The following is a 112,944-nucleotide window of genomic DNA, read 5'->3' as shown; positions in this document are numbered from 1 at the left end:
CGACATTGGGATCGCTGCTGATGCTGCCCGGGGTGCGCGGCAGCGGACCTGGGCCAGTGACCACCGGCGCGGCGGCCGGCGCACTGTCGGGCTACTGGCTGGCCCGCCGTGCCGTGGACGCCGCGGTCCCCCGGCCTGCGGCGGTGCATGAGTGGCACGCGATGTCGGTCGAGCAGGTGCGGGCAGTGCTTCCGCCGCCGGAACTGGTGGAGCCGACCAAGCCCCATCATGCGCCCGCTGCGGCGGCGGCGCTGGCGGCCGTGGATCTGGCCCGCCGGGGCGCCCAGCGCACCGCGCCGCCGCGACTGTTCTGGCAATTCGCCCAGGCCGTGCGCAGCGAGCTGTCCGATCCGATCACCCCGGTGCTGGCGCTGGGCGCCGCGGCCAGCGCGGTGCTGGGCTCACCGGTCGACGCGATGCTGGTCGGTTCGGTGTTGGGCGGCAACGCGATGCTGGCCGCCGCACAGCGACTCATCGCCGAGCGTCGGCTCAGCGTCCTGCTGAACGAGCAGGTTCCGCCGGCACGCAAGGTCCTGCCCGACGGCAGCCACTGCGAGATTCCCGCCGAGGACCTGCTTCCGGGCGATGTGATCGAGGTACACCCGCACGAGGTGATACCCGCCGACGGACGGTTGATCGACGCGATCGATCTGGAGGTCGACGAGTCGTCGCTGACCGGTGAGTCGCTGACGGTGGTCAAACAGGTAGAGGCCACTCCGGGTGCGGATCTGGCGGACCGGGAATGCATGGTCTACGCGGGAACCACCGTGGTGACCGGGACCGCGCTGGCGCTGGTGACCGCGATCGGCGGCGATACCCACGGACGCCGGGCGGCCGAACTGGTGGCCGGTGATCAGTCCGCCATCGGGTTGCAGCATCAGCTGAGCCTGCTCACCAGTAAGGCATGGCGGATCAGCCTGGCCGGCGGTGCGCTGGTGACTGGGCTGGGCATGGCCCGCCGGATCGGATTGCGCCAGGCAGTGGCCAGCGGTATCGCGGTGAGCGTCGCGGCCATCCCCGAAGGATTGCCACTGGTGGCCACCCTGGCGCAGCAGGCCTCGGCCCGCCGGTTGACCAAGGCCGGTGTGCTGGTGCGGGTGCCGCGTTCAGTCGAGGCGCTGGGGCGCGTCGACGTGGTCTGCTTCGACAAGACCGGAACCCTGAGCCGCAACCGGCTGCGGGTCTCGCAGGTGCACCCGGCGGCGGGCTTCACCGACGACGACGTGCTGCGCTTCGCGGCAAGCGCGGCGCCGGTTCCCAACGGCACCCGCCAGGTGCATGCCACCGACGCCGCCATCGTGGAGGCCGCCTCCAGCGCGGGAGCCGCGGCGGCGCCGCAGGGGCCCGCCGCGCACCTGCCGTTCCGTTCCGGACGCCCGTTCTCGGCCTCCATCCGCGGAACAGAGCTAACCCTCAAGGGCGCACCGGAAGTGGTGCTGGCATGCACCGGCGCTGGCCCGACCGTCAGGAAGTCGGTGGCCGCCTTGGCCGGCGGCGGTCTGCGGGTGATCGCGGTGGCCCGCCGGGAACTGACCCCCGAGCAATGCTCTGCGCTGGGCGAGGATCCCGAGCCCGAGGAGATCGCCGAGTTCTGTGCCGAGGGGCTGACGTTCGTCGGCCTGCTCGGCTTGTCCGACACCCCGCGCGACGAGGCCGCTGAACTGCTCGCCGACCTCAAGCGCCGCCGAATCCCGGTGCGGCTCATCACCGGCGACCACCCGCTGACCGCCACGGCGATCGCCCGGGAGCTGGGCCTGGAGGTCGAGGGCGATCAGGTGATCAGCGGCGCACAGTGGGATGCGTTGTCCCGCAAGGAACAGGAGCTTGCGGTAGCCGAGCGAGTGGTGTTCGCCCGGATGTCGCCGGAGAACAAGGTCCAGATCGTGCAAACCCTGGAACGCACCGGCAAGGTGTCGGCGATGGTGGGCGACGGCGCCAACGACGCCGCGGCGATCCGGGCCGCCACCGTCGGTATTGCGGTGGTGGCGCACGGCAGCGAAGCGGCCAGCACCGCTGCTGACGTAGTGCTGCTCGACGAGCGAATCGACACCCTGCTCGACGCGTTGGATGAAGGCCGTGAGCTGTGGCAGCGGGTGCAGGCCGCGGTGGCGGTGCTGTTGGGCGGCAATGCCGGCGAGGTGGCGTTCGCGATCATCGGTAGTGCATTGACTGGCCGATCGCCGCTGAACGCCCGCCAGCTACTGCTGGTCAACATGCTGACCGACGCACTGCCGGCCACCGCGCTGGCGGTCAGTTCGCTCAACGAGTCGGCCGCCGCAGGCGGGCACGGTCCCGACGAGCGTGCGTTGTGGCGAACGGTGGCCGTGCGTGGCGTGACGACGGCGTCGGCCGCGGTGGGAGCGTGGGGGCTGGCCTCGGTCACCGGTCGCCAGCAACGGGCCTCGACCGTAGCGCTGGTGTCGCTGGTCGCCACGCAGCTGGGCCAGACGCTGCTGGACTCGCACGACCCGCTGGTCGTGGCGACCGCTGTCGGCTCGCTCGGCGTGATGGGGACGTTGATCACCATCCCGGGTATCAGCCAGCTGCTGGGTTGCACCCCGATCGGACCGCTGGGCTGGGCTCAGGCACTGGGCACGGCGACGGTGGCCACCCTCGGCGCGGCCGTGGTGCCTCGGCTGCTGTCGGGGTCGCAGGACGACACGGTGAAGCCGAAGGAGTTCATCGTTCCCGGGCCGCGGCAACCGGACCGCCCGCAGGAATCATCCAACGGTCAAGGAGCGCCGCGGCTGCGGCTTGTGCACAATGGGGACACTGACTCTCGTCGCGGAACGGTCGCGGCTCGATCATCCGGCGATCCATCGCCACCAGGAGGTTCATGATGGCGGACAAACCGCGGCGCAGCGCATCCCAGCGCGAGGCAGTAGCCCACATCCGCGAGGCGGAGGGATTCGCCGTTGAATTGCCGCTGTTCGGCAAGGTGACGGTGCCGCGGCCCGAGCAATTGGCCTACTACGGCGGACTGGCACTGCTGGCCGCGTTCGAGATCATCGACTGGCCGGTGGCCGTCGCGGTGGCTGCCGGCCACATTCTGGCCAGCAACCACCGCAGTGAAGTGCTCGAACAACTCGGCGAGGCCCTGGAAGAGGTCTAACCGAGGTCCAGCCTCGGTTGGCCTTTAGTTGTTGACGGTCAGCACTCCGACGCGCCACAGGAGTGCGTACATCTGGTGCAGCGGACCACTGAGCAGCCGCGTGGTCATGTCGACCAGCGGGTCCGAGGTAGGGGCGGCAGGACGGTGGTCCAGCTTCTTCGCCGTGCTGATCGCACGCGGGGCGGGAGCCGGAGCCGTGATGTCGGTGTAGGCGATTGCAACCATGATGGCCTCCTAGTCGCGTAACGGTGCTACGCGCTCAGCTGGAGGCCGGGATCGTGGCTCAGCTGGAGGCGGTATGCGACCGTTCGGATGGGGACGGAACAGATGTCAGATATCGGCTCGGACTATCACCGGAACTCATTCGTCCCTCACCCCCTCTCGGTCGCGGGCGCGCAGATGCGCGCCGGATTCACCGCATGCTTAGGAGGGCAGCTCCGACGACTGTCGGAAGACCGCACCCCTCTCGTCAGAGCTTCGACACTGCACGGCGTGTCCCTATTCAGGAAGCCACTTGGGCTCAACCCTTAAGCCGGGAGGAGCTGTCCTGACCCGGGGCGTCTTTCGACGTTCGGGGTCAGTGGCCTATGTCCGTGCAGACGCCTCACCTAACGAGGTGCTTGCAGGGTCCATAGTGCACCACCGAGGGTGCGGGGTCAACTCCACCCCGTTCGGGTGTGTCGAGGGTCTCTGACGTGCAGCGATGCCCCTAGACCCCCTGCGCACGAGGTGTCACACCAGTCACTTTGGTACCAGAATGAGACCGCGACGGCCCGGTTCTGCAACCAATGCGCAGAACCGGGCCGCGGGGCTTCGCGGCGGTTCGAGTCAGCCGGCCAGCGAGGCGAACAACGGTCCGGTCAGCTGCAGTCCGGTGCTGGCACCGGCGGTGACGAAGAAGCCGAACAATGCCAGCGCGGCGCCGGCCAGCGACACATCCTTGTTGAAGTGGGTCTGCTCGCCGGCCTTGACCTCCGGGTCCCGCTCGTTCCAGAACGGATGCATGAGGAACGCCGTCGGCAGCAGGAAGACCGCCAGCATCAGCGCGCCGAGATCCGCCCAAGCGCCCACGATCACCAAGGCCGCGCCGGTAAGCATCCAGGCGCCCGAGCCCAGCACCGCGAGTTTGCCGGGCTTGATGCCCTTGCTCTCGGTAAAGGCCGCTATCGCGGCGGTCTGGGTGAAGTGCCCCAGCGCTCCGCCGACGAATACGGCGCCGAACAGGATTCGGCCGATCAGTATCACGATGTCCACGAGGACCCCTCTCAAACTTTGTAGTTGCGCAGTCAACTACATCAGAGCCTAAGGGTGCCGTCGTTGCATTGTCAACTAAATTCCCCCGGACCCCTCGTTATCGCGGCGGCGCGGCTGTTGCCCGGACACATGACTGTCGTTCCGCGGCCCGCACGGATTTCAGCGCCGGTCGACCGGCAAGAGCGATTGCAGCCCGATGATTGCTTTCAAAACCAGTTGCGTGGGCTCCGCGGTGGTTGGCGTGCGTGTCAGTCCCGCAGATTCAGCGGCTCGACGGCGTAGCGCCCCGGCGTCCGCCACGACGCGAGCGCCCCGAGCAGCATCATCACCGCCGCGGCGGCAAAGACCACCGCCAGACCGGCGTGGAAGGGCCCGGAGATCAGTTGCGGGAAGAAGCTGTGCCCGGTCAGCGCCTCGGCGTCCACACCGGGCGCGGCCAGCGCACCCGACGGCGCGAGCAGTTCGGCAATCGGGTTGTAGCCCAGAAACGCCGCGAACAGGCTTCCCACCGGCGGGGTGTTGGCCACCTGATCAGCGACACCGGCAGACACCCCCTGCTGCTGCAATCCGGCGCCCAGGGCCGCCGGCAACGTGTTGGCCAGTCCGATCACCATCAGCGAGAAGAAGATGCCGATCGACAGCGACGTGCCGGCATTGAAGAACGTGGCTCGCACGCCCGACGCCGCCCCACGCTGGTCGGCCGGGACACTGGACATGACCACGGCACTGTTGGGTGCGGTGAAAATCCCGCCGCCCAGGCCGTTGAGGAACACCAGCGCCGCGAACACCCGGTAGTCGAAGTCCACCGGAAGCAGCACCAGCCCCACGAACGTCGCCGCCATCAGCACCATGCCGCCGACCGTGAACGGACGGGCGCCGCGGCGGTCCGACAACGAACCGGCCACCGGACCGGCCAACAAGAACCCCGCCGTCATGGGCAGCAGATAGATACCCGACCACAACGGCGTCGATTCGTAGCTGTAGCCGTGCAGTGGCAGCCAGATGCCCTGTAGCCAGATGATCAGCATGAACTGCATGCCGCCACGCCCAATCGCCGCCAGTAGCCCGGCCATGTTGGCCATCCCGAACGCCGGAATCGCAAAGAGCCGCACGTCGAGCAGCGGCGAGGCAACCCGTAGCTCGATGAAACAGAACAGCACCAGCAGGGCCACTCCGAGCGCCAGCGAACCCAGCACGGCGGGACTGCCCCAGCTGGTCGGCGAAGATCCATGCGGCTGAATGCTGTAGGTGATGGCGGTCAACACCACGGTCAACCCCAGACCGAGCGTCGCGGTGCCCGCCCAGTCCAGCTTCGCCGGCGCCTTCTCACCGAGTTCGTGCAGTGAGCGCAGCGACCAGACGGTGCCCAACACTCCGATCGGCACCCCGACCCAGAACACCGCGCGCCAGTCCCACTCCGACAGCACGCCGCCGATCAGCAGGCCGACGAAAGACCCGGCGACCGCGGCCACCTGGTTGACGCCCAGCGCCATGCCGCGCTGATTGGCCGGGAACGCATCGGTGAGGATCGCCGACGATGACGCCATCAGCATCGCCCCGCCGACGCCCTGCACCACCCGCCACGCGATCAGCCACTGGGCGCCGCGGCCCATGTCGAACGGATCGATCGACAGCGCGATCGCTGCGACGGTGAACACCACGAAGCCCAGGTTGTAGATGCGCACCCTGCCGAACATGTCCCCGAGCCGGCCGAAGAACACCACCAGCACGGCCGACACCAGCAGATAGCCCATCAACATCCACAGCAGGTAGCTGACGTTCGCCGGCTCCAGCGGATTCAGGCCGATACCGCGGAAGATCGCCGGCATCGAGATCAGCACGATCGAGCCGTTGATGGTCGCCAGCAGGACACCCAGCGTCGTGTTGGACAGCGCGACCCACTTGTAGCGCGGGTGGTCACGGTCATAGCGCAGTCGGCGGCGAGCGGTGGCGACGGCGCCCGGGTCCTGGACACCGGTGTTCACCTGCTCTATCTGCGCCGTCATGTCTCTCCCAGCTACCTCTACCCCGACCACATATGTTAGCTAAGCAAATGATCAGTTACCTAATTCTCGTCCGGCAGCCTCGGCGCCTTACGCCGACTGCTGCGCTGCGATAGCGTGGCAGTGCACGAATCGCCAGTGCAGAAATCGCAAAAACCGCGGGAGCGCAACCAGTGCGCTGAGAGGACGGCCGGGGCCGTCGACCGTACGAACCTGACCGGGTCATGCCGGCAAGGGAGAGGAAGAACTATGACTGACGTTGCAGTGGAGCCGCAGGTCACCACCGGGCCCATCCCCTACAGCGAGAAGGCCTACCGCGAGATCGAAGCTCCCGGCGGCGTGAAAATGAAGGTGCCGTTCCGGCGTATCAACCTCACCACCGGTGAGCACTTCGACGTCTACGACACCTCCGGTCCCTACACCGACGCCAATGCCGACATCGACCTGCACCGCGGCTTGGCGCCTCGGCCGGGTGTGGTGACCGATCGCGGTACCCAGCTGCAGCGCGCCCAGGCCGGTGAGATCACCGCCGAGATGGCCTTCATCGCCGCCCGCGAGGGAGTTCCCGCCGAACTGGTCCGCGACGAGGTCGCCCGCGGGCGGGCGGTGATCCCGGCCAACCACAACCACCCCGAGCTGGAGCCGATGATCATCGGCAAGGCGTTCAAGGTGAAGATCAACGCCAACATCGGCAACTCCGCGGTGACCAGCTCGATCGCCGAAGAGGTGGACAAGCTGGTGTGGGCCACCCGCTGGGGCGCCGACAACGTCATGGACCTGTCCACCGGCAAGGACATCCACGAGACCCGGGAGTGGATTCTGCGCAACTCGCCGGTGCCGATCGGGACGGTGCCGATCTACCAGGCGCTGGAGAAGGTCAACGGCGACCCGACCAAGCTGACCTGGGAGCTGTACCGCGACACCGTGATCGAGCAGTGCGAGCAGGGCGTGGACTACATGACCGTGCACGCCGGTGTGCTGTTGCGGTATGTGCCGTTGACCGCCAAGCGGGTCACCGGCATCGTGTCGCGCGGCGGTTCGATCATGGCGGCGTGGTGCCTGTCGCGGCATCAGGAGTCCTTCCTGTACACCAATTTTGAAGAACTGGCCGACATCCTGGCCAGCTACGACGTCACGTTCTCCCTCGGCGACGGGCTGCGGCCGGGCTCGATTGCCGACGCCAACGACGAAGCCCAGTTCGCCGAATTACGCACCCTCGGTGAGCTGACCAAGATCGCCAAATCCCGTGGCGCGCAGGTGATGATCGAGGGCCCGGGCCACGTTCCGATGCACAAGATCGTCGAGAACGTGCGGCTGGAAGAGGAATGGTGCGACGAGGCGCCCTTCTACACGCTGGGGCCGCTGGCCACCGACATCGCGCCGGCCTACGACCACATCACCTCGGCGATCGGTGCGGCCATCATCGCCCAGGCCGGCACGGCGATGCTGTGCTACGTGACTCCCAAGGAGCACTTGGGGCTGCCCGACCGCAAGGACGTCAAGGACGGTGTGATCGCCTACAAGATCGCCGCACACGCCGCCGACCTGGCCAAGGGACACCCCGGAGCCCAGGATCGCGACAACGCACTGTCCAAGGCACGCTTCGAGTTCCGTTGGTATGACCAGTTCGCGTTGTCCCTGGACCCGGACACCGCACGCGAGTACCACGACGAGACGCTGCCTGCCGAGCCGGCGAAGTCCGCACACTTCTGTTCGATGTGCGGCCCGAAGTTCTGCTCGATGCGGATCAGCCACGATGTACGCGACTACGCCAACGAGCACGGCCTGCAGACCCAGGACGACATCGACGCCGCCATCAAGAAGGGCATGGACGAGAAGTCGGCCGAGTTCGCCGACCACGGAAACCGGGTGTACCTGCCCATCTCCACCTAGTGGTGATCGCAAGCGCGGCGGAGCCGGGCGAAGCGGGTCGCCACTCATCCAGCACAGTGAACTTCCTGCCGCTGGCCCCGCCGGGTGCGACACCGGTACGGATACTCACCGTTGCCGGCTCGGACTCCGGCGGCGGCGCGGGCATTGCGGCCGATATGCGTACGTGCGCGTTACTCGGGGTTCACGCCTGCGTCGCGGTGACCGCGGTGACGGTGCAGAACACCGTGGGAGTCAAGAGCTTTCACGAGGTTCCCGCCGAAACCGTCGCCGCCCAGATCAATGCGGTGGTGCCCGATATCGGAATCCAGGCCGCCAAGACCGGGATGCTGGCGTCCGCGCAGATCATCACCGCGGTGGCGGCGACCTGGCGGGAACTGGGGCTGACGGTCCCCCTGGTGGTCGATCCGGTGTCGGCGTCCATGCACGGCGACGCACTGCTGGCGTCGTCGGCGCTGGATGCGCTCCGCGACAGCCTGTTTCCGCTGGCGACCCTGGTGACCCCGAATCTGCACGAGGTGCGACTGCTGGTCGATATCGACGTGGTCGACGCCGCATCCCAGCGTGCGGCGGCTCGTGCGCTGCATGCCCTGGGACCGCGGTGGGCACTGGTCAAGGGCGGACACCTGCCCTCGGCGGAGCACAGTCCGGACCTGCTCTATGACGGCACCGATTTCCTGGAGTTCCCCGGGCCGCGGGTGGCTACCGGCGACGACCACGGCGCCGGCGACACGCTCGCGGCGGCCTCGGCAGCCGCGCTGGCGCACGGGTTGTCCGTTCCGGACGCGGTGGCGTTCGCCAAACGCTGGGTGACCGAGTGCCTGCGGGCCGCCTACCCGCTGGGCCAGGGGCACGGCCCGGTCTCGCCGTTGTTCCGGTTGGGGCTGGGCGCCTCGTGAGCCTGGAGGAAATCGCCGGTTTGGACGGGCTAGCGCACCGCCCAGACGGCACCCCCGTCGGAGTGGTATTGCTCACGCACGGCGCCGGCGGAAACCGTGATTCCCCGATGCTGCAACGGCTTTGCGATGAATGGTCGCGTCGCGGTTTCCTGGCGGTCCGCTACAACCTGCCATTCCGGCGGCGTCGCCCCAAGGGCCCGCCGTCGGGATCGGGCGCCGGCGATCGGGAGGGCATCACCGAGGCGATCGAATATGGCCGTGCCCTGGCCGACGGTCCGCTGATCGTCGGTGGGCATTCCTACGGCGGCCGGCAGACCTCGATGGTGGTGGCTGCCGGCGATGTCGCGGTCGACCTGCTGACGCTGTTCTCCTATCCGCTGCACCCGCCGGGGAAACCCGAGCGCACCCGCACCGAACACCTGCCCGAGATCGTCGTACCGACCGTGTTCACCCACGGCAGCTCGGACAGCTTCGGAACCGGCGCAGAGATTCGCGCTGCCGCCGCCCTGATACCCGCGCCGCATGAGGTCGTCGAAATCACCGGCGCCCGCCACGATCTGGCGTCCAAGACACTGGACGTGCCGGTACTGGCGGTCGACGCGGCGCTACGCCTGCTGGGCTGAGCCCGCGGCGATCAGGGCAGAACGACGACGCTGGCCGCGTAGCTCAAACCCGACCCGTAGCCGAGCAGCAGGGCCAGCTCACCGGATTTGGCGATTCCCGCCGACAACAGCTGCTCCATCGCCAGCGGGATAGATGCCGCGGAGGTGTTGCCGCTGTTCTCGATGTCATTGGCGACGACGACGTCGGAGCGCAGCTCGAGACTCTTGGCGATCAGCGCGTTGATCCGGCTGTTGGCCTGGTGTGGAATGAAGACGTCGATATCGTGGGCTTGCAACCCGGCCGCCGCGATGGCTCGTCTCCCGACGTCGCTCATTTCGTATGCTGCCCAGCGGAATACCGTGCTGCCGTCCATGCGCAGGAAGGGCCGTGGCCCGTCCGGCTGCTCGGTGTAGCTGATCCAGTCGATGTCCTGGCGGATCGCGTCACGGTTCTCGCCGTCACTGCCCCACACGATCGAGCCGATACCGTGCACCGGAGTCTCGCCGACGACGACCGCACCGGCCCCGTCGCCGAAGATGAAGCAGTTCGAACGGTCCTGCATATCGATCGTTGGCGAGAGCACTTCAGAACCGATGACCAAAGCGGTGTTGATGGTCCGGCCGCGGAGCAGATCGGCCGCCACCCCCAGGGCATAACCGAACCCTGCGCATCCGGTGGCCACATCGAAGGCAGGCACGCCCTGCGCTCCGAGGGCGACCGCGACGGTGGGCGCGCACGAAGGAGTTTGGCGGAAGTTGGTACTGGTCGCGACGATCACCGCGTCCACGCCAGACCCGTCGAGCCCGGCCTGGGACAGCGCGCTGCGGCCGGCCTCGATGGCCAGACCCGCCACGGTGTCGGTCTCCTCGGCGAACCGGCGCGTCTTGATTCCGGTACGGGACTGAATCCATTCGTCGGAGGAGTCGATGCGCGCACAGATCTCGTCGTTGGTGACCACCCGTGCCGGGCGAGAAGCGCCGACACCGAGCAGGCCGATCGGCCGGGTGGTCGCAGGATGGCGAATCTCGCTCAAGAAAACGTCTCTCGGTCTTAGGCCAACAGCTAACTAAAGCGTCTAACCATAACGTCCCCTGCGCCGGCGGCGGCCCCGTACCGGCAACCCCTCAGCGGTCGTAGTCATCCTCATCGGCGGGCACACCCCGGTGCTGCTCGACCACGTCGGCGATGTCGGCGTTGTCGCCGGCGGCGATCTCCGGGCCCGGCGTTTCGTCGTCGGCCTCGTCGCCCGCGGCGGCCGGAACCTCCTGTTCGGCCAAGTCTGCGTCGCTGGCTTCGACATTGCGGCTGGTCATGACTGCCCTCCCCGAAATCTCCGAACAGCGTGCAAGGCCCATTGTCTCCCATCCGCGGGGCGGCCCGGGAGCTTCGCTGGTTACCGGTGAGTCAGGTACCTTAATTTTCATGGGTATCGAGCAGTTCGACGTCGTGATCGTGGGTGCGGGCTTCGGCGGAATGGGCGCGGCCATCGAGCTGAAGAAGCTCGGCTACCACGACATCGTCCTGCTCGAGCGTGAAGACGATCTCGGCGGAACCTGGCACGTCAACCACTATCCCGGCCTGGCCGTCGACATCCCGTCGACCACCTACGCGTACTGGTTCGAGCCGAATCCGTACTGGTCGCGGATGTTCGCACCCGGCGAGGAGATCAAGCGGTACGCCGAGCACGTCGCCGACAAGTACGACGTGCGCCGCCACATGCGCTTCAACACCACCGTGGACAGTGCCCAATGGGACGAGGACGCCCAGCGCTGGCAGGTGGCCCTGGCCGGCGGCGAGACGCTCAGCGCCCGATTCCTGATCACCGCCACCGGTTTCCTGTCCCAGCCGCGCAACCCGGACATCGCCGGGATCGACAGCTTCGCCGGGAAGGTGGTGCACACCGCCGCCTGGGACCACGACTACGACTTCACCGGACGTCGGGTCGGGCAGATCGGCACCGGCGCTACCGCGGTGCAGCTGATCCCGCAGTTGGCCAAGACCGTCGCAGACCTGACCGTGTTTCAGCGCACCGCGATCTGGGTGGCGCCCAAGCTCGACTTCCGGATCCCGGCGCGGCTGCAGAAACTGTTCGCTCGCGTTCCGTTCGCCCAGCGGGTGATGCGCTTCATCAGCGACTACCTGCTGGAGTTCATGACGGTGACCGCGGTGTTGAACTACCCCGCCTTCCGGCGGCTGTCGATCGCCGGGATGGACGCGTGCAAGATCCACCGGTTCGTCCAGATCCGCGACAAGGAACTGCGAGCCAAGCTGACCCCGACCTACGACATCGGCTGCAAGCGGCCCAGCTGGTCCAACGACTACTACCGCAGCTTCACCAAGCCACATGTGCACCTGGAGACCACCGGCATCGAGCGGATCGAGCCGGACGGCATCGTCACCGTCGACGGCCACAAGACCGTCATCGACACCCTGGTGCTGGCCACCGGATATGACCTGTGGGAGGCAAACTTCCCGGCGATCGAGATCATCGGGCGGGACGGGCGCAACCTGGGCAAGTGGTGGCGGGAGACCCGGTTCCAGGCCTACCAGGGCCTGTCGATACCGCATTTTCCGAACTTTTTGAGCCTGGCCAGCCCATACGGGTTCTCCGGCCTGTCGTTCTTCAACACCATGGAATACCAGATGCGGCACATGGGCCGGCTCTTCGGCGAGCTGCAGCGCCGCAACGCTACGACGTTCGAGGTCACCGAGGCCGCCAACACCCGGTTCCTGGACGCCATGACCAAACGGCTGGACCACACAGTGTTCTACGCCGGGGACTGCACCACGTCGCGGTCCTACTACTACAACCCCAGTGGCGAAGCGACGCTGCTGCGGCCCACCACCGTGCGCAACGCGGTGCGCGACGGCTCGCAGTTCCCGCTAGAGGACTACGAAATCGCCTGATCGACCAGGCGGTTCAGCGAGGCTCGACGCAGGAGAGCCGAAGCTGGGACCGCCTCATGAACCAGCGGTTCAGCGAGGCTCGACGCCAACCACCTCAGGTGTCGAGGCCGCGGAACACAATGGACTCCATCAGCCTGCGCAAGCAGGCCTGCGCATAACCCGGGCCCCCGGCCAGAAAACCGGTACCCGGTATCTCGCCGCCTCGGGCGACCCGCCCCAGGTCGTCCACGAGCGCCGCCAAAGCGTGCACCAAGAACTTGGCGTGCATCGAATCCAGGTCCGGCCTGATCGCCATCAGCGGTCGGGCCCAGGTTTCGATGAACGCGCGCTCGGAAGCGCGCAGCAGTTCGCGTTCTGCCGGCGCCAGGTTCACCCGCTCGGTGTCATAGACCGACGCCAACTCGGGGTTGGCGAACACGGTAGCCACATATGCCTCGATCAACCGGCGCAGCGCCTCTTCGGGCTCGGCGAAGACGCCGGCGATAGCGGCCATCTCCCCGGCTATCCGGTCCACGGCGCGCTGCAGCCCCGTCGTCAAGATGTCGCTCTTGCTCGAGAAATAGCGGTAGACGCCGGATGCGGGGACACCCACGGCGTCGGCGATCTCGGTGACGCCGGTCTCGGCATATCCCTGCTTGCCGAACAACAGCACCGCCGAGTTCAGCAGTGCCTCATACGGTCCGGCGTCCGGCGTGAAGATACGCCACACCGACGGCCGATTGACCCCCACGTCGTCGGATCCAGGAAGCTGCGCGGCGACCACCGATCGCGACGCATCGATGAGCAACGGCTTGATCTCGTCATCCGGGAGCTGAAGCCGGTGTCCGATGATGCTGCCGGCGACACTGACCAGCGCTACCGTCAGCGTCCACTGCTCCAAGGAGTTCAGTTCCGGACGCATGACGCTGATGGGCCGTTTCAGACGCGCACCGACGGTGTGCATCTGCGTCATGAGCTTGGCCTGGTCTTCCGACTGCAGGTAGCGAGCCTGCCACCGGAACAGCCCACTGGCCTCACGGTTGAGGATCGACGACGTGATGAGCCCGTCGACGACCTGGTCCAATACCGCCGGCGCGTCGTTGTGAAGGTCGGCGTCGGACAACTCGTCGACGAAAGCAGTCGAGTCGATCAGCTGCTGCCCAAGCGAGCCGACGACGACCGCGAACATCTCGTACTTGCTGGGATAGTGCCGGTACAGCGCCGGCGCGGAGATCCCGACCTTGGAAGCTATCGCCTCCATGCTGGTCGCGTGGTAACCCTGCGCACTGAAAGTTTCCGCGGCAGCACGCGTGATCTGCGCCTTGCGGTCCTTGGGGCGCCGCTTTATGCGGGCACCAGTGCGTCCGACAGGGTCGTTCGTGGCACCAAGCGAGGTCACCACCCCCGATCAACTCAGGCCAGCTCTGTCACGTGCACAGCATTATTAACACAGCCGGGTAAACGGGCTACAGCGGATTCAATATAGAGCCCGCCCGTACGTGTACCGATGCCCGCCCAATGCGGGACTACGGCCCCAGCGGAGCCCGATGACGCTTATCGCGCGCCGGGACACCATTGGGGCCGCCGATGGACTGCGCATAGTTTGCCACTGTGAACGCCACCGCGGCACCGGTTAGCGCCAATGCGTGCTGATTGATCTGTTCGACCGTGTCGCCGGGGCCGTGGTAGTTCGGGTCGAACGCCGCTCCGGGCTTTCCACCCCACAGTCGGGCCTGTGCGGTGGTCTTGAGTTGAGAGGCACCGGTGGTGATGCCCCCGATCGGCACCCCGGCCACCACAAACGGGCTGTAGTCGGTGTCACTGCTCAGCGGCATGTCGGCGGGCCGCACGCCCACCAGGTTGAGGTAACCGGACAGGGTGCGTTCGATACCGGCCGACCCCACCGGCACGTCAGCGGGGGTGATGTCGCGGCTCGGCAGCGCGGACTGGTCTCCGTCATAGGTGAAGAAGCCAGGATTGGGCGAGGCGAGCATGTCGAAATTGAGGTACAGCGCGATGTCGTTGAGCTGGTCGCGGTCGAGCCCGAAGACGTAGTCGCTGGAACCGCCGAGCTGTTGTTCCTCGGCGCCCCAGAACGCAAAGCGGACCGCATTGGTCACAGCCGGCTCCGGGCCCAGCTGCAGCGCGGTCTCCAACACCGCGGCCACCCCAGAGCCGTTGTCGTTGATTCCCGGCCCGCCCGGTGCACCGTCCAGGTGCGCCCCGACCATCACGACCTCATGCTCAGAGCCGGTTTTCGTCTGCGCCACGACATTGCGGGAAGTGATCTTCACGGTGTTGGCATCCAGCACCAGCCGCACCTTCCCGGTGGTGCGCCGCAGCGCGCTGTCGCCGTCGCGCCCGGCCACCGCCACCGGCATGGTGAGGTGGTCGTAGTACTCGGGCGGGAACAATCCGGCAGGAGCTCCGTTGCGGCTCGGCAGGCTCACCACGACCAGTGCGGCGGCGCCATGCTCGGCGGCCACGTTCTGCTTGACCACCACCGAACAGCCGGCGTCGCTGACCACGGCGATCCCCCCGCGGGGCACTTTCGGGGGATAGTCGGCCGCCGCGCAGCCCGACGAGCGCGTCGGGCGGACCACCGGACCGCTGACCCCACCGGCCGGAGTGCGCACCAGCAGCGAGGCCTGATCGACCGAGTAGCCGATCCCGGCGACGGTCAGCGTGGGCTTGCCGGCCGAGACGGTGTCCAGCCTGATGAGCTCCGGTGTCGCCACCTCGAAGCCCTTGTCCCGCAGGGCATTGGCCACGTAGTCGGCACTGGCGTCGAACCCCGGTGTGCCGTCGGCCCGATTCCGCTGGTGTGCGTCAGCGATCTCCTGCAGGCGCTGCAGGTGCGCAAGCATCGCGCCAACGGTGACCTGACCGGCCAGCCGATTCGACAGCGGGGGCGAGACCGGCTCCGGCGCGCAGCCCGCCAGCACGCCGACGGCGACCAGCAGGGCTGCGGCCGGACGGATCATGGCTGGGTGACGGCGTGGCGGGTGCGATCGTCTCGCACCGGGACCCCGTTGCGGCCGCTGAGATCCTGGGCATACAAGCCGACGGAGTAGGGCACGCCGCCGCCATTGATGGCCAGTTCGTCGCGGTCGATGTTCTCGATGGTGTCGCCCTTCTGGTGATAGTTCGGGTCGAAGGGCTCATCGGCGGCGCCGCCCCACAGTTTGGCTTCCTCGGGCGACTTCTTGACCTCCGCGCCGGAGAACAACCCGCCCGACGGGATACCGGCCTGGGTGAACCCGTCATAGTCGGACCGTCCGTCGAATGAGGTGTCCTGGGGCTCCTTGCCGGCCGACTTGAGATAGGCGACCATGGTCCGCTCGATGCCCGCCGAACCTTCCGGCACCACCGGCTGGCCCCGCTTGTCCACCGGCAGCGATTGGTCGCCGTCATAGGTGAAGTAGCCCGGATTCGGCGAGCCCAGCATGTCGAAGTTCAGGTACAGCGCGATGTTCTTGAGCTGCTCCACGTCGAGCGACTCGACGTACTTCCGCGAGCCGATCAGGCCGAGCTCCTCGGCGCCCCAGAAACCGAACCGCACCGCGTTGCGCACCTGCGGCGAATCACCCAACTGCAAAGCGGTTTCCAGCACCGCGGCAACGCCGGAGCCGTTGTCGTTGATGCCCGGACCCTCCGGAACGCTGTCCAGGTGAGCCCCGAGCATCACCACGTTCTCGGTCGACCCGGTCTTGGTCTGCGCGATCACATTGCGCGACGGGATGTCGTCGGTGTGCGCGTCGAGCTTGACCGTCATCGCCCCGTGCCCGTCCCGCAGCATCGCGCCGTCGGCCTTGGTCACGCTCACCACCGGAACCTTGACCTCGGTCTGCTCGCCCAGGGTGCCGCCCATCTTCGGTTCGTCGACGCTGTCGGCCACCACCATCGCCACCGCGCCCAACTCCACGGCGACGGCCATCTTCTCCTTGAACGGACAAGTGCCGCGATCGACCAGCACGACGGCGTCCTTGACCGTGAGCCCCTCATAGTCTTCGGCGCTGCAGCCCGGGCTGTCGTCGGCCGGCGCCGCGACCAGCGGGCCGGTGACACCCTCAGGCGCGGTGCCGAGGCTGTACATCAGCGCGCGGGCCTCGACGGTCTTGTCGCCGAGGTGCACCGAGCCCGGTTCGGACTTGAACACCCGGGCGGTGAACTCCGGGGTCGCCACGTCGAAGCCGTGATCGCGCAGGGCGCTGGCCACGTACTCGACGCTGGCGTCGTAGCCCGGGGTGCCGATGGCCCGGGTGCCGTTGTTGGCGTCGGCGATGTCCTGCAGCTTCTGGAGGTGGGCCATCATGGCGTCGACGGTGACCTTGTCGCGCAGGCTGCTGGCGAACTCAGCGGCCGCTGCGGGATCCGCTCCCTGCTCGGTGTTTTCCGGGGTGCGGCTGCAGCCGGCGCTGAACAGCGCACCGACCAACACAACGCCGAGGGCAGGGATTAACTTCGACTTGTACTCCACCGCGTCCACGTTAGTGGGTGCGCAGCACGGGTGAAGTCAGGCCCGGCCGCCAGCCTGCACGGCGAGCAACTCGGCGACTGCGGCCATCCCCGCGGCGTTGGGGTGAAAGGGCCACGGCCGCCAGGGCAGCGGCACGCCCGCGCCCACCGTCCAGGGCCGCGCCGACCACGGGTGGTGCTCACGGCTGGCCTGTCCGGCGCGGACGATCTCACAGTCGGTGGCCGCCGCCGCTGCGGCGGTGTGGCGCTCCAGTCGATCGGCGATGTGGCGGGCCAGGGTCACGACGTCCTGCGGCAGTCGCCCGGCCCGGACCCCGGCCGGAGGCAGCAGGGTCAGGTAGTCGACGAAGAGCACCCGAGCGCGCGGTGCGCGGTCCCGCACTGCCGCGCCGACCGCTCGCAGTGCTGCTTCGACCTCATCCAGTGCCTGCTCGCGCTGCCCGGGATCCAGCAGGCCGGCGATGGCCGGCAGCCGCCGAAAGACCCTGGGCAGCGTCGCGGCCATCAACAGCGGCACATAGCCGACGTCGTTGCCGCCGATGGTGATGGTCACCAGGGATTCCGAACCGTCGAGAGCCTCGATCTGCGGCGGCGCACCATGTTGGCGTTCGCTGCACAGATGGGCGGTCGTGGCGCCGGAGAACGTGACGTCCACCAGGTCGAGGTTCAGCGCCTGGGCAACCAAGTGCGGGTAGTTGCGCGCCGAGCGGCCCGACGCCGGGGGCGCGCCCGCGGCGCGAGGCCGGATCCCGGGGCCGGCCGCCATCGAACTTCCGAGGGCGACATAGCGTTTCACGATCGGCCGCTTCCGCCGAGTGTGAATCTCGCGACGCGACACGCCGCCGACGCGTCGCGATGTTCACACTCGGTGGGCATCACAGGGCGGGACTCGACGCCTGCGCCCAGAACCGCTTCGGAATACGTCCGGCGCGGCGCGCCAGATACCCCGCGGTGACAGCGGCGGCCATCGCCGCGGCCATCGCGGGCGGGTCGGTCGCCCGGGTCACCGCGGTGGCCAGCAGCACCGCATCGCATCCCAGTTCCATCGCCAGCGCGGCATCGCTGGCGGTGCCGATCCCCGCGTCGAGCACCACCGGCACCCCGGCGGCGGCAACGATCATCTCGATGCTGTGCGGGTTGGCGATGCCCAGCCCGGTGCCGATCGGCGATCCCAGCGGCATCACGGCCGCGCATCCGGCGTCTTCGAGCCGACGGGCCAGCACCGGGTCGTCATTGGTGTAGGGCAACACCACAAACCCGTCGTCGACCAATTGTTCTGCGGCGCGCACCAATTCGATGCCGTCGGGCAGCAGGGTGCGCTCGTCGCCGATCACCTCCAGCTTGACCCATTCGGTACCGAGCGCCTCACGCGCCAACTGGGCCGTCAGCACCGCTTCAGCGGCACTACGGCAGCCGGCGGTGTTGGGCAGTGGCGTGATACCCAGCCGACTCAGCAGATCTAGCATGCCGGTACCGCCTTCGGTGTCGACGCGGCGCATCGCGACCGTGGTCAGCTCGGTGCCGGAAGCCACCAACGCTTCTTCCAGCGATGTCAAGCTTTGCGCCCCACCGGTTCCCATGATGAGCCGGGAGCTGAACTCTCGCCCGGCAATGGTCAGCTTCGCGTCATCAACCACCTTGCACCGCCGTCACCACATCGAGACAGGCACCGTCGGACAGCGCAGTGGCCCAACGCGATTTCGGCAGCACCGCTTGGTCCACCGCCACCGCGATGCCGCGGTCGGGATAACCCATCGAAGCAAGCAGCGTCGCGACCGTGGTCGCCTCGGCCACTTCTACCTGCTTCTGGTTGACATTGATGATCATCGTTGCACTCCAACCGGAAGTAGTTCGGACACAACCTGTTCGGCGGTCCACGGCGCCAACAGGAACCCGTTGCGGCCGTGCCCGGCAGCGACATAGGTCCGTTCGTCGAGACGGTGCACCAGCGGTAGATTGTCCGGCGTCATGGGCCGCAGGCCCGCGGCACATTCGGCCAGCTCGTACTCGCCCAACGCCGGGACCAGCGCGCAGGCGTCGTCAAGCAGGTCGCGCACTCCGGAGACCGCCGGTGCGGTGTCCCGGCCGTGCTCGTACTGGGTGGCCCCCACCACCACGCCGTCGGGGCGCGGCACCAGGTAAACCGCCCGGCCGTGCACCCGGGCGCGGATCACCCGCTGCGGCGGGGGCAGGCAGCCTTTACGCCAGCGCAGCCGCAGCACCTCGCCCTTGACCGGCCGGATCGCCAAGCCGGGCCACAGTGCGGGGGCGTCGATGCCGTTAGCGATCACGACGGCGTCATCGGCGGCCACCTCGGCGAGGTCACGCACCGGCGGAGCCCAAGTCACGCCGAGTTCCTCGCAGGCGTCGACCAGCGCGGTGACCACCGCGCGGTTGTCGACGGCCAGTTCGGTGGGCGCCCGGAAACCATGCCGAATACCGCCGGCCAGCAGAGGTTCGACGTCGCGGGCGGCGGACTCCCAGATCACCGGATGGCCTTGGGCGGAGAGCCAGTCGGCTACGGTGCGCAGGTCGGCCACGTCGGCCCGGTCGGCGGCCACCACCAGCGATTCGCGCGCGGTGACAAGGTGGGCCGGCAGCCCGTCGAGGAAGTCGTGCCACAACTCCAGCGAGCGCAACCCCAGCCGCAAATGCTGATCCTCGCCCGGCCAGCCTTCACTGTGTGGGGCCAACATGCCGCCGGCCACCCAGGAGGCACCTGGTTGATACGGCGCTCCCAGCTTCGCCTCTCCTCCGTCGAGCCTCGCTGAACCGCCGGGCTCGCCGGTGCAGTGCACCCGCACCGTCCACCCGGCCCGGGCGGCCTGCCGGGCCACCGACAGCCCGATGACGCCGCCGCCGATCACGGCCAGCGAACCGAGCGAGGGTTCGGGCATGTGCTGCTCCCTTCCACCTGCTCGCGTGTCAACACACCAAGCTAGCCGCTAGCGTCGCGGTGTGCACAAACGCTCCGACCGTCTCGCCCGACTCGCTGATGCCCGGCTCTACCTGTGCACCGATGCCCGCCGGGAACGCGGTGACCTGGCCGAGTTCGCCGACGCCGCCCTGGCCGGAGGCGTCGACATCATCCAGCTGCGCGACAAGGGTTCGCCGGGCGAGCAGCGGTTCGGTCCGCTGGAGGCGCTCGGCGAATTGGCGGCGCTGGAGATCCTGGCCGATGCCGCGCGGCGGCACGGGGCACTGCTGGCGGTCAACGACCGCGCCGACATTGCCCGCGCCGCGGGCGCCGACGTGCTGCACCTGGGCCAGGACGACCTGCCGCTGCCGGCGGCGCGGGAGGTCATCGGGCCCGAGGTGCTGATCGGCCGCTCGACCCACGACCGCGATCAGGTCGCCGCGGCCCTGGCCGAACCTGTCGACTACTTCTGCACCGGGCCGTGCTGGCCCACCCCGACCAAACCGGGCCGGTCTGCACCGGGCCTGGAGCTGGTGCGGTTCGCCACTAACGCCGCGCAGCCCAGCACCAAGCCGTGGTTCGCCATCGGCGGCATCGACATCGAGCGGTTGCCGCAGGTGCTGGCCGCCGGCGCAGACCGGCTGGTGGTGGTCCGGGCGATCACCGCCGCCGAGGATCCTCGGGCGGCCGCGGCGGCCTTGCGGGCCGGGCTCGCACCGAGCGTGCACTGAGCGCGAGTTTTCCCAGCATTTTTCGCCCTGAGTACACGTTCGCCGCGCCGGACCGTCATTGCCGACGTCACACGCCGCGCAGCAGCTCCCAGCTGGCGGCGAACCCCGGATGCAACGGCAGCCCGGCGACCTCATGTTCGTCGACCCACCGCAGTTCGGTGCTCTCCCCGTTGGGCACCACCGGCAGCAATTCGTCGGCGTCGGCGACCACGGTGGTGTAGGTCCAGGTGGTGCCGCTGGCCGACGCGGTCACCACGGCCGCGCGCACCACGATCCGATCGGCGGGCAGGCCAGCCTCCTCCTGCGCCTCGCGGATGGCGGCCTCTTCCACAGTCTCATGACTGTCGCGGGCGCCGCCGGGCAGCGCCCAGGTGCCGCCCTGGTGACTCCACCAGGCGCGATGCTGCAGCAGCACGGTGCGGGAGCCATCGGGGCGGGGCGCCCGCAGCAACAGGCCTGCCGCACCGTGCCGGCCCCAGAAGCGGACGCCAGTATCGGAAAACGCCCACCCATCGCCGTCACCACGCACGCTTGGAAGCGTATCGGGGCGGGCAAGGTCTCGGTTCTGGCGAGATCACGCGACGTTTTTGACAACAACCGCGTCGAGAGGACGCGCAGACACCGCCCTCGCTCTTAGAATCCCTTTATTATCGTTGGTGCCGCGAGCAGCCGCACAGGGATGGAGTGAAGAACAGACGTGACCGTTGAGTTGGCGCACCCGTCAACCGAGCCGGCGGGGTTACGGTCACCGACCGAACCGGCCCGACCCCGCTGGTGGTTCTTCACCACCACCCCCGGACGCATTCTCGCCATCGGACTCATCCTCGCCGCCCTCGGCGGCATCAGCGCTTTCGCCACCGCGAGCGCGATCAACAACCGGCAGAACACCCTGACCACGGTTCTCGACCACACCGAGCCGTTGGCGTATGCCGCCGGGCAGCTCTACACCACCCTGTCGGTCGCCGACGCCGCAGCTGCCACCGCATTCATCGCTCAGGGCGAACCGCGTGCGGTGCGGGAACGCTACGAACAAGCCATCACCGCCGCCGCGGTGGCGGTGACCAGAGCCTCCGGCGGTCTGGACGACGAACCACTGCTGCAGCTGCTGGGGCGAATCAATGCGCAGCTGGCCGTCTACACCGGGCTGATCGAGACCGCTCGCACCAACAACCGCTCAGGAGATCCGGTCGGCTCGTCGTACCTGTCGGAAGCCTCCGAGCTGATGCAACACACCATCCTCCCCGACGCCCAGCGCCTCTACCAGGCCACGTCGGCGACCGTGGACCTTCAGACCACGGCGTCGACGCGGGTGCCGGCCCCGGTGATCCTGGTGGTGGCGACCACCGTGCTGTTCGGCGCGTTCGCACACCGCTGGCTGGCCCGGCACACCCGGCGGCGCATCAATCCCGGCCTGGTCGCCGGCGGCCTGGCGATCCTGCTGATGATCATCTGGGTCGGAACGGTGCTGGTGATCTCCACCGCGGGCAGTCGCAACGCCAAGGACACCGGCGCCGAATCACTCAAGGCGATCACCAACCTGGCGATCACCGCGCAGCAGGCGCGTGCCGACGAGACCCTGTCGCTGATCCGGCGCGGTGACGAGGAGACCCGCAAGCAGACCTTCTACCAGCGCCTCGACATGATGCAGGAGCAGCTGGAGGGTTACCTGGACCGCGGCGACGCCGTGGACAAGGCCGACCTGGCCAACGCCGGACAGCTGCTGGCCCGGTGGCGGCAGGCCAATGACCGGATGAACGCCTACATCAGCGTCGGCAACTACCGGGCCGCCACCCAGGTAGCGCTGGGCGGCAGCGGCGATGACTCGACGCCGGCGTTCGACCAGCTCGACGCGGCCCTGGACAAGGCGCTGCAGCACAGTCGCAATCAGCTGCGCGGCGATGTCCTCAACGCCCGCCGGGTACTGTCGGTGGCCCCGGTCGGGGGCGCGGTACTCAGCATGGGTGCCGCGATCGCGGTCGCGCTCGGGTTGTGGCCTCGACTGAACGAGTACAGATGATGAAACGCCGTCGGCCCCGGTTGCTGCTGTGCGCACTGAGTGCGGCATTGGTGCTGTCCGGCCTGACCGGATGCGGCCGCACCGAGTTCGTGACGGCGACCGCGATGCCGACGCTGCCGCCGCCCACTCCGGCCGGCATGGAGGAGCTGGCGCCCGAGGCGCCGCGCCCTCCCGGCCCGCGCACCGAGGACTGCGACGCCACCGCCAGCCTGCGCCCGTTCCACAACAAGGCCGAAGCGGACGCCGCGGTGGCCAAGATCCGCCACCGCGGCCGGCTGATCGTCGGGCTGGACATCGGCAGCAACCTGTTCAGCTTCCGGGATCCGATCACCGGTGAGATCACCGGTTTCGACGTTGACATCGCCGGGGAGGTGGCCCGCGACATCTTCGGTACGCCTTCGCAGGTCGAATACCGAATCCTGGCGTCGGCCGAACGGATCGCGGCCCTGCAGAAGTCCGAAGTCGATATCGTGGTCAAGACCATGAGCATCACCTGCGGCCGACGCGAGCTGGTGAACTTCTCGACGGTCTATCTCGTGGCCAACCAGCGTCTGCTGGTGCCGCGCGACTCCGCGATCCGCCAGGCCGCGGACCTCTCCGGCAAACGGGTCTGTGTCGCGCAGGGCACCACCTCGCTGCGGCGGATCCGCAACATCACACCCGCCCCGATCATCGTTTCGGTGGTGAACTGGGCCGACTGCCTGGTGGCGCTGCAACAGCGTCAGGTCGACGCCGTCAGCACCGACGACTCGATCTTGGCCGGACTGATGGCCCAAGACCCGTATCTGCACATCGTCGGTCCGAGCATGGACGAAGAGCCCTACGGCATCGGGATCAACCTGAATAACACCGGGCTGGTGCGTTTCGTCAACGGAACCCTGGAGCGCATCCGCCGCGACGGCACGTGGAACACCTTGTACCGCAAGTGGTTGACGGTGCTGGGGCCGGCGCCGTTGCCACCGACACCGAGGTACTCGGACTGATGGCGCGCCGCGACGATGAGGAGCGCAGCGACGCTGAGGAGCGGCGCAGCAGGCACGGCCGCGACGATGAGGAGCGCAGCGACGATGAGGAGCGCAGCGACGCTGAGGAGCGCAGCGACGCTGAGGAGCGCAGCGAGCACGATGCCGATGCACCGGACCAGGCCGCGGCCGAGCTGGACGACGACGGCCCGGCCACCCAGCGGGCCGACGTGCTGGCCGAATCGTCGTCGGTACGCCGGCCGATGTCGACCCAAGCGATCTTTCGGCCACGGGAGGGTTCGCACTCCGCGGGCTCGGCCGAATCCCACGACACGACGGTGGTGCGCACCGTCGCTCCGCGACGGCGTTTGGGCGGTGGCCTGGTGGAGATCCCTCGGGTCCCCCCGATCGATCCCCTCGCCGCGCTCATGGAAAATCCGGAGGTCGCCGAGTCCAAGCGATTCTGCTGGAACTGCGGCCGGCCGGTGGGCCGATCCACCGGAGAGGCGAAGGGCGCCTCCGAAGGCTGGTGCCCGCACTGCGGAAGTCCGTATTCTTTTCTGCCGCAGCTGAAACCAGGCGATATGGTCGCTGGACAGTACGAGATCAAGGGCTGCGTGGCCCACGGCGGTCTGGGCTGGGTGTACCTGGCGGTCGACCACAACGTCAATGAGCGCCCGGTGGTACTCAAAGGCCTGGTGCATTCCGGCGACGCCGAGGCGCAGGCCATCGCGATGGCCGAGCGGCAGTTCCTCGCCGAGGTGACCCACCCGTCGATCGTCAAGATCTTCAACTTCGTCCAGCACCCGGACTCCCACGGCGACCCGGTCGGCTACATCGTCATGGAGTACGTCGGCGGCCAGTCGCTCAAACAGCGCCGCGGCACCCGGCTGCCGGTGGCGCAAGCCATCGCCTACATGCTGGAAATCCTTCCCGCACTGGGCTATCTGCATTCTCTGGGGCTGGTCTACAACGACCTCAAGCCGGAGAACATCGTGCTCACCGAGGAGCAGCTGAAGCTGATCGACCTCGGCGCGGTGGCACGCATCAACTCGTTCGGCTACCTCTACGGCACCCCGGGCTTTCAGGCGCCCGACATCGTTCGCACCGGGCCCACCGTCGCCACCGACATCTACACCGTGGGCCGGACCCTGGCCGCGCTCACGCTGAAGCTCCGCACTCGTGACGGGCGCTACGTCGAGGGACTGCCCGACGACGACCCGGTGCTCAAGAAGTACGACTCCTACCGCCGGCTGCTGCGCCGGGCCATCGATCCCGACCCGCGCCGACGCTTCACCTCCGCCGAGGAGATGTCCGCGCAGCTGATGGGCGTGCTGCGCGAAGTGGTCGCGCGCGACACCGGGACACCACGGCCCGGGTTGTCGACGGTGTTCACCCGCTCGCGGTCTACCTTCGGTGAGCACCTGCTGGTCGCGCACACCGACGTCTACCTCGACGGGCACGTGCACTCCCAGAATCTGACGGCACGTGAGATCGTGACCGCCTTGCAGGTTCCGCTGATCGACCCGGGTGACGTTGCCGCCCCGTTGTTGTCGTCGATGGAGCTCAGCGAGCCGGTGCAGACGCTGGATTCGCTGCGGGCGGTACGGAACAGCTCACTGGAATCCGACGGCATCGATTTGTCGGAGTCCATCGGACTGCCGTTGATGGAGGTGCGTGCACTGCTCGACCTCGGCAACGTCACCAAGGCCACCAGCAAGCTCGACGAACTGGCCGAGCAGGTGGGTTGGCGATGGCGGCTGGTCTGGTTCCGGGGGGTAGCCGAGCTGCTCACCGGCGACTACGAGGCAGCCCGTAAGGATTTCACCGAGGTACTCGACATGTTCCCCGGCGAGCTGGCACCGAAGATGGCCTTGGCCGCCACCGCCGAACTGGCCGGAACCGAAGACGAGCGCGGCTTCTACGAGTCGGTGTGGCGCACCGACGACAGCGTGATCTCGGCCGCCTTTGGCCTGGCCCGCGCCCTCTCGGTAGAAGCCGACCGGACTGCAGCGGTTCGCACCCTTGACGAAGTGCCCGCTACCTCAAGGCATTTCACTACCGCACGGTTGACCAGTGCGGTGACGTTGCTGTCGGGGCGTTCATCCAGCGAGATCAGCGAGGCCCAGATCCGTGACGCCGCACGCCGGGTAGAGGCGCTGCCGGACACCGAACCGCGGGTATTGCAGATCCGGGCGCTGGTCCTGGGTGCCGCGATGGACTGGTTGACCGAGCACGAGGCCAGCACGAACCACATCCTGGGTTTCCCGTTCACCGAGCACGGGCTGCGACTCGGTGTGGAGATGGCGCTGCGCGCCCTGGCCCGGTTGGCGCCCACCCAGGAGCATCGCTACCGGCTGGTCGACACAGCCAATGCGGTGCGCCCGATGAGCACGTTCTAGGTCCGATGGCCGTAAACAGCTGGCGTCGGGGAACTTGCGCGCTCTCGGTGACCTTGTCGGTCGCCCTGGCGCCGTCGGCCACCGCGACGCCGAGCGACCGGATCAGGGGGGTGACCCTGTCGCAGACCACGGTCGATGGCCGCGACTACGTCCTGCGCGAGATCACCATCGAGCCCGGCGGCAGCACCGGCTGGCATTGGCACCCTGGCACCGTGTTCGGCGTCGTCCGCCAGGGCACCTTGACCCACAATCTCGCGGACTGCAGCCTCGACGGCAGCTATGGGCCGGGCGCTCAGATGACCGAACCCGGCGGCCCCGAGCATGCCCACGTCGGTCGCAATCTGGGATCGATTCCGGTGGTGCTGCAGGCGGTGTACCTGTTACCGATCGGCGCCCCGCTTGTCGAGGATGCGCCCGACCCCGGTTGCGGTTACCCCTGACCGGTCCTTGCTCCTGCCCCCAGCCGGCGCAGCCGCGGCTCCAGGTCGGTCTTGAACAGCTCCAGGAAGCGCCGCTGGTCGTGACCGGGAGCGTGAAACACCAGGTGGTTCAGGCCCCACTTCACATACTCGCCGACCTTCTCAACAGCCTCGTCCGGGTCTGAGGCGACGATCCAGCGCTTGGCGATCTGCTCGATCGGCAGCGCGTCGGCCGCTTTCTCCATCTCGATCGGGTCGTCGATGGAGTGCTTCTGCTCGGCGCTCAGTGACAGCGGCGCCCAGAAGCGGGTGTTGTTCAACGCCAAGTCAGGATCGGGGTCGTAGGAGATCTTGATCTCGATCATCTTGTCGATCGTGTCGGCGTCGCGCTCCGCGATGGCCGCGCCTTCCAACACGGCCGGCATCAGCTTTTCGGTGTAGAGCTCCTCGCCCTTGCCGGACGTGCAGATGAAGCCGTCACCCACGCGCCCCGCATACTTCGCCACCGCCGGCCCGCCGGCCGCGATGTAGACCGGTACGCCCGACTCCGGGACGTCGTAGATCGAGGCCCCCTTGAGCTTGTAGTAGTCGCCGTCAAAATCCACCCGGTCACCACGCCAGAGTTCGCGCATCAGGCGCACCGACTCGCGCAGGCGCCCGAACCGCTCCTTGAACTCGGGCCACTCGCCGGTGAAGCCGGTGGCGATCTCGTTCAGGGCCTCTCCGGTGCCGACGCCCAGGAAGATCCGCTGCGGGTACAGGCAGCTCATGGTCGCGAAAGCCTGCGCGATGACGGCCGGGTTGTACCGGAACGTCGGGGTCAGCACGGAGGTGCCGAGCTGGATCTTGCTCGTACGCTCGCCGACCGCTGTCATCCAGGCCAGCGAGAACGGGGCGTGCCCGCCTTCGTGGCGCCACGGCTGGAAGTGGTCGCTGACGGTGGCACTGTCCATGCCATGCGCTTCGGCGGCTACGCCGAGTTCCACCAGTTCCCGCGGCCCGAACTGCTCTGCCGATGCCTTGTACCCGAGTTTTAGTTCCGCCATTCCACCTTTTCTACTCTCCCGCCGCCTTTCTAAACTCACGGGCATGGGTGAGAAGCTCGTCGAACTGGTTCCGGTGACCGAGCGGGTGTACTTGGCCCGCGGCGAAGCCGTCAACTGGCTGCTGGTCACCGATGACACCGGCGTCATGTTGATCGACGCCGGTTACCCCGGTGATCGCACCGACGTGTTGGCGTCGCTGGGCGCCCTGGGCTACCACCCGGCCGACGTGCGGGCGGTGTTGCTCACCCATGCCCACGTCGACCATTTCGGTGCGGCGATCTGGCTCGCCAAGACGCACGGCACCCCGGTGTACTGCCACGCCGACGAGGTCGGCCACGCCAAACGCGAGTACCTGGAGCAGGTTTCACCGCTGGCGCTGGCTCCGCGCCTGTGGCGGCCGAGCTGGGCGCTGTGGAGCGCGCACGTGGTGCGTAGCGGCGGCCTGAACCGTGAGGGCATCCCGTCCGCGCAGCCGCTGACCGGAGAGATCGCCGCCGGACTGCCGGGGCAGCCCGTCGCCATCCCCACCCCAGGCCACACCCGCGGGCACTGCTCGTATCTGGTCGATGGCGTTCTGGCCAGCGGAGACGCGCTGATCACCGGCCATCCGGTGTTGTCGCACACCGGACCGCAACTGCTGCCGGCGCTGTTCAGCCACAGCCAGGAGGACTGTCTGCGCAGTCTCAGTGCGCTGGCTCTGCTGGAGACCGAGATCCTGGCACCCGGCCACGGCGATGTCTGGCATGGACCGATCAAAGAAGCCGCCGAGGCCGCAATCGACCGTGCCAGCAAACATTAAGGTCACGATCGCATAAGCGCTGATCCCGCAGATTAAGAGCGGACCTTAAACAATCCCTCCGCACTGGTGGAGCATTTGCCGCCAAAAGATGCGGCAGGTCCAGAAGCGATGGCCAAGAGCGCTGATGGCTGTGCCCCAGGACACACAGCGTGCACTCCAGCCGCGCGTACCTTGGGCTCCGGACGGGAATTGCATTCACCCACCCGGAAGGAACATCCATGTCGAAAGCCCACGGCTTCACCATGATTCGACGACTTGGCCTCGGTGCCGGACTCCTGGGCGCCACCGCCGCCACCCTGGTCATCGCGCCGTCGGCGTCTGCCGCACCGGACTGCAGTCCGGCCGGGGTATCGGGCACCGTGAACTCCGTGACCGGCTCCGCGCAGCAGTACCTGGCCGCGCACCCCGGCGCCAACGCGGTGGTGAATCAGGCCATCAGCTCCCCGCGGCCGCAAGTCGCCGCCGACGTGCGCAGCTACTTCACTGCCCACCCCCAGGAGTACTACGAACTGCGCGGAATCCTGGCGCCTATCGGTGAGACCCAACGGCAATGCCAAACCACCGGACTTCCGCCCGAGTTGGCTTCCGCCTACGCCGAATTCATGGCGGGATGACGCCGGCCGGTCAGATCCGGGTGGCCGCGACGTAGCGGATAGCCGCCGGAGCCCCGTCGAGCTCAGGATCGGAAAGCCGGGGCAGTCGGGCAGCCGCGAACAGGTCGGCGATACCGGATTGAGTTGTGGTCCAGCCACTTTCGGTGAGATGCCGAACGACATCGGTGTGCTCTCCGGAATAGAACGGTCCGGGCCCGGTCAGGCTCAGACCGCGCCGGCGCCACCGCTCGACGAGCGATTCGTGGTGCACAGCCTGCGGCCGGCTCGGCGGCACCGCGTGATCGGCGGCGAGCCGGCTGCCCGGGGCACTGAGCTGGGTAACCCCGTCGAGCAGACGATTCTGTGCGTCCGAGGGGACGTACCAGACCAGCAGCCCCTCGATGACCCACACCGTCGGCGCGGCGGCGTCAAAACCCACCCGCCGCAAGGCCGCCGGCCAATCGCCGCGTAAGTCGACGCCGACCGCGCGACGGTTGACGCTCGGCGTGGCATCCCAGGCCCGCATCGTGGTGGTCTTGAAGTCGACGACATGGGGGTGGTCGACCTCGTAGACGATGGTCTCGGCGGGCCACCACAGCCGGTAGGCGCGTGTGTCCAGCCCGGAGCCCAGGATCACCGCCTGGCGGATACCACCGCGGGCGGCGTCGGTGAAGAACGCGTCGAAGAAGTGGGTTCGCGCCGCGGAGAACTCCGCAAACCGGGGAAATCCCCCATCTTTGCCGAGCCGGCTGATGTCCAGGTCCCCGTCGGCTACCCGAATGCAGAACTCCAGGCCGACCTTATGCACCAACGGCGCCGCGAACGGGTCGCTGATCAGATCGCGCGACGCCGCCGCGGCCCGAGCGGCCGCCAGCACGGTGGCGATGACACCGGCACCGCTGGCCAAACTCCCGGCGTCGTCCTGCTCATTCGGCGCCGTATTCATGGATCCCCACCGCGGCGGCACGGCGTCAATGCATCCTTCTGCCGGCGGGTGCGCCGTGCACCACCGCCCGAACCTCGTCATCGATCCCGCTGGCCGCGGCGAACAGCATTTCGTCACCGGCCAGCAGCGCCTCGGTCGCCCGCGGCAGGATCACCTGGTCACCGCGCTGCACCGCGACCAGCGCGGCGCCCTCGGGCAGCACGATGTCGCAGACCCGCCTACCGATCAGCGGGTTGTCGTCGGGCAGGGTCAGTTTCGTCAGGCTGGCCTGACCGCGCCGCAAGCCCATCAACGGCACCAGATGGCCCACGTCGATCGCACCCTCGACCGCAGCGACCATCGCCCGCGGGGTGGAGACGGCCACGTCGATACCCCACTCTTCGGTGAACAGCGGCTCGTTGCGGGCGTTGTTGACCCGGGCCACCACCCGGGCCACTCCGAACTCCGCCTTCGCCAGCAACGCGGTAGCCAGGTTGGCCTTGTCGTCACCGGTGGCGGCGATCACCACATCACAGATCTCGATTCCGCATTCCCGCAGCGCGCTCAGCTCGCAGGCGTCGGCCAGCAGCCACTCGGCTTCCGGGACGGTATGGGGTTGGTAGTGCCCCGGGTTGCGCTCAATCAGCAGCACCCGGTGGCCGTCGCCGATCAGTTCTCGTGCGACGGATCGCCCCACCGCGCCGGCGCCGGCGATCCCGATGCGCATGATGGCTCCCCTCATCCCCGGCCGCTCCGGGCGTAACACGGTCGTGACAGCGCTACTGATTTACTGACAGATAACACGAACCCGCTGACTTTGAGCGAATCACATGGGCGGGTCCGACCGCCACCAACAGCCCGAACGGGGATCAGATGAGCCTGGAACAGCTCTACCTGGCTCTGTTGATCGGGGGCTTGGTACTGCTGGCCAGCATCATCGCCACCCGCGCGGCGGATCGAGTCGGGTTGCCCAGCCTGTTGCTGTTCCTGCTGGTCGGAGTCGTGATCGGCAACGACGGGCTGGGCCTGGATTTCTCCGACGTCCAGCTGGCCAGCGACCTGGGCACCACCGCGTTGGCGGTGATCCTGGTCGAAGGTGGTTTGACGACCCGGTTCGCCAACATTCGCCGGTTGCTGGCGCCGGCGGCCGTGCTGGCCACTGTCGGCGTCGTGGTCAGCATGGCGGTGATCGCGGTGGCCGCGCATCTGCTGCTGGGCATCAGTTGGCAATTGGCCTTCCTGCTGGGTGCGATCGTCTCACCGACCGACGCCGCGGCGGTGTTCTCCATCCTGCGGGTGCTGCCGCTGCCCAGACGGGTGGCCGGCCTGCTGGAAGCCGAGTCCGGTTTCAACGACGCGCCGGCGGCGATCGTGGTGCTGATGCTGAGCACGACGCCGTTGGTGATCGACCCGGTCCACGCCATCGGCGGGGTGTTCTATGAGCTGATAGCGGGCTCGGCGATCGGCCTGGTCGTCGGGCTACTCGGCGCGATGATGCTGCGTCGGGCGGCCTTGCCGGCGTCCGGCCTGTATCCGCTGGCGACGTTCGGGCTCGCCATGGTGGCGTTCGCGGCGGCGGCGTCGTTGCACTCCAGCGGATTCATCGCCGCCTACCTGTCGGGTGTGGTGCTGGCCAACTCCGGCCTGCCGCACCGCGCGGCCATCCGCTCGTTCGCCGAAGGGCTGGGCTGGCTGGCGCAGATCGGGCTGTTCGTGTTGCTGGGCCTGCTGGTGAGTCCGAGCCAGTTGTCCGGGGAACTGATCCCCGCGCTGATCATCGGGGCGGTGTTGCTGCTGTTGAGCCGGCCGTTGTCGGTGGTGGCGTCGCTGATCTGGTTCAAGGTGCCCTGGCGAGAACAGATCTTCCTGTCCTGGGCGGGACTGCGTGGCGCGGTTCCGATCGTGCTCGCAACATTCCCGATCGTCGAGGGCGTCCCGGACAGCTACCGCCTGCTCAACATCGTGTTCATCCTGGTGGTGGTCTACACCGTGGTGCAGGGCCCCAGCCTGGGCCTGTTCGCGCACTGGCTGCGGCTGATCCCGCGCGACGCCACCCGCGAGATCCAGGTCGAGGCGGCGCCGCTGGACGTCTTGGAGGCCGAGCTGCTGACGATGACGGTGCAGCCGGGGTCGAAGCTGCACAACGTCTCGGTGCTGGAGCTGCGACTGCCCGACCCGAGCGTGATCACACTGATCATCCGCAAGGGCGACACCTTCGTCCCCCAGCCCGACACCCGGATCACCGTCGGCGACGAGTTGCTGATCGTCACCACCAGCAAGACCCGCCTGTCGGCCGAACGTCGACTGCGGGCGGTCAGCCGGCGCGGCAAGCTGGCCCACTGGTTCGACGAGTACGGCGTCAAGGAGTAACCCCGTCTGCGTTGACTCTGCGGTGAGGGCGGGTGCTACTCGCACTTTTGCGCCCTGGACGCAGAGTCAACGAGAAAAGGTGAGCAGCGGGATCGCCATCTCGGCCGGGGTGAGCCCGCCGTGGAAGCCGACCAGTTGCGCCGTCTGCGGCGGCTCGTGGTCGGTCGCCAGGATCGCGGTGTCGCCGGTACAGGTCACCACGATGTCGCCGATGCGTGCCAGATGCCCGTCCCGCACGGGTCCGAATACCCCGGAGGCAACAGCCTGCTCGCGGGTCTGCACCAGGGCCCGCCCGGCCAGGCGTTCCGTCCAGGCCGCCAGCACGTCGGCCGTGGCACCGGGCTCGGTGTGCAGGTAGCGCACCCGCGGCTCGCCGGCGACCACCCGAATTCCGGCGCGTAGCACCGGATCCGCGTCGAGGTCGATTCGGGACTCCTCGGGCACGTTGAGCCCACCGTGGTCCGCGGTGACCAGCAGGGCCGCGTCGCGGGGCAGTTCCTCGAGGAGATGACGCAGCAGCGCATCGACCTTGGCGGCCGCGGCGTGCCAGTGCGGTGAGCCGATCCCCGACACGTGCGCGGCGTGGTCGAGTGCCGCGGTGTAGCCGTAGACCAGGCCCGGCGAGGCCAGCTCCGCTACGACCCGCTGGGCGTAGGGCTCCCCCTTGGCTACCGGGCAGAATTCCGCGCCTCGGTAGGCGGACTCGGTCAGCCCGCTGCCGACGAACATCTCCGGCAGCACGGCGCGCGCAGCCACGCCGGCGTCGTGCAGCCGCTCGAACCAGGTGGGCACCGGCTGCCAGCGCGCCGGCGGCGGCTCGTCACCCCAGAAGATGTGCGTGAGCACCCGATCGGTTCCGGGCACATTGACGGTGAAACCCAGCACGCCATGCTCGCCCGGCGCTACGCCGGTGCCCAGCGAGACCAGGCTGGTCGGCGTGGTGGAGGGGAACGTGCAGGACAGTTCGCTCAGGTGACCGGTGGTGCCGGCCAGCACCGAAGCCAGCAGGGGTGCGTCCTGGGTCAGTTGCGGCAATAGGTGATAGCCCAGCCCGTCGACCAACACCACCGCCACCCGCTGCACGTCACCGACGCGCTCGCGCAGACCGAGCGTGTCGATCGCGCCCGGAACTCCTAGCAGCGCGGCAGAAGACGGCAGGATGTCGCAGATCGAACCGGGCACCGGTTCAGCCTGCCATCGATCGGCGCGGCGTGGCCGCCGAGGCGCTAGTTGACGCCGTCGCCCTCTCTCGGCAGATCGGCGCCGGGCTTGGCGGCGCTGGTGTTCGACTTGACCTTGTTGTTATTGCCGCCTGGGGCACCGGAGCCGTTGCCGCTACCGCCGGAGCCACCGCCACCGTTGCCGCCGCTGGGCATGCTGAGCTTCGGGAAACTGGTGGGATTGTTGGAGTTTTCGGAGTTTCCGGTGTGGTGCTCGCCGTCCGCGGGAGTCGGGGTGGTCTCGCCCGGGGCTCCCGAATCGGTGTCGGAGGGCGCGCCCGGATTGACCTCGGCGGGCGAACCCGCGGTCGCCGGTTCTGGACTGAACTGCCCTGGTGCGTCGTGCAACACCTGATCGAGCTGTGCCAGCGGGTCCTGAAGAACGCCGGAGGCATCCAGATCCAGCGAGCCCGCGGGAATGTCGGCAACATCGACCGGGTCGGGTCCGGCGCTGGCCGCACCGATCAGCGTGTCGAGCAAGTCGTCGAGGTCGGCGTGCGCCGCCGGTGCGACCAGCAAGCAGAATCCCGCCGACACAATCGTGGCCGTCACGCGGGCCACCGCCCGCTGCCCTCGGCCCAGGCCGCCACCTCGGGGACCGCTCATCCGCCCAGACCTTCCTCGAAAACCTCGCCCGTCGATGCTCCGCTCGGGCGAAGACGAACGTAGCCGTTTCTCCGCCAATTAGGCGACCCCAAAGCCCTGTGAATAACAACGTTCAAAGACCGTTCACTTTCCGTCACCGCTCCAGTCACCGCGCTCAGAAGACACAGCATTTTCCCTGGTCGAGCCCATAATTGAGACCGGCGTCACAAAGGCCGACGACTAATGCACGGCAAATAATTCAGCTATCCACATAAAAGCTCCCCCGGTTCCTATCCTTTATTGAAGTTCGATCACCTTCGGGGCAATAAAATCAGCGCGATCGATAAATCGGGGCAACGACGTTCACGGCCGCCCTGCGGCGAACCACCCCTGCGCCGACACCTCGCGGGTTAGCGTTCGTGAGGTGGACATTCCCCCGATCGATCTCGGCTCCTGGACCTCCCGGCGGGCCGCCGCGACGCCGAACCTCCCGGCCATCACCTACGGCGAAAGCACCTGGACTTACCGAGAATTCGCGAATCGCATCGACCAGTTGGCGGCCGAACTGGCCGCCGGAGGCATGCAGCGCGGGGATCGAGTCGGTTACGCGGGCCTGAACCACCCGGACTTTCTGGTCACCCTGTTCGCGGCCGCGCGAATCGGCGCCTCTTTCGTGCCGCTGAACTGGCGACTGACCGCCGACGAGCTCGGCTACATCCTGGGCAATGCGCAGGTCCACACCCTGGTCGCCGACGCCGAACGCGCGACGGTGATCGATCCGGTGCGTGCGCAGGCCGGGCTGCGCCGGGTGATCGCGCTGGCCCCGACGCCGGGCTGGGAGGTGCTCGACGAACTGCTGGCCGGGCGGGCACCCCTGACCGACCCGGTGTTAGCCGAGCCGGATGACATCGCGGTGATCATGTACACCTCCGGCACCACCGGGCACCCCAAGGGCGCCATGCTCACCCACGCAAACCTGTTCTGGAACAACATCAATGCCCTGCTCACATTCGACACCAGCCAGAACGACGTGTCGTTGGTATGCGCACCGCTGTTTCACATCGGTGGGCTCAATGTCACCACGCTGGTGACCCTGCAGAAGGGGGGCCGGATCGTGCTGATGCCCACCTTCGATCCAGCCGAAGCGTTGCGGCTCATCGCCGACCAGCGGATCACCACCATGTTCGGGGTGCCGGCGATGTTCTTGTTCATGAGCCAGCGGCCGGAGTTCGCCGAGACCGACCTGTCCAGCGTGCGCAGCTTCGTCTGTGGTGGCGCGCCGGTGCCCGAGCCGCTGATCCGCCGCTACGCCGAGCGCGGTATCCCGTTCGCGCAGGGCTACGGGCTCACCGAGACCGCCCCGCTGGCCTTGGTGCTGCGCACCGATGAGGTCGGCGTGAAGATCGGTGCCGCGGGCAACCAGGTGCTGCCGCTGTCCGATGTGCGCCTTGTCGATCTCGAGAACCAGCCGGTGCCCGCCGGCACGCGCGGAGAGATCTGTGTGCGGGGGCCGCAGGTGATGGCCGGCTACTGGCGAAATCCCGACGCCACCGCGGCGGTGATCGACGCCGAGGGCTGGTTTCACACCGGCGATATCGGCCAGGCCGACGACGACGGCTATGTCTGGGTGCTCGACCGGGTGAAGGACATGGTGATCTCCGGCGGCGAGAACGTCTATCCAGCCGAGGTCGAAGACGTGCTCTACGGACACCCGGCCGTCGCCGAAGTGGCCGTGCTGGGCACCCCGCACGAGAAGTGGGGCGAGGCGGTGACGGCCGTGGTGGTACTGCGGCCGGGCGCCACGTTAGAGCTCGATGAGCTACGCGACCACGCCAGGGACAAGCTCGCGGCGTTCAAACTGCCGATCCGGCTGGAGTTCGTCGACGCCCTACCCCGAACGCAGTCCGGGAAAGTGGTGAAGTACCAGCTCCGCGACGTGCTTTCGGACCGACCAGACGGACAGTGACCTCACAGATTCCTTCAAGGTGATCCGCAGGCATCTTCCAGTGGACTGCAGACTTTGTTAAGTTACGGTAAATTCCGGATCTGAGACCCCTAAATCTGGTTCGGCGTCACGGCCGCGACCGCTGCACCGAGAGGTACCTAATGTCGCGCCAGCGCAAATCCGTTGCACCCCAACGCCGTCACCGCACTTTGGCGGCGGGCGCGGCGCTGGCACTGGGGCTGAGCCCCCTGGGATTCGCGCCGGCCGCCAGCGCCGATCTGGAAGACCTGTTCGACCCGAGCTACTGGTTGGACCCGACCAGCTGGTTCGAGCCGGGCGATGTCGGCAGCGCGGTTTTCGACCCCGACGCCCTGGGCCTCGGGGATCTGTCGACCTGGTTCGACGGTGTGGGAGCGGCCGACTTCAGCTTCTCGGCGTTCAGCTTCGATGACTTCGCGCAGAGCATCTACCTGGATCTGCACGCCGGCATGCAGGACTGGATGTCGAGCTCGTTCGGGCAGCAGTTCGGCGATCTGATCAACCCGCTGTTCGCCTCCGACTCCGTGTGCGGGCTGATCTGCAACGGTCTCGCCGGCACCGAGGACGACCCGACCGGCGGCGGCGGTGGCTGGCTGTTCGGCGACGGCGGCGCGGGCTATGACTCCGATGTGGCCGGCCTGGCCGGCGGCAACGGGGGCGCGGCCGGCTGGTTCGGCAATGGTGGCGCCGGCGGTATCGGCGGCGCCGGAGCCGACGGCGGCGACGGCGGAACCAGCGGGACGCTGATCGGTATCGGCGGCGCGGGCGGCGACGGCGGCGCGGGCCTGGCCGGTGCGAACGGCGGCAACGGCGGCGACGGCGGCGACGCGACCGGAAAGTGGTTCTCCTTCGGCGGTGTCGGCGGAAACGGCGGGGCCGGCGGCGACGCCTTGGACGGCACCGGCGGCAATGGCGGCCTAGGTGGCAACGGCGGCATGGCAGACCTTGACCAGTCCAAGTACGGCGGCCTGTTTCGAAACGGCGGCGTCGGCGGAGCTGGTGGAGCCGGTGGTGGTGGCCTGACCGGCGGCGCAGGCGGCAACGGCGGCATGGGCGGCCTGTCGACGACCCGATTCGGAGGGTTCCTCGGCGGAGTCGTCGGCGGAGCCGCCGGTGACGGCGGCACCGGCGGCAGCGGCACCGAGGTGGCTGGCGCGGGCGGCAACGGCGGTATGGGCGGCGGCACTTTCTCGCTGTTCGGCGGGACTGGCGGAGCCGGCGGCCAGGGCGGCGCGGGCGGTGCCGTTGACGTCGACCAGGCCACCGCAGGAGCTGGCGGTATCGGCGGCCAAGGCGGAACGGCCAACGCGCTTTTCGGCAGCACCGGCGGTGTAGGTGGTGCCGGTGGAGCCGGCGGAGCCGCAGACGGCGGCGGCAGCACTGCAGGAGCCGGCGGCAGCGGAGGCTTCGGCGGCATCGGCGGATACTTGTTCGGCGGACAGGGCGGGGCCGGCGGGACCGGCGGGACTGGCGGCGCCGTCACCGGTGTCAACAGCGTCGCCGGTACGGGTGGCGACGGCGGTAACGGCGGGCTGGGCGGAATAGTCGGCGGCGGTACCGCCGGCACGGGCGGTGCCGGTGGGACGGGCGGCGCCAGCACCGGTGCCGGCGGCACAGCGGGCAGCGGAGGTGACGGCGGCAACGCCGGTTCGCTGGGCAGTGTCTACGGCTCGCCTGATCAGTTGGGTGCGGCCATCACTCAGCTCGCGATCATGACCGGCAAATCTGCTGAGGAACTGCAGGCTCAACTCGATAAAATTGCCGCGCTCTCCGGCAGTCCCATCTCCACGCTGACCTCCGCCAGCGGCATTTTCGGCGGCAACGGCGCCGACGGCGGTGCCGGCGGAACCGGGGGCATCGCGAGCGGCACCGACGGGCTCGCCGGTGACGGCGGCCATGGCGGCGACGGCAGCGGCGGTGGCATGTTGGGTGGCGCGGGTACGCCCGGTAATGCTGGTGCAGGCGGTAACGGTGGCAACGCCAGCGGCACCGGTGCCGTCGCCGGCAACGGCGGTTCGGGAGGCAACGGCGCCATAGCCTCGCCGATCGGCGGCAACGGCGGCGTCGGTGGCGTCGGCGGTGCGGGTGGCAACGGCTCCGACGGAGCGCTGGCCGGGTACGGCGGTAGCGGTGGATCCGGCGGAGCCGGCAGTCCGTTCAGCGGCAGCGGTGGTGCCGGCGGGGCCGGTGGTGCGGGCGGCACCAGCGGCGGCGGAGTCGCCGGCCAGGGTGGCGCCGGGGGCGTAGGCGGCACCGGCTTGGGTGGCCTGCTGAACAGCTTCAACAACTTCCCCGAAACGCCCGACAGGTCGCCCAGCGCCGGCGCCGCCGGTGGTGGTGGCGGCGGTGGCGGCGGCGCCGGAAATGCCGGGACCGGCGGCGATGGTGGCGTCGGTGGCGCGGGCGGCATGGCCAACGGCGGCCAGGGCGGGACCGGCGGCGCCGGAGTCAATGGCGGCAACGGGGGCACCGGCGGAACCGGCGCTGCGGGCAGCGGCACCAACTACATAACCGGCGGCCTCAGCGGCGGCACCGGGGGCAGCGGTGGTGCTGGCATCGGTGCGGGCAGCACCGGCGGTAACGGCGCCACCGGAGGCACCAGCACCACCGTGCAGGGCGGCACCGGCGGCAACGGCGGTACCGGGCTCGATGGCGGGACCGGCGGCAACGGCGGACTCGGCGGCAACGCGGGCACCAGCGGCAACGACCACACCACGCCGGGCGACGACACGACCGACGCCACCAAGCAACCCGGGGGTGCCGGCGGCGCCGGCGGCAATGGCGGCGACGGAGGCACCGGCACAGCGGCCGCTAATGGCGGCGACGGCGGCGCCGGTGGCAACGGCGGTAACGGCGCGAACGCCACCGAGACCGGCCCCGGTGGCGCCGGCGGTGCGGGCGGCGCCGGTGGCACCGGCGGCCAGATCGGCCCGAACGGCGACGGTAGCGGCGGCGTCGGGGGCAACGGAGCCGATGGCGGTGCGGACGGCGCTGCTGGCGAGGCCGGCGGGACCGGCGGCAATGGCAGCGCCGACGGAACCCCGGGTGCGCCCGGGACGCCCAGCGCGACTTCCGACAGCGCAAGCTGACCTGATCCACGCCACCCACCAGGTGGCAGGATGAACGGATGGCAACCGGCCCCGCCTCAGATACCCCGGCTTTCAATCCGATCGATCCGCTGAGCCTGGACACCCTGCTCTCCGACGACGAAATCGCGCTGCGCGACACCGTCGCCAAGTTCTGCGCCGAACACGTCATGCCGCATATCGCCGAATGGTTCGAGATCGGCGACCTACCGGCGCGCGAACTGGCCCGGGAGTTCGGCAAACTCGGGCTGCTGGGCATGCACCTGGATGGTTACGGCTGCAGCGGGGCATCGGCGGTGCACTACGGATTGGCCTGCGTGGAGTTGGAGGCCGCCGACTCCGGCCTGCGGTCCCTGGTGTCGGTGCAGGGCTCCCTGGCCATGTACTCGATCTACAACAACGGTTCCGAAGAGCAGAAGCAGCAGTGGCTGCCGGGCATGGCCGCCGGTGAACTGATCGGCTGCTTCGGGCTGACCGAGCCCGACGTCGGCTCCGATCCGGCCGGCATGACCACCCGGGCCAAGCGTGACGGATCCGATTGGGTTCTCAATGGCCGCAAGATGTGGATCACCAACGGCTCCATCGCCGACGTCGCGGTGGTCTGGGCGGCCACCGACGACGGTGTCCGCGGTTTCATCGTGCCCACCGACACCCCGGGGTTCACCGCCAACACCATCCACCACAAGCTGTCGCTGCGCGCCTCGATCACCAGTGAGCTGGTGCTCGACGACGTACGTCTGCCGGCCGAGGCCATGCTGCCCAAATCCCGCGGCGTCAAGGGCGCATTGGCCAGCCTGTCCGAAGCGCGCTACGGAATCATCTGGGGCGCAATGGGTGCGGCCCGCTCGGCCTGGCAGGCGGCCCGCGACTACGCCATGGCGCGCACCCAGTTCGGCAAGCCGATCGCCGGCTTCCAGCTCACCCAGGCCAAACTCGTCGACATGGCCCTCGAACTACACAAGGGACAGTTGCTCTCCCTGCACCTGGGCCGCCTCAAAGACAGCGCCGGGTTGCGCCCCGAGCAGGTCAGCTTCGGCAAGCTCAACAACACCCGCACCGCGTTGGAGATCTGCCGCACCGCGCGAACCATCTTGGGCGGCAACGGGATATCGCTGGAATACCCGGTGATTCGGCACATGGTCAACCTCGAGTCGGTGCTGACCTACGAGGGCACCCCCGAAATGCATCAACTGGTGCTCGGCCAGGCCTTCACCGGCCTCGGCGCCTTCCGCTGAGACGGAGCTACGGCCCACGAAAAGCAAGCCCGGGCTTCCATGGAGAATTCTCACATGGCAGTCTTGTGAAAATGACGAGTCGCGAGGTTCTTGGGCAACAGGCGGCGGCATTCCTGGCGCTGCACCAAGCGGGCAATCCGGTGATCCTGCCAACCGTGTGGGACGCGTGGTCGGCAAAGCTGGCCGCCGGCGCCGGTTTCGCCGCGCTGACGATCGGCAGCAAGCCGGTCGCCGAATCTCTGGGCAAGACCGACGGCGAAGGCATGTCGTTCGCTGACGTCCTGGACCGAGCACGACAGATCACCGCCGCGGTCGATGTGCCGGTGTCACTCGACATCGAGTCCGGCTACGCCCAGTCGCCCGCCCGCCTGGTCGAAGGCCTGCTGGACGCCGGTGTGGTCGGGTGCAACATCGAGGACACGGTGCACAGCGAGGACAAGCGGCTGCGGTCATCGTCCGAGCACGCGGAGTATGTGGGTGCGCTACGGGAGGCGGCCGACGCCGCCGGCCCCCATCTGGTGATCAACGCCCGCACGGACCTGTTCCTGCGCAAGGACGGCGACGAAGCCGACCGCGTCGACCGCGCCATTGCACGGCTGACCGAATGCGCGCACGCGGGAGCGGATGTGCTCTACCCGGTCGGTTTCCACGACGCAGAGACGCTGCGCGTCCTGGCTGCCGCCCTGCCGAAGCCGGTCAACGCGCTCGCCGCACCCGATACCGCCGAACCCGCCTCGTTCGGTCCGCTCGGTATCGCGCGGATCAGCTTCGGACCGCTGCTGCAGGCCGCCCTTGGCAAGCACGCCAATGAGGTCTTGGCCCGCTGGGCCTGAGTGCAGCCTTCCCGCACCGTCGACACCGAATTTGACACCTGTTAAGTTCGTCCTCGTGGACAACATTCGCGGTAAGACCATCGCCATCACCGGCGCCGCCCGTGGCATCGGGCTGGCCACCGCCACCGCCCTGCTGGCGCGTGGCGCTCGCGTCGTCATCGGCGACCGTGACGTCGCGATTCTCGATAGGGCGGTGAAGCAGCTGAGTTCGGGCGGCCAGGTCAGCGGCCACCCGCTGGATGTCACCGACCGCGAATCATTCTCGGCCTTCCTGGACAAGGCCCGCGCCGACGGCGACGGCCACATCGACGTGCTGATCAACAATGCCGGCGTCATGCCGGTCGGGCCGTTCCTCGACCAGACGCAGGAGACCATTCGCTCGGCGACCGAGGTCAACTTCTACGGCGTGCTCAACGGCTGCCAGCTGGTGCTTCCCGAGATGATCAAGCGACGCAGCGGCCACATCATCAACATCGCCTCGATGGCCGGGATCGTCGCGGTGCCGGGCCAAGTGCTGTACGCCGGAACGAAATTCGCCGTCGTCGGCCTGAGCACCGCGATGTCCGATGAGTTCGCACCGCAGGGCGTCTCGGTCTCCGCCGTGCTACCGACCTTCACCAACACCGAATTGATCTCGGGTACCTCGCCGTCGGCGGCACAGAAGCCGGTGGAGCCCGAAGACATCGCCGCCGGGGTGATCAAGGTGCTCGACAAGCCCAAGACCCTGGTCTCAGTGCCCGGTTTCGGGCGTCGTGCCGCGATCATGGCAACCCTGCTCCCGGATCGGGCCCGTCGCTGGCTGAACAAGAAGACGCAGAACGACACCGTGTTCCTGCAGTTGGACACCGCGGCGCGCAAGGCCTACGAGGACCGCGCGCAGCACGCCACCGGCGTCGTCGAAGGCGACTGAGCGGTCGGCGCTACGCCAGCGCCTGATCCAGGTCGGCGATCAGATCGTCGGTGCCCTCGAGGCCGACGGAGATCCGCACCACCCCGTCGCCGAGTCCGATCGCGGCGCGCCCATCGGGCCCCATCGCCCGGTGGGTGGTGGTCGCCGGATGGGTGATCAACGACTTCGCATCGCCCAGGTTGTTGGAGATGTCGATCAGCTTCAGCTTGTCCAGCAGCTCGAATGCCCGCTGCTTGGCGCCACTTTGGGGCCCGTCGAGTTCGAAGGTGATGACGGTGCCACCGCCGGACATCTGTCTGCGCGCCAGATCGTACTGCGGGTGCGACGCCAAGAAGGGGTAGCGCACCCAACTCACCGCCGGATGCCGCTGGAGGAACTCGGCGATCTTCAGCGCGGCGGAATTTGCATAGTCGACCCGAATAGCCAGCGTTTCAAGACCTTTCAGCAGGATCCACGCATTGAAGGCACTCAGCGCAGGTCCGGTGTGTCGCATCAGGGTCTGCACCGGGCCGTCGATGTAGTCCTGGTCGCCCAAGATCGCCCCGCCCAGGACCCGGCCCTGCCCGTCCAGGTGCTTGGTGCCGGAGTACACCACCACATCCACCCCGAGCGGTAGCCCCCGCTGCAGCAGCGGGGTGGCGAACACGTTGTCCAGCACCACTTTCGCGCCGGCGGCGTGCGCCAACTCGGTGACCGCGGCGATGTCCACCAGCGACTGCATCGGGTTGGACGGTGTCTCGAAGAACACCGCGTTGGTGGGTACCGATAGCGCCTGCTCCCACTGCGTCATGTCCTCGCCGTCGACGAACACGGTTTCCACGCCCCAGCGGGGCAAGATCTCGTTGCAGATCACGAAGCAGGATCCGAACAGACTGCGCGCTGCCACCAGCCGATCGCCGGCCTTCAACAGCGCGCCGAGTGCCACGAACACCGCTGCCATGCCGCTCGCAGTGGCGAACGCCGCCGGAGCCCCTTCGATCAGGCGCAGCCGTTCCTCGAACATCGACACCGTCGGGTTGCCGTAACGCGAGTAGACGAACCGGTCGACCTCCCCGGTGAAGGCCTGCTCGGCCGCGGCCGCCGAGTCGTAGACGTATCCCGAGGTCAGGAACAGCCCCTCGGCGGTCTCCTCGAACTGGCTGCGCAGCAGGCCGCCGCGCACCCCGATGGTCGCCGCGCTGACACCGTCCGGCAGCGGTTTCGGGACGCGGACCGACGGTTCAGCGAGGCTCGACGAAGGAGAGGCGAAGCTGGGGCCGTCGCACGACACTGAACGGGCCGATTCCGGCTCGCTCATGACTGCGTCCAGGGCAGGCCGACGGCCCGCCACCCGGTACCGCCCCGGTGGCCGTGCTCGTCGAGATTGCCCTCGAAGCCGTCCAGCACGTTGTAGGACGGCGTCAAACCCAGTGCGGTACCGGCTTCGGCGGCCGGAATGGAGCGGTTGCCCGAGCGGCACAGGAAGATCGCCGGCCCGCGGGCCACGCGCGCCGCCAGTTCGCGGGAGAAGTCGCGATTGGGTGTCCCATCGGAGTGAACCCACTCGATGCAGATCACTTCGCGGCCCAAACCGGACACATCGGGCAGTCCGACGAAGCGCCATTCGGCGTCGGTGCGCACGTCGATCAGCGTCGCCGCCGAGTCATCGCGCAGTATCGTCCAGGCCTGCTCAGGGGTGATATCTCCCGCGTAGCTCACCTGCGGAAGTGTCGCACCTCGGCAAGGTTCACGCCATGGCGGGTCACGGCCAGAGCTTGCCCAGAACGGTCGCCACCTGCGCCGCACGGTCGCGGGCCTTCCCGATATCCGGCCCGGTGGCCAGCGCCAAGCCCAGCCGCCGGCGGGGGTGCCCCTCGTGGTGGGAGAACACCACCACATCACTTTCAGTCACGCTGAGTGCATCGGCCACGACCCCCACGCTTTCCGGTGTGGCCTCGGCCGCGGAGCCGGTGCGGCGGCGCGAGTAGATGAGCCGGGCGGCGCCGGGCGAGACCATGATGGTGTCGGTCGCCAGCCCGAGGATTCCGCGCGCCTGCAGCTCGAAACCGGACAACCGTTGCGTGCGCAACGTCAGCAGCGTGGCGTCGTAGGGGCGCACATCGACCCCGGCGAAATACACCTCATCGCCGTATACCAGCAGCTCCACCCCGAACAACCCGCGTCCACCGAGGGCGCGAGCGACCCGCGCGGCGATCGACTTGGCCGCATCCAGCGCCACGGCGCTCATGGGGTGGGGTTGCCAGAACTCCACTGTCAGTTGCCCGTTCGGTTCCTCGACACTGCGGTGACCGATCGGCGCGCAGAAGTCCAGCGCCGGCCCGTCCGGGCCGTCACGATGGACGGCCAGCAGGGTGACCTCGCTGTCGAACTCCACCACGGTCTCGGCGAGCACCCGCGGCGGCGCCTCCGAGACGCTTGCCGCCACCGCGCGCTGCCAGGCGGGTTCGATGTCGCTGTCGCGGACCATCACCGAACGGCCCTCGCCGAGCGCGCCGCCCACCGGTTTGACCGACATCGGGTAACCGGCCCGCCCGGCCACCGCGCGCAGTTCGTCGACCGAGCCGGCGAACCAGAACGGCGCGGTGGGCAGACCCAGTTCGTCGGAGGCCAGCCGCCGCATGCCTTCGGGGTCTGCGGCCAACCGGGCCCCGCGGATGCCGGGCACCACTTGGGTGAATCCGGTGTCGACGGCGTCGGTCAAGGCGTCGGTGGCCACCACCTCGGAGGCGACCACCACGAATTTCGGCTGCAACCATCGCAGGGTCGCCGCCAGTTCGTCGTTGTCACTGAGGTCGACCACCACCGAGCGATCGACAATGCCGTGCAGCGCGGCGTCGGCGTAGCGGTCGATGGCGATCACCTCGGCACCGAGGCGCTGTAGCGCCGTCACCAGCTCACGACCGAGATCACCGGACCCGAGCAACGCAACCCGGGTACGGCTGGGACCGTCGGCGGACAACCGGTCGGTCGCAAACTCGCCCGCCTCGCCGTTCACCGCCCCACCCTCCCCGCGCCGCGGCAATGTTGCATGCTGCTCCAGGATAGGGGTGAAAGCGGACGGAGGTGCAACGACGGTGAACGCCGCACTGTTGGGCCCCCTGGTGGCCGCGGTGCTGGTCGCGGCCATCGCACGGCACCGCAAGCTGTCCGCGCCGCTGGTACTGGTGATCACCGGCCTGCTGGTCGGGCTGATCCCCGCGGTGCCGGAGATCGTCCTGCGGCCCGAGCTGGTGCTGTTCGTGATCCTGCCGCCATTGCTGTGGTCGGCCGGTCTGGAAAGTTCCGTGATCAGCATGCGCCGTAACAAGCGCCCCATCATCCTGCTGGCGGTCGGACTGCCGCTGGCCACGACCGTCGCCGTCGGCGTGGTCGCCTACTACACCGTGCCGGCCCTGACCCTGGCCGCCGCGCTGACGCTGGGCGCGATCGTGGCGCCGCCGGACGCGGTGTCGGCGACCGCCATCGGCCGTCGAGTCGGCTTGCCGCGTCCGATCATGACGCTGCTGGGCGGCGAGAGCCTGCTCAACGACGCGACCGCCCTGACCGTCTACAAAGTGTCGCTGGCCACGGCGATCGGCGTGGCGACGGGCTGGGGCATGGGTCTGCTGACCTTCGCACTGGCCGCGGTGGGCGGCGTGGCGGTCGGGGTGGCGTTCGGAGCAGTCATCGTGGTCATCCGGGCCCGGTTGACCGATCCGGTGGTGGAGAGCGCGGTCGGGCTGCTGGCCCCGTTCGTCATCTACCTGGCGGCCGAAGAGATCCACGGATCGGGAGTACTCGCGGTGGTGGTCGCCGCATTGATACTCGGGCAGCGCTTCACCCGCGCCCATTACGCCACCCGCCTGCAGGACCAGGCCGTCTGGCGCGCCGTGCAGCTGGTGCTGGAGTCGTTGGCGTTCCTGCTGATCGGGCTGCAACTGCCGGCGGTGGTGCAGAACATGCAGGGCGTGCGCTTCTCGACCCTCACGGTTGCGTCGTTGGCGGTGTTCGGGACGCTGCTGGCGGTGCGGGCGCTGTGGGTGGTGATTTTCGCCTACGCCCCTCGGATGCTCTCGGCGAAGGTCCGGCAACGCGAATCCGCACCGACCCCGGGGCAGGTGTTCGTGCTGGCCTGGGCCGGCATGCGGGGAGTGGTGTCGCTGGCAGCCGCGTTCGGTGTGCCGCGGACGACACTGTCCGGAGAACCCTTCCCGGGCCGTCCGCAGCTGGTGTTCTTGACCTTCGTGGTGGTGGTGGGCACGCTGCTGCTGCACGGGCTGACGCTGCCCTGGGTGATTCGCCGGCTGGGCGTTCCCACCAACCAGGAGCATGCCGATGCGATCGCCGCGGCCGCCGCGCAGGACAAGGCGGCCCTGGCCGCGGCCCAACGGCTCGACGAGGTGCTCGCCTCGACCGAACCGTCACCGGCCAGCGAGCGCGCCGCCGACGCTTTGCGCGGCCTGAACACCCGGCGACGCAATGCGGCCCGGGAGCGACTGCGGCGTTTCGACCCCGACCACGACGACAGCGACGAGACCGCCGCGGCGGCGTTTCGCCGGCTCCGGTTGGAGATGCTGGCCACCGAGCGGGCGGCGCTGATCCATGAACGCGACATCGGCCGCATCGACGACCAGGTGCTGCGCACTGTGCTGCACCGGCTCGATCTGGAAGAGGCGACGCTGAACCTGGACTAGCGGGCCTGGCACATCCGCATACAGTTGGTGCTATGAGCGCGCTGACGTCACCGAAGACCTACACCGGCCTGGCCGCTTTCCAAGCCGCCGACGCAGTGCTGTGCGCCATCCCGGTGCCCTACATCGCCAAAGCACTCGACACCGTGCAGGTCCCGCAAGAGATCCGGCCGGTCCTGCCGATCGTCAAGGCCGCTTCTGCGCTCGGCCTGCTGTCGGTGCACCGGTTTCCGGGACTGGCACGGCTGACTACCGCCGCGTTGACGTTGTATTTCGTCCTGGCGGTCGGTGCGCACATCCGGGTCCGCGACAGCATCGTCAACACCGTGCCGGCGGCGTCGTTCCTGGCCCTGTTCGCGGCGATGACGCTGCGCGGGCCGCGCCGAGACGGCTGAGCTGAATGGCGCCGACCCCCAGCGCCCGGCTCCGCCGCGCTTGCGGTCGACGCTAGGGCTGCCCCGGAAGCAGCCGCACCATCAGTCCCTGCGCCTCGGCGAGCACGGTGCCGTCGGTGTCGGTGAGCTCGGCGGTGATGAACGCCTTACGCCCCTCGGCCTTGTCGATCCGGCCGTGCACCAGCAGCGGGGTGTCGATCGGGGTGACCTTGCGGTAGTCGACATGCAGGAATGCCGTACGGCTGATCGGGCGGTTCGCGGCGTGCACCACCATCCCGAACATCCAGTCGAACAGCAGCGGCAGCACGCCGCCGTGCACCGCGGAGTTGCCGCCCACGTGGAAACGGCTGAACGACCCCGTCATCGAGACGCCGTCGGCCTCAAACCGGCTGATCCGCCACGGCGGCAGCAGCAGGCTGCCCATGCCCGGCATCGACGGTGCCCGCCCGGCCGGGGCGACGCCCGCGGGTGCCGGGTACTTCTCCAACAACCCCACCAGCGCCTCGACGCGGTCGGCGGCGTCGTCCCAGGTGGCGTCGTCGGGGTCGGTCGACACCGCCAGATCCTGCAGGCGCCGCATGGTGGTGACGAACCGCTCGAAGCCAGGGCTCGGGTCGACGACCCCGTAGTCGGGGAAACCGCCGTGGTTGGCGTAGTCGGGATCGGTGGCCGGGTCGTCCGCGCCGGCCAGTGACTGCCCCTCGCTCACGCGCCGCCGCCCCTCACGACGTCGCGCCGCACAATGGTCTGCTCGCGTCCGGGACCGACCCCGATGCACGAGACCTGGGCGCCGGCGATCTCCTCGAGCCGTGACACGTAGTCGCGTGCGTTGGCGGGCAGGTCCTCGAAGGTGCGGGCCCCGGAGATGTCCTCCCACCAGCCCGGCAGTTCCTCATAGACCGGCTCGGCACGCGCAAATTCTTCCTGGGTCATCGGCAGCTCGTCGGTGCGCTTGCCGTCGACGGTGTAGCCGACACAGACCGGCACGGTCTCCAGGCTGGAGAGCACGTCGAGCTTGGTCAGGAAGTAGTCGGTGATGCCGTTGACCCGGGTGGCATAGCGAGCGATCACCGCGTCGAACCAGCCGCACCGCCGCTGGCGCCCGGTAGTCACCCCGACCTCGCCACCGGTCTTGGACAGGTATTCGCCGTAGGAGTCGAACAGTTCAGTGGGGAACGGTCCCGAGCCGACTCGAGTGGTGTAGGCCTTCAGGATGCCCAGCACCGTGGTGATGCGGGTCGGTCCGACGCCGGAGCCCACGGCCGCGCCGCCCGCGGTCGGGTTGCTCGACGTCACGTACGGGTAGGTGCCGTGGTCGACGTCGAGCAGGGTGCCCTGCGAGCCTTCCAGCAGCACGTTCTCACCGCGGTCCAGCGCAGCACCCAACAGCAGGCTGGTGTCGGCGATGCGGTGCTTGAAACCCTCGGCCTGCTCCAGCAGGTCTTCGAGGACTTGCTGGGGATCCAGCGCCTTGCGGTTGTAGATCTTGACCAGCACCTGGTTCTTGAAATCCAGAGCGGCCTCGATCTTCTGGGCCAGCGACTCGTGGTCGAGCACGTCGGCGACTCGGATCCCGATCCGCGCGATCTTGTCCTGGTAGCAGGGCCCGATGCCGCGACCGGTGGTGCCGATCTTCTTGCTGCCCATGTAACGCTCGGTCACCTTGTCGATGGCCACGTGGTAGGGCATCAGCAGATGCGCATCGGCGGAGATCAGCAGCCGCGTGGTGTCCACATCACGGCGTTCCAGGCCGGCCAGCTCGTCGAGCAGCACTCCCGGATCGACCACCACGCCATTACCGATGACGTTCGTGACGTGCGGCGACAAGACCCCGGACGGGATCAGGTGCAGCGCGAAATTCTCCCCGGTGGGCAGGACCACCGTGTGGCCGGCGTTATTGCCGCCCTGGTAGCGCACCACCCACTGCACTCGTTCACCGAGTAGGTCGGTCGCTTTACCTTTGCCCTCGTCGCCCCACTGGGCGCCGATGACGACGATTGCCGGCATGGAATTCTCGCTAACTGTCTTGGCTTACTGTGGTCCAGCCGGTGACTGAGCCTATCTGAAGAGATTCACAAGGAGCGTGTTGAACGCCACTAACGGCACCAGGAGCCTGAAGAGGCCGCCCGAAACCGCCGTCTTGCTGTTTGCCGGACGGCCACTGCCACGCCCCTTGCGGGGCCTGCCGACAGTGCCGGTCGGCAACGATACGAGCGCCGGTGACCTGGATGCCGCCATCGCCCGTTATCGCAGGTTGGTGGTGGTAGGCAGCGACGCGGACCTGGCGCAGACGTTGACCCGGCTGCTGCGCACCGACCGACTCGACGTCGAGCTCGGTTACGCACCGCGACGGCGCACGCCGGCCACCGCGACCTACCGGCTGCCGGCCGGGTGGCGGGCCGCGCGGCGGGCACGGCGGGGTACCGCTGCGCCAGTGCCACTGGTCCGCGACGACGCCGGAACCGCCCTGGTGGGTGTTGGCCGGTGGCTGCCGGTGGACGGCGCCGCCGTGCTGCGCGGTGAGGGAATCGTCGACGACGCCGCCCTGTTCGACGGCCAAGTGACCGCGGTGCTGATCGAGCCGATGGGCACCGCACCGGGCGTGCGCGCCGGCGTCCCGGACCGGCGCGGCCGGGTGCGACGCTGGGTGGCGGGGCGCGCGGCCCAACTGGGCACCACCGGGGCGCTGGTGGTGCGCGACGGTAGCTACAGCAGCCGGACGGTGAAACGGTCCACCTTTTATCGGCACATCGAGGACTGGCTGCTCGTCCGATGACGATGCACAGTCGATAGGTTCACGGGCGTGAACGTGCACCCGCTACGCGGCCAGGCGGTACGGCCCAGCCCGGTGTTCCTGGCGCTGGTGGCCTTGACCGCCCTGGGCGGTGTGTTGGCGTGGCGGGCCGGTGAAGAGATCCGGCCGCTCGCCTACGCCGGTGTGTTCGTGTTCGTCATCGCCGGCTGGCTGGTCTCGTTGTGCCTGCACGAGTTCGGCCACGCTTACACCGCCTGGCGGTTCGGTGACCACGGCGCGCAGATGCGCGGCTATCTGACCCTCAACCCGCTGCGCTACACCCATCCGGGGCTGTCGCTGGTGCTGCCGATGCTGTTCATCGTGCTGGGGGGCATCGGCCTACCGGGCGGGGCGGTCTTCGTGCAGACGTCGTTCATGACGCCGCGACGGCGCACCCTGGTCAGCCTGGCGGGTCCGGCGGCCAACCTGGTGCTGGCCGTGCTGCTGTTGGGCGCCACGCGAGCCTTCTACGACCCCGCACACCCGGTGTTCTGGTCCGGGGTGGCGTTCCTGGGCTTCCTGGAGTTGACCGCGGTGGTGCTGAACCTGCTGCCGATACCGGGGCTGGACGGCTATGGGGCGCTCGAGCCGCACCTGAGTCCGGCGACCCGCCGCGCCGTGGCGCCCTTCCAGCAATGGGGGCTGCTGGTTCTGCTGGTGTTGTTGCTTGCCTCGCCGGTGCTGAACCAGAAGTTCTTCGCACTGGTGTTGTGGTTCTTCGACCTGTTCGACGTGCCGCGCCTGTTGGTGTCGTGGGGTCTGAGCCTGACGCAGTTCTGGAGCTCCTGGTTCTGAGTTCCCTGCCGTGATCCCGGCGGGCGTGAACCCGACTTCACGCCCGGCAGCGGGCCAGTCCGCCTATATTCACCTCCCATGGGCGCCGGTCACGATCACCGTCACACCGACTCCCGACTGTCTCGCATGGTCGTCGGCGCCGCCATCCTGAGCGCGTTCTTCGTCATCGAACTGACCACCGCCATCACCATCAACTCGATGGCACTGCTGGCCGACGCGGGCCATCTGCTGACCGACCTGGCCGCCCTGTTCATGGGGGTGGCGGCGGTGATGCTGGCCCGGCGCGGCAGTACGTCACCGTCGCGCACCTACGGCTGGCACCGCGCCGAGGTGTTCACGGCGGTCGCCAATGCGGTGCTGCTGATCGGGGTGGCGACCTTCATCCTCACCGAGGCGATCCGCCGCATCGGCACTGCGCCGGACGTGCCGGGTGTACCGATGGTCGTGGTCGCCCTGGCCGGGCTTACCGTCAACATCGGCGTCGCCCTGCTGCTGCGTTCGCAGTCTGCCGAGAGTCTCGCGGTACGCGGCGCGTACATGGAGGTGGTCGCTGACACCGTCGGCAGCGTGGGCGTGCTGATCGCCGGCGTGGTCACCCTCACCACCAACTGGCCCTACGCCGACGTGGTGGTCGCGGTCTTCGTCGCGCTGTGGGTGTTGCCGCGCGCGTTCGCGCTGGCTGGGGCGGCACTGCGGATCCTGTCGGAGGCCTCACCCAGCCACATCGACGTGGCCGAACTCCGCGCGGCGCTCGCCGCCGTCGACGGCGTGACCGACGTGCACGACCTACACGTGTGGACGCTGGTGCCGGGCCAGGACATGGCCACCGCGCACCTGCGCACCACCTCCGACGCCGGCACGGTACTCGGCAAGGCGCGCACGATCCTGGCCGCCCGCGGGCTCACCCACGCCACCGTCCAGGTGGAGCCGCCCGGCCAGGTCGCCGACTGCCCGATCGGTTGCTGACGCCCGAGGGCACGGGCGACGGTCAGCTCAGCCCCAGCGGCGAGCGGGCGCCGGGGTCGCAATCATCGAGCAGTTTCAGACAACGCGCCAGCTCGTCGGTCTCACCGATGCTGTCGGCGGCACGCGCCAGCGCGGCCACGCAGCGCAAGAAACCCCGGTTGGGTTCATGCCCGTACGGCACCGGGCCGTAGCCCTTCCACCCGTTGCGGCGCAGCTGGTCCAGGCCCCGGTGGTAGCCGGTGCGTGCGTACGCGTAGGCGGTGACCGCGTTGCCCTCGGCCAGCGCCGCTTCGGCCAGCGCGGCCCACGCCACCGACGCCGCCGGATGCGCGGCCGCGACAATCGCGGGATCCTGGTTGGCCCGCAGGCCGGCCTCGGCTTCGGGGTCGCCGGGCAGCAAGATCGGATCGGGCCTGAGGAGATCACCGGTGAGAGTCACATCGTCCATTCTGCCGTGCCGTCCATGGCCAGCCACTCCAGCAAGCCGGCGCCTCGCTCAGTAAACTAGCGGCAGCCGATCCGAAACAGCCGGCGGACATTGGAGGATCAGCCACTCATGCCAAACCCACCGGAACCGGATGCCACCGAGCCGACCGACGACGCCGCTCCCACGGAGCAACCCGACGGCGACGATCAGGTCACCGAGATCCAGCCTGTCACCTCAGCGGACGACGAGACCGCGACGGCCATCCTCGCGGAAACACCCGCGGAAGCCGACGCCGTCACCGAAGTGATCACCACCGAGGCCCCGGCCTCAGAACCCGGACCCGACGGATCACCGGAGCGCCGGTTTACCGCACCCGGGTTCGACGCCGGGCACACCGAAGTCATCCCGTCGGTGGGTGATGCCGACACCGAACTGATCGCCCAGCAAAGCGATGACGCGGGAAAGGCGATACCGCAACAGATTCCGGCTCGGGTCGGTGGCAAACTGCCGTCTACCGTCTCCCGCAGCTGGGGCTGGGTGATGGCGGTGATCCTGATCGTCCTGGCGCTCGCGGTCATCGCGGTGCTAGGCACGCTGTGGCTGACCCGCGACACGCGGCAGGCCGCCTCGCAGGAAGAGCACGTCCGCGCCACCATCTCGAACTTCGACGTCGCCATGCAGAACGGTGACCTGGCCGCATTGCGCAGCCTGACTTGTGGCGACATCCGCGACCGCTACGTCAACTACGACCAAAAGGCTTGGGACGACACCTACCGCCGGATTGCGGCAGCCAAGCAGTACCCGGTGGTCGCCAGCATCGATGAGGTGGTGGTCAACGACGGTCAAGCCGAAGCCAACGTCACCGCGTTCATGGCCTACGAGCCGCGGGTTCGCTCAACCCGCAGCTTCGATCTTCAGTTCCGCGACGACCAGTGGAAGATCTGCCAGTCGCACGGCAGCTAGCACGCTTCGTTGACTCTGCGCCTACGGCGGGGGTTACTCGAACTTCCCCGCCGTGGACGCAGAGTCAACGACTCAGGCCAGGCTCTTGCCGGCGCTGTGCAGGTCGTTGCAGGCCTCGATGACGCGCTCGGTCATGGCCGCCTCGGCCTTCTTGAGGTAGCTACGCGGGTCGTAGACCTTCTTGTTGCCCACCTCGCCGTCGACCTTGAGCACGCCGTCGTAGTTGGTGAACATGTGCGCGGCCAGCGGGCGGGTGAACGCGTACTGGGTGTCGGTGTCGACGTTCATCTTCACCACCCCGTAGCGCAGCGCCTCCTCGATCTCGGACTTCAGCGAACCCGAGCCGCCGTGGAAGACGAAGTCGAACGGCTTGGAGCCGTCAGCCAAACCCAGCTTGGCGGACGCCACCTTCTGACCCTCGGCCAGGATGTCCGGGCGCAGCTTGACGTTGCCGGGCTTGTAGACGCCGTGCACGTTGCCGAAGGTGGCGGCCAGCAGGTACTGGCCCTTCTCACCGGCACCCAGGGCGGCGACGGTCTTCTCGAAGTCTTCGGGCGAGGTGTAGAGCTTCTCGTTGATCTCGGCTTCCACGCCGTCCTCTTCACCACCGACCACGCCGATCTCGACCTCGAGGATGATCTTGGCGGCCACGGCCTGGGCCAGCAGCTCCTGGGCGATGTCCAGGTTCTCGTCGATCGGCACTGCCGAGCCGTCCCACATGTGCGACTGGAACAGCGGATTTTGACCCGCTCGCACCCTGTCATTGGAGATCGCCAGCAGCGGCCGCACGAAGCCGTCCAGCTTGTCCTTCGGGCAGTGGTCGGTGTGCAGGGCCACGTTGATCGGGTACTTGGCGGCGATCACGTGGGTGAACTCGGCCAGCGCCACCGCACCGGTCACCATGTCCTTGACGCCCAGGCCGGAGCCGAATTCGGCGCCGCCGGTGGAGAACTGGATGATGCCGTCACTGCCCGCGTCCGCGAAGCCCTTGATCGCCGCGTTGATGGTCTCCGACGACGTGCAGTTGATCGCGGGGAACGCGTACGCGTTCTCCTTGGCGCGGCCCAGCATCTCGGCGTAGATCTCGGGGGTGGCGATGGGCATGGGAACTCTCTCCTCTGAGCTGTCCGAAACTGCCCTCGAGTATCGCAGGGGCGGTTTCACCGGTGGCCCCCGGTATGTTGGTGCGTCATGAGCACCACCCTCGTCGCGATGCCGGGCCTGCTGGACCCGATGTATTGGCTGGGTGCCGGGGGCATCTTCCACGGCGCCGTACTGCCGGCCATCCTGGTGGTGGTCTTCATCGAGACCGGCCTGCTGTTCCCGCTGCTGCCGGGCGAATCACTGCTGTTCACCGGTGGCCTGTTGGCCGCCAAGGGGCTGGCCCCCGACATCTGGATCTTGGCGCCCGCGGTCGCCGTGGTGGCGGTGCTGGGCGATCAGTGCGGCTACTTCATCGGCCGGCGGATCGGGCCGGCGCTGTTCAAAAAGGAAGACTCCCGCTTCTTCAAGAAGCACTACGTTACCGAGTCGCACGCGTTCTTTGAGAAGTACGGGCCGTGGGCGATCATCCTGGCCCGGTTCGCGCCGTTCGTCCGGACGTTCGTGCCGGTGGTGGCGGGGGTGTCCTACATGCGCTACCCGGTGTACCTGGCCTTCGACATCGTCGGCGGCATCCTGTGGGGCGCCGGGGTGACGACGTTGGGGTACTTCCTGGGCAACGTGCCGTTCGTCCACGAGAACCTGGAAAAGATCATCCTGGTGATCCTGTTCGTGTCGATGATCCCGGCGTTCATCGCCACGGCCAAGGCCTACCGCAGCCGTCGCGCCCCGTCGGTCGACGCTGACTCTGCGCTCACGGCGCAAAAGTCCGAGTAGACCGCGCCCTCAGCGCAGAGTCAACGAGCCGGCGCGCCGGCCGCGACGTTGTGCGCGGCCTCCATCAGCATCCAGCCGCCCAACTGCACCGACAGATCCCGTTCGGGGATCTCGGACTCGCGCACCGCACCGGCGATGGAAGTGGCCACCGCGCCGTCGGCCCGGGGCACCTCGGCAATCTGGTCCCAGAACGCCCCGAACAACGGCAGCCCGTCAACCGATTGCCGGTGATCCCACGCCGATTTCGCCGACGACAGCACCAGTTTGCCGGCGGTGTCGCGCGCCTGTGCGTCGGCGACGGACTCGCCCGGCAACGCGGTGGCGACCAGCGCCAGGTAGCGGGCGGTGATCCCGGCGAACAGCCCGCCGTCGCCACCGCCGGCGCCCTTGATCACCCCGCCCGGGGCCATCTGCTTGCTGACCGCGGCCACCAGCCGGTGCACCCGAGCGGCGTGCCGCTGCGCGCCGGTGCGCACCGCCAATTCGGTCTCCAGCCCGAGCACCACGCCTTGGCAATAGGTGTACTCGGCGCGCACCAGCGAACCCTCCCTGATGCCGTCGAACACCAGGTCGGTGTCCGGGTCGATCAGGGTGGCGTCGATCCAGTCGCCCATCTGCTGAGCACGCTCCAGCCACCCGGGCTCGCGGGCCAGAAAGATCCCGGCCGGACCGTTGGCGGGGGCGTTGAAGAAGGGGGCGGTGAACTGTTCGTCCTTACGCCACGGGATGCCGCCGCCGGCTTCGGGCATCCATGAGTCGGTCAGCTCGCGGGTCAGGGTGCCCAGGGCGCGGTGTCGGTCGATACCGGTGACACCGGCCGCCCGTTGGATTGCCAGCGCCAGCCAGGCCATGTCGTCGTAGTAGGCGTTGGTCCAGCGGCCCACGTTGCGCAGGCGGTGCGTGCGGATCTGCCGTTTGATCCGGGTCACCCGTTCGGGTTGCGGGTCACGCAGCTGGGCGTCGACCAGGCAATCGATCAGGTGCGCCTGCCACCAGTAGTGCCAGTGCGGGGCGCGCCGGATCGGCGGCCAGGCGACCACACCGAGCTGGGTGCCTGGCAGATGCCAGAGCGACTTGAGATGCCTCGCGGTGACGGCGGCTTCGGCGCTTTCGGCGCGATTCGCCCAGAGGAGATCCATAGCCGTTGATCCTGCCCTACCAGGCCTGATCGAGGTGGCCATGACGGCTGATCCAGGCGTGCATCACGATCCCGGCGGCCACCCCGACATTGATACTGCGGGTCGAGCCGAACTGGGCGATGGACACCGTCAGGTCCGCGCCGGCACGAGCTTCGTCGCTGATACCGGGGCCTTCACTGCCGAACACCAGCAGACAGTCGACGGGCAAGGCGGTCTGCTCCAGCCGCACCGCCCCAGCCACGTTGTCCACCGCGACGACGGTGAGCCCCTGCTGGGCAGCGAATTCCAGGAGATCAGCGGCTGTTTCGTGATGGGCCAGCCGCTGGTAGCGGTCGGTGACCATGGCGCCGCGCCGATTCCAACGCCGACGCCCGACGATGTGCACGGTGTGCACGGCAAACGCGTTGGCGGTGCGCACCACCGAGCCGATGTTGGCGTCGTGCCCGAAGTTCTCGATCGCGATGTGCAGCCGGTGCCGACGGCGGTCGATGTCGGCGACGATCGCCTCGCGGGTCCAGTAGCGGTAGGCGTCGACGACGTTGCGACGATCACCCTCACGCAGCAGTTCCGGGTCGTAGCGGGAGTCGCTCGGCAGTGGCCCCTGCCAGGGTCCGACGCCGTTGGCCGGCGAGAACCACTCGGTGGGGCCCGGCGGTTCAGCGCGGCTCGACGAAGGAGAGGCGAAGCTGGGACCGCCGCATGAATCTGGATGGTCCGACGGCTCGTTCACGAGGTGGTCCACACGGCGGCGTGCGTACCCACCACCGACACCGAGGGGTAGAGCAGCGCGGCGTTGATCTCCCCGTGCGTGCACAGCGAGGTCGGCACGTGCACCGAGTTCAGCGACGCCTCCGGCAGGATCAACACCGACGACCCGGCCGCGACGCAGTCCGCCCCCAACCCAGGCATCGGCGTCGACGGTCCGGCGATCAGCATCAACGGTCCGCCACGCGCCTTGGCGTCGTCGCGGTACTGCGTAGCCACCGCGTCGACGGACAGGTTCAACACCATAGAACCGTTGCCGGTGAACGCCTTTGGGTCGCCAAGTGCCGTCGGTGCCAGCGGCACGCCGTCGGCCCGATAGGCCGCCACGCCCTGCGCGGTGAGCAGCAGACCGGTGTCACCGGGGTTGACCGGCGCCAGGCCCACCGGGAACGCGGCAGCGTAAGCCACCGTCGTGTCTTTGATCCGGTCGGCGGGTGAGTAGACATACACCCCGCGCACCGCACTGCGCTCCTTGAGCGGACCCAGACACACCGTCCCGTTCAACCGGTCGGGTTCCTTGCCCGACAACGGTGTCGGCACGAACTCCCCCAGCAGTTTGCAGCTGCCCACTCCGGTGACCTCGACTGGGTGCGCGGGGGTGCCGTACACCCCGAATCGCAGATCGTCGGCCGCTGCATGCCCAGCGTCGGGGTCGGCGACCTGGGCTTTGACGTCGAGCAGCGCGTAGTCAAGCTCCCAGCGCAGGTTGGACAGGGTCATCTGCCAGCCCAGAACGGTGATCTCCGAACCGATTCGGGCGCCCTCGGCCCCGAAGGGGCCGGTCGCGCCGGAGCCCGAGCAGGCCGCGGCGCAGGTGACGGCCAACGCCGATATCAGCGCGATGAGTCTCCGCACGACCGTCCTCGGGGTGTTCAGTCCAGGCCCAGCTCAGCCAGGCCGAGCACACTGCGGTACGGCACGCCCTCGGCCTCGATGACCTCGGCCGCGCCGGTGGCGCGATCGACCACGGTGACCACCCCGACGACGTGTCCGCCTGCCTCACGCACGGCGCGCACCGCGGTCAGCGCCGACCCACCGGTGGTGCTGGTGTCCTCCACCACCAGAACCGGTTGGCCGGCCACGTCGAACCCTTCGATAAGGCGTTGCATGCCATGGGCTTTCACCGACTTACGCACCACGAATGCATCGATCGGGCGGCCCGCGGCGTGCATGACGGCGGTCGCCACCGGGTCCGCACCCAGGGTGAGGCCGCCCACGGCGGCGTAGTCCCAGTCATCGGTGAGCTGGCGGACCAACCGCCCGATCAGGGCACCGGCGCGATGGTGCAGGGTGGAACGGCGAAGGTCGACGTAGTAGTCGGCCTCGGCGCCCGAGGACAGCGTCACGCGGCCGTGCACCACCGAAAGCTGGCGCACCAGCGCGGCGAGCTCATCGCGTTCGTCGTTGTTAAGTGCGGCCACGGCCCCTCCCGAACGTGTTGGTCAGCGTCCGCGACAGCCCGCGCGGAATGAGCCGACTGGCGCCTACCAATGTCTTGTATTGCAGACCCGGAACGCTGACCACCTCGCCGCGCGCGACGTCGGCCAGACTTGCCGCGACCACGTCGTCGACCTCCATCCACATGAATGACGGCAACGTGGCCATATCGATCCCGGCGCGCTCGTGGAACTCGGTATGCACGTATCCCGGGCAGACCACGTGGATGCCGACACCGGTGCCGTGCAGGCCGCCGGCCAGTCCCTCGGTGAACGACACCACCCAAGCCTTGGACGCCGAGTACGTCGAGCCGCGCCCGGACAGCAGCCCGGCGACGCTGGCGACGTTTATGACGGTGCCGGCGCCCGCCTCGACCATCGCGGGCAGCGCGGCTCTGGTCAGCTGCATCACCGCGGTGACGTTGACGTCCAGTTGCGACTGCAGCAGGGCGGGGTCGGCGGTCCAGAACTCACCGGACGTGCCGAATCCGGCGTTGTTGACCAGCACCCGCACCCCGGCGCGCAGCCGCTCGGCGACTGCGGCGCGGCCGGCGGCGTCGGCCAGGTCGGCGGGCAGCACCTCGACGGCACCGCCGTGGCTGCCACGCAGTTCGGTTGCCAGCGCCTCCAGGCGCTCGACGTCGCGGGAGACCAGGACCAGGTCATATCCGTCGGCGGCGTAGCGGCGGGCATAGCCGGCGCCCAACCCCGAGGTGGGCCCGGTGACCAGGGCAACGGGGCGAGACATGCCCGTCAGAGTAGCGAAGCCGGCGGTGTCGGCCGTCGTCGGCTGTCAGCGCTGATAGTGCGCGGTCTGGCGGCCGTTGCGACCGCCGGGGGCATGCAGCACGTCCGAGGAACTATCCCGGCTCGTCCGGCGGCGCTGCGGCGGCTCGGCGGCCGAGGTGGCGTTGCCCGGTGCCGGCGTGGCAGCTCGCGGCGCCGACGGAAGCTGCTCGGCTTCGCTGTCGTCCGGCGCCTCTGCGGCACTCGCCGACGAGCCCAGCGGACGGCTGGGTTGGCCGTTGCGGCGGCCCGTTGCGGTGGCGGCGGCTTCGGCGGACTGGCGCCGCGGGTTCGGCGGCAGCACGCGCAGCAGGTCGTTGAACTGGCGGACGCTGCGCAGGCCCTCGTCCCACTGGGCGCGGGTGCTGGTGATGGGCATGCTCACCAGCGTCCAGTTCGCCTCGTTCCACATGATTTCCGCGCAGTCTGGGGCGGTGTGGGCGAACGTGACCATCCGCCGGTCGCAGGCCCGCCGCGCCGCGTCGAGGTTGGTGGAGTACACCATCCGGGGGCCGATCGCCCCGAGCAGCCAGATGTCGTTCTCGCGCGGCTCCTTGAGGCCCTTGAGCCGCACGTCGACGACGACGTTGGTGCTGACCTTGCGGTGCAGGGCGATCACCGTCGCCACTTCGTCCAGGTCGAAGATGTACACGGCCTCACCGCGGATCTGGCCGAGCACGACGTTGCGCACCGGCGCCTCGCCCACCGTCGACATCACGCCGCGTTTCCAGCGGTGCAGGATCTCGGCGGATTCCGGTTCGAAGTCGAAGCCGTGCGAACGAGCCCAGGACTTACGCCGCCGGCTGCGGCCGCGCCGCTGGTCGATGTCCACGTACAGCAATACCGCCGCGCCGACGAAACACAGCGCGGACAGCGTGAACCAGAGCGGGACCATTGGGCCTAGCGTATCTGTTCTCCGGCGCGATCGACGAATGTCCTCAGGTCACAACCCTGTATCACCGCGGCGCTACGGCGTCACGATGTTGTTCGGAACGATGTGCATGGACCCGTCACCGGCCGTCGAGACGTATACCTCATTCTGCTGGAACAGCCAGTTACCGGTGTTCATCGAGCTGCCCGACACGATCGTCGGACTGTTGGACGAGGTCGAATTCACCGTGTAGTCGTACAGCAGGGTGCCGCCCTTGGTGGGGTCGCCCGTGTACACGCTGACCTCCTGGCCGGGGGCCAGAACGTCCCCCGCGCTTCCGTTCGTCAGGCTTACCGGGATCGTCCCGTTCACCCCACCGGAATCCATGACTGAGCTCACCTGGGTGGCCGTGTTGCCTCCGTCGAACGACACGTACAGCGGCGCATTCGGCGAGCCCTCGACCGTGACTCCGCCGGTCAGCGGGTCGGCGCCGAACGTCAGGGTGCCGGCGTGTTGGTTGATCAGCACCCCGTCACCGAGCGCACCCGGTAGCGCGGTGGTCGGGATGCTGCCGGGACTGGGACCGACGGCATTCGCCCCAATGCCCAGAATGCCGTCGGCGTTGCCGCCGAGGTAAGAACTGAGAGTCCAGTCTCCATTGAGCAGGGAAGTGAGGCTGACCGGGAACGCGAACAAGACGGCATCGACATCGGTCGTGCCGCTGGTGATCGTGTCACCGGCAGTGTCGGTGAAGCCCACCGTGGTGGGCAGCTCGGTATAGAAATAGCCCAGCGAGTTGCCGTACTCGCCATATTGGATTGTGGGGAGCCCGGAGAGATCCGACCAGTTGATGCCGGACCAGTTGATGTCCCAGATCGGCATGACCAGACCAGCCGAGCCGGTGTCGACAAGCACCGACGACTCGGGGCCGCCACCCACCGAGACGTTCACCACCGGCTCGGTACCACTGTTGATCTGCAGCGGAACGGTGAAGCTGTCCGGGATGCCGACATCTGAGCCGGAGGCGGCGGCGCTGCCGGCCACGCTCGCGTCGGCGGCCCCACCGAAGATCCACTGCTCAAGATCGTTGATCGGGGTGAAGACGAGGTTCTGGTACCACCCGTCGAACAGGGTGTCCAGCGAGGCCAGGGCGGAACCGGGGTCGGTGTCTGCGGCGATGCCGGGGTCCATCGCGCTGAGGGCGTCGATGATGGGCTGGAACAGGTCATCGATGTCGGCGTGAGCCGGCGGCGCGGAAATTCCCAGCGCGAGAAACGCCCCGGCCGCCGCGGCGACACCGATCATCCGTCGACGAGCTGCCATCTCCGAAACCTCCCCGCATGAGGTCACGGACACCCGCTGAGCCGTAACCAACCGCGGTCAGCTAACCCACCCAGGGACGCAGAACACCAGGGGATTCAGCCAAGAAAGAGCCAAAAATCGGTTGGGACGCTCACCCCGACTCCCGGCCATCACCTCATCAGGGTTCGATGAGGGTGCCGCCGATGATGGTCTGCCCGCCGGGTACGCCGTAGTTGATGTAGACGGGCTGCTGGCCGAAGAGCCAGTTACCGGTGTTCATGTTGTTACCGCCCACCACGAACGGGCTGCGAGTGGCTTCATCCGTTGGCGACGGGAGCATCGAGTTGACCTTGTACTCGTACAGCAGCGTCGTGCCGTCCTTGGCGTAGACCGAGATGATCGTCCCGTCAGGCAGCTTTCCGTCGGCGGTCGGCGTGATGCCACCGAGCGCCGAGGACGGCATGGTGCCGTACACCCCGCCGGAGTCGATCACCCCGCGGACATTCGTGAGCGGTCCGTCATTGAGCTGCACCTTCAGGTCCGCCCACGGTGCGCCCTGGATGACGGTTCCGCCCTCATACGGGTTGTCCCCGAAGATCAATTTGCCGCCCGGCTGGTCGATCAGCACGCCGTTGCCGAGGTTGCCCGGCAGATCGGCGGTCGGAATGTGGTCGGGGGTAGGTCCGAGCGCATTGGGTCCGATGCCCAGGATCCCGGTGGAGGAGCCGGCCAGGTAGCTCTCAATGGACCACGGGCCCAAGAGGTTGAAGTCCGCCGGGAACGCGAACAGCACCGCATCCACAGTGGTGTCGGCAGTGAGGGTGTCGCCGTTCTCACCGGTGAAGGTCACCGTGGTGGGCAGTTCCAGATAGAAGTAGTTCAACGCACCGCCGAATTGACCGATGTTGAAACCGGTGGGCAGGCCCGTGATGCCGAACGGGTTGATGTTCCAGATCGGGATGACCAGCCCGGCAGCGCCGGTGTCGACCAGCACCTCGGTCTGTGCGCCGCCGCCCACCGAGACGTTGATCACCGGTTGGGTGTTGAGATTGACTTCCATCGGGACGGTGAAGCTGTCGGGCAGGTTGTCACTGTCCGGGCCGTAGGCAACGGCACTGCCAGGAAGAGCGTCGCCGAACAGCCACGGCGCGATGCTGTTGAGCGGGTTGTAGACGAGGTCCTGGTACCAGCCGTTGAACAGGGTGTCCAAGGACGACAGCGCGGAACCCGGGTCGGTGTCTGCGGCGAGGCCCGGGTCGACCCAACTGATCGCGTCGATGATCGGCTGGAACAGGTCGTCCCAGTCCGCCTGAGCGGCCGGGGCGGGCGCACCCAATGCCAGGACCGCCCCCACGGCACCGACGGCACCCACTAGGCGATGGCGACGAGCTGACATGGCTACCCTCCGGATGAACAACGGTGCAGGAATACACCGGAATTTCTCAGTAACCGCTAGGCTAACCGATCAGCTTCGACACCGCATCCGCAAAGGAGCGCTGGCCAAACGACAGGCCCCCCGGAACTACTTCCGGGGGGCCTGATCGTGAGGGGAATCTCAGCCCAGGACCAGCGACTCACCGTCCGCGCTGATGTTGATCGGCACGACGTCACCGTCGTGCACCTCGCCGGCCAGCAACATCTTGGCCAACTGGTCGCCGATCGCCTGTTGGATCAACCGCCGCAGTGGACGCGCCCCGTAGACCGGGTCGAATCCGCGCTGGGCCAGCCACTTCTTGGCCTCCAACGACACCTCGATGGTCAGCCGCCGCTGCGCCAGCCTCTTGGCCAACTGCTGCAGCTGGATGTCGACGATCCGCACCAGTTCCTCGGGGTCCAGGCCCTCGAAGATCAGCACGTCGTCCAGCCGGTTGATGAACTCCGGCTTGAACGCCGCCCGCACCGCGGCCATCACCTGCTCTTCGGTGCCACCGGACCCCAGGTTGGAGGTCAGGATCAGGATCGTGTTGCGGAAGTCCACGGTGCGGCCCTGTCCGTCGGTGAGCCGGCCCTCGTCGAGGACCTGCAGCAGCACGTCGAACACGTCCGGGTGAGCCTTTTCGACCTCGTCGAACAGCACCACGGTGTAGGGCCGGCGGCGAACCGCCTCGGTCAGCTGACCGCCCTGGTCGTAGCCGACGTAGCCGGGGGGCGCACCGACCAGGCGAGCCACCGAGTGCTTCTCGCCGTACTCGCTCATGTCGATGCGGACCATGGCCCGTTCGTCGTCGAACAGGAAGTCGGCCAGCGCCTTGGCCAGCTCGGTCTTGCCGACGCCGGTGGGACCCAGGAACAGGAACGAGCCTGTGGGCCGGTTGGGGTCGGCAACCCCGGCCCTGCTGCGCCGTACCGCATCCGAGACAGCCTGCACCGGCTTGTGCTGCCCGACGACACGCTTGCCGAGCTCCTCTTCCATGCGCAGCAGCTTGGCGGTCTCGCCTTCCAGCAGCCGGCCGGCGGGGATGCCGGTCCAGGCGCTCACCACATCGGCGATGTCGTCCGGGCCGACCTCTTCCTTGAGCATGACATCCTCGCGGGCCTGCGCATTGGGCAGCGCGGCTTCGAGTTTCTTCTCCACCTCGGGAATGCGCCCGTAGCGCAGCTCGGCCGCCTTGGCCAGGTCGCCGTCGCGCTCGGCCCGGTCGGACTCGCCGCGCAGCGCTTCCAGCTGCTCCTTGAGCTCACGGACGATGTCGATGGCACCCTTCTCGTTCTGCCACCGGGTCGTCAGCTGGGCCAGCTTCTCCTTGTAATCAGCCAGCTCGCTGCGCAGCTTCTCCAACCGGTCTTTGGACGCGTCATCGGATTCCTTGCTCAGCGCCATCTCTTCGATTTCCAGCCGGCGCACGAGCCGCTCGACCTCGTCGATCTCCACGGGCCGTGAGTCGATCTCCATCCGCAGCCGCGACGCGGCCTCATCGACCAGGTCAATGGCCTTGTCCGGCAAGAACCTTGCGGTGATGTAGCGGTCGGAAAGAGTGGCCGCGGCCACCAGCGCGGAGTCGGTGATGCGCACACCGTGGTGCACCTCGTAGCGGTCCTTGAGTCCGCGCAGGATGCCGATGGTGTCCTCGGCCGACGGTTCGCCGACGTAGACCTGCTGGAAACGACGCTCCAGGGCGGCGTCCTTCTCGATGTACTTGCGGTACTCCTCCAGCGTGGTGGCGCCGACCAACCGCAGCTCGCCGCGCGCCAGCATCGGCTTGATCATGTTGCCGGCGTCCATCGCGCCCTCGCCGGTGGCACCGGCGCCCACGATGGTGTGCAGTTCGTCGATGAACGTGATGATCTGCCCGGCGGAGTCCTTGATCTCGTCCAGCACCGCCTTGAGGCGTTCCTCGAACTCGCCCCGGTACTTGGCGCCGGCCACCATCGAGCCCAGGTCCAGGCTGACGACGGTCTTGTCGCGCAGGCTGTCCGGGACGTCGCCGGCGACGATGCGCTGGGCCAGGCCCTCGACGATCGCGGTCTTGCCGACGCCCGGCTCGCCGATCAGCACCGGGTTGTTCTTGGTGCGCCGGCTCAAAACCTGCACCACCCGGCGGATTTCGGTGTCACGGCCGATCACCGGGTCCAGCTTGCCCTCGCGGGCACGCGCGGTCAGATCGGTGGAGTACTTCTCCAACGCCTGGTAGCTGGCCTCCGGGTCGGGGCTGGTGACCCGAGCGCTGCCACGCACCTTGACGAACGCCTCCCGCAGCGCCTGCGGTGAAGCACCGTGGCCGGTCAGCAGTTTGGCGACATCGGAGTCGCCGGTGGCCAACCCCACCATCAGGTGCTCGGTGGAGACGTACTCGTCGTCGAGTTCGGTGGCCAGCTGTTGGGCCACGGTGATCGCGGCCAGCGAGTCGCGGGACAGCTGCGGTTGCGCGTTGGAACTGGCGACCTGCGGCGCCAGATCGATCAGGTGTTGCGCTTCGTTGCGGATCGTGGCCGGGTTCACACCGACCGCCTCCAGCAGCGGCGCGGCGATCCCGTCGTTCTGGGTCAGCAAGGCCTGCAGCAGATGCGCGGGCCGGATTTCGGGGTTGCCGGCGGCGGTGGCCGTCTGCAAAGCCGCGGTCAGTGCTGCCTGCGTCTTGGTGGTCGGGTTGAACGAGTCCACGACACCTCCATTCGGGGTCAGAGCGGGCCGAGAAGGTCCCGCCAAAAATGCTTGTCGTGTTGTTCAACGCCGTCAAGGTTGAGTCTGTTCCGCTCAAGTCTATTTTTCTGCCGAGCGGCGCTCCGCCTCAGCCCAGGCGCAGCGTGGGACGCGCGTTCTGGACCAACCGCGGTAGCCGGGAGGCGCCCATCAGCGCCCGGAACAACCAACTGTCATCCGACGGCAGCACCCCTGCCGACTGGGTGGCGTCGAGCAGGTCGAACAGCGTCTCCCCCTCATACATCAATCCGTCGGTGTTGAAGTGGTAGCGGTCCACCGCAGTGCACTGCACGAAGGTACCGACACCGTGGATCGCCGGGGCCGACTCATCGTAGGGGTAGAAGCGCAGGGTGCCACTGAAGTGCCCGCTTCCGATGTAGCGAACGACGATCCGAGTCTCACCCTCCGGGGTGACGTCGAAATACACCTGCCCGGGGAGGGGGTCGTAGCGCCAGTCCGGGATGGCGTCGAGGAAGGAGAAGTTATAGCGTTCGAATTCCTCAAGCCCCACGATGATCCGGCCGAAGGTAGTGGGGTCCTTGTAGCGCAGGTCCGGGACATAGAGCTCGTGGTTGAGTGACATGTCCCGCATCAGCCAACTCCACCAATACTTTTTGGCCCATTCGGCCGCGAAAGCCACGTCGATCCTGCGGTCGGCGTAGTGGGCGATCTTGCGGTCCAGGTCGACGAACCACTGCTGGGTCATGGCATTGAGCTCGGGCTCGGTGAGCACCTTGACCCTCCCGCCGGCTCGGTTGCCGGGAAGGAATTCCGGCAACGGCTGGCGCAGCCTCGGCTTGGTGATGGCCTCCCGAAATAGCGCTTCGTCGAACATATCCCAACCCTCCGACTAACTGGAATCGCCTGATTCCTCTATGTAAGCAGGCCCGGGAACGTATCCTCAAGCGTCCCCACGATTCGGAGGTGCGCATGGGTGGCGAAAGGGCGCCGCGGGTGTGGCGCGGCCAGACCCACGATGCCCGGTCCCAAGCACGTCGAGCTCAGCTGATCGAGGCCGGGGTGGAGCTGCTGGGCACCGGGGGCACGGCCGGGGTCACCATGCGCGCGGCGTGCCGCGACGCCGGGCTCAGCCTTCGCTACTTCTATGAAAGCTTCAGTGACACAGACGAGCTGATCCTGGCCGTGTACGACCGGTGTAACGCGGAGCTGCTTGCCACGATGGCCGGTGTCACAGGCAAAGCGGCTCCGATCAGCGTGGCACTCGACAGAGCGACAGCCTATTTCGAGGAGGATCCGCGTCGGCTGCGGATCCTGCTGCGCGAGCCGCAGTCCAGCAGCCTGTTGGCCGATCATCGCGCCGATGTGCTGCCTGGCCTACTGGGCGCGCTGATCGGCACATCCGGCGCCGGCAATTCGTCTCCCGCCACCGCCGCACAAGCCATGAGTGCCAGCGCACTGTCCGGCGCGCTCACCACGCTGGTTCTCGACTGGGCCGATGGCCGTCTGCACGTCAGCCGTGCCGAACTGGTGAAGTTCGCGGCGGACCTGGTGCGCGCCGAGTTGAGCATGGCAAGCCCGTCACGGAGTTGACTTCTCACACGAGCTTGCGCCGGGCCGCGGACGCGTCCACAGGTACAGGACGATCCAGGCGCCGTAGCCCAGAGCCATCCCCGCGTACATGACGAGGGGATCGTCCTGGCCGTGCACGCTGAGGTAGAGCACAACGCCGGCAATCAGTGCCGGCAGCACTGCCGCGCGACGGCGCAGCGCGAACGCAACCGCGACGAGCACGATCGACACGATCAGCAGCACAGGACTGATCCGGTGCAGCGTGTCGAGCACAGCGGCGAGCCACCCCTGGGATCCGCCAGCGCCGTGTCCGGCGTGTCCCGCACCGGCCGCGACCGATGCGCCGGCGCCAAGCGCGACCAGGATCGCCGGCAGGCAACAGGCCAGCGTGCAGGTCAGTGCGGCAACCACTCCCGCCGCCCCGAATCGGCGCCCGAGGGGCCTCGACCAGCGGGGCCGGTCGCGACATTCTGACGTGGGTGACATATCCGCCTTCCGTAGGTATCCTGTGAACCTATACCCCGTATGGGTATCTAGCAAGGGTGGGGTTCTGCGTGACCGGGCACGCGCCGCCCGGTCCGATACGGTGCAGCTATGACGACCAGCCTGGCTTCGCTGTGGACCGCGTTGATACCGCTCGCGCTGGTGGTGGCCCTCTCGCCGATCACCGTCATCCCGGCCGTACTGGTGCTGCATACCGCACGCCCGCGCGAGACTGGACTGGCCTTCCTGCTCGGTTGGCTGGTGGGCCTGGCGGCACTGACCGCCGCCTTCATCGCGATATCCGGACTGCTGGGCGGCCTGCACACGACCCCGCCGACCTGGGCGTCGTGGTTGCGGATCGTCGTCGGTACGGTGCTGATCGCGTTCGGCGTCTACCGGTGGGTGACCCGGCACGGACACGGCGAGATGCCGCGCTGGATGCGCTCATTCACCTCGATGTCGCCGCTCCGCGCGGGCCTGACGGCCGCGGCGCTCGCCGTGATTCGGCCCGAGGTGCTGTTCATGTGCGCGGCGGCCGGCCTGGCCATCGGCAGCGCCGGACTGCGCAGAGAGGACAGTTGGCCCGCGGCCGTATTTTTTGTCGTGCTCTCCGCATCCTCGGTGCTGATCCCGATTCTGGGCTACCTGGCGGCCAGCGACCGACTGGATCCGGCGCTGAACCGGCTCAAGAACTGGATGGAGCAGCAGCACGCCGCGCTGACCGCCGTCGTCCTGGTCCTCATCGGTGCGATGGTGGTCTACAACGGGATTCACGCGCTATAGGCGGCAGTGCCGCCCGCCAGCATTAAGATCGCGGCCGTGGGCCTGGACGATCGCGATGCGCTGCGCGTGCTGCATGACGCGTTTGCCGTGCCGCCCGACGGTTCCAGCGTCGTCACCGAGTTCTTCACCAGATGGTTCGGCACCGACCCGTCGGTGCGTGACCTGTTCCCCGCCGACCTGACCACCCAGCGGGCCGCTTTCGCGCATGCCATCAGCTGGGTGCTCGGAGAATTCATCGCCCAACGAGCCCAGGAACCCGTGGCGCTTTTGGCTCAACTGGGCCGTGACCACCGCAAGTACGGTGTGACGCAACGCCATTACGAAGTGGTGGGCCGAGTGCTGCTGGCTACGCTGCGTGACGAGTTGGCCGACCGCTGGACTCCGTCCGTCGATGACGCCGCCCGCGAAGCGCTGAACCTGATCATCGGGGTAATGGGCGGGGCCGCCGACGCCGAAGAGGGCCCGGCGTGGTGGGACGGCACCGTCGTCGAGCACCTGCGGGTCTCCCGCGACATGGCCGTCGTGCGGATCCAGCTGGACCAACCGCTGCCCTATCACCCGGGCCAGTACGTCAAAGTCGAGGTGCCGCAGTGCCCGCGATCGTGGCGCTACCTGAGCCCGAGCATGCCCCCCGACGAGACCGGGGCCATCGAATTTCACGTCCGCGCGGTCCCCGCCGGTCTGGTCAGCACCGCCATCGTCAACGAAACACGGCCCGGCGAGCGGTGGCGACTGTCCAGTCCCCACGGCGGATTGCATGTCGACCGCGACGCCGGTGACGTGCTGATGGTGGCCGGAAGTACCGGCTTGGCGCCGCTGCGGGCGATCATCATGGACCTGACCCGGTGGGGCGTGAATCCTCGTGTGCACCTGTTCTTCGGTGGCCGCTATCCCTGCGAGCTCTACGACCTGCCCACCCTGTGGCAGATCGCGGCGCACAACCCGTGGCTGTCGGTGACCCCTGTGTCGGAGTACGCACGCGATCCGGAGTGGGCCGCCGACTACCCCGACGTGACCCCGCCGCGGGGTTTGCATGTGCGACAGACCGGGCGGCTGGCGGAGGTGGTCACCCGGTACGGCAGCTGGGGTGATCGCCAGATTCTGGTCTGTGGCGGTCCGGAGATGACGCGGGCTACCGTGTCAGCTTTGGTCGCCAAAGGGGCTCCACCACAACGCATTCAACACGACCCATTGTCGGAGTGAGAAGTGACTGATCTCGAGCCCTGCGTTCTGTCCGATCCGTCGTCGTCGCTGACGGCGACGTTCGTCCCGAACGCCGGCATGATCGGGACGTCACTGTGCCATGACGGCGTGGAACTGCTCGGCCAGCGCCGGGGTGTCGCCGCCTATGTTGCCGAGCACAAGACCATGGGCATTCCGCTGTTGTATCCGTGGGCGAATCGATTGAGCGGCAACGGCTACCAGGTAGGCGCTACAGAGGTGACGCTCACCGCGGGAATCGGCGGGGTGCACGCCGACGATTTCGGCGCACCGATCCACGGCACGCTGGCCGGTGATGCCGGTTGGCGGGTGAGCGCGCGATCGGCATCGGCGCTGACCGCCGAACTCGACTTCAGTTCCCGGCCGGACCTGTTGGCCTCGTTCCCGTTCCCACACCTGCTGGAGTTGTCCATCACACTGGCGGACCGCACGCTGACGGTGCGCACCACGGTCAGCGCCACCAGCGACACGGCGGTGCCGCTGTGCTTCGGTTTCCACCCGTATCTGCAGCTTCCCGGAGTGCCCAGGGCGCAATGGCTCATCGAGACCCCGCCGATGCGGGCACGGATCGTCGACGCACACGGCCTCCCCACCGGCGCGATCGAGCCGCACCCGGCATCGACAAAGCTGTTAGGCGAGGAGGTTTTCGACCACGGTTTCGACGAGGTGGTGCCTGGCGCGGTGTTCGCGCTCTCCGGCGGCGGTCGACGCATCGAGGTGCGGTTCGACCACGGGTATCCGGCGGCGCAGATCTACGCGCCGGCCACTGAAGACGTGGTCTGCTTCGAGCCGATGGCCGCACCTACCGACGCACTGCGCCGCGGCGGCTATGCGGTAGCACGCTTAGGACAGCCCGGCGAGGCCCAATTCTCGATCCACGTCCGTTGACACTGCGCCCACGGCGCAGAAGTGCGAGTAGGGCACGCCGTGAGCGCAGAGTCAACGAAAGAAACGGCTAGCGGCGCGGTTTCCAGACCACCACGGCGGTGCTCTTGGGCACCACCGCGATCTCGCGACGCTGGTTGACGCGCAACATCTCCAACTCGGCCGTCATCTCCTTGACCCGCGACTGCAGCGCCTCAACCTGGTTGGTCAACTCGATGATCCGCTTGATACCCGCGAGGTTGACGCCCTCGTCGTGCGAGAGCCGCTGCACCTCGCGCAGCAGGTCGACGTCTCTCTCGGAGTAGCGGCGTCCGCCGCCGGAGCTGCGCTGCGGACTCACCAATCCGATCCGGTCATAAGTCCGCAACGTCTGAGCGTGCATCCCGGCCAGCTCGGCGGCCACCGAGATCAGGAAGGTGCGGGCGCTGTCCGATTTACTCATGAGCGATTACCCGCCCATCCGGCCCGCGGGTCGAATCCGCTGGACTGCTCCGCCGCCGCGTACGCCTCGAGCGCCTCCTGCGCCGGCCCCTCCAGATTCGGTGGGACCGCGACCTTTACGGTGACCAGCAGGTCGCCGCTACCGCCGCCGCGTTTGGGCACACCGCGCCCGCGGACCCGCAGAATCCGGCCGTCGGCGGTGCCTTTCGGCACCCGCACACCGACCTTGCCGTCCAGCGTCGGGACCGAGAGCGTGGTACCCAGAGCGAGCTCGGAGAAGCTGACCGGGATGGTGACCGTCAGGTCGTCGCCGTCACGCCCAAAGACCTTGTCCGGACGCACTCGCACCGTCACGTACAGGTCACCCGAGGGCGCGCCGCGCAGGCCGGCCTCTCCTTGGCCCGCCAACCGAATCCGTTGGCCGTCTTCGACACCGGGGGGAATCCGCACATTGATGGTGCGGGTCCGGGCAGCCCGCCCGGTTCCCTTGCACTCCGAACACGGGTGCTCGATGATCGACCCGCTGCCACGGCAGTCGGTACACGGCTCCGAGAACCCGAAGGCGCCCTGATTACTGCTGATCACCCCGGAGCCGTTGCAGGAGACGCACACGCGCGGACTGGTGCCCGGCCGGGCGCCGCTACCGTGACAGTTGGTGCACGGTGCGGCACTGGTCAACCGTAGCGGCATCTCCACACCCTTGGTGGCCTCCAGGAAACTGAGCTCGGAGTCGGTTTCCAGGTCATTGCCACGCCGCGGCCGGCTGGGCCGTTGCTGCGCACCGCGTCCGAACAGGCCGCCGAAGAGATCACCGATGTTGGCCCCGCCGGTCTGTCCGGCCGCGCCGAACAGGTCGTTGAGGTTGAACTCGCTGCCGTCACCGCCGGTGGAGAACCGGTCGAAGTTGCCGCCACCGAATCCGCTGCCGCCGTTGAAGCGCCGCCCGAAGCCGCCGCCGGCGAACAGCCGCCGGGTCTCGTCGTACTCCTTGCGCTTGGCCTCGTCGGACAACACGCTGTAGGCCTCGGACACCGCCTTGAAGCGGTCGGCGGCGGTCGGGTTGTTCGGGTTGCGGTCCGGATGCAGTTCGGAGGCCAACTTGCGGTAGGCGCTCTTGATCTCTTTCTCGCTGGCGTCGGAGGAGACGCCCAACTCCTTATAGAAGTCCTTTTCGACCCATTCACGCTGAGCCATGACGCGTCACCTCCTTACCTGTCAATTCTCTTCAGCAGTGTCACCGTCGACAACCGCGCCGTCGGCCGCGGCGTCCGGAACGGTGTCGACCACCCCGACCATCGCGTGCCGCAGCACCTGCTCGCCGAGCTTGTAGCCCTGCCGCAGGACGGTGCCGATCACCGAGTGTGTCCCGTCGCCCTCATGCTGCACCGCCTCGTGCAGCGATGGGTCGAACTCGTCGCCCTCGGCGCCGAACGACGTCAGTCCCATGCCGGTGAGCGCACCGGTCAGCTTGTCCGCCACCGATTTCAGCGGACCCGATTCCAGGTCGCCGTGACTGCGGGCGCGGTCCAGGTCGTCGAGGATTCCGAGCAGTTCGGTCACCACTGCGGCCTTGGCCCGGTCTGCGACGCCTTGCTGGTCGCGCAGCGCCCGCTTGCGGTAGTTGGCGAAGTCCGCCTGTACCCGCTGCAGGTCCGCGGTCAGCTCGGCGACCTGGTCGGCTTGGGCGGCCTGCCCTTCGTCGGCGGCCGGCTCCTCCGGGGCCGGCCCACTAGGGGCCGGCCCGGAGGAACCCTCCCGCACCTCACCGGTTTCCGGGTCGATGCGCCGCTTGTCAGTGACGGTGATGGTCTCCGGAGACTGTTCGCGCGAGTTCTCTTCGCTCACTTGGTGTCTCCGTCATCGACCACCTCTGCGTCCACGACGTCGTCGTCGCCACCGGACGGCCCGCCGGCGTCACTTGCGCCCTGCTCGGCCTGGGTGGCCTCGTAGATCGCCTGGCCCAGCGCTTGCGACTCGACGCCGAGCTTCTCCATCGCGGACTTGATGGCGCCGATGTCGGTGCCCTCCAGCGCCTTCTTCGCCTCACCGATGGCTGCGTCGACCTTGCCCAGGGTGTCCTCGGGAACCTTGGAGCCCCCCTCGGCTTCGCGCTGCTCCTTGACGAACTTCTCCGTCTGGTAGACCAGCGACTCGGCCTGGTTGCGCACGTCGGCCTCTTCGCGACGCTTGCGGTCCTCCTCGGCGTGCGCCTCGGCATCCTTGATCATCCGGTCGATCTCCTCCTGGGAAAGGCCGGAGCCCTCCTGGATCTTGATCGTGTTCTCCTTGCCGGTGCCCTTGTCCTTGGCGGTGACGTGCACGATGCCGTTGGCGTCGATGTCGAAGGTGACCTCGATCTGCGGGACACCGCGCGGGGCCGGCGGGATACCGGTGAGCTCGAAGGAGCCGAGCAGCTTGTTGTGCGAGGCGATCTCGCGCTCACCCTGGAAGACCTGGATCTGCACCGACGGCTGGTTGTCGTCGGCCGTGGTGAAGGTCTCGCTGCGCTTGGTCGGGATGGTGGTGTTCCGCTCGATCAGCTTGGTCATCACGCCGCCCTTGGTTTCGATACCAAGGCTCAGCGGGGTGACGTCAAGCAGCAGAACGTCTTTCACCTCGCCCTTCAGCACGCCGGCCTGCAGGGCGGCGCCCACGGCGACGACCTCGTCGGGGTTGACGCCCTTGTTGGGCTCCTGGCCACCGGTCAGTTCCTTGACCAGCTCGGTGACCGCGGGCATGCGGGTGGAACCACCCACCAGCACCACGTGGTCGATCTCCGACACCGAGATGCCGGCGTCCTTGATCACCGATTGGAACGGCTTGCGGGTGCGGTCCAGCAGATCCTGGGTGATCTTCTGGAACTCCGAACGGGTGAGCTGCTCGTCGAGGAACAGCGGGTTCTTGTCGGCGTCAACGGTGATGTAGGGCAGGTTGATCGAGGTGCTCTGCGAGCTCGACAGCTCGATCTTGGCCTTCTCGGCAGCTTCACGCAGCCGCTGCATGGCCATCTTGTCCTTGGTCAGGTCGATGCCCGAGGTGCCCTTGAACTTGTCGACCAGCCATTCGACGACACGGTCGTCCCAGTCGTCGCCACCGAGGTGGTTGTCACCGGAGGTGGCCCGCACCTCGACCACACCCTCACCGATCTCCAGCAAGGAGACGTCGAAGGTACCGCCACCGAGGTCGAAGACCAGGATGGTCTGTTCCTTGTGGCCCTTGTCCAGGCCGTAGGCCAGCGCGGCCGCGGTCGGCTCGTTGACGATGCGCAGCACGTTCAGTCCGGCGATCTGGCCGGCTTCCTTGGTGGCCTGACGCTGGGCGTCATTGAAGTAGGCCGGCACGGTGATCACGGCGTCGGTGATGTCCTCACCGAGGTAGGCCTCCGCGTCGCGCTTGAGCTTCATCAGCACCCGGGCGCTGATCTCCTGCGAGGTGTAGTCCTTGCCGTCGATCTCGACTTTCCAGTCGGTGCCGATGTGGCGCTTGACCGAGCGGATGGTGCGGTCGACGTTGGTGACCGCCTGGTTCTTGGCGGGCTGGCCGACCAGCACTTCGCCGTTGCGGGCGAACGCGACGACCGATGGGGTGGTGCGCGAGCCCTCCGAGTTGGCTACGACGACGGGGTCGCCGCCCTCCAGCACTGCGACGCACGAGTTGGTGGTCCCGAGGTCGATTCCGACCGCACGAGCCATTGTGGTTCCTCCCTGGTAGACGATATCCCTAGTCTGAGCGGACTGCGCTCAAGGATGCTCCTTGGGCGGCTTGGCTGTCAACCCAGACTTGAGTGCTTATGACTCAACTTGTCGAGTTGGTCAACGAGCTGGGTTCCGGGTTTGTTCCCGAGGAGCCACCGGCGCTGTGGCTTCCGCCGGACTCACGCCGGGCGGCCTTACCTTGTGCGATGGGGGCAGGCGGCTGCGGCGACGTCGTTGAGTCAGTGCACGGAGAAGACGTGACCCATCAGACCTTCTCCAGCCTCGCCGGAACAGACTTATGCCACGGTGTACCGACGAACTCGTCGCGATCTGCCGAAGAAGTCAGGTTGTTCAGACGTACCCCGACCCGTTCGCCGTCTTGCGAGGTCAGACCGAACCCATTCGGCAATGCGATGTGCCCCTTGCGCATGGTGTCGACCACCGTGACCACAGCTTCCGCCGAGCCGCTGCGGGTGCTCACCCGCGCTCGGTCACCGGTGACCAATGACAAGGCGGTGGCGTCTTCCTGAGACACCCGCAACGCGCCGTCGGGATCGCGTTTACGCCAGGCCGGGTCGCGAAAGATCGTGTTGGCGGTGAAGTCTCGGCGCTCACCGGCGGAGAGCACCAGCGGATAGTCGGGGTCGGTGATGACGGCTTCGTCGTCGGCGAGTTTGCGCACCACATCGAGCAGTTCGGGGATGTCGAGCTGGATCCGCCTGCCCCCAAGCCTGTTCCAGGACTCGTCGTCTTCATCATCGGTGATGACCACTCCGTGCGGGCCGGCGAGGATTGCCTCGAAGAGCCGGTCCCCAGCCATCAGCCCCTCGCCGTAACCGGCGCGGGCAACACCTTGCGGGTTCTCCATGGCGCACATCAGCGATGCCCCCCAGAGCACGGCCGCGGCCGCGGCGCCATCCGGGAGCGTCGGGCCCAAGGTGCGGTAGAGCAGAACCGGGGCCAGCTTGGCCAGGCGGCGGTCGGCCAGCACGCCCAGCATCGCCTGGGCGAAGGCTTCCCGGCCCTGGGCCAGCGCCTCGCGTAACGGCGCGTAGTCGGACTCGCCGACCGCCCCGGACAACTCACACAGCCGGGCGTGGATCTCGGGTTCGGCCAGCTGACCGGCCGGCGCGTCCAGCACGGGATGGCGCAGGTGAAACAGGTTGCGGGGGAACTCGAAGTCGAAGAAGGTCGCCTCGTACTTCTCGTACTGGGTGGGTGTCGGCAGCACGTAGTCGGCTTCACGCGCGGTCTCGGTCATGGCGACGTCGATGACGACCACCAAGTCCAGGGCCCGGAATGCCTCCGTCATCCGCCGGCTGTCCGCGAGCGAGTGGACCGGGTTGCTGCTTTCGACGATCGCGGCGCGGAAACGGGCGGGGTGGTCGGTGAGGATTTCGTCGGGAATCGAGTTACAGGGAATCAGCCCACTGATGATCGCCGCCCCGCTGACCGGTGAACGAGGTGTCTGGTCGAACGCCAGCCCGCGGTCGCGGGCGATCGGCGCGAGGCCGGAGAACACGTATTGCGTGCCCGGTTTCGCGAAGTTGCCGGTGAGCAGCCACAGCAGCTTCTCGACGTAGGACACTGCCGTGGAGTTGCGGTTCATCTGGACGCCGAGGTCCTCCAGGACTGCCACCGACCCGGCCGCGGCGACGCGTCGCGTGGCTGCACGTACGAGCCGCTCAGGTACGTCGGCGACAGCACAGTAGTCCGCGATCGACACCTCGCGCATCACCGTTGCGACCTCGCCCAACCCATCGGCGTGCTCAGTCAGCCAGGCGTGGTCGACCAGGTCCTCCTGCACAAGGACCGCCACCATCGCGGTCAGCAGGTGAAGGTCGGTGCCGGGGCGCAGCTGCAGGTGGAAGTCGGCCAGCTCGGCTGTCTGGGTGCGTACCGGGTCGATCACGATCATCGACCGGGACGGGTCCTTGCCGATCTGCTTGAGTACCGACCGGGCACGCGGAAATCCGTGGGACTGATAGGGATTCTTGCCGATGAAGACCGCGACCTCGCACCGCTCGAAATCGGATCGGTGCGGGCGGCCGAGCATCCTGGCGGCGACCCAGAACTCGCCCGTCTTCTCCTGAGCCAGCGCGCTGGAGCGAAATCGTGCACCGTAGGCGGCCATCGTTGCTGGCGCGTAGGCCCCGCCGAGGTGGTTCCCCTGGCCGCCTCCGCCGTAGTAGAAGATCGACTCGCCGCCATACTCGGCACGCAGCCGGCCCAGCCGCCCGGCGATCTCAGTCAGCGCGGTGTCCCAGCCGACTTCCTCGAAGGTGCCGTCCGCACGGCGGCGAAGCGGCACCGTGAGCCGACCATTTCGGCCGTTCTGATAGGCATCCAAGCGCAGTGCCTTATTGCAGGTGTAGCCCTCCGAGGACGGATGCGTCTTGTCGCCGCGGATCTTCACGAATCGGCGGGTGTGCGGCTCCACGAGAACCTCGATGCCGCAGTTGCACTCGCACAAGATGCAAGCGCTCGGCTTCCACTCCGCAGGGTGCTCAGTGGTGACGGTGGCTTCGGACATGCGTCGCTCCTCGGCGATTCCCGGGGCAGTTTTATATTGAGACTGACCTGGACAGTAGTGCACGTATCTCTACCACCACAAGTCAGTCTCAACACGCGACTGATAGGGTCGCCGCATGAGAACGACCTCGTTCGCCGGGTGGCCTTGCACGATCGCCCGAGCCGCCGACCTGGTCGGCGACGGCTGGACCCTGCTCGTGCTGCGTGAGGTCTACTACGGCGAAAACCGGTTCGACGCGTTCATCGGCTCCCTGGGTATCGCCCGCAGCACCCTGACCGACCGGCTGCGCAAGCTGGTCGACGCGGGCCTGCTCGAGCGCCGGGAATACCAGACAGAACCGGTTCGACATGAATACGTGCTCACCGAATCCGGTCGGGAGTTCTTCGCGGTCATGGCGGCCCTGAAGACCTGGGGCGACAGATGGCAGCATCAGGGCAAGGAACTACCGGTAACGCTGGTGCACGACGCATGTGGCCATGAGCTGGAAGCCGCCGTGGTGTGCGCGCACTGCGGTGAGGCCGTGCGGCTGGAGCAGACGCATGCGCGCCCGGGCCCCGGCTTCCCCCGGCGCCTGCTCGACAATCCGCAGATTGCCGCACGCTTCAGCCAGGCCATCCGGCCGGCGCCGCTCGACTAACAGCTGTCCGCGGCACCCTCGGCGAAGTCCGGGTGCACGCCGGGGATGAGGTCGGCGCCGGCGGCGATGCGCTGCAGCAGGTCACGCAGTGTGTTCCGCTCGGCGGACGAAAGAGGCTCGGCTATCGAGTCCTCGAGTTCACGGCCGGCGCGGTCAAGGTCGGGCAGGACGCTGCGGGCCCGTTCGGTCAGGGTGATCGCGAACGCGCGGAGAGCTGACGCTGGGACTGTCCGTCGTCGGTCGCCTACGCCATGAGCACCGCAGGCCGTCATCCGGCGACCTTCGCTGCCAGTACGGCCAGCTTGGCGTCGAGCTCTTCGGCGGCCGCCAGCAGCTCCGCATTGGGTTCGACGACCATCAGCGAGGACGGTTTGACGTAGGTCAAACTGCTGCGACCGTCCGCCTCGTCGACCAGCAGCAGCTCCACCGGCGCGAACAATCCCGCAGTCACGTCGTGGCGCAACATGGTGATCGCGATCAATGGGTTGCCGATGATGGCGCGCAGCACTTTCCGGGCAATGCCGGCTTTCTGGATCCAGCCCCCATGGTCGAAAGTCGCAAACAACATGAATCCACTGGGGCCAACATAGGATTCGACCTTTGCCCGGTAAGAGTCCCAACTGACGAAGTCCTTCGGAAAGTCATCGATCGGAACGGGCCGAGCACCGACGTCGGCCAGCAATGCAGCGACCAGTTCGTCATAGCTCTTGACGCTCTCGTAGCGCACCCGGACTCCGGAGAACCGGGTCTCACGCGGTTCAGATTGCGACACGATCCACCTCCAAGGCGTTGGGGTCTGCCGATTGTTCGAATCGGTCCTGGACGTGTGCACGTGGTGTGCGGTCCACCAGCAGGCTCAGCACGTCGGGGCGGCTGTAGTGACCGCGGGAATCCATCTGCGACTTGCGGGCATCGATCACGGAGAAGTCGAGGTCGGCGATCACCTCGCCCTCGCCGGAGCGCACTGGCTCACCGAGCAGTTCACCGTGCGGGTTGATGATCGCGGTGAAACACCCGCCCGAGATAGGACCGGGCGGGCATCCGGTGTCGGCCATGACCCGCGACTGTTGATCGGCGTCCAACCACGCGGTGGCGTTCACGACGAAAGCAGCCGACTCAAGCGCGTGATTGCGCACGCTGATCTCGACCTGTTGCGCGAACAGGTCACCGGCGAACGACCCCGGCCACATGCCCGAATGGATCTGCTCGCCGTCGGCGATCAAGGCATAGCGCGCCAGCGGAATGTAGTGCTCCCAGCACGCGAGCTGTCCGATCCGCCCCACCGCGCTGTCTACAGCGCGCAGCCCGCTGCCGTCGCCCTGCCCCCAGATCATCCGTTCGTGGTAGGTCGGCATGATCTTGCGCCGGCGCTGCAGCAGGCTCCCGTCGGCGTCGAACAGCAGCTGGGTGTTGTACAACGATCCACCGTCCCGTTCGGTGACGCCGATCGAGACGACCATTTCGGCCTGCCGGACCGCCGCTGCGATCGCGTCGATCTCCGGCGACGGAATCGTCACGGCCTGCTCCATCAATCTGAGGTGTTCCGGTCGCATCTCGAAAGGGCGTTGAACGAACGCGAAATACGGGTAGTACGGGATCACCGTTTCGGGAAATGCTGCGAACCGCACACCGTGGCGCGACAGCTGCTCAATCTTGCCGACCACCCGCTCAACGGTCCCCTCCCGGCTGTAGAGCACCGGGCTGATCTGCACGGCGGCGGCTCGAATTGTGTTCATCGTCGTCAGCCCTCTAGCTGCTCGATGATGGTGGCGTTAGCCATTCCGCCGCCCTCGCACATCGTCTGCAGGCCGTAGCGTTTTCCGCTGTGCTGCAACGCATTGACGAGGGTCGTCATCAGGCGTGCACCACTGGCGCCCAACGGATGCCCGATAGCGATCGCGCCGCCATTGACGTTCGTCTTGGCCAGATCTGCGCCAGTTTCTTTCGCCCAGGCCAACACCACCGGAGCGAACGCCTCGTTGACCTCGAACAGGTCGATGTCGGACAGCCTCAGACCGGCCCGCTGCAGCACCTTCTGGGTGGCCGGGATCACCCCGGTGAGCATGTACAGCGGATCGGACCCGACGACGGTGGTGGTGTGGATCCGCGCCAGTGGACGTAGGCCCATCGTCTTGGCGAACTCGGAGCTGGTAATCATCACCGCTGCACTGCCGTCCGACAGCGGTGATGAATTGCCGGGGGTGATCTCCCAATTGATTTGCGGGAAGCGCACCTTCATCGCTTCGTCGTAGAACGCCGGGTTCAAGGCCGCCAAGGTTGCGACGCTGGTTCCGGGCCTGATGATCTCGTCGGTGGTCAGGCCTGCGATAGGGGCGAGCTCATCGCCGAACAGCCCGTCCTTGGTGGCACGCGCCGCCTTCTCGTGACTGTTGGCGGAGAATTCGTCGAGTTCGGTCCGGGAGAAACCCCACCGGGCCGCGATCAGCTCGGCGCTGATGCCCTGCGGCACCAGGCCTTCCGGATAGCGCTCCGCCATCCCCTCACCAAATGGGCTGCTGCCCGGCAACAATGACACGCCCATCGGTACGCGGCTCATCGACTCCACCCCTGCGGCAATGACGACGTCGTAGGCGCCGGCCACCACGCCCTGGGCAGCGAAGCTGATCGCCTGTTGGCTGCTCCCGCATTGCCGGCCGATTGTGGTGCCGGGAACCGATTCGGGGAAGCCCGCACCCAACAGGGCATTGCGTCCGATGTTGAAGGCCTGATCACCGACTTGAGTGACGGCCCCTGCGATCACATCGTCCACCTGAATCGGATCGATTCCCGTTCGCTGCGCCAGCTCTCGCAGGCTGTGCGCCAACAGGTCCACCGGCAGGATGCCCTGCAGAGCACCGCCCGGTTTGCCTTTGCCGATCGGCGTGCGAACGGCTCCGACGATGACGGCGTCGCGACCTTGATATTCGACCATCATGAATCCTCCCGCCTAGCTAGGTATTGTTTCCTATACTCAGCTATACACCCTGGGTATAGTAGGGTCAACCCAGATCGGGAGGTGAATCGAGATGACTTTCCTGCAGGGCCCGCTGGCGGATCGCGATGGCTGGTCGGCGATCGGCGAGTGTCCCGTCGAAAAGACCATGGCGGTGGTCGGCACCAAGTCCGCGATGCTGATCATGCGCGAGGCCTACTACGGCACCACCCGCTTCGACGACTTCGCGCACCGGGTTGGCATCACCAAAGCCGCGACCGCGACACGGCTCACCGAACTCGTCGACCTCGGATTGCTGGCCCGCCGGCCCTACCGTGAGCCCGGCCAGCGCAGCCGCGACGAATACGTCCTGACCGAGGCCGGCACCGATTTCATGCCGGTGGTCTGGGCCATGTTCCAGTGGGGACAACGCCACCTGCCCAACCGCGGTCAGCTACGCCTGACGCATCTGGACTGCGGCGCGGACGCGCTGGTCGAGATCCGCTGCACCGAAGGTCACCGCGTCGAGCCCGGCGAACTGGGTGCACGGCTGGTCAGGTCGAAGGTGCCACGTCCTGAATGACACCCGCGCGACGACACGCCCGATCAGGTGGACGCCGGGATGTGCCGGAAACCGTGCAAAGTTGCCAGTCCACGTGGCGTCGGGGGTCCGTCGAGCTGCAGGTCGGGGAAACGTTCGAACAGCGCCCGCAACGCGATGGTGGCCTCCATGCGAGCCAGGTTGGCCCCGAGGCAGGCGTGAATACCGCTGCTGAACGACAGATGCTCTTTGGCGTTGGCCCTGGTGACGTCGAAGCGGCCGGGCTCCTCGAACACGTCGGGGTCGTGGTTGGCGCCGCCCAGCAGCAGCGCCACCGTTTCGCCAGGGGCGACGTGGTACCCCGCCAGCTCGAGGTCACACAGGGCGTTGCGTGACGTCATCTGCACCGGGCTGTCGAAGCGCAGCACTTCCTCGACCGCGCCCGGCCACAGCTCGGGGTCCTCGCGCAGCATCGCCAGCTGTTCGCGGTGGCGCAGCAACAGCACGATCGCGTTGCCGATCAGGTTGATGGTGGTCTCAAAACCCGCGCCGGCGAGCAGCAGTGCCGTCACGCCCAGTTCGCGTCGATCAAGGTCCCCGTCGCGAATGATCTGGCTGTAGATGTCGTCGCCGGGGTTGTTGCGCAACCGTTCGATGTGGTCGCTGAACTCGTGATCGTTTTCCCGCAGGGATTCCATGGCAACCCGAAAGGTTTTCCAGGACACCCCGATATCGAGCAACGGTGCACCACGGTCACCCCGGTCGAGCATCTGCGGTCGCTGCTCCTCGGGGATTCCGAGAATCTCGGCGATGATCAAAGCCGGTAAGGGCCCGGCGAAATCGGCGATCAGATCTGGATTGGGCGTCGATTCCACCCGATCCAGCAGTTCATGAGTGATCTCGATGATCCGGGTCCGCAGTCTGTCGATCGCACGAGGTGTGAACGCGCGCACCACCGCACGCCGGTAACGGGTGTGGTCGGGCGGGTCGACCACCAGCATCGAGGGCGGCTCAGCCGGATTCGGCAGCTGGGGATCCGTTCGGCTGATCAGCCAGCGGGTCGTTCTGGGCAGATTGATATTGGCCGGGTTACTCGCCCCGAACCTGTCGTCACGCAGGATTGCGCGGCATAGCTCATGGTCGGCGGTCACCGAGACGAACGGCGTGCGCGTCAATCGACCACGGGCACGGATCTGTTCGGTCAGCGGTTCCGGGTCGCCGCCGCGCACCGGGCCGATAAGCAATCGTGCCATCGGGTCGCCGCGCCGCGCTTGCACCGCAAGGAACGCGCGCGGAAACCCCTGCAACAGCACCCACCGAAGCCACAGTTTTGGTCTCATCGCTGCGCACCTATCGCCGGCAGCACGAACGCCGACCCTGCGGCCACCGTTGCCAGGTGCCTCATCAGCAGTGCTTCCGGAATCAGACCGGTGGCGCGACTGGCGGCGGCGCTGAGGAAGTCGGGCCGCATGTTGACCACCTTCCCGAACCAGGCCGACTCCCGGACCAGCGGCGCCACCCGTGGCCGCCGGAACGCGACGAACCGCGCGAACGCGGTGGGCAGATCGGGTGCCCGGTCGACGAACTCGGCCAGGATGGCGGCGTCTTCCAAGCCCTGACAGCCGCCCTGGCCGAGGTGCGGACGCATGGGATGGGCCGCGTCGCCGACCAGCACGATGGGTCCGCGCGCCCAGTGACGAGCGGGCGCACGGTCGTAGAGGTCGTCGCGCAAGACGTCGGCGGGCGAGGTCGCGGCAAGGATGCTCGGGATGGGCTCACACCAGTGGGCGAATTTGGCTCGGAGGTAGGCCAGTTCTCCTTCGCCCGCTCGCTGTCCCTCCGGGACCCGTTCGGTGGCGAACCAGTAGGTCAGGTCCGGACCCATCGGCACATGGCCGGTTTCGACTCCGGGCCCCATGGTTTCCCCGGCCAGGTCGGGGTCCAAGGCGTAGGCAGCGATTCCTCGCCATGCGGTGTAACCGACGTAGCGTCGGCGCAGCGGGCCGTTGAGGTGGCGGGCCAGTACCGAATGGGTGCCGTCCGCGCCGACGACGGCATCGAAGTTCTCTACCGTGCCACCCGAGAGTTGCAGCGCGACAGAGTCTCCCGCCATCGCCACGTCGGTGGCGGCGACCCCGTAGTGCAGGCTGCCCGCCCCCAACGCTTCGGCAAGGATGTCGCGAAGTACCGAGCGCTGCACCACCACGAGCGGTTCACCCAGTGCCCGCACCATCCGTTCGGCCGCCGGGCGGCGCAGCCACGATCCGTCGTACCAGCGCGCCGCGCCGGCGGTGATCCGGCCACCGGCCGCGCGGACCTCATCGCCCAGACCGAGGTGGTCCAGCGCGGCCAGCGCGTTGGGCCAGATGCTGATCCCGGCGCCCGATGAGGTGTCGGTCCGTTGTTCGACGACGGTGACATGGTGACCGCGGCGCTGCAGCCCGATCGCGGTCGCCAGCCCGGCGATGCCGGCCCCCACCACGCCGATCCGCCTGCTCATCGGGCTGGACCGTCGGTGTCGTGGGTAGCCAGCCAGGCTGTCCGCCGCCTGTTCGAAGCTCGAGACAGCCAGGCGTCCTGAACCACTTCGGCCAGTTCACTCTTGCTGATCGCGTGCAGGTCTGCCTCCCGAACCAGAACGGACAGATGACCGTTGAAATGGTCAGTGCTGAAAAACGGTGTGGTGGGGTCTTGAATGAGGGCCTGCTTGTCGGCGTCCGACTCGACCCAGATCACTATGACATCGGGGTAGGCCTCACCGGTGACGGGATCCTTGGCGTCGGGCCGCGGGGTACGGAAGAACACGAACGACTTGCCGCCCACCTGGTAAATCGGATTGCCTTTCGGCCCTTCGATTCTGGTGACGTGCGGCATCGACGCGGCGGCCTCGTGCACGTCTGCGACTCGCGCGGGTCGATCGGCCATAACCGCAACCGTAGTCACCCGTCGAACAGCAGGCGCGCAATCCGTTCGACCGTGTCCATCGGATCAGCGGCCTTCACGCCGTCGGCTACCGCGTCATTGAGCCAGAGCGTCGCAAAGCCATGAACCAACGACCAGGCCGCCAACTCAGCACCGGCCGGATCCGCACGCGCAGCCACGTCCTCCAACGTCGCCACACCCCGGGAGAGTTCAGCTCCGGCAGCCATTTCCGCGGCGACCAGCTCGGCGTCGGCGGGATCCAGCAGCGACTTGTCGAACATCACTTCGTAGTGGCCTGGATGGTCCAGCGCGAACCGCACGTAGGCCAACGCGGCGTCGACGAACCGGCCCCGAGCTGCGGTGAGCGCGACGCTCAACAGCTGAAATCCTTCGGTCGCCAGCGCGGTGAACAGGCCCCTCCGATCGGTGAAGTGATGCGCGGGCGCTGCATGCGACACCCCGGCCACGCGCGCCAGTTCACGCAGCGACACCCGGTCGGCCCCCTGCTCGGCCACCAGGCGCGCCGCCTCGGCCAGGATCGCCGCACGCAGATCGCCGTGGTGGTAGGTCGAACGGGCCATAGCGGTCACCCTACAAGACAATCTTGACACCGACTAGATACCGGATTTACGCTCGGCGTCATAACTTGTCATTGCCTAGATCCGGAGGTTGTCATGGCTCCCCTGATCACGCTGCTGGCGGGTAGCCTGGCCGCCCGGATCGTCGGCTGGTTGGGCATCGCCTACGTGGACTCGTGGGGTCGCGCGATCGCCGTCGGCCTGGCGGCGATGTTCTTCCTCACCGGTGTGGCGCATTTCGCTCCGCCGCTGCGCAGCCAGCTGATCGCGATCGTGCCACCGGCACTGCCCGCACCGGGTTTGCTGGTCAGCGTCACTGGTGTGCTCGAACTGCTGGGTGCGGTGGGCCTGCTGCTTCCGGCCACGCGCGTCGTCGCCGCCGCCTGCCTGCTGGTGCTGATGCTGGCGATGTTCCCGGCCAACATCTACGCCGCCCGGATGCCCAATCCGCCCAAAGCAATGACGACGAGGCTGCCGGTGCGCACCGCCGAGGAGATCCTCTACCTGGCCGCCGCGGCGATGGTCGCCTTCGCTGGTTGACCGCACCGGGGTCAGCTCGCTATAGCGAATTAGCAGGGCCCGAGCGCCATGGGCTTTGGTCCTGACCAGCAACCCTGGTGCGTTACCCTCGCACCGATGTCACTTTCCCCCGCCCCGCACCCGGTTTCCGCGGCTGCGCTGACCCGCGAAGACGCGGGCTACCACAAGGACCTGGCGCCCCGGCAGCTGCAGATGATCGCCCTGGGCGGTGCCATCGGGACCGGGTTGTTCCTCGGTGCCGGCGGCCGGCTCGCCTCGGCCGGACCGGGCCTGTTCGTGGTCTACGCGGTCTGTGGCGCCTTTGCCTTCCTTATCCTGCGCGCGCTCGGCGAGCTGGTGCTGCACCGTCCGTCGCCGGGATCGTTCGTCTCCTACGCGCGCGAATTCTTCGGGGAGAAAACCGCATACGTCGCGGGGTGGCTGTACTTCCTGAACTGGTCGATGACCGGCATCGTCGACACCACCGCGATCGCCAGCTACTTCCACTACTGGCACCTGTTCGAGGTGATCCCACAGTGGACGCTGGCGCTGATCGCGCTGTTGGCGGTGCTGTCGATGAACCTGATCTCGGTGAAGCTCTTCGGCGAGCTGGAATTCTGGGCAGCGCTGATCAAGGTCCTCGCGCTGATGACGTTCCTGGTGGTCGGCACCATCTTTCTGGGCGGCCGCTACCAGGTCGACGGTCAGGAAACCGGCCTGCACCTCTTGACCCAGAACGGCGGATTCCTGCCTACTGGCCTGCTCCCGCTGGTGTTGGTGACCTCCGGCGTGGTGTTCTCCTACGCCGGGGTCGAACTGGTCGGCACCGCGGCCGGCGAAACCCCCAACCCCGAGAAGGTCATGCCGCGGGCGATCAACTCCGTGGTAGCCCGCATCGCGATCTTCTACGTGGGATCGGTAGTGCTGCTGGCACTGCTGCTGCCCTACACCGCGTTCAAGGAGCACCAGAGCCCCTTCGTCACGTTCTTCTCCAAGGTCGGCTTCACCGGCGCGGGCAGCTTGATGAATCTGGTGGTGCTGACCGCCGCGTTCTCCAGCCTCAACGCCGGGCTGTACTCCACCGGTCGGATCCTGCGCTCGATGGCCGTCAACGGCAGCGGCCCGGCGTTCACCGCCAAGATCTCCAAGAACGGGGTGCCCTACGGCGGCATTCTGCTGACCAGTGGCGTCGGGCTGCTGGGCGTCGTGCTCAACGCGCTGCGTCCCGGGCAGGCCTTCGAGATCGTGCTCAACATCGCCGCGGTCGGAGTCATGGCGGCGTGGGCGACGATCGTGGCCTGCCAACTACGGTTGCTCCGGCTGGCCAATGCCGGGGTACTGAAACGACCGTCGTTCCGGATGCCGCTGGCCCCCTACAGCGGGTACACGACCTTGCTGTTCCTGGCGGGTGTGCTGGTGCTCATGCTGTTCGATCACCGCAGCGGCCCGTTCGTGTGGGGAGTGCTGCTCATCGGCACACCTGCACTGATCGTCGGTTGGTTCCTGGTGCGCGGGCGGGTGCAAGCCGCCGCAGCGCTCGCCCAAACGACGCCCCCCGAGCAGACCCCGGCCATGGCCGTGCAGCCGGATCCCGACGAGTAGAAGGCCCGAAACCAGATGGCCCGCAACCGTTACGCAGCCAAACCCCCGCTGTATGGAATGGTGCTGGTCTTCTGCGCCATCGCGATCGTCGCCGTCACCGCCTACCTGCACGCCGGCTGGTGGTCGCTGGTGGGTTATGCGCTCGCCGCGGTGACGGCGGTCGCCGGCACGGCGCTGGCCTTCCGCGACTTTTCCTGACCGCAGGCCGCTCACCGACGCCGCTCCGGTAGTACCGCGCGTCACTACAGCCACTGATGTCACTGGATGCGTACGCTAGGCCGCAACATATGTCAGCGGGGGAATGAGTGCGGGTACCAGACCAGGCGAGGCGCCGAACGGCCGGAAAGCTGACGTTGGCGGCTGCGCTACTAGTGGTGGGTTGCAGTAGCACCGTCGACGGCCACCCGACCGCGGTTCCGGGCGGCGGACCGCCGGAGCCGTCGTTTCGGCCGCCCCGCACCAGCACTGCACCGCCGAGCCCGACGAGCTCGCCGAGCCCGACCAAGTCGGCCACCCCCAACCGGCCGGCCGATGCCATCCCACTGCCTCCCGACGACAACGGTTACGTCTTCATCGAGACGAAATCCGGCCGGACCCGCTGCCAGATCTCGTCGGCGCAGGTCGACTGCGAGGCACAGTTCACCAATACCCCGCTCAAGGACGGCCAGCACGCCAACGGGGTCAGTATCAGTACCGACGGATCCGTGAAATGGGTGTTGGGCAACCTGGGTGACATCCCGGTCGTCACCATCGACTACCTCACCTACCAGGCTCAAGGCTGGACGATCAACGCCGATATCAACGGCACGCGGTTCACCAACGACCGCACCGGCCACGGCATGGTCGTCAGCATCGAGAACATCGATACTTTCTGATTTTTCGGCCACGTCGCCTGCAAGTACTTTCCGATACGATCGGTGAAATGGCGCGCTTCGGATCTTCGGACGGTTCCGGCAAACCCAGCGAGGACCAGACTCGGTCCATGCCCGCCGCCCAGCGCGGCCCACGGCCGCCCGGGCCGCCCCCCGCTCCCTTCGGCCCCGCCTACCAGGGACGTAACCCCGGCGATGCCCGTTACCAGCCCGGCAACGCACCGACCCAATACGCCTCCTACAACGCCTTCGACGAACCGACCGATCCGACGGGCGCCGATTTCGCTGCGCCATCGTCCATCCCCTGGTTTCGCCGCCGATCGGTCCTGATCGCCTGGTTCGGGCTCATCACGGTCATGATCGCGCTGGTGGTCTGGGGAATCATCCAGCTGACCAGCCACGGACCCGGCGGCGGCACCACCCCGGCGACCAGCTCGTCCAGCACCACCAGCAGCTCGACCAGTAGTACGACCAGCAGCACGACCACTGCCTCATCCAGTGCGCCCAGCACCACCGCGCCGTCGGCCGCCCCGCCCCGACAGGCCCCGCCGCAGCAGCCGCCGGCACAGCAGGCGCCGCCACCGAGCGAGCCGCCGCACCGCCATCTGCCGCATCTGCCGTCGGTGATCACCATCCCGCCGATCCCCAAGGTTCCCGAGCTGCCGACGGTGATCACACTGCCGCCGCGCCGGTAGTCCACCGGCCCGGTACTCTCGCCGCATGCAACCACCTCGGAAGCCGGCCTGGCTCGGCATTGACGTGGTGGCCGTGTTGATCTTCTGCGCTCTCGGCCGTCGTAGCCACGACGAAGGCCTCACTCTCAGCGGCTTGGCGACCACGGCCTGGCCGTTTCTGAGCGGCACAGCGCTGGGCTGGCTGTTATCGCGCGCCTGGCGCAATCCCACCGCGCTCTGGCCCGCCGGAGTGACGGTCTGGGTATCGACGGTGCTGGTCGGCATGCTGTTGCGCGAAGCGACCTCGGCCGGCGTGGCGAAGAGTTTCATCCTGGTCGCGTCGACGGTGACCGCCGTGTTCCTGCTCGGCTGGCGTGCCGTCGCCGAGCTTGTCGCACGTCGCCGCTCGGACAGCTGACGGGTTCCCGCCAGTGTCGTCGCGGGATTTCGTCAGGCGCGGCCCCTACCCTCGGTTCGTGTGAACCGATCGCCGGACGATCCGCATAACGAGCCGACCCAGATGGCCGGCTACGACTACGGCGGCAACGGTAACTACGGCGAGCCTGCCTACTACAGCGAGTACCGCGAGCCCACCGGTCGCCAGCCCGAGTGGACCGAACCGCCGCCACCGACCCCCTGGTATCTACGGCCGGTCGCTCTGGTCGGCCTGGGCGTGCTGACCGCAATCCTGATCGCCCTGTTGGTGTGGGGCATGGTCCGGCTGGTGAACAAGGAACCGAGCCCCACCGCGCCGGCGACTACCCCGGTGACGTCCACCACTACCGCGCCCGCCGTAGCGCCCGCTGCCCCGAGCCCGGAGCAGGCCCCTTCCGACGCCCCCACCGCCGAAAACCCGCCGCCGGCGACGGAGTCAGAGCCCCCCGGTTCCACCACCGAGGCACCGACCACCACGACGACCACCGAACTGCCGACCACCACCACGGTGCCGCCGACCACCACCGAGGCCCCGACTACGACCGCCCCGAGCACCACGGCTGCCCCCGCCACGCCGACGCCGACGCGACAGCCACCGGCGATCGTCATCCCGCTGCCCGGACTCTGAATTCCGACTACCTGACCGGGCGCGAAGGCCCGTCCGAACAGTCGCCGGCCGATACAGTTAGGCCAGCCTTTGTCGCGCTGAACGGCCTCGGAGTGGCACTATGAGCGAGCACCGAGCAGGGCTTGAACTGGTGCTGCGCAAGATTGGCGGTAAGTTACCCGTCAGTAACCATAGCTAAGTTACTGACCGGTAACTTGTGGATGGGAGAGGCTCTCCGTGACCGAAAATACCCAGATGCTGATCAGGCTGGTGGTCGGCCTGTCCATGACGGGACTCGTCGGCCTGCTGGCCGCACGCCGGGTGTTCTGGCTCTTCCGACTGGTCATGTCCGGTCAGAAGGTCGGTGCCGAACGGACGAACGACATCAAGTCCCGGATCGAGACCCAGATCCGTGAAGTCGCCGGCCAGGCCAAGCTGCTGAAGTGGAATATCCCCGGGATCGCACACTTCTTCACCATGTGGGCGTTCTTCGTCCTGATCACGGTCTACATCGAGGCCTACGGGCAGATGTTCAACCCCCACTTCGCCATCCCGCTCGTCGGGCACTGGGACTTCCTGGGCTTCATGCAGGACTTCTTCATCACCGCGGTCACCCTGTCGATCTTCGTGTTCATGGTCATCCGGGTCCTGCGCAACCCGACCGAGCACGGCCGGTCGTCCCGGTTCTACGGCTCGCACAACGGCGGTGCGTGGCTGATCCTGGTGATGATCCTCAACGTGGTCTGGACCTTCCTGCTGCTGCGCGGGGCCGCGGCCAACACCGGCACCCTGCCCTACGGCAAGGGCGCCTACCTGTCGCACCTCATGGGCAAGGTCATGGCGCCGCTGGGGCTCGCCGTCAACGAGAACATCGAGACCGCCGCGTTGCTGCTGCACGTCGCGGTGGCACTGGGCTTCCTGCTGATCGTGCTGAACTCCAAGCACCTGCACATCTTCTTGGCCCCGATCAACGTCACCTTCAAGCGTCTGCCCAACGCCCTGGGCCCGCTGCTGCCGATCGAGTACCAGGGCGAGCCGCTGGACTTCGACAACCCGCCGGAAGACGCGGTGTTCGGTCGCGGCAAGATCGACGACTTCACCTGGAAGGGCATGCTCGACTTCGCCACCTGTACCGAGTGTGGCCGCTGCCAGTCGCAGTGTCCTGCCTGGAACACCGGCAAGCCGCTGAGCCCCAAGCTGGTCATCATGGACCTGCGTGACCACTGGATGGCCAAGGCCCCCTACCTGCTCGGCGACAAGCCGATGCCGACCGGTGAGGTCGACCTGGCCGACGCCCAGCCGCTGCCCGGCCACCACGTGGCGGAGAAGGGCTTCGAGCGTATCGGCGGCTCCGGCCCGGAGCAGGCCGTCCGCCCGCTGGTGGGCACCGCCGAAGAAGGCGGCGTGATCGACCCCGACGTGCTGTGGTCGTGCACCAACTGTGGCGCCTGCGTCGAGCAGTGCCCGGTGGACATCGAGCACATCGACCACATCGTCGACATGCGCCGCTACCAGGTGCTGGTGGAGTCGGAGTTCCCCTCCGAGCTGGGTGTGCTGTTCAAGAACCTGGAGAACAAGGGCAACCCGTGGGGGCAGAACGCCAAGGAGCGCACCTCCTGGATCGACGAGCTCAACTTCGACATCCCGGTCTACGGCCAGGACGTCGACAGCTTCGACGGGTTCGAGTACCTGTTCTGGGTGGGCTGCGCGGGCGCCTACGAGGACCGCGCCAAGAAGACCACCAAGGCGACCGCGGAGTTGCTGGCCGCTGCCGGCGTGAAGTTCCTGGTGCTGGGCACCGGCGAGACCTGTACCGGTGACCCGGCCCGGCGTGCCGGAAACGAGTTCCTGTTCCAGCAGTTGGCCTCGCAGAACGTCGAGATGCTCAACGAGGTGTTCGACGGTCTGGACAGGCCGGACCGCAAGATCATCGCCAGCTGCCCGCACTGCTTCAACACGATCTCGCGCGAATACCCGCAGCTGGGCAGCGAATACACGGTGCTGCACCACACCCAGGTGCTCAACCGGCTGGTCCGCGACAAGCGACTGATTCCGGTCGCTCCGGTGTCGCGGGAGGTCACCTACCACGACCCGTGCTTCCTGGGTCGCCACAACAAGGTCTACGAGCCGCCGCGTGAGCTGGTCGAGGCCTCAGGCGCCAACCTGGTCGAGATGCCGCGTAACCGCGACCGCTCGTTCTGCTGCGGCGCCGGCGGTGCCCGGATGTGGATGGAAGAGCACATCGGCAAGCGGGTGAACCACGACCGCGTGGACGAGGCGCTGGCCACCGGTGCCACCACCATCGCCACCGGATGCCCGTTCTGCCGGGTGATGGTCAGCGACGGCATCGACGACCGCATCGAGGCCTCCGGCCGCTCCGGTGTGGACGTGCGTGACATCGCCCAGCTGCTGCTGGAGTCCCTCGACATGGACTCGGTGACGTTGCCGGCCAAGGGCACTGCCGCCGAGGCCGCCGCCAAGGCCGGTCCGAAGAAGGTCGAGGAGAAGGCGCCGGCACCTGCTGCGGCTGCTGTGGCCACCGCGACGGCGGAGAAGCCGGCTGCCGAGGCCAAGGCCGCGGCCCCGGTCAAGGGCCTGGGGATGGCCGGCGCCGCCAAGCGTCCCGGCGCCAAGAAGGCGGCCCCCGCCGCAGCCCCCGCGGCCCCCGCGCCCGAGGCCAGCGCCCCTGCACCCGCGGCTCCCGCTGCCCCGGTGAAGGGGTTGGGGATGGCGGGCGGCGCCAAGCGTCCCGGCGCCAAGAAGGCGGCTCCGGCCGCGGTCCCGGAAGCGACCGCCGTTGCCGCACCCGCGACACCGGCAGCACCCGAAGCACCGGCGGCACCCGCGGCACCGGTCAAGGGCCTGGGCATGGCGGCCGGAGCCCGCAAGCCGGGCGCCAAGAAGCCCGCCGCGGCAACCCCGGCAGCTGCGGAGCCGGCCGCCGCGGCCGCCGAACCCGCATCGACCGCCGCTGAGCCGGCCTCGGCCGCCTCCGAGCCCGCCCCGGCCCCGGAGGCCGCCCCGGCGGAGGCACCCAAGGAACAGCCGCCGGTGAAGGGCCTGGGAATCCAGCGCGGAGCACGCCCGCCTGGCAAACGCTGAGATAACAGGTTGGGGCCGTATGGGTGCACATACGGCCCCAACTTGTTTCTCGGGCAAATTTTGATTGGACAGCTATGGGATTATTGCCAACGTGACCGCTCATTCGTTGCCGCATCAGATGCCCTGGCCTGCCACCGGCAGTCAGCCACGGCAACGTACGTTCGCGCAGTCGACCAAGCTGCAGGACGTCCTCTACGAGATCCGCGGTCCGATCCACGCCCAGGCCTCCCGGATGGAGGCCGAGGGGCATCGCATCCTCAAGCTCAACATCGGCAACCCGGCACCGTTCGGGTTCGAGGCCCCCGACGTGATCATGCGGGACATGATCCAGGCGCTGCCGTACGCGCAGGGCTACTCGGACTCCCAGGGCATCCTGCCGGCCCGGCGCGCGGTGGTCACCCGCTACGAACTCATTGAGGGCTTCCCCCGCTTCGACGTCGACGACGTCTATCTGGGCAACGGGGTATCCGAGCTGATCTCCATGGTGTTGCAGGCGCTGCTGGACAACGGCGACCAGGTGCTGATCCCGGCGCCGGACTATCCGCTGTGGACGGCGTCGACCTCGTTGGCGGGCGGCACGCCGGTGCACTACCTGTGCGACGAGACCCAGGGCTGGCAGCCCGACATCGCCGACATGGAATCGAAGATCACCGAGCGCACCAAGGCCCTGGTGGTGATCAACCCCAACAACCCGACCGGGGCGGTCTACAGCCGCGAGGTGCTCAGCCAGATCGTCGAATTGGCCCGCAAGCATCAGCTGCTGCTGCTGGCCGACGAGATCTACGACAAGATCCTCTACGACGACGTCGAGCACATCAACCTGGCCACCCTGGCGCCGGATCTGCTGTGCCTGACCTTCAATGGCCTGTCAAAGGCCTACCGGGTGGCCGGCTACCGCTCCGGCTGGCTGGCGATCACCGGCCCGAAGGAGCACGCGACCAGCTTCCTGGAGGGCATCAACCTGTTGGCAAGCATGCGGCTGTGCCCGAATGTTCCCGCGCAGCATGCCATTCAGGTGGCGTTGGGCGGCCACCAGAGCATCGATGACCTGGTGCTGCCGGGTGGGCGGCTGCTCGAACAGCGTGACGTCGCCTGGAGCAAACTCAACGAGATTCCGGGCGTCTCCTGCGTCAAGCCTCGCGGTGCGCTCTACACGTTCCCGCGGCTGGACCCGGAGGTCTACCCGATCGACAACGACGAGCAGTTGGTCTTGGACCTGTTGTTGCAGGAGAAGATCCTGGTCACCCAGGGCACCGGGTTCAACTGGCCGGCGCCCGACCACCTGCGCATCGTGACCCTGCCGTGGGCCCGCGACCTGTCCAGCGCCATCGAGCGCCTGGGCAACTTCCTGGTGAGCTACCGACCCTAGTTTCTTCGGCGCTTGCGCCGAAACTGTAGTTAGCGCGAGAAAGTTCGAGTACCGAACTCGCTAACAACAGGCTCGACGGCACCCGAAGCCCTTCGCGCACACGCCCCGACGGGAATCGCGTGCGAGACGATCCCGATGCCCCATCCGAGGATCGGCCAGGCCGGCCAGAAATACCACGCACCCGCGGTCACCGCGGTCACCAACCAGATGCCGATCATCAACACGGACACGGCCAGGTAGGCGCCCAGGTGAACCTGGACGCCCCGCCGGGCGGCCGCGCTGCGTTGCGCAGAACGCCGTGGGTCTCGCCTGATGATCTGCGCGACAGGCAGATCGGCGAGGAGCTCCTTGAGCGCTCCGGCTGTCTGAGCCTCAAACGCCCGGGCCAGTCGTGTCTCGTATTCCTCCATCGACAGGTAGCCCTGGGTGAACGCCTGACCGAGATGGTCGGCGGTACGCCCCCGCTCCGCGTCACCTACTCGTACAGCAGAATCCGATGGCGTGACGAATCGTGTGGTCATGTCGCACCCCTATTGGCCGTTAGGCACCCAGTTGCCGTGGAATCCAGCCGGGACACGGTGCGGCAGGTGGATGCCCGCGACGTCCTCCAGCGTTGCCGCATCCAGGATCGCCAGCGTGCTGGTGTCGGTCGAGCTGTCGTAGACGAAGCCCATCAGTACGCCGTCATCTTCGGCTGCGTCCGCCGTCGCCGGATGGAAGACGAACTCACCCAACTGTTTTCCCTCACCGAATGAACGCGTCGCTGCCGACCCGCCGACCAGGTCGTGTTTGAGCAGCGTTGCGTCGGGGACCACGCCGTTGCCGATACTGACCGCGTAGCCGAACCGGTGCCGCTTGCCGACCAGTCGTTCGTCAACGCGGGGAAACTCCTGACCACGATCGTCCACCCGAGATTCGCGGACCTTGCCGTCGGCCAGATCGATGGTCCACCGTTCCAGCGTGGGCAGCCCCTCGGCGGGGCCACGCATCTCGGTGTCGAACATCTTCGGATGCCGGACCACGTCGAGGACGACGGTGTCACCCTCGTCGTAGGCGTTCATCGGATGGAACACGTAGCACGGTTCCACCTCGAACCACCGAACGTCGGCATTGCCCCCATCCCGTGGCATTACTCCAACCCGCGCAGGGTATTTCGGGTTCCACCGATACGGCATGGTGCGCACACTGCTCTTGGGCATCGGCAACCGCGCCATGATCGGATCCGGAATGCGCACCCGGCCGATCAGAGCCGACATGATCAGCCGCACTGGTAGCCGCAGGCCGGGCGGCGCTGCACCCTGGGCGACCTGGCGGGCGTCGAACGTGACCGGCAGGTCATAGAAGACGACGTGGTTCTCGGTGAGCGAGAAGTCGTGCATCATCGGCGAACCGGTGACCTCGATATCCACGGTGCGCCGCGCCCGACCGTCGGTGCCGATAACCGAGTACTGGACGGTGTTTCCGCGGTTGAACGCGTACGACACGGCATGCAGCTCACCGGTGTCGGGGTCACGTTTGGGGTGCGCGGTGTACCCACCGGACAACGTGCCGTCGAAGTCGCAGGTGCCGACGGTGTCCAGCTCGTCGGTCAGCTCATAGCAGGAGATCCCGCCCTCGATCAGCGCAAGGGTCCGCCCGGCGTGACCGATCACGTTGGTGTTGGCGCCGATCCCGGAAGCCCCGCCGTGCCGGCCGGGGCGCGGCGATTCGCCGAGCGCGGCCGCCGTCTGTGGGCCCCGCACGTACCGGTTGCGGTACCACTGCGCCTTGCCGTCGCGAAGGCGCACGCCGTGGACCATGCCGTCGCCGATGAACCAGTGATAGACCGCGGGATCGATCTCGCCGACCGGGTTGGGCCCGTTACGCAGGTAGCGCCCGTCCAGGTAATCCGGGATAGTCCCGGTCACCGCCAGCTCGGTGAGGGTGTGCTCCTGTGCGATCGGCGCGAATCCGCCCTGAAGGTAAGGATTGGTCATCGGACACCTCCTGTCCATAACGATGTTATGGACCATGTATAACACTGTTATGGCAGGATGGCAAGGGTGAATTCGAGCCCGCGCGATCGCCTGATCGAGGCCGGTACCCGACTGCTGGACAGTGCGGGCCCCGAGTCTTTGCAGGCCCGCAAGGTCGCAGCCGAGATCGGCGCCTCCACCATGGCGGTCTACACCCACTTCGGCGGGATGAATGGCCTGCTGGAGGCGATCGTCTCCGCCGCGTTCGAGCGTTTCGGCGCCGCGCTGGCGGCCGCACCCAAGACCGACGATCCGATGGCGGACTTCTTCGTCATGGGTTATGCCTACCGAGAGTTCGCGCTAGCCAGCCCGCAACGCTATCGGCTGATGTTCGGGCTCGCCGCACCCCAGAAGTTTCACGTCCCCGAAATACCGGTAGCGACAGCCACCTTCGACCAACTCGTCGCCGCCGTGGATCGGATCGTGACCACCGGCCGGATCCGCGCGGACGACACCGTTGAACTGGCCGGGCGAATCTGGAGCATGATCCACGGCGTGGTGCTGCTGGAACTTGTCGGCACGTTCGAGCAGGACGGCCGGGCACTGACTCACATCCTCAGCCCGATGACCATCGACATGTTCGTCGGGATGGGCGACAGTCGGACAAGCGCCGAGTTGTCACTGCGACGGGCGGCCGACGCCATTCGTCAGTGAGCACCCGTCACCGACGATCCAACAGGCCCATCAGGTAGTCGCCGTAGCCGGACTTGCACAGCGCCGCGGCCCGGGCGGCGAGTGCGGCGTCGTCGATGAAGCCCATCCGCCAGGCGACCTCTTCGGGCACACCGATCTTGAGGCCCTGGCGCCGCTCGACGGTGCGGACGTAATCGCCGGCGTCCAGCAGCGAGTCGAAAGTCCCGGTGTCCAGCCACGCGGTGCCACGGGCCAGGGTCTCGACCGCCAGCCGGCCCTGCTCGAGGTAGGTCTGGTTGATGTCGGTGATCTCGTACTCGCCGCGCGCGGAAGGCTTGAGGCCCCGGGCGATCTCGACGACATCGTTGTCATAGAAATATAGCCCGGGTATCGCGTAGTGCGACCGGGGCGAGGTCGGCTTCTCCACCACCGACACCGCCGTACCGTCCCCGTCGAACTCGACCACACCGTAGGCCGACGGGTCGGCCATCCAGTACGCGAAAATAACGGCACCGGAAAGGGATTGGTGACGCCGCAGACTGGTTCCCAAGCCGGCGCCGTAGAAGATGTTGTCCCCCAACACCAGCGCGACAGAGTCGGTGCCGATGTGGTCGGCGCCGATCACGAACGCTCGCGCCAGTCCGTCCGGCTGATCCTGGACGGCGTAGCTGATGTCGACACCGAACGCGCTGCCGTCCCCCAGCAGTCGCTGGAAGGCGGGCGCGTCGTGGCCGGTGGTGATCACCTGAATGTCCCGAATTCCCGCCAGCATGAGCGTGCACAGCGGGTAGTAGACCAGCGGCTTGTCGTACACCGGCAGCAGCTGCTTACTGACGCCCATGGTGATCGGATGCAGGCGGGTACCGGAGCCACCGGCCAGGATGATCCCGCGCATGCCGCCTAGCCTAACGGCGATCGCAAGCGCGGCGGAGCCGGGCGCAGCGGGTCGCCGTCTTCAACACAGCGGGGCTAATCGACCCGATCGGCTTCGGAGAGGTCCGTGGCTGCCAGGGCGTGGCCCAGGTCGTCGTGGCGGAAAACCGCGGTGACGTGATCGCGCACCACCCGGAAGGCGACCGCCTGGGCTGTACCCGCTCCCACCGGGGTCAGCTCGGCCACCACCACACCGTCGTGCACATACATCCGGCCGATTCCGGCGCTCACCTGCGCCGACGCGGCCCACCCGCGCAACGCCTGATGACCCTGCCCAGCCCCGTTTGCGTCGGCAACCTCGATGTCGTCGCTGGACAGCTGTTCCAAGGTGTCCAGATCACCGGCGGCCAGGGCGTCGTGCCAGGCGAGGACCGTTGCGATCTCCGATGTGCTCATGGTCGCCAAAACTACCGCCCGATCAGAAGGCGGTGTGGTCGACCCAGTTCTGCCACACCGCGGCGTCGCCGAAGATCGCGATGTCGGTATCGGCGACGGGCACCCGGCGCATCACCGCCAAAAACAGGTCGCGCGCCGGACCACGCAGGGCCACCGAGCCTTTGCCGTGCTCATGCGACCAGCTCACCGTGTCGGTACCGCTCGGCCGGCTGATGGTCCACTCCCCGGCCGGCCCGAGGCCGTCATCGGTGGCGTGCAGGTGCAGGCTGTGGCCCTCGGCCAGCGGCAACGTCTGTCCATTGCGCGCGATGAGCGTGGGGATCAGGTCCAGCAACTCACCGATCCCGTCGGCGGCCAACTCCGGGGACAGGGCGAAGTCACCGCCGAGCGCCAGCGCGGCGTCGGCGCGGTGCACGGTTGCCTCGTGCAGCCGGCGGCGCACCCACCACGAGGCCGGACGTGGACCCATGAACGTCCACGCCGGCGAGTCCGGCCCAGCGTGGGCCACCGCGTCCAACACCCGCTGTGCGCCGTCGTGCAGCCAGTCGATGGCTGCGTCGGGCTCGGCGGGCGGTTTGCCGTCGATGACGTCACGCGGGTCCAGGGGACCGTCCATTCGATCGGCGACGATTTGTGCGGCCCAACGGTTTCCACGCCCGAAGTGCCGGAACAGTTGGGTGAGGTTCCACTCCGGGCAAGTCGGGATCGCCAACTGCGGATCGCCGGCGCGGATCAGCTCCCCGAACGCGCGCGTCTCATCGAGCAATGCTGCGGCGTAGTCCACGCCGTCAGGCTAATGGATTCTGTGCCCGCTCAGAAGGGCCAGCCGCCCTTGCCGCCACCGCCCCCACCGCCGTGGCCTCCGCCGCCGCCACCACCGCCGAGGCCCGGGAACCAGGAGCCGCCGCCACCGCCGCCACCGCCGCGCCCGCCACCGTTGCCGTTGCCGCCGCCGCCGAGGCCCGGGAACCACGGGTTCCCGCCACCACCGTTGCTGCCGATGCCGGGCAGCCAGGGTGACGGGTTGCCACCCTTTTTGCCACCGCCATCGTTGTCGGGCAGCCAGGACGGGTTACCGCCCTTCTTGCCACCGCCATCGTTGTCGGGCAGCCAGGACGGGTTACCGCCCTTCTTGCCGCCACCGTTGTTGTTGCCCGGCAGCCAGGAAGGGTTGCCGCCGTTGTTGGACGGTGGCCGGAAGATCGGCGGCAGCTCGGGTTGCTGGATCGGAGGTGGTGCGGGGACCGGTGCAGCAGGGGCCGGTGCCTCGACCGGCGCGGGCACATGGATGGGCACCGGAATCGGTATCGGCACCGGGGCCACCGGCGCGGGAGCCGGGGCCGCCGGGGCGGGTGCCGGAGCCGCCGGGGCGGGCGCAGGAGCAGGCGCGGCCGGCGCCGGCCGAGCTACCGGGACCTCCGTGACGGGCGGGGCCGCCGGTGGCGGCGCGGGGGCGGGTGGGGGCGCCGCTTCTGGGACCGGCGCCGGGGCCGGGGCCTGCTGGGTGGGAACCACGATGTGCCCGGTGGGCGGCGGATGATCTGCGGCGGTGGGCCGGATGCTGACCGCCAGCGCCACCACCAGGCTGGAGACCCCGACCACGAAGAACGCCGCCAGCCCGCTGCCGGCCAGCAGGAAGGGGTTACGTCGCCGAAGAGGTTTGCTGTCCTCGAATAGATCCACACCGGAACTCGGCGGGTAATCGTCGTCCTCGATGACCGCGCCGTCAAAGCCATCACCGTCGACCAGGTTCAGGTAGCCGCTGTCGGTGGTGTCGTCGCGCACCGCACTGTAGGCCAGCGCGTACTCGCCCATGGTGGCGTCATAGTCGGCCTGGTGGGCATAGGCGAGCGCGACCAAGTCCGGGTCGATCACGCCGGTGCCCGGGTCGCGTGCCCACGCCAGTGCCGACGTCGAGGAGTCGAACAGCGGCGCATGGGCACTGGCCAGCGCCGCGCCCCGCGCCAGCGCGGTATCGGGCTCCTCGGGCACGCTCACCGGGATGGCACTGACCGCGTCCAACTCGGGCTTGACCATGCCGACGTTGACTCCGGAACCGACCACGAACAGGCCGTCGGGTCGCGACGACAGGCGGCCGGCCTGGGCGGCCAGACGGGTCAGCGCGCCCACCGCGGCGGCGTCATCGGATGGCAGGGCCACCCGCTGCACCTCGGCGATCGAGCCGTCCGACGAGTCGACGACGGCCAGGGTCGCCCCATCGGGCTCGATGAACATCAGCGCGGTCCGCTCGTAGCCGATCGACCCGCCCACCGTCTGCGCCAGCGCTGCCGCCGCCAAGAACGCCGACACCAGCATCACGTTCTCGACCCGGTGACCGGCCAGCGCATCACGCAGCTGGCCGGCTTGCAGCTGGTTGGCGACGGTCACCCCGGTCGAGGCCAGCCGGTAGCCGCTCTCCCGGGCACTTTCCTGGGTGCCCAGGATGGCCGACACGACCTGGTCGGGGAACGCCTTCTCGTCGGCGTCCACCTCGAATCCGTCTTCATCGACGGTCACGCCACCGGCGCGCTCCCCCTCGACGAGGACCATGCGTACCGATGGCGGTGCCATCGAGACCCCCAGAACGATGTCCACCGCACCTCCTCCACTACGGCCGGCGAATTATTAGCCCATCTTACGACTGTTGTATGTGCGTGCCCACTCAGAAAGGAAGGCCGGGGATCTTGAACGGGAACCCGCCACCACCGCGGCCGTGACCACCACCGTGGCCACCGCCATGACCGCCACCGCGGCCATGACCACCACCGGGCCCCCAGTCGTCGTCGCCGCCCCAACCGCCCCGGGGCGGGCCAAACAGCGGCGGACCGCCGGGCAGGCCCGGAATCCCGAGGTTCGGAAGCGGTGGCGGCGGGAGCGCCGGAGGTGGTGGAGGCGGTGCCACCGGTGCGGGGGCTGCTGGAGCCGGAGCCTCGGGCACTGGAGCGGGAGCTGGCGCGGGAGCCCGCGGCGGAGCCGGTTCACCGACCGGGGCGGGCGGGGCCTGCGGCGGCGCCGGCGCGGGCGTGACGACGGCAGCCGGCGGCGGTGCCTGATGAGTGACGACGTTGGCCCGCACATCGGGTCGGTGCTGGTTGGCCGCTCGCATCCCGACGGCCAACGCGATCGCCAGGCCCAGCACCCCGATCACAAACAGCGCCGCGACCCCGCCGGTGACCAGCATCGGCTTGCGTTCCCGCGGCTGGATCCCGGTGCTGAAGTCCAGCATCCGGGAGTCGACGAGTTCGGGATCGTCAGCGAGATCCGGAAGCGCGCCGCCCAGGACCACGCCGCTGTCCGGGAGCGCGCTGTAGGCCAGCGGCTCGTTGTCGCTGGTGGCGTTGTAGTCCACCTCGTCGTAGTTGACCCCACCGGGCGCGATGTAGGCGTATCCGGCACCGGCCAGTGCCGGGTCCAGTTCACCGGTGCCCGGGTCCTGGGCCCAGGCCACGGCCCGGGTGGAGGACGAGAACAGCGGGGCATGCGCGCTGGCCAGCGCCGCCCCGCGGGCCAACGCCATGTCCGGTTCCTCGGGCACGCTGACCGGCAGCGGAGTGACCTTGTCCAGCTCCGGTTTGATCATCGCCACATTCACGCCCGAGCCCACCACGAACAGACCGTCGGGGTTCGACTCCAGCCGTTGCGCACCGGCGGCCAGCTCGGTGATCTCGCCGACCGCACGCTCATCGTCGTTCGACAGCGACTGACGGTGAATCTCGGTGATCGAACCGTCGTCAGAATTGACGACGGCCAGCGTGGCGGCTTCCGGCTCGACGAACAGCAGCGCGGTCCGGGCGTAACGCGTCGCACTGCCCACCGACTGGGCCAGCGCCGCCGCGGCAAGAAACGCCGACACCAGCATCACGTTCTCGACCTTGCGGCCGGCCAGCGCCTCACGCAGCGCGTTCGCCTCGGCCGGATTGCTCCAGGTCACGCCGGTGGAGCTCAGCTCATAGCCGCCCTCGCGGGCGCCTTCACGGGTGCCCAGGATCGCCGACACCACGCGCTCTGGAGCGGTCTGTGCGCCGTCTACGACGTCGAAGTCGTCGTGCTCGACGGTGACCCCGTCGGCGTTCTCGCCTTCCACCAACACCATGCGGACCGCCGAGGGTGCCACCGACACCCCAAGAACGATCTCCACGAAACCTCCCCTGTTACTGCTTATCGGCCAGGCATGTGGGCCGAACCCCCACCAGGGCTGGCCGATACCGGCTTCATCGCAGCCGCGGGGCGACCGTCAGGTCCGAGGGCTAACCGGACTTGATGAAGTTCTGGTACGAGCGGGACGGCGTCGGCCCGCGCTGGCCCTGATATTTCGACCCTACGCGCGTACTGCCGTACGGGTGCTCAGCCGGACTGGTCAATCGCAGTAGGCACAGCTGGCCGATCTTCATACCCGGCCACAACGTGATCGGCAGATTCGCCACGTTGGACAGCTCCAGCGTGATGTGACCGGAGAAGCCGGGATCGATGAAACCCGCGGTGGAGTGGGTCAGCAGGCCGAGGCGGCCCAGGCTGGACTTGCCCTCCAGCCGGCCGGCCAGATCCTCCGGCAGGGTGCAGCACTCCAGCGTGGAGCCCAGCACGAACTCGCCGGGATGCAGCACGAACGGCTCGCCGGGTTTGGGTTCGACCAGGGTGGTCAGCTCGTCTTGCTGTTTGGCCGGATCGATGTGGGTGTAGCGGGTGTTGTTGAACACCCGGAACAGGCTGTCGAGGCGAACGTCCACGCTGGACGGCTGTACCAGCTCGTCGTCAAACGGGTCGATGCCCAGCCGGCCAGCAGCGATTTCGGCTCGCAGATCGCGATCGGAGAGCAGCACGGCACGAGCGTATCGCTCGGCCCGCGGGCCGGGCCGGATGACCAAGCCCGTGGTGGCCACCGAGTGTGCGGTTTGATTCGGTTCTCGGCGGTTCGGCCGACGATTCCGCACACTCGCGGAGCGGGCGGGGGCCCGGATGCTAGCCTGCTAGCGCACCAGTGCCGATGTAGTTCAATGGCAGAACATCAGCTTCCCAAGCTGAATACGCGGGTTCGATTCCCGTCATCGGCTCCACGTTGAGCAGGGGGTTTTACCCCGGACGACTCGCACGATCGGCGCGATGGTCCCTTAACGGTCCCTTGTAGGCAACCACTTGTCACGCGGAAGTCACCCCCGCCTGTCCGCCACAAATGGCAGTATTCACGCCATGACAGGTACGGGAGATGCCACTGATGCGTCAGAGGCAGCGGAATCAGAGGCCGCGACCAGCAACGGCCAAACGTCATCTGGACGTCGTCCAAGGACGCCGCGCAGCTTCCCCGCAATGTCGTTCAAGGAGGCCCTGATCCTTGCTGAAGCCATTCACACACATGGCTCCGGGCAAAAGGTCCGTCGCATTACACTTTTCGAAGCGATTAACCGCTCACCAACCAGCGGTCCGACGCGCAACCTCATCACCGCGAGCGGCCAGTACGGCCTCACGACTGGGGGATACAACGCCGAGTTCCTCGAACTAACCGATACGGGCAGAACGGCTTCCGACCCAGGATTGCCGGAGCCGCGACGGCTCGCTGCACAAATAGAACTCGCAATAACGCGCATCGAGCCCTTTAAGACGGTCTACGAACAATACCGCGGGGTTCGCCTACCCAGCGTCGAAATTTTGCGTGACGCCTTTAAAAATGCGGACGTTCAAAGCAACCACGTGAACGAAGCGGTCGAGACGTTTCTTGCAAATGCACGCGAAGTCGGCCTAGTCCGAACCATCGCAGGTTCGGAACACCTCGTACCCATTGACGCAGTCATCGAACGTGTCGCATCAGAACAAGCCACCGTCCCGGAGGACGCCACTGAAGAAAGGCAGCCTCCGACGCAAGAAACCGCCGCGACAAGCCAACCACGTCCGGCCCCAGCTAGCTGGGGCACTGCGCAGTCAGACGACCTTTCCAAGGTTTGTTTCATCGTCTCACCAATCGGGTCTGACGGCTCCGAACAACGACAGCACGCAGACTTGGTACTCGGATCACTGATTGAACCCGCATTACAGGAGCTGGGACTGACCCCTGTACGCGCCGATCAAATTAGCAAACCAGGACTGATCACCGGCCAGGTGATCGAGCACATCGCAAGAGCTGCGCTTGTTATAGCCGATCTCAGCTACGCAAATCCTAACGTCTATTACGAGTTAGCCCTGCGTCACGCGGCGCGGAAACCAGTAGTCCAGATAACTAGATCGGCGGACAAGCTTCCATTTGATGTCGGCCAGTATCGGACTGTGACAATCGACATGACAAGCATCTTTACTTTGGTCCCGCAGCTGGATCTTCACCGTCAGGAGATCGCCCGACAGTGTCGAGCCGCACTTAGTGACGGGGTGCCCTCACTCACTCAACTCTCGCTGTTCTATCCGCAGTTCTGGGATCACATCGGCCAGTGACTAACCCGTCAACGGCATAACATTTCCGCTGTAGGTCGGCTTCGGGGCTGCTAAAGCACCTAGCGCCGCCATGTTGCCCGCGTGGTCATCGGTGTTGATGAGATGGGCGTACACCGTAAGGGTCGTCTTGACATCCCGGTGGCCCATCAGCTCAGCGATGGCAACGGGCGGTATCCCCGCCGCGATGCACATGCTCGCGTAGGTGTGGCGGAGGGAGTGGAACGATTGCGCGGGCGATAAACGGGCGGTCGGCGTTAGCCGGTTCGCCCGCAACACAGCGGGCCGGTACACCGCTTTGTAGAACGTCGGGTGCCGCAGCGGCGAGGTCCAGTCGAGGTCGAGCCGCGCCTCAGCGTCCACCGCCGACAGCGCGGCGAGGGCGTCCGCTTGTCGGCGGGCTTTCGCTTGAGCGGTCGGGGTAGCGGCGCTGCCATCTCCTGTGGCTGTCTCGCCATCTGCGCCAGGGGTTGCCACCCCGGTCGGCCGGGGTCGAGCCAACGCCATGCCGGGCCACAGCGGCGCGGTCGGGTCGTCGGCGCGCGGGTGCTCCGCGAGGTAGTCGCGCAACAGCGCTGTCGTCTCGGGCGTTAGCGACACGCGCCGGTCGGAGCCTGGTGTCTTCGGCGTCACGTAGACCAGCTCCTTGCCGATAACCCGCGCTGCGCGCTGCACACGCAAAGTGCCCGGCTTCGCGGGCGCGTTCGGGTTCATCGATGGCTGCGGCAGCTCCACATCGCCAACCTTTAGACCCGCCAGCTCCCCCGCTCGTAACCCCGACCACGCGGCCGTGTGCACAAGCGTGTTGTAGGGCCAAGGTGTAGCCGCCACGAGAGCGGACACCTGCGGCGGAGTGAGGAATTGCTTCGGGTCATCCACAACCCCTACCGGCCCACCCTTACGGGCGTGCTCTTTGGGGAGCTTTACGTGCGCGGCTGGGTTCTTGCCCAGCCGGCCATCAACCACCGCCTGCTCCAACACCATTCGCACCGTGAAGAACGCGTGCCGCACCGTGGACGGTTTCTTGCCTGCTGCAATGAGCTTGTTGACCCAGTCCTGGATGTATTCGCGGGTGATCTTGTTCAGCGGGTAACCGCCAAACACCGCATCAATCCCCAGCGTCTTGCCGTCACCGCGACGGGTCGCTGCCGGGGCGAGGGCGTAAGCGTGGTTGTTGTGGGTGGCGCTCTTGAGGTCGGCCCGCGACTCCAACCACCACGCCGCCGCGTCGCGGAACAGCACCTTGCCCTTCGCGGGGTTGAAGTCCATCCCCGCCGCCACCGCCGCGTCAGCCTTAGCAGCGAACGCCTTGGCCTCCTTGCGGGTGCGGAACCCGCCCTTGGTGCGCTGTTCGCCATCCGGTGTGTACCACCGGACCACGTACGTTGTTGTCCCGCTGGCGCGTACACGCTTCTGAACATTTGCCATCGGTCAATTCCCTTCGGTTGGTTGGTCGGTGACGTGTCGCCAGGTGCGCCGGTGGACTACCGCGCTCATGGTCGGCTGGGTCACGCCGTAGATGTCCGCCAAGTCATTCACGCCCCAGCGCCCCGCCGCGTAGTCCGCGCGAATCTCCCGCACGTCGTCCTCGGTGAGTTTCGGGCGACGGTTGGGCGCTCGCTCTGGTGACGGTTCCGGTAGGCCGTTGTTGCCGCTGCGTGGCTGCGGGGCTTGTTCGGCGGCGACGTACTGGGATGGGCTTGGCATCGGTGTAGGGGCGGCGTACGGAACGCCGAGCGGCGTCCGCCGAACCAACGCCCGCGAGCTACGGCGTGGGACGGTCACTCCGGCTCCAACTCGTCGGCGAGATGGAAGCTCAGGTTTTGGGGTTGGGGCGGCTCGTCGGGGTTGTACCGCAGGATGTGCACGAGCCCGCCCGCGCCGTCATCGAAGTGCTCCATGACGGCGCCGACCTGCCCGGTGTACGGCTCGTTCGGAGTCAGCAGCCGAACCCGCGTGCCGACTGGGTAGACGATCATGCTGCTGCCCCGTTGGTGTTGGCGCGCTTGAGGATGTCGCTAACCGTCGTCGGGTACCACCGCGCTCCGCCGCGTGGTGTGGGTACCCCGCGCTCGGTGAGCTGGCGGGCGATCATGTTCGCGCTCAGGCCGTCGCGGGTGTGCATGTGCGTAATCTGCTCAGCCAGGGCGGGGTCTACCTCAACTGGCCGGCCAAGGCGCTTACCGGCCTTGCGGGCTTTGGCGAGACCTTCGCGGGTGCGCTCGCTGATCTTGCGGCGTTCCTCGGCGGCTACCGCGATGCGGATGTCCGCGAGTAGGCGCTGGGTGGGGTCGCCGCTGTCGGCCTTGTCGCAGTCCATCAACCGCCAGGCGTTGCGCTCGGCGCGCTTGAACAGCTTCGCGGCGTCCTCCTGATCGCGGGTCGCGCGGTCGAGCGCCCGGACCAGTAGCGCATCGGCCACGCCCGACTCGATAGCTGCTATCGCAACTTCCCTGCCGTACATGCGATCTGATGCAGTACCGCTGACCACATCGCTGGTTACTGTCAGCAGCTCGTAGCCGTGGGTAGCGCAGAAGTGTTCCAGCGCTTCGTGTTGCGCGCCGAGGCCGTGGCCGGTGTCGCCCTGCTTGGCGGTGGAGACCCGTACGTACCCGACCACGCGCAGCGGCTTCGCGTTCCCGGTCACCACATGCTCCCGCCAGGCGCGAACGGGTTGACCGTGTTGCCGGTGGTCGGGCTGGTCGCGGTCTCCCAGGGCATGTCGGGCTGGTTGTAGGTACCGGTACCGCTGGGGTTGCCCCAGACGGGCTGACCCGGCTGCGGGCCGACCGGCAGGCACCAATCGCTCCATGACCCGGCGTTACCGGTCGGGTCGAACGCGCAGTACGGGAAGGGCACGGGGTCTGCTGATGCTGTTGCTGGGGCGACCAGCGCAGCCCCCGCGATAGCCAGGGCGGTGAGCAGTCGGGGCATCGGTCCTCCTTGTTTCGCCTAAACCGCCGAAACGGTCATTACGGCTTTTACGCTACGCCAGCAAACGCCCGTATAGCCTGTGGCCTGCTATTATTGGTCGATTAGCGCACTCTATGGACCCGCCCCATTCGGGCGGCTGCCCTGTTCGCGGCGGCGGTGTCGGCGGTCGCGTCCTCCAACGTCGCCAGCTCCCGACCCGGCGGGCGGCTCGGTGGGCCGCTACGGGCTGCGTCCGTGCCGGTGGGGTCGCCGGACCGATCACCGGGCGCTCGCCCACGAGGGCCATGCTCAGGCTCGTCTACGAGTTCCGCGTCCACGACCTCCATCGGCTCCGACGCGGGCAGAGCGCGCGGCGGGTCGGGCGGTAGGCCCTGACGGGCGCGGGACTCGGCGCGGGTGATGTGTGCGACCCCGACGATGTCGTTGAGCACCTCCTCGTAGGGCTGGACCGGTTTCGGCCCGATCTCGACGGTTGTCGTGGCTTTGCCCATTGCACGGTCCAAGGCGTCGCGGATCGCTTGGAGCGCGACGTGATCCGGCACATCGCCGTCCAGCGCCATACCCAAGAGCTTTTGCACGAGCGCGTCGCAGGACTGCTCTAAACGTCTTTGCGCCTTGGCCTTTACTTGGGGTGCTGCCCCGCCGTGGTGGTAGCAGACGTTCCCGCCGAGCATGGGTGGGCGTTTACACGGCTCGCCGGTGCGCGAGCTTCTAGCAGTACACCGCATCCCGCCGCTCTTGAAGTCCGTGGTCGCTTCGCGGCGGTCCTTGGGCGCGGTCGATGGGTTACGGGTGTTATTGGTTTCTTTGATCGCTGTCTCTCCAATCTCATCGGGTTCCGGGCCGGATGTAGTCCACGGGCCTCGGCGGTCGGTTCGGGTTCCGGCGAGGTCTTGTCGGGTGCCCTCGCCTGCTACGTCGGTTGGGCTGCAACCAATACGGCGTCTCGACGGGTGTGTAGAGGTTCATGGGATCGGCCCTATCGGTTCGTCGGTACTCGTACCCCGCCTAGGGGCTTCGCCCCTATAGGCGAGGGGTACTAAGTACCCCGGAGTGGGGTAACAATGGGGTACTAAGGGGGTAACAAGCGCCCTACCAGCGCCTTCATGGGGTAACAACGGGGGTAACGACTTTCGCTTTCCGACCGGTGTTTCTCGCCTTGTTACCCCTGGGCGGGGGTAACAAAGAAATCGCTGGTAGATATACGTTTTCGGCGTTCTACTCATTCGTCGTCCCCGTTCCCTTCGCGGAGGTTGACCCGCACTCGGTGGCCGGCGTATGGGTCGTTCGGTCCGATGGAGTGCTTGATGGCGGTACCTACCTTCTCGGCGGTGATCCAGCCCTTGCCTTGCGCGTAGTCGATCGCCGCGCGACCTTTCGCGGAGTTCTTGCCCTGCGCCTTTAGGCCTGCCGCGTGGAACAGATCGCCCTGATTTAGGGGTTCGCTCGACTTCTGGAGCGCATCCCAAAGGTTCAGCGCAAGTTGCCGTTCCTGGTTCTCCTCGCGGCTACCGCCGTTCTCATCCACGAGCAGTTCCAGCGTGGCGGGGTTGTAGTCCAGGGTGATGCTCGGCTGGTCGATGCGGCGACCAAAAGCCCGGAGGTACCGCTTGTTGTCGGGCGGCAGCTCGCCGTGGTTTCCACCGTGCCTGTACTCCACCAGCACGTCGGGGTTGCCCATCATCGCTGAGGTGCCGCGTGCTCGGCCCTCCCCGCCGTGGCCAGAGTGGTGAACCAGCACTGTCACGCGAACTCCGGCGCGTTGCATGATCTCCTCTAGCGCCGACCACCATTCGTTGAATTCGGTGCTGCTGTTCTCGTCGCCCCGGTAGAGCTTGCTCAGCGGGTCAATGATCCATACGGTGATACCGCGCTCGCGCAGCCACCGCACCGCCCAATCGACAGCTAGCGGATTGCGGAAGTCGACGGACCGGTCGCCGCGCAGGCACTTCGGGTAGATGCGTTCGCGTTCCCCCGGCGGGATACCGACGTGTTCGAGCCAGTCGACAAGGTCTTGGCGGTCTACCTCCAGGTTCCATATCGCAACGCACTCGTGGTCTCCGAACTCAACGCTGAACTTGCGCAGGAACGGCTGCCCCGTTACGAGCGCCTTGGGCAGATTCACCGACGCCAACGTGGTCTTGCCGGTCTTGTGCTGCGCGTTGATCAACACGATCCCGCGCGAACGGATGAGGCCGTGGACAAGGTCGCCCTCGTCAGGCTCCGGGTGGTCGATCTGATAGGCGAGGTCGCCCTCATCCGCCGGTTCGGTCCAGTCCTCCAGCGCCATCCGTCGGCGCGCCAACTGATCGGCTCTCCGGCGCACGTAAGCTCGCTCGGTCTCCCAGGCAAGGCCATCTTGCTCGCTGGCTTTCTCGCCATCGGCTACTGCGAGCCGGTCGGCCCAAGCGTCACAGTCGAACTTTCCGGCCGCAGCGCACGTATCGTCCGGCGCATACTCGCCGCTGCCGTCCGTTTGGTAACGCGGCTGGATTTTCCCCAGCGCGCCCAACAGACTTCGTCCTCTCTCAGCGCTCAGCACCTCGGGGGCGCGCTTGCCGCTCGCTTGCTTCCACCACGCTCGCTCGACCTCGGTCAGCGCCCACTTCGCCCCGGCGTGACCTTCCGCGGCCAAGTTCAACAGCTGCCAGTGCGCCGGGGTGAGCCGGTCGTGGCTACTCGGGCTGTCCGCAATTTTCGCCAGGTGCGCAGCGGCCGCGTTGCTCATGACCGCGCACGGCTCAGCGTCGAACAGCGGTCGGCTCTCTATCCACTCCACCAGTTGGCTCGGGGAGAGGTCGCTGATCGGGTCGTCGCTTTCCAACATTCCACCGTGGGTCAGGTGGACAAACCACGCCTCGGGCAGCATCGCCACATCACCCATGGCGGGCAGCTCACCGTCGAACCGCTCGATCACATGAACACCCGCGTCCGCGAGCTTCGACGGCGCGCCCCGGCGCCATTGATAGATGGCCGGCTGCCCGTCAGCATCGCGCGCATCGGGGTGCGCACTCGGGTGTACGACCATGTAGCGGTGGCGCTTTTGCACCACTTCGATGGACTCCGCGACCTTCCCGGCGAACCGGTACCCCTTCGGCACGAGGTACACCGCGATACAGCTGCCCGTGTCGAACCGTGCCCCGCTCAGCGCAGTGGCCGGCAACTCGCCCAGCTGCGCCTCCAAGTCACCCAGCTCCGCAGCGCCGGTCTTGGGCGGGCCATCACCTTTCATGTAGTTGTCGACATCGATGCCGATGAGTTCCCAGCCGTCGACGTTGTTGCCCGCATAAACCACCGGCAGATCGTCATGCTCGCTGAGGAATTCACTCGGCACTTCAGCCAGGCGCAGGCCGATGTTCCCGCCGCCTTGATCCCTGTGCCAGCACCTCACATGGTCATCGGTCGGGTAAGGCCTGCCGCCTCCGGTGAAGTTGCTAGGAGGTGGTTCTTTCTGCCCCGCAGGCAATGGAATCGTGCCCAGGAATCCATCGGCGCGATACCGCCTGGCGAGGTTGGCGTACGGCCCCTTGGGCTTTCGACGGGCGGTGCTCTCAGGTAGGCTATTCACTACCGCTCCTGCTCTCTAGCAAGGTCAGGTTTCTTCGGTAGTCCCCAGTGCGCCCGCCAGTGTGCCGGGAATTTCCTTTTACTGGGCTGCATGGGTTTTCGAGCCACGGCCGGTGTTCGCTCCGGTATAGCGCGTGGGCACGGGACTAGTGCACGACTCAATCCAGTCGTCACCGGACTTCTTGGAAAACCAATTTTTGCAACTGATTTGCGTAGTTTTGATCTGTCTCCGCTGTACCGCAACCTTCACGCTTCTGCGGGTGACACTAATCAGTCCGCGCTCGTAACGCAGGTACTCGAATAGCTGCTGCTCAGTGAGTACAGGGTCGCCGTAGTGCGGGTCATCATCGTGATTCACGAACAACTCCAGGGTCGCCGCCCGCCCTGGCTAGGGCAGGACAAACCAACACCGGCACCAGGATTGGTGTTCGGCGCTCCTGTTTCTGGTTGATTGATGAACGGCGTATCTGCCCGCCAAGGTGACGCCGCTCGACCGGGCCTAGAGTACCGGCCCGTTCCCTAGTATAGGCCGAGCCGCTGCCGAGCCGTCGAACTTATGAATCGGCGACCTCGGCAGCGGCGGAACGGATTTAGCCGCCATCTCCTGGCGTCTTCCATGTAATGCACAGTTCGACGCTGACCCCAGATTGGTGGCGAAGTACCTCTCGCAAGGTGCCCTCAATCTCGCTCATCCACCAAGGGCCGTCTACTGCCACGAAGACTTGGAATCTGCGTCGATCAGCCGACAGGATCGCCCCCCAGAGGTCAGGCTCATCACTATCGTGGTGCACTGAGCCTTGCCAGCACATTCCCGTAGACCCATCGCCATGCGCGAACACCGCTGGCTTCAGAGCTCCATCTGGAAATGGAAGCATACTTACTGTTGGCGTTTTCCGCTCCTGCGTCGTTGTCACTGTTGTTGCCCTCCTTGGCATTCTGGATTTCAGACCCACGGAGAGCAACGAAAAGAGCGCACACCGAGGGCCGCCCTCTTTAGGTCTGCGAGGGTCTTGCCTTCGACGTACGCTCTTGGGCAGGACGTACCTGCCGGGATGAGAGCAGCCCGACCCTTGGGTATTCGGTCGAGTGTCCAACCTCGCCGTCGTGCGGAGTTGGACAGGCACCACAATAGCCCTCCCGCGCAAGCCGGGCAATGGGTCTACCGCTGCTTACCGGCCCCGGCCCACCGGTTGTCGGCCCGGCGCTCGCAGGCCGTCAGCGGCCACCGCAGCGGTGCCTACGGTCACCGCCGAAGCCATCGCCGGATAGCGGTTCTCCACCGCATCAACGTCGGCGTTGGCCGCATCGGTTGCGCAGGGGCGGGTTTGAATGCCACGCGTTCATGGGCAGCCATGATTGCGAGCTGAGTATTGGTGCTTGCATCTCTCGCGGCCTTGGCCATGCAGGCGTCACACACGCGGAGCAGCAACACCAGCGTGCCCCGGTCTACCGGCAATAGCCGCGTCGGCCCACCGCAGGCCTCGGCGATGTGCACGGTGCACCGTAGGTCGCAATCGCCAGCGCAACCTTCGGTCGTGCAGTCGTGATGGTCCAGTTGTTCCGTCGAGTGTTCGAGGGAGAGCGCCGCATAGTCAACGGTTCCCCACCGCCGGCCAGGCGCGTCACGCCAGCGTTCCCGCACCACATCCACATGGTTGCTGCCGACGCGCCAAATACGCACTACACCTTGCTCGGCGGGGGCATCAGGGTTGTAGTCGCCGCGCGGCCCCTCTCCGGTATCCCAGCGCAGCTCACCGTTTGCCGCGCGGCGGTGGTATTCGGCTGCGGCGGCATCGGCTCGCTTAGCCAAGGCGCGGACCCGCTCCGGATCGAACAACACTCCGCCCTCGCCGCCCCGGTCACCCCACACCTTCGTGATGATCTGCTCAGCGCGGTCAGTCGCGCGAACTTGGGTGTTCGCGTCGGGGTGCATGGGTCGTGGTGCGATCAGCTCGGGGTACTTCGCGGTCAGGTACTCGCGGCGTTCGGGGTTGATCGTGCTCATGCGGTTCTCCTCATGCCCTGGATGAAGTTGTAGAGGTCGACAGTGCTGTACCAGATAGCGCCGCTGATCTTGTAGCTCGGCAACGTCCGGTCGTTGGTCGCCTTGGTGACTAGTCCGATTCCGACGTTGTTCAGCCCCATGACATCCCGGTACCAATCGACCGCTCCCGTTTTGCCCTTCACGGTGGGGTCGGGCGAC

General features: G+C 67.6%; 108 protein-coding genes, 1 tRNA gene, 1 pseudogene and 2 riboswitches (2 of these 112 cut by a window edge). Of the genes and pseudogenes, 43 read left to right on the top strand and 67 right to left on the bottom strand.

Translation table 11 applies throughout. From position 1 onward, the window contains the following. Positions 1-2,840 carry the 3' portion of an HAD-IC family P-type ATPase gene (locus ACKY0W_RS02160; protein WP_409437615.1) on the top strand. 1,618 nt of this gene lie to the left of the window's left edge, so only the last 2,840 of its 4,458 coding nucleotides appear in the window; its start codon lies off the left edge, out of view; the stop codon is at positions 2,838-2,840. Next, positions 2,837-3,112, top strand: a complete 276-nt coding sequence (locus ACKY0W_RS02155; RefSeq protein ID WP_406756520.1) for a hypothetical protein — start codon at positions 2,837-2,839, stop codon at positions 3,110-3,112. Before ACKY0W_RS02160 ends, ACKY0W_RS02155 begins: the two co-directional genes overlap by 4 nt. A 24-nt stretch (positions 3,113-3,136) precedes the next feature. Here ACKY0W_RS02155 and ACKY0W_RS02150 read toward each other — a convergent pair whose 3' ends face one another. The 3 genes from ACKY0W_RS02150 to ACKY0W_RS02140 form a co-directional block, all read right to left on the bottom strand. After that, the gene (locus ACKY0W_RS02150; RefSeq protein ID WP_409436204.1) at positions 3,137-3,337 is read right to left on the bottom strand and encodes an Rv1535 family protein; all 201 of its coding nucleotides are present in this window, start codon (positions 3,335-3,337) and stop codon (positions 3,137-3,139) included. Positions 3,338-3,566: 229 nt separating this feature from the next. Then, a riboswitch (M-box (ykoK) riboswitch) is annotated at positions 3,567-3,735 on the bottom strand. Between the two features lie 205 nt (positions 3,736-3,940). After that, positions 3,941-4,366 (bottom strand): DoxX family protein, encoded by a 426-nt coding sequence (locus ACKY0W_RS02145; protein WP_409436203.1) that lies wholly within the window; start codon positions 4,364-4,366, stop codon positions 3,941-3,943. Between the two features lie 248 nt (positions 4,367-4,614). Then, positions 4,615-6,372, bottom strand: coding sequence for an MFS transporter (locus ACKY0W_RS02140; protein WP_409436202.1), 1,758 nt, complete (start codon positions 6,370-6,372; stop codon positions 4,615-4,617). Positions 6,373-6,519: 147 nt separating this feature from the next. Then, positions 6,520-6,624, top strand: a riboswitch (TPP riboswitch). Here ACKY0W_RS02140 and thiC point away from each other — a divergent pair. From thiC to ACKY0W_RS02125, 3 genes are all read left to right on the top strand, one after another. Next, on the top strand, positions 6,619-8,262 hold the full coding sequence (thiC, locus tag ACKY0W_RS02135; RefSeq protein WP_409436201.1) for a phosphomethylpyrimidine synthase ThiC: 1,644 nt from the start codon (positions 6,619-6,621) through the stop codon (positions 8,260-8,262). It overlaps the preceding riboswitch by 6 nt. Before the next feature lie 56 nt (positions 8,263-8,318). Then, the gene (gene thiD, locus ACKY0W_RS02130) at positions 8,319-9,158 is read left to right on the top strand and encodes a bifunctional hydroxymethylpyrimidine kinase/phosphomethylpyrimidine kinase (RefSeq protein ID WP_409437924.1); all 840 of its coding nucleotides are present in this window, start codon (positions 8,319-8,321) and stop codon (positions 9,156-9,158) included. Positions 9,159-9,169: 11 nt separating this feature from the next. Continuing rightward, positions 9,170-9,781, top strand: coding sequence for an alpha/beta family hydrolase (locus tag ACKY0W_RS02125; RefSeq protein WP_409437923.1), 612 nt, complete (start codon positions 9,170-9,172; stop codon positions 9,779-9,781). A gap of 11 nt (positions 9,782-9,792) precedes the next feature. Here the strand turns inward: ACKY0W_RS02125 and ACKY0W_RS02120 are convergent, their stop codons facing one another. Both ACKY0W_RS02120 and ACKY0W_RS02115 read right to left on the bottom strand, forming a co-directional pair. Beyond that, complete coding sequence (locus tag ACKY0W_RS02120) at positions 9,793-10,794, bottom strand: beta-ketoacyl-ACP synthase III (RefSeq protein WP_409436200.1); 1,002 nt, start codon at positions 10,792-10,794, stop codon at positions 9,793-9,795. A 91-nt stretch (positions 10,795-10,885) separates the two neighbouring features. Continuing rightward, a complete protein-coding gene (locus ACKY0W_RS02115; RefSeq protein ID WP_409436199.1) occupies positions 10,886-11,074 on the bottom strand; it encodes a hypothetical protein in 189 nt (62 codons plus the stop codon). 109 nt (positions 11,075-11,183) lie between these two features. Between ACKY0W_RS02115 and ACKY0W_RS02110 the strand changes: the two genes are divergently transcribed. After that, positions 11,184-12,668, top strand: a complete 1,485-nt coding sequence (locus tag ACKY0W_RS02110) for a flavin-containing monooxygenase (RefSeq protein WP_409436198.1) — start codon at positions 11,184-11,186, stop codon at positions 12,666-12,668. 94 nt (positions 12,669-12,762) lie between these two features. On the opposite strand, the gene ACKY0W_RS02105 is transcribed toward ACKY0W_RS02110, so the two are convergent. The 7 genes from ACKY0W_RS02105 to thiO form a co-directional block, all read right to left on the bottom strand. Continuing rightward, entirely contained in the window at positions 12,763-14,046 is a 1,284-nt protein-coding gene (locus ACKY0W_RS02105; protein ID WP_409437922.1) for a TetR/AcrR family transcriptional regulator, read from the bottom strand. 127 nt (positions 14,047-14,173) lie between these two features. Beyond that, positions 14,174-15,631, bottom strand: coding sequence for a M28 family peptidase (locus ACKY0W_RS02100; RefSeq protein WP_409436197.1), 1,458 nt, complete (start codon positions 15,629-15,631; stop codon positions 14,174-14,176). Further along, entirely contained in the window at positions 15,628-17,127 is a 1,500-nt protein-coding gene (locus tag ACKY0W_RS02095) for a M28 family metallopeptidase (RefSeq protein WP_409436196.1), read from the bottom strand. Before ACKY0W_RS02095 ends, ACKY0W_RS02100 begins: the two co-directional genes overlap by 4 nt. A gap of 36 nt (positions 17,128-17,163) precedes the next feature. After that, positions 17,164-17,922 (bottom strand): SGNH/GDSL hydrolase family protein, encoded by a 759-nt coding sequence (locus tag ACKY0W_RS02090; RefSeq protein WP_409436195.1) that lies wholly within the window; start codon positions 17,920-17,922, stop codon positions 17,164-17,166. A gap of 79 nt (positions 17,923-18,001) precedes the next feature. Further along, positions 18,002-18,763: a thiazole synthase gene (locus tag ACKY0W_RS02085; protein ID WP_409436194.1), complete on the bottom strand. Its 762-nt coding sequence runs from the start codon at positions 18,761-18,763 to the stop codon at positions 18,002-18,004. Beyond that, positions 18,756-18,953: a sulfur carrier protein ThiS gene (gene thiS, locus ACKY0W_RS02080; protein WP_046286680.1), complete on the bottom strand. Its 198-nt coding sequence runs from the start codon at positions 18,951-18,953 to the stop codon at positions 18,756-18,758. The genes ACKY0W_RS02085 and thiS overlap by 8 nt, the downstream gene beginning before the upstream one ends. Then, on the bottom strand, positions 18,950-20,023 hold the full coding sequence (gene thiO, locus ACKY0W_RS02075; protein WP_409436193.1) for a glycine oxidase ThiO: 1,074 nt from the start codon (positions 20,021-20,023) through the stop codon (positions 18,950-18,952). The genes thiS and thiO overlap by 4 nt, the downstream gene beginning before the upstream one ends. A gap of 61 nt (positions 20,024-20,084) precedes the next feature. Here thiO and thiE point away from each other — a divergent pair, with 61 nt between their 5' ends. Then, positions 20,085-20,774 carry a thiamine phosphate synthase gene (gene thiE / locus ACKY0W_RS02070; RefSeq protein ID WP_409436192.1) on the top strand — a complete coding sequence of 230 codons (690 nt, stop codon included), beginning with the start codon at positions 20,085-20,087 and terminating at the stop codon, positions 20,772-20,774. Positions 20,775-20,841: 67 nt separating this feature from the next. Here the strand turns inward: thiE and ACKY0W_RS02065 are convergent, their stop codons facing one another. Next, positions 20,842-21,303: an NUDIX hydrolase gene (locus ACKY0W_RS02065; protein ID WP_406756537.1), complete on the bottom strand. Its 462-nt coding sequence runs from the start codon at positions 21,301-21,303 to the stop codon at positions 20,842-20,844. A gap of 168 nt (positions 21,304-21,471) precedes the next feature. On the opposite strand from ACKY0W_RS02065, the gene glnX reads away from it, so the two are divergent. Genes glnX through ACKY0W_RS02045 form a run of 4 tightly spaced genes read left to right on the top strand, consistent with a single transcriptional unit; the run spans position 21,472 to position 26,595 of the window. After that, positions 21,472-22,791, top strand: coding sequence for a protein kinase G-activating protein GlnX (gene glnX / locus ACKY0W_RS02060; RefSeq protein ID WP_406756538.1), 1,320 nt, complete (start codon positions 21,472-21,474; stop codon positions 22,789-22,791). Continuing rightward, positions 22,788-23,774 (top strand): glutamate ABC transporter substrate-binding protein, encoded by a 987-nt coding sequence (locus ACKY0W_RS02055; RefSeq protein ID WP_409436191.1) that lies wholly within the window; start codon positions 22,788-22,790, stop codon positions 23,772-23,774. The genes glnX and ACKY0W_RS02055 overlap by 4 nt, the downstream gene beginning before the upstream one ends. Beyond that, complete coding sequence (locus ACKY0W_RS02050; protein ID WP_409436190.1) at positions 23,717-26,155, top strand: serine/threonine-protein kinase PknG; 2,439 nt, start codon at positions 23,717-23,719, stop codon at positions 26,153-26,155. Before ACKY0W_RS02055 ends, ACKY0W_RS02050 begins: the two co-directional genes overlap by 58 nt. A gap of 47 nt (positions 26,156-26,202) precedes the next feature. Continuing rightward, positions 26,203-26,595, top strand: a complete 393-nt coding sequence (locus ACKY0W_RS02045) for a cupin domain-containing protein (RefSeq protein WP_409436189.1) — start codon at positions 26,203-26,205, stop codon at positions 26,593-26,595. Here ACKY0W_RS02045 and fgd read toward each other — a convergent pair. Then, on the bottom strand, positions 26,586-27,620 hold the full coding sequence (gene fgd / locus ACKY0W_RS02040) for a glucose-6-phosphate dehydrogenase (coenzyme-F420) (protein WP_409436188.1): 1,035 nt from the start codon (positions 27,618-27,620) through the stop codon (positions 26,586-26,588). The two genes, ACKY0W_RS02045 and fgd, sit on opposite strands and share 10 nt — an antisense overlap. A 43-nt stretch (positions 27,621-27,663) precedes the next feature. Between fgd and ACKY0W_RS02035 the strand changes: the two genes are divergently transcribed. Together ACKY0W_RS02035 and ACKY0W_RS02030 are read left to right on the top strand one after the other, a co-directional pair. Then, complete coding sequence (locus tag ACKY0W_RS02035; RefSeq protein ID WP_409436187.1) at positions 27,664-28,419, top strand: MBL fold metallo-hydrolase; 756 nt, start codon at positions 27,664-27,666, stop codon at positions 28,417-28,419. A gap of 218 nt (positions 28,420-28,637) precedes the next feature. Continuing rightward, positions 28,638-29,033, top strand: a complete 396-nt coding sequence (locus tag ACKY0W_RS02030; protein WP_409436186.1) for a heme-binding protein — start codon at positions 28,638-28,640, stop codon at positions 29,031-29,033. A 10-nt stretch (positions 29,034-29,043) separates the two neighbouring features. On the opposite strand, the gene ACKY0W_RS02025 is transcribed toward ACKY0W_RS02030, so the two are convergent. Next, positions 29,044-29,958 (bottom strand): SAM-dependent methyltransferase, encoded by a 915-nt coding sequence (locus ACKY0W_RS02025; RefSeq protein ID WP_406756544.1) that lies wholly within the window; start codon positions 29,956-29,958, stop codon positions 29,044-29,046. Positions 29,959-29,983: 25 nt separating this feature from the next. Next, complete coding sequence (locus tag ACKY0W_RS02020) at positions 29,984-30,664, bottom strand: potassium channel family protein (RefSeq protein WP_409436185.1); 681 nt, start codon at positions 30,662-30,664, stop codon at positions 29,984-29,986. 146 nt (positions 30,665-30,810) lie between these two features. On the opposite strand from ACKY0W_RS02020, the gene ACKY0W_RS02015 reads away from it, so the two are divergent. Further along, positions 30,811-32,307 carry a potassium/proton antiporter gene (locus ACKY0W_RS02015; RefSeq protein WP_409436184.1) on the top strand — a complete coding sequence of 499 codons (1,497 nt, stop codon included), beginning with the start codon at positions 30,811-30,813 and terminating at the stop codon, positions 32,305-32,307. Between the two features lie 66 nt (positions 32,308-32,373). On the opposite strand, the gene ACKY0W_RS02010 is transcribed toward ACKY0W_RS02015, so the two are convergent. Both ACKY0W_RS02010 and ACKY0W_RS02005 read right to left on the bottom strand, forming a co-directional pair. Next, positions 32,374-33,489 (bottom strand): alkaline phosphatase family protein, encoded by a 1,116-nt coding sequence (locus ACKY0W_RS02010; protein ID WP_409436183.1) that lies wholly within the window; start codon positions 33,487-33,489, stop codon positions 32,374-32,376. A gap of 44 nt (positions 33,490-33,533) precedes the next feature. Then, positions 33,534-34,133, bottom strand: coding sequence for a hypothetical protein (locus ACKY0W_RS02005; protein WP_409436182.1), 600 nt, complete (start codon positions 34,131-34,133; stop codon positions 33,534-33,536). A gap of 403 nt (positions 34,134-34,536) precedes the next feature. Between ACKY0W_RS02005 and ACKY0W_RS02000 the strand changes: the two genes are divergently transcribed. The 5 genes from ACKY0W_RS02000 to ACKY0W_RS01980 all read left to right on the top strand — a co-directional run bounded on the left by ACKY0W_RS02000 (position 34,537) and on the right by ACKY0W_RS01980 (position 42,160). Next, the gene (locus ACKY0W_RS02000) at positions 34,537-36,078 is read left to right on the top strand and encodes an acyl-CoA synthetase (protein ID WP_409436181.1); all 1,542 of its coding nucleotides are present in this window, start codon (positions 34,537-34,539) and stop codon (positions 36,076-36,078) included. Between the two features lie 140 nt (positions 36,079-36,218). Continuing rightward, entirely contained in the window at positions 36,219-39,185 is a 2,967-nt protein-coding gene (locus tag ACKY0W_RS01995; protein ID WP_409436180.1) for a PGRS repeat-containing protein, read from the top strand. A gap of 38 nt (positions 39,186-39,223) precedes the next feature. Continuing rightward, complete coding sequence (locus ACKY0W_RS01990; protein WP_409436179.1) at positions 39,224-40,417, top strand: acyl-CoA dehydrogenase family protein; 1,194 nt, start codon at positions 39,224-39,226, stop codon at positions 40,415-40,417. A gap of 71 nt (positions 40,418-40,488) precedes the next feature. After that, the gene (locus tag ACKY0W_RS01985) at positions 40,489-41,250 is read left to right on the top strand and encodes an isocitrate lyase/phosphoenolpyruvate mutase family protein (protein WP_409436178.1); all 762 of its coding nucleotides are present in this window, start codon (positions 40,489-40,491) and stop codon (positions 41,248-41,250) included. Between the two features lie 55 nt (positions 41,251-41,305). Further along, positions 41,306-42,160, top strand: coding sequence for an SDR family oxidoreductase (locus ACKY0W_RS01980; RefSeq protein ID WP_409436177.1), 855 nt, complete (start codon positions 41,306-41,308; stop codon positions 42,158-42,160). Positions 42,161-42,170: 10 nt separating this feature from the next. Here the strand turns inward: ACKY0W_RS01980 and ACKY0W_RS01975 are convergent, their stop codons facing one another. Genes ACKY0W_RS01975 through purT form a run of 3 tightly spaced genes read right to left on the bottom strand, consistent with a single transcriptional unit; the run spans position 42,171 to position 45,155 of the window. Next, positions 42,171-43,457: an O-succinylhomoserine sulfhydrylase gene (locus tag ACKY0W_RS01975; RefSeq protein ID WP_409436176.1), complete on the bottom strand. Its 1,287-nt coding sequence runs from the start codon at positions 43,455-43,457 to the stop codon at positions 42,171-42,173. Further along, positions 43,454-43,858 carry a rhodanese-like domain-containing protein gene (locus ACKY0W_RS01970; RefSeq protein ID WP_409436175.1) on the bottom strand — a complete coding sequence of 135 codons (405 nt, stop codon included), beginning with the start codon at positions 43,856-43,858 and terminating at the stop codon, positions 43,454-43,456. Before ACKY0W_RS01970 ends, ACKY0W_RS01975 begins: the two co-directional genes overlap by 4 nt. 43 nt (positions 43,859-43,901) lie before the next feature. After that, on the bottom strand, positions 43,902-45,155 hold the full coding sequence (gene purT / locus ACKY0W_RS01965; protein ID WP_409436174.1) for a formate-dependent phosphoribosylglycinamide formyltransferase: 1,254 nt from the start codon (positions 45,153-45,155) through the stop codon (positions 43,902-43,904). A 79-nt stretch (positions 45,156-45,234) separates the two neighbouring features. On the opposite strand from purT, the gene ACKY0W_RS01960 reads away from it, so the two are divergent. Beyond that, the gene (locus tag ACKY0W_RS01960) at positions 45,235-46,833 is read left to right on the top strand and encodes a Na+/H+ antiporter (RefSeq protein ID WP_409436173.1); all 1,599 of its coding nucleotides are present in this window, start codon (positions 45,235-45,237) and stop codon (positions 46,831-46,833) included. A 32-nt stretch (positions 46,834-46,865) separates the two neighbouring features. Further along, on the top strand, positions 46,866-47,225 hold the full coding sequence (locus ACKY0W_RS01955; RefSeq protein ID WP_409436172.1) for a DoxX family protein: 360 nt from the start codon (positions 46,866-46,868) through the stop codon (positions 47,223-47,225). 52 nt (positions 47,226-47,277) lie between these two features. On the opposite strand, the gene ACKY0W_RS01950 is transcribed toward ACKY0W_RS01955, so the two are convergent. Then, positions 47,278-47,916, bottom strand: coding sequence for a PaaI family thioesterase (locus ACKY0W_RS01950; RefSeq protein WP_409437921.1), 639 nt, complete (start codon positions 47,914-47,916; stop codon positions 47,278-47,280). A 14-nt stretch (positions 47,917-47,930) separates the two neighbouring features. Next, a complete protein-coding gene (locus ACKY0W_RS01945) occupies positions 47,931-49,232 on the bottom strand; it encodes an adenylosuccinate synthase (RefSeq protein WP_409436171.1) in 1,302 nt (433 codons plus the stop codon). A gap of 79 nt (positions 49,233-49,311) precedes the next feature. Between ACKY0W_RS01945 and ACKY0W_RS01940 the strand changes: the two genes are divergently transcribed. The 3 genes from ACKY0W_RS01940 to ACKY0W_RS01930 all read left to right on the top strand — a co-directional run bounded on the left by ACKY0W_RS01940 (position 49,312) and on the right by ACKY0W_RS01930 (position 51,780). Further along, the gene (locus tag ACKY0W_RS01940; protein WP_409437920.1) at positions 49,312-50,001 is read left to right on the top strand and encodes a peptidase M50; all 690 of its coding nucleotides are present in this window, start codon (positions 49,312-49,314) and stop codon (positions 49,999-50,001) included. Between the two features lie 27 nt (positions 50,002-50,028). Next, entirely contained in the window at positions 50,029-50,814 is a 786-nt protein-coding gene (locus tag ACKY0W_RS01935; RefSeq protein WP_409436170.1) for a site-2 protease family protein, read from the top strand. Positions 50,815-50,892: 78 nt separating this feature from the next. Continuing rightward, complete coding sequence (locus tag ACKY0W_RS01930) at positions 50,893-51,780, top strand: cation diffusion facilitator family transporter (protein ID WP_409436169.1); 888 nt, start codon at positions 50,893-50,895, stop codon at positions 51,778-51,780. A gap of 22 nt (positions 51,781-51,802) precedes the next feature. Here the strand turns inward: ACKY0W_RS01930 and ACKY0W_RS01925 are convergent, their stop codons facing one another. Next, complete coding sequence (locus ACKY0W_RS01925) at positions 51,803-52,219, bottom strand: DUF3151 domain-containing protein (RefSeq protein ID WP_409436168.1); 417 nt, start codon at positions 52,217-52,219, stop codon at positions 51,803-51,805. Between the two features lie 117 nt (positions 52,220-52,336). On the opposite strand from ACKY0W_RS01925, the gene ACKY0W_RS01920 reads away from it, so the two are divergent. Further along, a complete protein-coding gene (locus ACKY0W_RS01920; RefSeq protein WP_409436167.1) occupies positions 52,337-53,170 on the top strand; it encodes a hypothetical protein in 834 nt (277 codons plus the stop codon). A gap of 72 nt (positions 53,171-53,242) precedes the next feature. On the opposite strand, the gene fbaA is transcribed toward ACKY0W_RS01920, so the two are convergent. Continuing rightward, the gene (fbaA, locus tag ACKY0W_RS01915) at positions 53,243-54,274 is read right to left on the bottom strand and encodes a class II fructose-bisphosphate aldolase (RefSeq protein ID WP_409436166.1); all 1,032 of its coding nucleotides are present in this window, start codon (positions 54,272-54,274) and stop codon (positions 53,243-53,245) included. Positions 54,275-54,361: 87 nt separating this feature from the next. Here fbaA and ACKY0W_RS01910 point away from each other — a divergent pair, with 87 nt between their 5' ends. Beyond that, on the top strand, positions 54,362-55,048 hold the full coding sequence (locus tag ACKY0W_RS01910) for a DedA family protein (protein ID WP_409436165.1): 687 nt from the start codon (positions 54,362-54,364) through the stop codon (positions 55,046-55,048). 20 nt (positions 55,049-55,068) lie between these two features. Here ACKY0W_RS01910 and ACKY0W_RS01905 read toward each other — a convergent pair whose 3' ends face one another. The 10 genes from ACKY0W_RS01905 to ACKY0W_RS01860 all read right to left on the bottom strand — a co-directional run bounded on the left by ACKY0W_RS01905 (position 55,069) and on the right by ACKY0W_RS01860 (position 66,323). After that, on the bottom strand, positions 55,069-56,187 hold the full coding sequence (locus tag ACKY0W_RS01905; protein WP_409436164.1) for a glycoside hydrolase family 76 protein: 1,119 nt from the start codon (positions 56,185-56,187) through the stop codon (positions 55,069-55,071). 16 nt (positions 56,188-56,203) lie between these two features. Next, entirely contained in the window at positions 56,204-56,917 is a 714-nt protein-coding gene (locus ACKY0W_RS01900; protein WP_409436163.1) for a TrmH family RNA methyltransferase, read from the bottom strand. Beyond that, complete coding sequence (locus tag ACKY0W_RS01895) at positions 56,914-57,807, bottom strand: hypothetical protein (protein WP_409436162.1); 894 nt, start codon at positions 57,805-57,807, stop codon at positions 56,914-56,916. The genes ACKY0W_RS01900 and ACKY0W_RS01895 overlap by 4 nt, the downstream gene beginning before the upstream one ends. A gap of 17 nt (positions 57,808-57,824) precedes the next feature. Continuing rightward, positions 57,825-58,373 carry an orotate phosphoribosyltransferase gene (gene pyrE, locus ACKY0W_RS01890; protein WP_409436161.1) on the bottom strand — a complete coding sequence of 183 codons (549 nt, stop codon included), beginning with the start codon at positions 58,371-58,373 and terminating at the stop codon, positions 57,825-57,827. Next, entirely contained in the window at positions 58,360-59,136 is a 777-nt protein-coding gene (locus tag ACKY0W_RS01885; protein ID WP_409436160.1) for an SDR family NAD(P)-dependent oxidoreductase, read from the bottom strand. Before ACKY0W_RS01885 ends, pyrE begins: the two co-directional genes overlap by 14 nt. Positions 59,137-59,181: 45 nt before the next feature. After that, positions 59,182-60,069, bottom strand: a complete 888-nt coding sequence (gene ttfA, locus ACKY0W_RS01880; RefSeq protein ID WP_409436159.1) for a trehalose monomycolate transport factor TtfA — start codon at positions 60,067-60,069, stop codon at positions 59,182-59,184. Between the two features lie 72 nt (positions 60,070-60,141). Beyond that, positions 60,142-61,368 carry a PecA family PE domain-processing aspartic protease gene (locus ACKY0W_RS01875; RefSeq protein WP_409436158.1) on the bottom strand — a complete coding sequence of 409 codons (1,227 nt, stop codon included), beginning with the start codon at positions 61,366-61,368 and terminating at the stop codon, positions 60,142-60,144. Positions 61,369-61,525: 157 nt separating this feature from the next. Continuing rightward, a complete protein-coding gene (locus tag ACKY0W_RS01870; protein WP_409436157.1) occupies positions 61,526-62,743 on the bottom strand; it encodes a PecA family PE domain-processing aspartic protease in 1,218 nt (405 codons plus the stop codon). Between the two features lie 159 nt (positions 62,744-62,902). Further along, complete coding sequence (gene clpB / locus ACKY0W_RS01865) at positions 62,903-65,449, bottom strand: ATP-dependent chaperone ClpB (protein ID WP_409436156.1); 2,547 nt, start codon at positions 65,447-65,449, stop codon at positions 62,903-62,905. Positions 65,450-65,576: 127 nt separating this feature from the next. Beyond that, the gene (locus ACKY0W_RS01860) at positions 65,577-66,323 is read right to left on the bottom strand and encodes a nuclear transport factor 2 family protein (RefSeq protein ID WP_409436155.1); all 747 of its coding nucleotides are present in this window, start codon (positions 66,321-66,323) and stop codon (positions 65,577-65,579) included. A gap of 95 nt (positions 66,324-66,418) precedes the next feature. On the opposite strand from ACKY0W_RS01860, the gene ACKY0W_RS01855 reads away from it, so the two are divergent. Beyond that, the gene (locus ACKY0W_RS01855; RefSeq protein ID WP_409436154.1) at positions 66,419-67,039 is read left to right on the top strand and encodes a TetR/AcrR family transcriptional regulator; all 621 of its coding nucleotides are present in this window, start codon (positions 66,419-66,421) and stop codon (positions 67,037-67,039) included. Here ACKY0W_RS01855 and ACKY0W_RS01850 read toward each other — a convergent pair. Beyond that, positions 67,028-67,429: a hypothetical protein gene (locus ACKY0W_RS01850; RefSeq protein ID WP_409436153.1), complete on the bottom strand. Its 402-nt coding sequence runs from the start codon at positions 67,427-67,429 to the stop codon at positions 67,028-67,030. The two genes, ACKY0W_RS01855 and ACKY0W_RS01850, sit on opposite strands and share 12 nt — an antisense overlap. 183 nt (positions 67,430-67,612) lie before the next feature. On the opposite strand from ACKY0W_RS01850, the gene ACKY0W_RS01845 reads away from it, so the two are divergent. The 3 genes from ACKY0W_RS01845 to ACKY0W_RS01835 are packed head-to-tail and all read left to right on the top strand — an operon-like array spanning position 67,613 to position 70,393. Beyond that, a complete protein-coding gene (locus ACKY0W_RS01845) occupies positions 67,613-68,284 on the top strand; it encodes a GAP family protein (RefSeq protein ID WP_409436152.1) in 672 nt (223 codons plus the stop codon). Between the two features lie 36 nt (positions 68,285-68,320). Then, entirely contained in the window at positions 68,321-69,487 is a 1,167-nt protein-coding gene (locus tag ACKY0W_RS01840) for an FAD-binding oxidoreductase (RefSeq protein WP_409436151.1), read from the top strand. Between the two features lie 3 nt (positions 69,488-69,490). Beyond that, complete coding sequence (locus ACKY0W_RS01835; protein WP_409436150.1) at positions 69,491-70,393, top strand: aldose 1-epimerase; 903 nt, start codon at positions 69,491-69,493, stop codon at positions 70,391-70,393. 67 nt (positions 70,394-70,460) lie between these two features. Here the strand turns inward: ACKY0W_RS01835 and ACKY0W_RS01830 are convergent, their stop codons facing one another. The 5 genes from ACKY0W_RS01830 to ACKY0W_RS01810 all read right to left on the bottom strand — a co-directional run bounded on the left by ACKY0W_RS01830 (position 70,461) and on the right by ACKY0W_RS01810 (position 77,059). After that, positions 70,461-70,832 (bottom strand): heat shock protein transcriptional repressor HspR, encoded by a 372-nt coding sequence (locus tag ACKY0W_RS01830; protein WP_409436149.1) that lies wholly within the window; start codon positions 70,830-70,832, stop codon positions 70,461-70,463. After that, positions 70,829-72,025, bottom strand: a complete 1,197-nt coding sequence (gene dnaJ / locus ACKY0W_RS01825) for a molecular chaperone DnaJ (RefSeq protein ID WP_409436148.1) — start codon at positions 72,023-72,025, stop codon at positions 70,829-70,831. Before dnaJ ends, ACKY0W_RS01830 begins: the two co-directional genes overlap by 4 nt. Before the next feature lie 21 nt (positions 72,026-72,046). After that, positions 72,047-72,676 (bottom strand): nucleotide exchange factor GrpE, encoded by a 630-nt coding sequence (gene grpE / locus ACKY0W_RS01820; protein WP_409436147.1) that lies wholly within the window; start codon positions 72,674-72,676, stop codon positions 72,047-72,049. Continuing rightward, entirely contained in the window at positions 72,673-74,523 is a 1,851-nt protein-coding gene (dnaK, locus tag ACKY0W_RS01815; protein WP_409436146.1) for a molecular chaperone DnaK, read from the bottom strand. Before dnaK ends, grpE begins: the two co-directional genes overlap by 4 nt. A 268-nt stretch (positions 74,524-74,791) precedes the next feature. Beyond that, positions 74,792-77,059, bottom strand: coding sequence for a molybdopterin-dependent oxidoreductase (locus ACKY0W_RS01810; protein WP_409436145.1), 2,268 nt, complete (start codon positions 77,057-77,059; stop codon positions 74,792-74,794). A gap of 115 nt (positions 77,060-77,174) precedes the next feature. Here ACKY0W_RS01810 and ACKY0W_RS01805 point away from each other — a divergent pair, with 115 nt between their 5' ends. Beyond that, positions 77,175-77,696, top strand: a complete 522-nt coding sequence (locus ACKY0W_RS01805; RefSeq protein ID WP_409436144.1) for a winged helix-turn-helix transcriptional regulator — start codon at positions 77,175-77,177, stop codon at positions 77,694-77,696. Here ACKY0W_RS01805 and ACKY0W_RS01800 read toward each other — a convergent pair. Genes ACKY0W_RS01800 through ACKY0W_RS01785 form a run of 4 tightly spaced genes read right to left on the bottom strand, consistent with a single transcriptional unit; the run spans position 77,693 to position 80,628 of the window. Further along, complete coding sequence (locus tag ACKY0W_RS01800; protein WP_409436143.1) at positions 77,693-77,968, bottom strand: hypothetical protein; 276 nt, start codon at positions 77,966-77,968, stop codon at positions 77,693-77,695. The two genes, ACKY0W_RS01805 and ACKY0W_RS01800, sit on opposite strands and share 4 nt — an antisense overlap. Then, positions 77,965-78,468 carry a DUF302 domain-containing protein gene (locus tag ACKY0W_RS01795; protein ID WP_409436142.1) on the bottom strand — a complete coding sequence of 168 codons (504 nt, stop codon included), beginning with the start codon at positions 78,466-78,468 and terminating at the stop codon, positions 77,965-77,967. Before ACKY0W_RS01795 ends, ACKY0W_RS01800 begins: the two co-directional genes overlap by 4 nt. Continuing rightward, positions 78,455-79,432: a nitrilase-related carbon-nitrogen hydrolase gene (locus tag ACKY0W_RS01790; RefSeq protein WP_409436141.1), complete on the bottom strand. Its 978-nt coding sequence runs from the start codon at positions 79,430-79,432 to the stop codon at positions 78,455-78,457. Before ACKY0W_RS01790 ends, ACKY0W_RS01795 begins: the two co-directional genes overlap by 14 nt. A 5-nt stretch (positions 79,433-79,437) precedes the next feature. After that, the gene (locus ACKY0W_RS01785; RefSeq protein WP_409437919.1) at positions 79,438-80,628 is read right to left on the bottom strand and encodes a thiolase family protein; all 1,191 of its coding nucleotides are present in this window, start codon (positions 80,626-80,628) and stop codon (positions 79,438-79,440) included. A gap of 94 nt (positions 80,629-80,722) precedes the next feature. On the opposite strand from ACKY0W_RS01785, the gene ACKY0W_RS01780 reads away from it, so the two are divergent. Further along, positions 80,723-81,211, top strand: a complete 489-nt coding sequence (locus ACKY0W_RS01780) for a winged helix-turn-helix transcriptional regulator (protein ID WP_409436140.1) — start codon at positions 80,723-80,725, stop codon at positions 81,209-81,211. Positions 81,212-81,234: 23 nt separating this feature from the next. Here ACKY0W_RS01780 and ACKY0W_RS01775 read toward each other — a convergent pair whose 3' ends face one another. The 4 genes from ACKY0W_RS01775 to ACKY0W_RS01760 are packed head-to-tail and all read right to left on the bottom strand — an operon-like array spanning position 81,235 to position 84,672. Beyond that, positions 81,235-82,509 carry a cytochrome P450 gene (locus tag ACKY0W_RS01775; RefSeq protein ID WP_409436139.1) on the bottom strand — a complete coding sequence of 425 codons (1,275 nt, stop codon included), beginning with the start codon at positions 82,507-82,509 and terminating at the stop codon, positions 81,235-81,237. Then, positions 82,506-83,669: an FAD-dependent oxidoreductase gene (locus ACKY0W_RS01770; RefSeq protein WP_409436138.1), complete on the bottom strand. Its 1,164-nt coding sequence runs from the start codon at positions 83,667-83,669 to the stop codon at positions 82,506-82,508. The genes ACKY0W_RS01775 and ACKY0W_RS01770 overlap by 4 nt, the downstream gene beginning before the upstream one ends. Continuing rightward, on the bottom strand, positions 83,666-84,094 hold the full coding sequence (locus ACKY0W_RS01765; RefSeq protein ID WP_409436137.1) for an MmcQ/YjbR family DNA-binding protein: 429 nt from the start codon (positions 84,092-84,094) through the stop codon (positions 83,666-83,668). Before ACKY0W_RS01765 ends, ACKY0W_RS01770 begins: the two co-directional genes overlap by 4 nt. A gap of 14 nt (positions 84,095-84,108) precedes the next feature. Beyond that, positions 84,109-84,672, bottom strand: a complete 564-nt coding sequence (locus ACKY0W_RS01760; protein ID WP_409436136.1) for a TetR/AcrR family transcriptional regulator — start codon at positions 84,670-84,672, stop codon at positions 84,109-84,111. Positions 84,673-84,765: 93 nt separating this feature from the next. Between ACKY0W_RS01760 and ACKY0W_RS01755 the strand changes: the two genes are divergently transcribed. The 4 genes from ACKY0W_RS01755 (at position 84,766) to ACKY0W_RS01740 (ending at position 87,665) form a co-directional block, all read left to right on the top strand. Beyond that, positions 84,766-85,209 carry a DoxX family protein gene (locus ACKY0W_RS01755; RefSeq protein ID WP_409436135.1) on the top strand — a complete coding sequence of 148 codons (444 nt, stop codon included), beginning with the start codon at positions 84,766-84,768 and terminating at the stop codon, positions 85,207-85,209. Between the two features lie 96 nt (positions 85,210-85,305). After that, positions 85,306-86,790, top strand: a complete 1,485-nt coding sequence (locus ACKY0W_RS01750) for an amino acid permease (protein ID WP_409436134.1) — start codon at positions 85,306-85,308, stop codon at positions 86,788-86,790. A gap of 15 nt (positions 86,791-86,805) precedes the next feature. Beyond that, positions 86,806-86,988: a hypothetical protein gene (locus ACKY0W_RS01745; RefSeq protein ID WP_409436133.1), complete on the top strand. Its 183-nt coding sequence runs from the start codon at positions 86,806-86,808 to the stop codon at positions 86,986-86,988. A 107-nt stretch (positions 86,989-87,095) separates the two neighbouring features. Then, positions 87,096-87,665, top strand: coding sequence for a hypothetical protein (locus ACKY0W_RS01740; RefSeq protein WP_409436132.1), 570 nt, complete (start codon positions 87,096-87,098; stop codon positions 87,663-87,665). A gap of 235 nt (positions 87,666-87,900) precedes the next feature. Here ACKY0W_RS01740 and ACKY0W_RS01735 read toward each other — a convergent pair whose 3' ends face one another. Further along, on the bottom strand, positions 87,901-88,362 hold the full coding sequence (locus ACKY0W_RS01735) for a hypothetical protein (protein ID WP_409436131.1): 462 nt from the start codon (positions 88,360-88,362) through the stop codon (positions 87,901-87,903). A gap of 20 nt (positions 88,363-88,382) precedes the next feature. Between ACKY0W_RS01735 and ACKY0W_RS01730 the strand changes: the two genes are divergently transcribed. The 4 genes from ACKY0W_RS01730 to ACKY0W_RS01715 all read left to right on the top strand — a co-directional run bounded on the left by ACKY0W_RS01730 (position 88,383) and on the right by ACKY0W_RS01715 (position 93,849). Next, positions 88,383-88,754 (top strand): DUF3054 domain-containing protein, encoded by a 372-nt coding sequence (locus ACKY0W_RS01730; protein WP_409436130.1) that lies wholly within the window; start codon positions 88,383-88,385, stop codon positions 88,752-88,754. Between the two features lie 60 nt (positions 88,755-88,814). Further along, positions 88,815-89,399, top strand: coding sequence for a hypothetical protein (locus ACKY0W_RS01725; RefSeq protein WP_409436129.1), 585 nt, complete (start codon positions 88,815-88,817; stop codon positions 89,397-89,399). A gap of 234 nt (positions 89,400-89,633) precedes the next feature. Continuing rightward, on the top strand, positions 89,634-92,480 hold the full coding sequence (locus tag ACKY0W_RS01720; protein WP_409437918.1) for a heterodisulfide reductase-related iron-sulfur binding cluster: 2,847 nt from the start codon (positions 89,634-89,636) through the stop codon (positions 92,478-92,480). A 118-nt stretch (positions 92,481-92,598) separates the two neighbouring features. After that, positions 92,599-93,849 carry a pyridoxal phosphate-dependent aminotransferase gene (locus tag ACKY0W_RS01715; RefSeq protein ID WP_409437917.1) on the top strand — a complete coding sequence of 417 codons (1,251 nt, stop codon included), beginning with the start codon at positions 92,599-92,601 and terminating at the stop codon, positions 93,847-93,849. A gap of 29 nt (positions 93,850-93,878) precedes the next feature. On the opposite strand, the gene ACKY0W_RS01710 is transcribed toward ACKY0W_RS01715, so the two are convergent. Both ACKY0W_RS01710 and ACKY0W_RS01705 read right to left on the bottom strand, forming a co-directional pair. Beyond that, positions 93,879-94,370, bottom strand: a complete 492-nt coding sequence (locus ACKY0W_RS01710; protein WP_409436128.1) for a DUF1707 domain-containing protein — start codon at positions 94,368-94,370, stop codon at positions 93,879-93,881. 9 nt (positions 94,371-94,379) lie between these two features. Next, complete coding sequence (locus ACKY0W_RS01705; protein ID WP_409436127.1) at positions 94,380-95,825, bottom strand: carotenoid oxygenase family protein; 1,446 nt, start codon at positions 95,823-95,825, stop codon at positions 94,380-94,382. Between the two features lie 66 nt (positions 95,826-95,891). Here ACKY0W_RS01705 and ACKY0W_RS01700 point away from each other — a divergent pair, with 66 nt between their 5' ends. After that, positions 95,892-96,518, top strand: a complete 627-nt coding sequence (locus ACKY0W_RS01700) for a TetR/AcrR family transcriptional regulator (protein WP_409436126.1) — start codon at positions 95,892-95,894, stop codon at positions 96,516-96,518. Positions 96,519-96,525: 7 nt separating this feature from the next. Here ACKY0W_RS01700 and rfbA read toward each other — a convergent pair whose 3' ends face one another. The 6 genes from rfbA to dcd all read right to left on the bottom strand — a co-directional run bounded on the left by rfbA (position 96,526) and on the right by dcd (position 102,646). Then, positions 96,526-97,392 (bottom strand): glucose-1-phosphate thymidylyltransferase RfbA, encoded by an 867-nt coding sequence (gene rfbA, locus ACKY0W_RS01695; RefSeq protein WP_409436125.1) that lies wholly within the window; start codon positions 97,390-97,392, stop codon positions 96,526-96,528. A 74-nt stretch (positions 97,393-97,466) separates the two neighbouring features. After that, entirely contained in the window at positions 97,467-97,826 is a 360-nt protein-coding gene (locus ACKY0W_RS01690) for a nuclear transport factor 2 family protein (RefSeq protein ID WP_409436124.1), read from the bottom strand. Between the two features lie 22 nt (positions 97,827-97,848). Next, entirely contained in the window at positions 97,849-98,610 is a 762-nt protein-coding gene (locus ACKY0W_RS01685) for a maleylpyruvate isomerase family mycothiol-dependent enzyme (RefSeq protein ID WP_409436123.1), read from the bottom strand. Positions 98,611-98,639: 29 nt separating this feature from the next. Beyond that, positions 98,640-100,376 (bottom strand): hypothetical protein, encoded by a 1,737-nt coding sequence (locus ACKY0W_RS01680; protein WP_409437916.1) that lies wholly within the window; start codon positions 100,374-100,376, stop codon positions 98,640-98,642. Between the two features lie 112 nt (positions 100,377-100,488). Beyond that, positions 100,489-101,964: a hypothetical protein gene (locus ACKY0W_RS01675; RefSeq protein WP_409436122.1), complete on the bottom strand. Its 1,476-nt coding sequence runs from the start codon at positions 101,962-101,964 to the stop codon at positions 100,489-100,491. 109 nt (positions 101,965-102,073) lie between these two features. Next, the gene (gene dcd / locus ACKY0W_RS01670) at positions 102,074-102,646 is read right to left on the bottom strand and encodes a dCTP deaminase (protein ID WP_406759850.1); all 573 of its coding nucleotides are present in this window, start codon (positions 102,644-102,646) and stop codon (positions 102,074-102,076) included. A gap of 160 nt (positions 102,647-102,806) precedes the next feature. Between dcd and ACKY0W_RS01665 the strand changes: the two genes are divergently transcribed. Together ACKY0W_RS01665 and ACKY0W_RS01660 are read left to right on the top strand one after the other, a co-directional pair. Next, positions 102,807-102,880, top strand: a tRNA-Gly gene (locus ACKY0W_RS01665). A gap of 1,332 nt (positions 102,881-104,212) precedes the next feature. Then, a pseudogene (locus tag ACKY0W_RS01660) lies at positions 104,213-104,263 on the top strand (hypothetical protein); the annotation flags it as partial. On the opposite strand, the gene ACKY0W_RS01655 reads toward ACKY0W_RS01660, so the two are convergent. From ACKY0W_RS01655 to ACKY0W_RS01615, 9 genes are all read right to left on the bottom strand, one after another. Continuing rightward, a complete protein-coding gene (locus ACKY0W_RS01655; RefSeq protein ID WP_409436121.1) occupies positions 104,244-105,668 on the bottom strand; it encodes a tyrosine-type recombinase/integrase in 1,425 nt (474 codons plus the stop codon). The pseudogene ACKY0W_RS01660 and the gene ACKY0W_RS01655 sit on opposite strands and share 20 nt — an antisense overlap. A gap of 3 nt (positions 105,669-105,671) precedes the next feature. Continuing rightward, positions 105,672-105,947 (bottom strand): hypothetical protein, encoded by a 276-nt coding sequence (locus ACKY0W_RS01650; RefSeq protein ID WP_409436120.1) that lies wholly within the window; start codon positions 105,945-105,947, stop codon positions 105,672-105,674. A gap of 74 nt (positions 105,948-106,021) precedes the next feature. Beyond that, positions 106,022-106,219, bottom strand: coding sequence for a hypothetical protein (locus tag ACKY0W_RS01645; RefSeq protein WP_409436119.1), 198 nt, complete (start codon positions 106,217-106,219; stop codon positions 106,022-106,024). After that, the gene (locus ACKY0W_RS01640) at positions 106,216-106,887 is read right to left on the bottom strand and encodes a recombinase family protein (RefSeq protein WP_409436118.1); all 672 of its coding nucleotides are present in this window, start codon (positions 106,885-106,887) and stop codon (positions 106,216-106,218) included. The genes ACKY0W_RS01645 and ACKY0W_RS01640 overlap by 4 nt, the downstream gene beginning before the upstream one ends. After that, positions 106,884-107,174, bottom strand: coding sequence for a hypothetical protein (locus ACKY0W_RS01635; protein WP_409436117.1), 291 nt, complete (start codon positions 107,172-107,174; stop codon positions 106,884-106,886). The genes ACKY0W_RS01640 and ACKY0W_RS01635 overlap by 4 nt, the downstream gene beginning before the upstream one ends. 101 nt (positions 107,175-107,275) lie before the next feature. Beyond that, complete coding sequence (locus tag ACKY0W_RS01630; RefSeq protein WP_409436116.1) at positions 107,276-107,734, bottom strand: hypothetical protein; 459 nt, start codon at positions 107,732-107,734, stop codon at positions 107,276-107,278. A 662-nt stretch (positions 107,735-108,396) separates the two neighbouring features. Further along, positions 108,397-110,742, bottom strand: coding sequence for an AAA family ATPase (locus tag ACKY0W_RS01625; RefSeq protein ID WP_409436115.1), 2,346 nt, complete (start codon positions 110,740-110,742; stop codon positions 108,397-108,399). 1,242 nt (positions 110,743-111,984) lie between these two features. Beyond that, the gene (locus ACKY0W_RS01620; RefSeq protein ID WP_409436114.1) at positions 111,985-112,746 is read right to left on the bottom strand and encodes a hypothetical protein; all 762 of its coding nucleotides are present in this window, start codon (positions 112,744-112,746) and stop codon (positions 111,985-111,987) included. Continuing rightward, on the bottom strand, positions 112,743-112,944 hold the 3' portion of the coding sequence (locus ACKY0W_RS01615) for a hypothetical protein (RefSeq protein WP_409436113.1). The gene runs 35 nt beyond the window's last position; 202 of the gene's 237 nt are visible here — the last part of the coding sequence; its start codon lies off the right edge, out of view; the stop codon is at positions 112,743-112,745. The genes ACKY0W_RS01620 and ACKY0W_RS01615 overlap by 4 nt, the downstream gene beginning before the upstream one ends.

The organism is Mycobacterium sp. SMC-14 (genome assembly GCF_046250075.1).
Taxonomy (GTDB): domain Bacteria; phylum Actinomycetota; class Actinomycetes; order Mycobacteriales; family Mycobacteriaceae; genus Mycobacterium.
This window is presented reverse-complemented; position numbering and strand designations above follow the sequence as displayed.

What these genes read in the sequence shown, in the direction of transcription:
- ACKY0W_RS02155 (WP_406756520.1), top strand. Translation starts at nt 2,837, where the DNA reads ATGATGGCGGACAAACCGCGGCGCAGCGCATCCCAGCGCGAGGCAGTA.
- ACKY0W_RS02150 (WP_409436204.1), bottom strand. Translation starts at nt 3,337, where the DNA reads ATGGTTGCAATCGCCTACACCGACATCACGGCTCCGGCTCCCGCCCCG.
- ACKY0W_RS02140 (WP_409436202.1), bottom strand. Translation starts at nt 6,372, where the DNA reads ATGACGGCGCAGATAGAGCAGGTGAACACCGGTGTCCAGGACCCGGGC.
- thiC (WP_409436201.1), top strand. Translation starts at nt 6,619, where the DNA reads ATGACTGACGTTGCAGTGGAGCCGCAGGTCACCACCGGGCCCATCCCC.
- ACKY0W_RS02115 (WP_409436199.1), bottom strand. Translation starts at nt 11,074, where the DNA reads ATGACCAGCCGCAATGTCGAAGCCAGCGACGCAGACTTGGCCGAACAG.
- ACKY0W_RS02110 (WP_409436198.1), top strand. Translation starts at nt 11,184, where the DNA reads ATGGGTATCGAGCAGTTCGACGTCGTGATCGTGGGTGCGGGCTTCGGC.
- ACKY0W_RS02100 (WP_409436197.1), bottom strand. Translation starts at nt 15,631, where the DNA reads ATGATCCGTCCGGCCGCAGCCCTGCTGGTCGCCGTCGGCGTGCTGGCG.
- thiS (WP_046286680.1), bottom strand. Translation starts at nt 18,953, where the DNA reads ATGATCATCAATGTCAACCAGAAGCAGGTAGAAGTGGCCGAGGCGACC.
- thiO (WP_409436193.1), bottom strand. Translation starts at nt 20,023, where the DNA reads ATGCCCGAACCCTCGCTCGGTTCGCTGGCCGTGATCGGCGGCGGCGTC.
- ACKY0W_RS02055 (WP_409436191.1), top strand. Translation starts at nt 22,788, where the DNA reads ATGATGAAACGCCGTCGGCCCCGGTTGCTGCTGTGCGCACTGAGTGCG.
- fgd (WP_409436188.1), bottom strand. Translation starts at nt 27,620, where the DNA reads ATGGCGGAACTAAAACTCGGGTACAAGGCATCGGCAGAGCAGTTCGGG.
- ACKY0W_RS02035 (WP_409436187.1), top strand. Translation starts at nt 27,664, where the DNA reads ATGGGTGAGAAGCTCGTCGAACTGGTTCCGGTGACCGAGCGGGTGTAC.
- ACKY0W_RS02030 (WP_409436186.1), top strand. Translation starts at nt 28,638, where the DNA reads ATGTCGAAAGCCCACGGCTTCACCATGATTCGACGACTTGGCCTCGGT.
- ACKY0W_RS02025 (WP_406756544.1), bottom strand. Translation starts at nt 29,958, where the DNA reads ATGAATACGGCGCCGAATGAGCAGGACGACGCCGGGAGTTTGGCCAGC.
- ACKY0W_RS02020 (WP_409436185.1), bottom strand. Translation starts at nt 30,664, where the DNA reads ATGCGCATCGGGATCGCCGGCGCCGGCGCGGTGGGGCGATCCGTCGCA.
- ACKY0W_RS02015 (WP_409436184.1), top strand. Translation starts at nt 30,811, where the DNA reads ATGAGCCTGGAACAGCTCTACCTGGCTCTGTTGATCGGGGGCTTGGTA.
- ACKY0W_RS02005 (WP_409436182.1), bottom strand. Translation starts at nt 34,133, where the DNA reads ATGAGCGGTCCCCGAGGTGGCGGCCTGGGCCGAGGGCAGCGGGCGGTG.
- ACKY0W_RS01995 (WP_409436180.1), top strand. Translation starts at nt 36,219, where the DNA reads ATGTCGCGCCAGCGCAAATCCGTTGCACCCCAACGCCGTCACCGCACT.
- ACKY0W_RS01990 (WP_409436179.1), top strand. Translation starts at nt 39,224, where the DNA reads ATGGCAACCGGCCCCGCCTCAGATACCCCGGCTTTCAATCCGATCGAT.
- ACKY0W_RS01985 (WP_409436178.1), top strand. Translation starts at nt 40,489, where the DNA reads ATGACGAGTCGCGAGGTTCTTGGGCAACAGGCGGCGGCATTCCTGGCG.
- ACKY0W_RS01975 (WP_409436176.1), bottom strand. Translation starts at nt 43,457, where the DNA reads ATGAGCGAGCCGGAATCGGCCCGTTCAGTGTCGTGCGACGGCCCCAGC.
- ACKY0W_RS01955 (WP_409436172.1), top strand. Translation starts at nt 46,866, where the DNA reads ATGAGCGCGCTGACGTCACCGAAGACCTACACCGGCCTGGCCGCTTTC.
- ACKY0W_RS01945 (WP_409436171.1), bottom strand. Translation starts at nt 49,232, where the DNA reads ATGCCGGCAATCGTCGTCATCGGCGCCCAGTGGGGCGACGAGGGCAAA.
- ACKY0W_RS01930 (WP_409436169.1), top strand. Translation starts at nt 50,893, where the DNA reads ATGGGCGCCGGTCACGATCACCGTCACACCGACTCCCGACTGTCTCGC.
- ACKY0W_RS01920 (WP_409436167.1), top strand. Translation starts at nt 52,337, where the DNA reads ATGCCAAACCCACCGGAACCGGATGCCACCGAGCCGACCGACGACGCC.
- fbaA (WP_409436166.1), bottom strand. Translation starts at nt 54,274, where the DNA reads ATGCCCATCGCCACCCCCGAGATCTACGCCGAGATGCTGGGCCGCGCC.
- ACKY0W_RS01910 (WP_409436165.1), top strand. Translation starts at nt 54,362, where the DNA reads ATGAGCACCACCCTCGTCGCGATGCCGGGCCTGCTGGACCCGATGTAT.
- ACKY0W_RS01905 (WP_409436164.1), bottom strand. Translation starts at nt 56,187, where the DNA reads ATGGATCTCCTCTGGGCGAATCGCGCCGAAAGCGCCGAAGCCGCCGTC.
- ACKY0W_RS01885 (WP_409436160.1), bottom strand. Translation starts at nt 59,136, where the DNA reads ATGTCTCGCCCCGTTGCCCTGGTCACCGGGCCCACCTCGGGGTTGGGC.
- ttfA (WP_409436159.1), bottom strand. Translation starts at nt 60,069, where the DNA reads ATGGTCCCGCTCTGGTTCACGCTGTCCGCGCTGTGTTTCGTCGGCGCG.
- ACKY0W_RS01875 (WP_409436158.1), bottom strand. Translation starts at nt 61,368, where the DNA reads ATGGCAGCTCGTCGACGGATGATCGGTGTCGCCGCGGCGGCCGGGGCG.
- ACKY0W_RS01870 (WP_409436157.1), bottom strand. Translation starts at nt 62,743, where the DNA reads ATGTCAGCTCGTCGCCATCGCCTAGTGGGTGCCGTCGGTGCCGTGGGG.
- ACKY0W_RS01860 (WP_409436155.1), bottom strand. Translation starts at nt 66,323, where the DNA reads ATGTTCGACGAAGCGCTATTTCGGGAGGCCATCACCAAGCCGAGGCTG.
- ACKY0W_RS01855 (WP_409436154.1), top strand. Translation starts at nt 66,419, where the DNA reads ATGGGTGGCGAAAGGGCGCCGCGGGTGTGGCGCGGCCAGACCCACGAT.
- ACKY0W_RS01845 (WP_409436152.1), top strand. Translation starts at nt 67,613, where the DNA reads ATGACGACCAGCCTGGCTTCGCTGTGGACCGCGTTGATACCGCTCGCG.
- ACKY0W_RS01830 (WP_409436149.1), bottom strand. Translation starts at nt 70,832, where the DNA reads ATGAGTAAATCGGACAGCGCCCGCACCTTCCTGATCTCGGTGGCCGCC.
- dnaJ (WP_409436148.1), bottom strand. Translation starts at nt 72,025, where the DNA reads ATGGCTCAGCGTGAATGGGTCGAAAAGGACTTCTATAAGGAGTTGGGC.
- dnaK (WP_409436146.1), bottom strand. Translation starts at nt 74,523, where the DNA reads ATGGCTCGTGCGGTCGGAATCGACCTCGGGACCACCAACTCGTGCGTC.
- ACKY0W_RS01810 (WP_409436145.1), bottom strand. Translation starts at nt 77,059, where the DNA reads ATGTCCGAAGCCACCGTCACCACTGAGCACCCTGCGGAGTGGAAGCCG.
- ACKY0W_RS01805 (WP_409436144.1), top strand. Translation starts at nt 77,175, where the DNA reads ATGAGAACGACCTCGTTCGCCGGGTGGCCTTGCACGATCGCCCGAGCC.
- ACKY0W_RS01800 (WP_409436143.1), bottom strand. Translation starts at nt 77,968, where the DNA reads ATGACGGCCTGCGGTGCTCATGGCGTAGGCGACCGACGACGGACAGTC.
- ACKY0W_RS01790 (WP_409436141.1), bottom strand. Translation starts at nt 79,432, where the DNA reads ATGAACACAATTCGAGCCGCCGCCGTGCAGATCAGCCCGGTGCTCTAC.
- ACKY0W_RS01785 (WP_409437919.1), bottom strand. Translation starts at nt 80,628, where the DNA reads ATGGTCGAATATCAAGGTCGCGACGCCGTCATCGTCGGAGCCGTTCGC.
- ACKY0W_RS01780 (WP_409436140.1), top strand. Translation starts at nt 80,723, where the DNA reads ATGACTTTCCTGCAGGGCCCGCTGGCGGATCGCGATGGCTGGTCGGCG.
- ACKY0W_RS01775 (WP_409436139.1), bottom strand. Translation starts at nt 82,509, where the DNA reads ATGAGACCAAAACTGTGGCTTCGGTGGGTGCTGTTGCAGGGGTTTCCG.
- ACKY0W_RS01770 (WP_409436138.1), bottom strand. Translation starts at nt 83,669, where the DNA reads ATGAGCAGGCGGATCGGCGTGGTGGGGGCCGGCATCGCCGGGCTGGCG.
- ACKY0W_RS01765 (WP_409436137.1), bottom strand. Translation starts at nt 84,094, where the DNA reads ATGGCCGATCGACCCGCGCGAGTCGCAGACGTGCACGAGGCCGCCGCG.
- ACKY0W_RS01760 (WP_409436136.1), bottom strand. Translation starts at nt 84,672, where the DNA reads ATGGCCCGTTCGACCTACCACCACGGCGATCTGCGTGCGGCGATCCTG.
- ACKY0W_RS01755 (WP_409436135.1), top strand. Translation starts at nt 84,766, where the DNA reads ATGGCTCCCCTGATCACGCTGCTGGCGGGTAGCCTGGCCGCCCGGATC.
- ACKY0W_RS01750 (WP_409436134.1), top strand. Translation starts at nt 85,306, where the DNA reads ATGTCACTTTCCCCCGCCCCGCACCCGGTTTCCGCGGCTGCGCTGACC.
- ACKY0W_RS01745 (WP_409436133.1), top strand. Translation starts at nt 86,806, where the DNA reads ATGGCCCGCAACCGTTACGCAGCCAAACCCCCGCTGTATGGAATGGTG.
- ACKY0W_RS01730 (WP_409436130.1), top strand. Translation starts at nt 88,383, where the DNA reads ATGCAACCACCTCGGAAGCCGGCCTGGCTCGGCATTGACGTGGTGGCC.
- ACKY0W_RS01720 (WP_409437918.1), top strand. Translation starts at nt 89,634, where the DNA reads ATGCTGATCAGGCTGGTGGTCGGCCTGTCCATGACGGGACTCGTCGGC.
- ACKY0W_RS01715 (WP_409437917.1), top strand. Translation starts at nt 92,599, where the DNA reads ATGCCCTGGCCTGCCACCGGCAGTCAGCCACGGCAACGTACGTTCGCG.
- ACKY0W_RS01710 (WP_409436128.1), bottom strand. Translation starts at nt 94,370, where the DNA reads ATGACCACACGATTCGTCACGCCATCGGATTCTGCTGTACGAGTAGGT.
- ACKY0W_RS01705 (WP_409436127.1), bottom strand. Translation starts at nt 95,825, where the DNA reads ATGACCAATCCTTACCTTCAGGGCGGATTCGCGCCGATCGCACAGGAG.
- rfbA (WP_409436125.1), bottom strand. Translation starts at nt 97,392, where the DNA reads ATGCGCGGGATCATCCTGGCCGGTGGCTCCGGTACCCGCCTGCATCCG.
- ACKY0W_RS01690 (WP_409436124.1), bottom strand. Translation starts at nt 97,826, where the DNA reads ATGAGCACATCGGAGATCGCAACGGTCCTCGCCTGGCACGACGCCCTG.
- ACKY0W_RS01680 (WP_409437916.1), bottom strand. Translation starts at nt 100,376, where the DNA reads ATGGTCCTCGTCGAGGGGGAGCGCGCCGGTGGCGTGACCGTCGATGAA.
- ACKY0W_RS01655 (WP_409436121.1), bottom strand. Translation starts at nt 105,668, where the DNA reads ATGGCAAATGTTCAGAAGCGTGTACGCGCCAGCGGGACAACAACGTAC.
- ACKY0W_RS01650 (WP_409436120.1), bottom strand. Translation starts at nt 105,947, where the DNA reads ATGCCAAGCCCATCCCAGTACGTCGCCGCCGAACAAGCCCCGCAGCCA.
- ACKY0W_RS01645 (WP_409436119.1), bottom strand. Translation starts at nt 106,219, where the DNA reads ATGATCGTCTACCCAGTCGGCACGCGGGTTCGGCTGCTGACTCCGAAC.
- ACKY0W_RS01635 (WP_409436117.1), bottom strand. Translation starts at nt 107,174, where the DNA reads ATGCCCCGACTGCTCACCGCCCTGGCTATCGCGGGGGCTGCGCTGGTC.
- ACKY0W_RS01630 (WP_409436116.1), bottom strand. Translation starts at nt 107,734, where the DNA reads ATGGCGCTGGACGGCGATGTGCCGGATCACGTCGCGCTCCAAGCGATC.
- ACKY0W_RS01620 (WP_409436114.1), bottom strand. Translation starts at nt 112,746, where the DNA reads ATGAGCACGATCAACCCCGAACGCCGCGAGTACCTGACCGCGAAGTAC.